Raw genomic sequence first — 112,175 nt, forward strand, 5'->3', positions numbered from 1 at the left:
CGGGCGGGCGCGGCGGCGCTCCTGTCGCTGCGGCACCCGAGCCCGCACCCGAGCCTGCGCCCGAGCCTGCCGCCGCAGCAGCACCGGCCCGTCGCCGGCGAGCTTCGACGAAGAAGGCCGCGGATGCGGCATCCGCTGATGTCGTGGTCGACGGAGGCGCGACGAGTCCTCCCGACGAGCCCACGGCGCCCTCCACGGCGATGAAGTTCGTGGCTCCCGTGGAGCAGTCAGCGGCGGGCGACGACGACGAGGCGCCATCAGGCAGTCCGCGCAATCCCGGTCGCCTCCTGCTGAAGGCACTCGAGCTCATGCGCGCGAAGAACGACGAGGAGTGGCAGACGATGCGCGCGGTGAAGAACCAGATGCTGCGCATGGACCCCACGTTCCAGGAGCGCCGGCTGGGCTTCGCCTCGTTCACCGACTTCCTGAAGTCACGCGGCGGGGTGGTCGAGCTCGACGAGGCCGGCGGCAACCGAGTGCGGATCCGGCCGAAGAAGGTCTGAGCCGGGCGATCCCACCGCGCTCAGCCTGACACGCTGCTGTCTCTCCTCGGCGGCACGATGATCGACGCCACTTCCTCGAGCCGGGGGTGCAGATCGTCTCCGTGATCGACCACACCGGTGCGCCACGTCATCGTCAGCCCATCCGGGCCGTCGTGCAGCACCGCCAGGTTGTTGTCGAACCATGGGCCCTTCACGGTCTTCCAGCGAAACGGCGGATCGGGAACCTTCACCGAACGGGCGGCCGCCGCCCCCAGGGGCGTCGCCGCGCCGTACGACATGACGACCGCGAACCAGCGCAGGAACCGCGGCAGGGGGTTCCGCACGGGTGAGCAGACCGCCTGCAGGATGCGGCCTCCCTCCCCGCGCTCCACCTCTGCCAGGTAGGAATAATGCACGTCACCGGAGAGGAAGGTGACGGTCAGCGGCGAGGGGCCGCGTTCGCCGTCCGCCACTTCCGCCGCGATCCGCGCCACCGCTTGGAAGCTGTCCTGGAACGCTGCCCAGTGCTCCAAGTCGACCGCTTGCCGCAGCTTCTCCCCCACCCACGCGGCCGGCTTGCCCCAGGCGCCTTGGGCGATCGCCTCATCCCATGCCTCCACGTGGTGCAGGCCCAGCGGCAGGAGGAACGGGAGCGAGCTGGCGACCAGAACGTGTCGGAATCCGCCACGCATCCGCTCGCTGAACCACGCCAGCTCCTGCGCATCCAGCAGCCCGCGAGCGGACGGCGTCAGCTCTCGCCCCACCCGCGAGTCGACGACGATCAGGCGCACCTCGGCGATATCCCGTGCGTAGCTCCAACGGTAGCTGTCGGGGTCCTTGTCGCACCGGTCGGCGAACGCGTCGAGTGCATCGCTGAGGTCGAGCGCTTCGGTGCCGTCGTGCCCACTGATCCGTCGCCACAACTCGTCGGCTGCGCGGTCTCGGGGGGACAGATTCCCGACGTGCTGATACACCCAATACGACGCCAAGCCCGCGACGATACGACCCTGCCACCATGAGGTGGCTTCCATCTTCTTCTTCCAGTCGAGCGACGCGTTCCAGTCATCCCGGATGTCGTGGTCGTCGAAGATCATGGCGGTCGGCACGCACGAGAGCAGCCACCGATTGGCCTTGTCCGACCACGCGAGCTGATAGAGGTGTGCGTACTCTTCGAAGTCCTTGAGCTCCTCGCCGGGCTCCTCACGGATGTCTCGCCGGCTGCGGATGAACTTCTGCATCTCCTCTGTGGTCGAGTCGGCGTACACCTGGTCACCGAGAAACAGCAGCAGATCCGGTCGGATGTCGCGGCCCTCGGCCACCGCGAGCGCGAACGCGCGCAGCGAGTCGACACCATGCGTGCGGTTCCCCGACCTGTCGTGGGCGACGCTCGTGCGGCACGAGCCGTAGGCCATCCGCAGTGGGCGTCCGGGCGTGAGCGTGGCGATCGTCGACGCCGGGTACTCGGACTCCGGCTCCGGCCATACCGGCATACCGTCGATCTCCACCTCGTACGGCCGCTCCGTGCCCGGCTCGAGCCCATCGACCTCGACGAGGGCGTAGTGATGGCCGTGCACGGCGAAGCTGCGTGCGTGCCACGATCGCCCTTCGGCATGGACGCTCACACGGCAACTGACTCGCGTCTCCACCCAGATGCTGGCCGAGGTCTCGTCGACGTATCGCAGCATCGGACCCAACAGCAGCGGTGATCTTGCCATGGACGCGCTGTCCTCAGACCCCGACACCTTCGGTGTGCGGCTCGGCGTGCTCACGCGGGTTCGGCGTGTCGATGTGGGACATCCGTATGCTCCCCTCTCGACGCCGGCAGCGTCGTCTCGGCAAGTATCCGCCGATGCACACGACCTTCGCAGGGGGTTGCGGACCCAGCTGCACGCGCCTAGAGGCGGGCGGGTGCCGGATGCAGCACCCACCCGCCTCGACGCGGTTCAGCGGTCGTCGTGGAGCAACTGCACCTCGGCGATGTTGACCCGCCCGCCGTGCTCGTCGAGCACTCGGAGCCGTTCGACCTGCGCCTCGGCCGGCAGCGGGAAGCTGTACCACTGATCTGCCGAGACACCGGTGAAGGTGACGAGGTTCTGCCACGTCGCACCGTCATCGTTCGAGCCCTGGAGCACGGTCCCGTTCGCCCGCGGGAGCTGCGTCGACCGCGGCCGCATCCGCACGAGGTCGAACGTGAACGTCGTCTCATCGGCGGGAACCACGGTCACCCAGCCGTTCGGTGTGGTGGTGTCGGGGAAGGTCGCCAGATTGCCGTCGAACAGGCGCCATCCGTTGTCCTGCGTCGTTCCCGAGGGGCCCGGCCACGGTACCGTGGAGGCGTCGACCCATTCCCGTTTGACCTCGAGGGCGCTCACGTGGGTGTTCCAGAGGGCGAGTGACGATCCGTCGGTGGTCTCGATGACCGTCGCGCCCTGGCCGCCGACCACAGTGCGGTAGTCGGCCGCGAACACGAGGTTCCTCCCGTAGTCGACGTCGTCGGGCAGCACGAGCTCCGCGGTCCACGTGAGCCCATCGCTCGACGACGCCGTCGCCGGGCGTCCTTCGATCGTCACGTCGACACCGGCGAGCGGCTGCTCGGCGACCAAGGTCAGCGTGACCGTGTCGCCGTTCACCGCCTTCCCCGCCTCGGCATTCGTCGACGTGAGCGCGGCCGAAGCGATCGCGTCGACCATCTCGTGGCGTTCGCCGTGGACGCGGATCTCGCTGAACGAGGAGATCCCGGGATACACCGGGTCGGTCGGCACACCGGGGTGGTCGACCTGCACCTTGAGATACCGCCACGTCGAGTCCTGCAGCTCGGCGATGACCGGGATCGTCTCGATCGCGAAGTTCTGCGCGATCGTGTTCGTGGTCTCCCGCGACGTCAGCAGGGTCCACGTGCGCCCGTCGTTCGAGCCGTAGACGTTGGCGCCCTGCGAGCGGTTGGCGAAGTTGTAACGCGCCTGGAGCCCGATCGCGTCGGCCGAGACCCGGAACCCGGCGCCGAAGTCGAACGTGAAGGGTGCACGCAGGTCGCCGGTCGTCGTGTTGAAGTCGCCGTCGACGAGGTTCGAGACGTTGGCCGCCGACAGCGTCGAGCTGACGAGCCCGCGGTAGTCGAACGACCCATCGTCGGCAAGGCGCGGGGTGAGCAGTTGCAGCGCGGCCACGGCCTCCTGCAGCGCTGCGAGTCCGGTGAGGAAGGTCGCGTCGTCGGCACTGTCGACGGATGCCTCGGCGCTCGCGCGCACCGACTCGAACTCGGCGAGCGAATCCGACACGTATCGCTCCTCGGGGTCGTAGCCGGCGAGCGCCGCCTCGATCGCCGCCTGCCGGGTGGCGGCGACGTCGATCTCGACCTCGAGCGTCGTGGTGACCTCGCCGTTCGACGCCGCGAGCGTGAACCGGTGGTCGCCGACCTGCTTCGCTGAGGGTGTCCAGGTCAGGCGACCGGATGCGGCATCCACACTCGCTCCGTCAGGAAGCCCGAATGCCTCATACTCGAGGGTCGCGCCCTTGGGATCGGTCGCGGCGAGGTCGCGCGCGGATTCGGCGCCCGCAACGCCGACGAGCCTCGTCGCGGAGCCCTGCGGGAACGCGGGGATGTCGAGCTTCGTCTTCGCCTCGAGCTCGACGTGGTCGAGGTCGACGTTGACGTTGCCTGAGCCCTTCGCCGTGTAGTAGGCGAGGTTGTCGCCCAAGGTGCTGCCGGGCAGCACCTTCGTGTCGACGTCGTACGTGACGTAGCGCCACTCGCCATGCGTGTCGGGCAGCCGCAGCACATGGTACGGGGCGAGATCGGGATTCTTGCGGATCTCGAGCGTCGCGGGCCCGTCGGTGCGGATCCGCACGCCGACCGGGCTGTAGCCGGCGCGGCTCACGTACATGAGCGTGCGCACGGCGACCGTGCTGCCGCCCTTCGAGGCCTTCAATCGCGCGAACGTGGTGTCGCCCTCGGTTTCGACGTTCGTGGTGCCGTCGATGTGCACGCCGCGCTGCTCGAGCTGCACCTTCGCGTCGGTCGGAGCCGGAGGCGTCACGCCCGCGACCTCCTCAGGCAGGGAGAGCCAGTAGTCGGGCGCGTAGTCGGGGTTCGGATCCCAGAAGTTGTACAGGTTCGCGCCCCAGTGGAAGATCGGGCCGTCGGCCTGGTCGTGCCACTGCTCGAGGTGCGGTGCCTCCTTCTCGAGGTCGCGCCCGAGGTCATAGCGATAGACGTGGTACATCTCATCGATCGGGTTGAACAGCCGCCCGCGATACGCCTCCGAGAGCACACCCGCGCCTCCCGTCGTGTCGATCCACGGGATCTCGTGGCCGAGCATGTAGCCGACGAACTGGTTCGCGCCGTCGAGGAGCCGGTCGTCGAGGAAGGCATACGGCGACACCGCGTCATCCGCGGTGGAGCGGGTTCCGGTGACCGGATCGACCTCGGTGCCCTGCACCGTGAGGATGCGCGCCATGACGCCGAGCGTGTTGACGTCGTCCCAGCCGTGCGCCTGGTCGCGCCCCATCTCCTGGTGTTGCACGAAGCTGTACCCGTAGGGATTCAGCGGATCGTTCTTGTCGATCAGCGGATAGATCGCGGCGATCGCGCCGTTCTGCTCGGGCCTCGACGTCGTCGAGTTGACCGTGAACCATTCGACGCCCTCGTCGTAGCGTTCGCGGTTGTCGGTGAAGATGTAGCCCGACATGGCTCCGATGAGCGGGTAGATGTGCTGGTTGAGGTACCGCCAGTTCGTGTGCAGGAAGGTCTCGGTCATCGGCACGATGAGGTTGTCGGTCAGCTTCGCGGTGTCCGAATCGTGCCAGGCGAGGTCGTATGCCGTGTAGCCGTCGGCCACCGACGAGTAGCGGAAGATCTCGGCGGCCATGAGGAGCCGCTGCAGCGGCACACCCGAGTGGATGTGGGCGTCGGGGTAGTACGCGTAGGCGGCAGGATCCATGTTCGACCAGATCCGGATGATCCGCATGCCGTTGTCGCGATGCACGGGATCGCCCGTGATCACGTAGAGCACGGCCTGCGTGTATGCGCCCCAGGCATCCTGGATCAGCCTGGACTGGACCGCCTGCGAGTTGAACGCCGTCACCGCGGGCTGGTCGAGCACCGCGGACTGGTTCGCCGAACGCAGCGTCGTCGACGCGTACTTCGTCGCGACCATCGCGTCGTAATAGGTCGCCCACGGCTCGGCGCCCTCCTGCACGTGCTCGCGTGCTCGCAGGAGGTTGTCGGCGCTCACGCCGATGCCGGGGTGCGTGAAGCCAGCGTCGCTCGTGCTCTCCTGGAACGACACCTCCACGTGCTGCGCCTCTTCATCGGCGGCCCAGGCGGGCGCCGGGGTCGCCACCAGCGTGAATGCGGCCACGATCGCCGCGAGGCTCAGCCACCTCCGCCGGATCCGCTCGAACGGACGTTGCATCACAGGACTCCTTCGTCGTCGGATGGGGCACGACTCGCCGCCTGGGCGAGTTCGATTGGATAGCGTTGTCCACTATGGTGGCTGGCCAGTCGGACTGTCAAGCAACACGAGCCGTGAGTTGGTAATCGCTGTCCGTCTCTGTGGTCTGACCACACGTGCTACCGTGGTCTGACCACACCGGAGCGGCGAGAGGACGAGCAGCATGGCAGCTGACGCATCCGACGCTCCCCGTGCCTGGCAGAGCGTGCTCGAGCACATCGAGGCGCAGCTCCTCGAGGGCCGGCTGCGTCCGGGCGATCGACTCCCCGGCGAGCGCGCCCTCTCCACCGAGCTCGGCGTCGGCCGCTCGAGCGTGCGCGAGGCGATCCGCGTGCTCGAGGTGCTCGGACTCATCCGCACCCAGTCGGGCTCGGGGCCGAGCGCCGGCGCGATCATCATCTCGACGCCGGGCGGCGGCATGAGCGCCCTCATGCGCCTGCAGGTCGCGGCGAGCGGATTCCCCGTCGCCGACATCGTGCGCACCCGCCTCATCCTCGAGTCCTCCGTCGCGGGCGACCTCGCCGACGCGACGCCCGCACCCGACCTCACCGCGGCCGACCGGCTGCTCGACGCCATGGACTCCCCCACGCTCGCGCCCCAGGAATTCCTCGCGCTCGACGCGGCCTTCCACCTCGCGCTCGCCGAGGCATCCGGCAACCAGGTGATCACCGCGACGATGGCGGGCCTCCGCAGCGGCATCGAGGGCTACGCGCTGCAGGGGCTCGCCGCCCTCACCGATTGGCACGCGACATCCGCTCGCCTCCGAATCGAGCACCGCGGCATCGTCGAGGCGATCAGGGCCACGGATGCTGCATCCGCCCGCACTCGTATCCACGACCACATCTCGGGCTACTACGCCGAGACCTTCATCGATCCCGCCCGCACCCCGACGACGTAACCGTCCAGACGACAGAGAGAACCCCACCATGGTGAAGCGCCAGTTCCCGAATCCCCGCGAGCTCACCGAGCTCATGCAGTTCAAGAAGGCGACCCTCAACCCCACCGACCGTCGGCTCGAGCGGGCGCTCACGATCGACGACCTGCGCACGATCGCCAAGCGCCGCACGCCGCGGGCGCCGTTCGACTACACCGAGGGCGCGGCCGAGGGTGAGCTGTCGCTCGCTCGCGCGCGGCAGGCGTTCCAGGACATCGAGTTCCACCCGTCGATCCTGCGCAACGTGCCGATCGTCGACACGAGCCGTGAGGTGCTCGGCGGACCGAGCGCCCTGCCGTTCGGCATCGCGCCCACGGGCTTCACGCGCATGATGCAGACCGAGGGAGAGGTCGCGGGCGCCGGCGCCGCGGGCGCTGCCGGCATCCCGTTCACCCTCTCGACCCTCGGCACGACGTCGATCGAAGACGTGAAGGCCGCGAACCCCGACGGGCGCAACTGGTTCCAGCTCTACGTCATGCGCGAGCGCGAGATCTCCTACGAGCTCGCACGCCGAGCTGCCGCGGCGGGCTTCGACACGCTCTTCTTCACCGTCGACACCCCGGTCGCCGGTGCCCGTTTGCGCGACAAGCGCAACGGGTTCTCGATCCCGCCGCAGCTCACGCCCGGCACGGTGCTCAACACGCTGCCCCGCCCCGCGTGGTGGATCAACTTCCTCACGACCCCGAAGCTCGAGTTCGCCTCGCTCTCGTCGACGGGCGGCACGGTCGCAGACCTGCTCAACTCGGCGATGGACCCGACGATCTCGTTCGACGACCTCGACATCATCCGCGAGATCTGGCCCGGCAAGATCGTGGTCAAGGGCGTGCAGACGGTGGAGGACGCGAAGCTCCTCGCCGACCGCGGCGTCGACGGCATCGTGCTCTCGAACCACGGCGGACGCCAGCTCGACCGGGCGCCGATCCCCTTCCACCTGCTGCCGCACGTCGCGCGCGAGGTCGGCTCCGACCTCGAGGTGCACCTCGACACGGGCATCATGTCGGGTGCCGACATCGTCGCCTCGATCGCGCTCGGCGCCCGGTTCACGCTCATCGGCCGCGCCTACCTGTACGGCCTCATGGCCGGCGGGCGCCGCGGCGTCGACAAGACGATCGAGATCCTCCGCAGTGAGATCGTGCGCACGATGACGCTGCTCGAAGTGGCGACGCTCGACGAGCTCGGCCCGCAACACGTGACGCAGCTCGCGCGGCTCGTGCCGATTGCGAGGCCGGTGACGGATGCCGCAGAAGCGGCCGTCTCCTCGAAGCCGAAGACGGTGCGCAGTCCGCGTGCTGCCTCGGCGGCATCTGCGAAGCCTGCGACTGCTAAGCCAGCGTCAGCGAAGCCCGCGTCGCGGAGCTCCGTCACGAAGTAGGCCGCGCCACCACCGTCGTCCCCGCCGCCGTCCGGGTCCCCGCCGCCGCCGAACGTCGCCACCCAGCCACGTACCGAGGAACGCGCTCGCGATAGCGTGCGAACTCGTCGCCGAATTCGCGATCGAGCATTCGTTCCTCGTCGACCACGCCAGGGTGTTCGACGAGCGCGGCGGTGGGCACGGTCGCCGCCACCCAGGCCGAGCTGCGCAGCAAGCCGAGCCCGAGATGGATGAACCACCATCCGACGTACATCGGATGGCGGCTCCGCGCGTACGGGCCGGTCGTCACGAGCGATTGCGGCTGCTCGAGCTCGAACGTCCCGGTCGTCCGACGACGCCGTTCCGCCAGCGCCCACGCATTGAGCGCACCACCCGACACGAGCAGGAGAGCACCCACTGCCCGGTGTGCAGCACGCGGGCCTGGGAGCCGCGCCGGGAACATCCGATCCAGCGTGACTCCGACGATGATGCCGACGACCTGGCCCGGTGGCAGGGGCAGGTTGCGATACACGCCGACGAGATCCATCACGAACTCCCTCCGGCCGCGGCTTCCAGGTGGGCCGAGCGGCCGCTGCGGGCCACCCGCCCGGCCTTCGCGGGATGCGTGGCCGGCGAAGCCGGAGGCATCCGCCGAGCGAGGTATCGGGCGTCGCGCCCGACGCCGGGGATCGTCGCCGAGGTGAACGCGTAGAGGAACTCGAGACCGAGGAAGTACAGACCCGGAACGGATTCCACCACGCCGCGGTTGTGGCGGGGTTCGCCGTGTTCGTCGAACGCCGGCAGGTCGATCCAGCCGAGGTCGTCGTGGTATCCCGTGCACCAGATCACGCTCGACACCTCAGGGCTGGTGCCGTCGGCGAGGACCGGCTGGCCGGCACGCACTCCAGTGACGCGCGGAACGCGTTCGACACCGGCATCCACGAGATCCGCGACCTTGGTGCGGACGAGCGGGGCTCCACGGAAGGCCGCCGCGGCGGCACGACCCAGCCGATTCCCCCGGGTCAGCACGTGCGTGCCCGCGAACCGGATCAGCGGGAGCACGAAGCGCGCGGTCGCACGGGTCGGTCGCACGGGCAGCTCACCACTCGGCGTTCCCGCGATCGACGTGGGGTGGGTGGCCGCGACATCCCGAGCGATCTCGGCACCGGAGTTGCCCATGCCGACGACGAGCACGAGGCCCGGGGGCAACTGCGACGGGTTCCGATACTCGTTCGAGTGCAGCTGCACGACGTGGTCGGCGAGCTGATCGGCGAAGCCCGGCACCTTCGGCGCCTGGCATCCGCCCGTGGCCACGACGACGTTCTGGGACACCCACCGCAGATTGCCGGCGGATGCCACGAAGCGCTCGCCCTCGCGTCGCACCCGATCCACGCGCACCTCGGTGCGCACCGGGAGATCGAAACGCGACGCGTAGTCCTCGAGGTAGGACGCGACCTCGTCCTTACCGGGAAACGCGAGCGGATCGCCGGGGAACGGCATCCCCGGAAGGCCATTGAATTTGGCGGGCGTGAAGAGCTGAAGCGAGTCCCAGCGGAGCCGCCAGGCGTCGCCCACCCGACGCCCAGCGTCGAGGATGACGAATTCGCGACCCTGTCGCGCCAGTTCGCGACCCAGTGCGAGACCTGCCTGGCCGCCGCCGATGACGACGGTGTCGACGGTCTCCGTGCTGTCGAGCATCATGTCGTGCCTCCCTGATCGAACGTGTGAACGAGGTTCATACCGACCGACGCGCTGGAGTCAGACCATCTACGACGTGCTGGCGACCCGTATCCGCGGCTCGGATTGGGCCGCGATCGGCGCGCGTCCCCGCTCCCACGCCCTGCGGTACCGCAGGAACCAGATGAGCATGAGCGCGGATGCCACGAGGTAGAACGTGTGCAGGAACCAGATCGGCCCGAGGGGCAGGCTGAACACGTACAGCGAGTGCACGGCGTTGCCCACGTTGGTGATCGCGATGTTCCCGAGGCTGTACGAGGAGAGGTCCTTCGTGCGCGCGGCCTTCACCAGCATGGGCAGGTAGCTCATGGCGAAGAGGCCGGTTGACAGGATGCCGGCGAGCACGGCGAGATCCATGATTCAAAGCTACGAACGGCGTCGAGTCGCGACATCGGGGGAATCACCCATATGCGGATACCCATATGGATGGCGTTCACCGACGGTTCCCCTTACGCCTCCACGCCGGGCCGCTGCGCTACACAAGCGCGTGCTCGTAGGCGTACGCCGTCGCCGCGGCCCGCGACGAGATCCCGAGCTTCGAGAAGATGTTGCTGAGGTGCCGGTCCACGGTCTTCTCGCTGAGGTAGAGCTCACCGGCGATGGCCCGGTTGGTCTTCCCGGATGCCACGAGCCGCAGCACCTCGACCTCTCGAGGTGTGAGCGGTCCGAACGCGGCCGACGGGCCACGTCGCGACAGTGCGTCGACGGCGGCCACGTCTGGCGCAGCTCCGAGTTCGAGGAACGTCGCCCTCGCGGCATCCAATTCCATCGAAGCGGATGCCTCATCGCCGAGCGCCCGCCAGGCACGCGCCGTGAGCACGCGGCACCGTGCCGCCTCGTACGGCGCCTCGAGTTCCTGCCAGCATGCCCATGCGGTGCGGAGCGAGCTCAGCGCTCCACGCGGATTGCCCTCATCGAGTCGCACCGCGCCGTCGCAGCGCGCGGCGACGGCCCGCAGGAGCGGCTTCGCGTCGCGGGGCATTCCCTCGGCCAACTCGTCTGCCGCCCGCCGAGCCGCCTCGACATCGCCCGCGGCGAGTTCGATCTCGACGACGGCGGGAAGCAACTGGTTGTGGGTCGGCAGGTCGGCCTCCTCGGACACCTGACGGATCATGGATCGCGCGAGCCGCACGTTGCCCTGCGCGAGTCGAAGGAGCGCCAAGCCCGGCTGCGGCGGGTATCCCGATTCCGCGGCGCGCAGGTACGACTTGTCCGCCGCGTCGAACTCGCCTCGCAAGCGATGCACCTCAGCCTGCTGGTACCAGGCCCGCCATGCGCCGTGCCAGTCTCCGCGCCGAACCCGCTCGACGGCCGCTCGGGCCGCTTCGAGCGCATCGGCCCATGCGCCGTGCAGGCGGTACAGCTCGGCACGGAACGCCTGGCACTGGCCGCTGTACATCACCATGTCGGGTCGCGCCCCGCACCAGCGGTCGAGCGCGATGGTCCATTCCTGGGCTCGGCGCACGTCGAACGCGAGGTAGCAGCTTCCGATGACCGAGCAGTACACGATTCCGGACGTCACGGGCGAGACCTCGCCGGCCATGATGGCGACCATCACCTCATCGAGGAGCGCGAGACCGTCGTCGGTGTGACCGAGCATGATCCAGGCCTGACCCAACCCGAGGTGCGCCAATGCCATCGCGTCGCGATCGTGGAGTCGATCGCCGATCGTGAACGCCTCGGCGAACGCGAGGGCAGCACCGTCCGGGTCCCCGGTGTACAGCGCTCCGAGACCGGCAGGGATCCGCAAGAGGCCCTCGACTGACTCCGCGCCGCCGCCGCTCTCCGCGATGCGATTCGCTCGAGCGAGCCAGCCGCCGCTTTGCGCCATGTCGCCGTGGCCCATGAGGTACATGCCGATCCATGCGGCGGACCGAGCCGCTCCCTCCTGGTCGCCGACCTCGAGGAATGCCTCATGCGCCCTCGTCGCGAATTCCACCCCGAGCTCCTCGCGACCGAGCAGGAGCGCCGTGGTGGAGAGTCGCTCGAGGTCGGCTCCCTCGAGCGCACCCTCTCCGTCGGCCTCGCTCAATGCGGTGAAGGCCTCAGTCCATCGATGCTCGGCGAAGGCCGAGCGACCACGATCGAGAACGACGGACGAGGCCATGGCGTGCCTTTCGGCGGTGGGCGCCCAGCGCCCCCGGGCAGCGCGCCGGGCGCCCGTCGGATATTCGTCACGGTACCCCTGCTCGATGCGCCCGGCAAGGGCTGGCATTGGGGCCGACAGGGCTCCCCGATTACGCGACGGCCAGGTCCGCCTCGACTGAATCGAGAGCGAGACCCGTGATCGTGCTGTCCTTGAATGCGGTGATCGGGTTGATCCGTACGCGGTCGCCCTCCGGGGAAAGACCCAGCGCGGCGGTGAGTACCGCGATGGATGCGGCGGCCGACCAGGCCTGGGGGCGACAGGCTGCCGGGTACGGCACGGGCAGGGCGACTTCCGCCGACGGGTCGCCGGAGTGAAGTTCCGGGACGCGATAGTCGAATGCGGCGGCGGTGCGCAGCAGCCCTTCGATGAGTCCTGCCGCGTCTTCGCCGCGACCTTCGCTGGCCAGACCGAGCACCGCGATCGCGGTGTCGTGGGCCCAGACGGAGCCGCCGTGGTAGCTGAGGGGCCAGTAGCCATCGGACTCCGTCGACAGCGTTCGCAAGCCATACCCCGAGTCGAGGGCGGGGTCGGTGATGCGGTCGACGACGAGCTCAACCTGTGCGGCATCGAGGATGCCCGTTCCGAGCAGATGCCCGACATTCGAGGTCGACGTGTCGATGGGGTTCTTGGCGGCATCGAGCGCCACCGCAAGATAGGGGCCTGTGGAGTCCTCGACCCAGAACTTCTCGTGGAACCGGCTGCGCAGCCGCGCTGCCCACCTGTGCCACTCCTCGGCGCCGGGCACGCCGAAGGCATTGAGGAGTTCCGCTCCGCGAAGCGCAGCCTGGTAGGCGTACCCCTGCACCTCCACGAGGGCGATCGGGCCTTCGGCCAGCGAGCCGTCTCGCCATTGCACCGAGTCGTCGGAATCCTTCCACCCTTGGTTCGCCAGACCTCGGCCGGAGGCGTCGATGTACTCGAGAAGCCCATCCCCGTCGGCGTCACCGTGATCCCGCATCCATGCAAGTGCGGATTGCAGGTTGGGAAGCAACGCTCGCACTTCCGCGTCGGGCAGGCCCCAGTCCCAGGCCTCGGCGAGCAGCGTGATCCAGAGCGCGGTCGCGTCGACGGTTCCGTAGTAGAGCGGTGGGATCCGGCCACCGTCTTCGTTGAGCGCGACGGTGGCCCGGCGCAGTTCATGCATGATCTTGCCCGGTTCCTCGGCGGTGCTCTCGTCGACCTCGACGCCCTGCAGCCCCGCGAGGACACGCAAGGTGTCGCCCGCGAGCTTGGTGCCGAGCGGGAGCATGAATCGCGCCGTCCAGATCGAGTCACGACCGAACAACGTGAAGAACCACGGTGCGCCCGCGGCGATGAACTCCGCCTCGGGTTGGCGCACGGTGGTCATGCGGAGCCCGTCGAGGTCTGCGAGCGCTCGGTCGATCCACAGGGCGAGTCGTGAATCGACGCCTTCGATCGAAGGCGCGCTCCAAGGGGCCGGGCCGTCGACACCCTGAACGACGGCCTGCGCGTCGTGCGCTTCGAGCCGCCAGGAGACCTGTGCGTGCCCGTTGGGTGGCACCTCGAGCTCTGCGGAGAGACGGATGACTCCGTCGCCGAACTCCAGGTCGAGGCCGGTGGCACGGAGAGTGGCGTGGACATGTTCGAGGCTCCAGGCGGCAACGCCCTCTACGACCGCGACAGCGGGGGCATCCGCCCGGTCGCCGATGCCGAGTTTGACGTGGTCCACCGGCGTCGCGTCGGGATGGAGTTCGATCACGATGGCGGCGGTGACGGTGACAGCTCGTCGGTTGCGGAGAGTGAGGGTGTCGGTGGCCCCCCAGCTTTCGACGGTTCGATCGACGATGAGCCGAACGGCGGGGTCTGGCGACGGGTCGTCGAGCATTCGCAGCAACGAGGAGATCCGCACGGTGTTGCTGCGCTCGCCCCCACCCGAGAGGTACTCGGGCACCTGGCCGTTCACGGTCAGGCCGATCCCGCGCAGAAGTCGCGTGTCGGAGTGATAGACGCCGTGGACGGCGGCCGGATCGACACTCCCGTCGGGGGCGGACCAGAACTGCGTCGGTGCGCGCAGGACCATGATCGCTTCGTGAAGCAACGGCTGGAGAGGTGCGGTCACAAGGTGCTCCCGGAGCTATTGGAGGGTGTTGGCGGTAACGGACTTGACATTGAGGTCGAACTCGGCGCAACATTAGCAAGATTTGATAGATCGATCAAAAAATTGCGGTCGTGGCTGTCCCAGGCCCTGACGCTCAAGCCAAAGGAGGCGGGAGATGACGCGGATGCCGACCGTCGAAGACGTCGCTCGCGTCGCGCAGGTGTCGCGACAGACCGTCTCGAACGTGATCAACAGCCCGTCGATCGTGCGAGAGGCCACCCGTTCCCGGGTCCTCGCCGCCATCGACGAGCTGGGGTACCGACCCAACGCCGCCGCGGATCAGGAGATCACGCGGATGCCGACCATCCAGGACGTCGCTGGTCTCGCACACGTGTCGAAACAGACCGTCTCGAACGTGATCAACAGTCCCTCGACCGTGAGGGAGGCCACGCGTTCCCGGGTCCTCGCTGCGATCGACGAACTGGGCTATCGACCCCACGCGTCCGCGCGTCGGCTGCGAACGAGGAAGTCCTCGACGATCGGCGTGCGGCTCGCCCCCCTCCCGCCCGATGGCATCTCCAGCGCGATACTCGACCGGTTCGTGCGCAAACTCACCGAGCAGGCCGACGCGCGAGACCTGCGTGTGATGCTCTTCACTGCCGGCGATCCCGTCGAGGAGATCGATCGCATCCGCCGCCTGCATGAGGGGTCGGATGCTGACGCATTCGTGCTCTCGGCGACTGAATACGGCGACCCTCGCATCGCGTGGCTGGTCGAGCAGGACATACCGTTCGTGTCATTCGGACGACCTTGGGATGCGAAGACCCCTCACCATCGCTGGGTGGATGTCGACGGCCGCGCCGGAGTCGGCGAAGCCGTGCGCCATCTGCGAGCCCATGGCGCGCAACGCGTCGGGTGGATCGGATGGACCGAGACTTCGGGCAACGGAAACGAACGCCGGTCGGGCTGGGAGGCCGAATCCGGCCTGAGCGCGACGGATCAGCGGACGTACTCGCGAAGGGCCCCCGACGACGTGACCGAGGGCACTCGGTGCGCCATGGAGCTCCTCTCCCTGCCCGAGCCACCGGATGCGTTGGTCTGCGCGAGTGATTCGCTCGCGCTCGGCGCGATGACCGCTGCCCGCATGTCCGGCCGGCCTGCACTGCCCGTCATCGGTTTCGACGACACACCGATCGCTGCCGCCGTCGGCCTCTCGAGTGTCGAGCAGCCCTTGGACGAGGTCGCAGCGACAGCACTCGCACTCCTGTTCGGGCCGGAAGGCGATGACGTGCTTCCGAACCCGGGCGACGACGAGGAGCCGACGAATCGGCTCCTCGCGCCCCGACTCGTCGAGCGCAGGCCTAGCCACCTGCAACTCGACGCGACAACCGGCGACTGAGGCCGGCAATCACATCGAAGGGATACATCGTGAGGACATCACAATGGAGTGCCGCCGTTGCCGCGGCGGGACTCATCACCACCCTAGCCGCGTGCTCTCCCGGCGGGGGAGGCGGCGGGGAGGCGAGCGGGCAGGAGCTCACCATGCTCATCGCCGCGTCCGGCGACGCCGAGAGCACCGCAGTACAGGAGGCGCTCGACGCATGGGGCGCGGAGACCGGCAACACTGTCGAGCTCATTCTCGCGAACGACCTCGTGCAGCAGCTCGGCCAGGGCTTCGCGGGCAACGAGCCGCCCGACCTCTTCTACATGCCGTGGGACCAGTTCCAGACATACGCCGGGCAGGGCTTCCTCGAGCCCTACGCCGAGGACCTCGCGAACGCCGACGAGTTCCTCCCGGCTCTGCGGGAGCAGTTCACCTACGACGACCAGTTCTACTGCGCGCCGAAGGACTTCTCGACTCTCGGCCTCCAGATCGACACCGACGCATGGGCGGCCGCAGGGCTCACGGATGCGGACATCCCAACCGATTGGGACGGACTCACGGCCGCTGCGCAGAAGCTCACCACGCCGGAGACGGTCGGCCTTTCGTTCGGCCGCGAGTACGCACGCCTCGGCGTGTTCATGAACCAGGCCGGCGGCGAGCTCGTCGATGATGACACCGTCACCGCAGACTCCCCCGAGAACGTCGCGGGCCTCGAGTACGCCCAGTCGCTCATCGACGCCGGCGCGCTGAAGTTCCCGCAGGATCTCGAGGCGGGCTGGGCCGGCGAGGCGTTCGGCCTCGGCAAGGCCGCGATGGTCATCGAGGGACCCTGGATCAACGGTGCCCTGCGAAACGACTTCCCCGACCGCAAGTACATCAGCGTGGAGCTCCCCGCGGGTGCGGGAGGCCAGTCGACCTTCGCATTCAGCAACTGCTGGGGCATCCCGGCCGGATCGCCCACGCTCGACGTCACGACCGACCTCGTCGAGTACCTCACGAGCGACGAGCAGCAGCTCGCGTTCGCCGAGGGGTTCGGCGTGATCCCGTCGACCGAGTCGGGTTCCGCGGCGTACGCGGAGCAGTTCCCCGAGAACGCGGCGTTCGTCGCGGGCGTCGACTACGCGGCGAGCCCGGTCGCCTTCGCCGGGGCGGCCGCCGCGATCACCGACTTCAACTCGCAGCTGGAGGCGGACGGACTCACCGACCCCGCCGGCGTGCTCGGCGGCCTGCAGACCAACCTACAGGCCGCGCTCGACGAGGCGAACGGCTGATCATGAGCGCTTCTGCGCAAGGGCCTCGTCGCGGCGGTGGCATCCGCCGCGGCGAGGCCCGCGCGGGCTGGCTCTTCGTCACGCCCGCCGTCGGCCTCGTCGTGGTGTTCCTCGTCATCCCGATCGTGCTCGCCTTCTGGGTGAGCTTCAGCGACTGGAACGGCTTCCAGTCACCGCTGAACCCCCGGGTCAACTTCGTCGGGCTCGAGAACTACGCCGCGATCACCGTCGATCCCGGCCTCGACCAGCAGAACTTCGGCACCTCGGTGCGCAACAACCTCTGGTACGTGGTCTTCGTGGTGCCGCTGCAGACGATCATCGCGCTGCTGCTCGCCGTGCAGGTCAACCGCGCGGTGCTGCGCGGCCGCGGCTTCTTCCGCACCGCGTTCTATTTCCCGTCGGTCACTTCGACCGTCGCGATCGTGATCGTCTTCCAGTTCCTGTTCACGGCTTCCGGCGCGGTGAACGCGGTGCTCGCGTTCTTCGGCATCAGCGGCCCCAACTGGTTGAACGACCCGAACGGGATCTTCCACAACATCGCCGCGGGCGTCGGGATCACCAGCCCACCGCCCGCGCTCGAGGCGGCCGGTCCGCTCGGCGTCACCTGGTGGGACTGGCTCGCCGGCCCCTCGGTCGCGATGAGCTCGCTCATCGTGCTCGCGATCTTCACGACGTCGGGCACCTTCATGCTGCTCTTCCTCGCGGCCCTGCAGAGCATCGGCGCCGAGATCGACGAGGCGGCGCTCATGGACGGCTCCGGGCCGATTCGGAAGTTCTTCTCCATCACACTGCCGATGCTGCGGCCCACGCTCTTCACGGTGCTGACCCTCGGCCTGATCGGCTCCTGGCAGGTGTTCGACCAGATCTACGTGCTCGGCGGCGCCACCGCGGGCGGCACGATCTCGACCCCGGCCTTCCTCGCGTACAACACCTCGTTCGACGAGCTGAAATGGGGCCAGGGCGCCGCGATCGCGTTCATCCTGTTCGTGTTCATCATCCTGCTGACCCTCCTGCAGCGCTGGATCCTGAAGGAACGCGAACCCGGCAGGCGGCGCAGGATCTCCAGGGAACCGGATGCCGCGGCCGGCTCCGTCGGCGCCGACCCCGCCGATCGCGCGCTCCCCTCGGGCGCCGGCACCCACGAAGGGAGCCGGTCGTGACCACGAAGACACCCGTCGACGCGCCGAGCGAGCCGCGAGATGCGGCACCCGTCGCGACGCGAGCCGATGCGGCATCCGCGATCCCGAAGCCCACGAAGACCGCCAAGCGCCGCCGCAGCATCCCGCTGCGCGTGCGTTCGGGGATGTGGCTCAGCTACCTGATCCTCGTCGGGCTCGCGCTGGTCTACATCTACCCGTTCATCGTGTCGGTGTCGGCGTCGTTCAAGACCGATGCCGAAGCCACGCAGAACCCGCTCGCGATCGTGCCCGAGACGATCACGTTCGCGGCCTACGAGCGCCTGTTCGGCGACGTGCCGTTCGGACTGTGGGCGGGCAACACGATCCTGATCTCGGTGATCGTGACGCTCGGACGTGTGTTCTTCGACTCGCTCGCGGGCTATGCGCTCTCGCGGCTGAAGTTCCGCGGTCGCACGATCGTGTTCGTGGGCTTCATCGCAGTGCTGTCGGTGCCAGGCGTGGTGCTGCTCATCCCGCGGTTCCTGATCCTCCAGCAGCTCGGGCTCTACGACACGTACGCGGGCATGATCATCCCGCTGCTCTCCACGGCGGCGGGCGTGTTCATCATGAAGCAGTTCTTCGACTCGATCCCCGACAGCGTCGAGGAAGCGGCCCGCATCGACGGCGCCGGATCCTTCCGTACGTTCTGGACGATCGTGCTGCCCATGGCGCGGCCCGCGCTCGTGACGCTCTTCATCCTGAGCTTCCAGGGGTCGTGGAACGAGCTCGGTCACTTCATCGTGTCGCGGCAGAGCCCCGAGCTGAACACCCTCACGACCGGTGTCGCGTCGCTCGTGTCGGGGCAGCTCGGTCAGGGCAACCAGTTCCCGTTGCAGCTCGCGGCGGCGGTGCTCATGACGATCCCGGTGGCGATCCTGTTCTTCGTGTTCCAGCGCCGCATCATGAACACCACGGCGGGCGCCGAGAAGGGCTAGGGGCGGTACGAGGTGACGGATGTCGCGGCGCGCGCCGCGGCATCCGTCATCTCACGTCATGGTCGCCGCGCAACCCGGTTGCCCACGGGCCTCGACCGGCGTAATCGTTGACTATGACCGCTCGCGTCATCGTCGCAGCCGGGATCGCTGCAGCCGTCCTCCTCGTGCTCGCCGAGCCCGTCGCGGCCAGCGCCCACGTGACCGTGACGCCGAGCAGCACCGCCGCCGGCAGCGACAGCGTGCTGACCTTCGCGTTCGGTCATGGCTGTGACGGATCGCCCACAACGGCACTCACGATCGACCTCCCCGAGTCGATCATGGCCGCCGCGCCGACACTCCACCCGAACTGGACCGTCGAGAGGGTGGAAGACGACGACCGCATCGCGCGGGTCGTGTACACCGCGATCACGCCGGTCGAAGAAGGCATCCGCGCCACGGTCGAGCTCGCCGTCGTGCTGCCCCTGGATGCCGCCGGCGAGACCCTCGTGTTCCCGGTGCTCCAGACCTGCGCCGAGGGCGAGCTGAACTGGGACCAGCTCGCCGAGGAGGGCGCCGCGGAGCCCGAGCATCCGGCACCGACCATCCTCGTAACCGCGGCGACTGCGGAGACCCAGGGCCCCGCCACGACGACCGAGGCCGCAACCGCGACTCCGGATGCCGCCGCACCGGGCTCCGACCCGGTGGCACGCGTGCTCGGCATCGGTGGGCTCGTCGCCGGCATCGTGGGTATCGTGCTCGCGCTCGCCGCGCGCCGCCCCCGGCCGAACACACGCCCTCAGCGGCCTGAATAGGCTGCCGGCATCACCTTGTGCGCAACGAGACCCGCCGCGACGATCCGTCGAGCGGCCACACGCGAGTCACGACCTCGGGCACGCGGAACCGGGCGTCGTCGGCGAGCTCGTGCAGCTCGGGCGGGGTGACGGCCGGGTCGGCGATGCGTGCCGCGATGCGGTCGAGGTCGGCGGCGACCGCGGCATCCGGTCCGTCGGCGCCGATCTCGTCGTCGACGCCCCACGTCTCCCAGAGGAGGGTCTCGTGGCCGTCGAGCGCCGTGAGGTCGAGCACGAGATTGTGGGTGAGATACCGCCACGATCGCAGCTCGGGAGCCTCGAGTTCGGGCAACACGGCGACCTGTTCGGGATCGAGCCGGCCGGCGCGCGCGGCGATCCACGCGTCGGCTCCCGTGAGGAAGCGGTCGCGTGGCACGTCGAGGAGATCGAGCGGCGCTCCGGTCGAGGCGTCAACATAGCCCTCGTGCATCTGGGCCTCGATGAGGCGCCAGCGCGCGGCATCCGCGTCCCACACCTCGGCGACGACATGGTCGAGCCACCAGCCGTCGACGAAGTACCCGCCGAAGCCCACGCGCGAACGCGCCGGGATGCCGATGCGGCGCGCGAGCGAGACGAAGAGCAGGGTGAAGTCGCGGCAGCAGCCGAGGATGCGCTCGGTGGACTCGCGAGCTGCACCGAGGGGCCCGGGCTTCAGCTCGGCGAGGCGGGCGAACTGCTCCTCGGCGTATCGCAGGTCGATCTCGGCGAGCCGATCAGGGGTGAAGCCGTGGTCGGCCACGTCTCCGTTCGCCCGGTAGTGGAAGACGAGGCCCGAGACGAGCCGTCGCAGTTCGCCGAGATCGCGCGGCACCTCGCCGATCCACTCGGCCATGCGACCAGGGTCGCTGCAGAGGCTCTGTGCGCGGTACGGATCGAGGAGCGTGTCGGTCATCCCTCTGGTCTAGCGTGATTTGGCCCGCTTCTGCGAGACCGGCAGCACGCCCCGGGCATCCATCTCGGCGCCCGACGGCCGGCGCCGCCGTTTCTCATCGGCCTTGCGCTGCTGCTCTTCGGTCGGGGTGACGACGGATGCCACGATCGCGTGCAGCGCGACGAACTTCGCCATCTTCTGCACTTGCTTCGCTTGCTCACGATGCCGCTTGATCGTCTTGGCGCGTCGCTTCGCGTCGGCCGCGGCATCGGCGGCGTACGGGGTCATCCGCATCGACGCGCCCTCGAGGCGAGCCGACACCTTCTTGGCCATGCGCTCGGCGCGACGGGGTCGATCGCCGACTTCACGCTTCGCCTCGCGGATCTCGGCGCGCGCCGATGCCTCGATTGCGGCGAGGCTCGCACCGGCATCACGCGAGAGCGCCTTCGCGAGCTTGCGCGTCTCTTTGGCGGAATGCTTCGCCTCGGCCACGGCCTTGCCCGCGGCGCGGCGGTCGGCGCGCTCAGTGTCGGTCTTCGGTCTCGTCATGTCCCCTCCGTTCCGATGCCCCCGCCAGTCTTCCACCGGCCCATGCGAGTGCACAGCGCTTGACGACCGGCGCCCGGTCGACTACACCCCGATCGGGGTGCGAACTTAGCCGAGCATTCCTCAATATGGCATGGACGCCGGATATGGATCGGCGCAATACTGGGCCTATCAGCGGACGGAGCGCTGCGGCGTCGGCGAGTGCAGACATCGGGCCGAATCCGACGCCATCAACCAGTCGCCTCGCTGCTACCGGTCAAAGGAGACGGAGCGATGACAAGACGAAGCGCAACGCATGGTGTCGGTTGGCTCAAGGGAACCGCAGGCGCACTCGGCGTCTCCGCCCTCATGGTGATGATGCTGGCTTCCCCGGCAGCGGCCGACCCTCCGACGATCGATGACTTCTCGGAGACGTTCCCCGACGTCAACCCGTGCACCGGTCTGATCCACACGGTCACCATCGATCACACCTTCTTCCAGCATCATCACGGTGATCGCTTCATCGAGCACGGCGTATCGTCGGTCACCACCAGCTCTGGGTTCGAGGGTGGCGGTACGAGCACGTTCGTGGAGACCGACGGAGCCTTCGTGTTCAGGCTCCTCGACGTCCTGTCCGACGAAGCCGGCAGCCGCATCATGGCGCGGGCGATTTTCATCGCCGACCCGGTGACCGGCGCGGTGCGTGTCGATCGCTTCGACCTCAAGTGCGTCCACGACGCAAGTTGACCTGATACAGCAGTGACCGGCCGGGCGGCATCCGCTCAGTCCTCGTCGATGAGTTCCAGCAGCTTCTTCGACTCGTCGCGGATGTCGTCGTGGTCGAACTGGCCGGCGCGGCTCTCGAGCGAGATCACCCCGCAGCGGTGCACCTTGCGGAAGTCGCCGTACGGGAAGCTGTAGTGGCCCTTCGTCTCGCGGTCCTCGTCGTCGTCGACGCCGAGGTGCCATTTGCCGTACTCGGTCCAGCCGTGCTTGTCGATGAAGTCGTTCTCGTCGTCGGCGCTCGGGGCGTGCTCGCTCCAGTCGTCGCGTTCGTCGCGCACGACCTTGCCGTCGCGAACGAGCGACCTCGCGTGCCGGAGTCCGGTCTGGTTGAGCTTCACGGTCATCTCGGTTCTTCCCCTTCCCGGCGGGGCGCTGTGCGCTTCGGCGGCGCACTGGATCCCACGCACCTCTTCGGGTTTACCCGCGCCGCAACCGAGCGTCAACGGGGTTGCCAATCGTCGGAACACATCCATCACGTTCGGAGAAGCGGCCGCGAAGCCCGCTGCCTAGAGTCACGATCATGACCCTCCTGCTCAGGACCTCCATTCGATCCGTCACCCTCGACGTGCCCGGACCCACCGCCGCGGGTGCCTTCACCTCCGCGGCCTTCGGAGTGCACGATCACGTGCGCTTTCGAGCTGCGGATGCCCAATCGACCAACTCATGCTGCTGCTCGGGGCCGAGAACGTGGACGCGAGCATGCAGTTCTACCTCAGGCGCGGCTTCGGCAGTGCCGGCGCATTCACCGACCCCGACGGATTCGCCTGGGAGCCGGCAGCCGCCTGAATCAGGCGGAGAAGTTCGCGGCGCGCGAGGCGCGGCGCCTCTGGAGTCAGGCCGACGGGAACGGCGTTGCGTGAGCTTCCGCGGCCCAGGACGCCAGCAGGCGCAGCCGATCCGCCGACGCCGAGCCGGGTTCCGCGGTGTAGATCAGGAGGACCTGCCCCGGTTCGGCGGTGATCGCGAGCTCCTCGTACACGAGCGTCAGCTCGCCGACGACCGGGTGCTGGAACCGCTTCGTGCCGGCGCCGTGGGTTCGGACGTTGTGCGCGGCCCAGAGGGTCCGGAACCGTTCGCTGCGGGTGCACAGTTCGCCGACGAGGTCTTGGATGCCTTTGTCGTGGGGGTCGCGTCCGGCTTCGGCGCGGATGACGGCGACGCACATGTCGGCGAACAGGTCCCAGTCGGGGTAGAAGTCGTGTGAAGCCGGGTCGAGGAACTGGAAGCGCGCGAAGTTCGGGGTCCGCCCGCCATCTCCGATCAACGGCGAGTAGAACGCTCGTCCGAGCTCGTTCGTCGCCAAGAGGTTCTGGCGCTGGTCCCGGACCACGGCGACCCCGTCCGTGATGGACTCCAGCGCCCACTCGAGGCTGCGCCGCGGCGGACCGGACTTGGTGGCGCGCCGGCGGGAACGACCGGAGGAGGGGATGCCGTCGGCTGCGCGAGCCAGATCGAGCAGGTGCGCGTGTTCGGCGTCGCTCAGCTGCAGCGCCCGAGACACGGCGTCGAGGACGGCGGCGGACGCGCCGGCGATGGCGCCGCGCTCCAGCTTGGCGTAGTACTCCACGCTCACGCCCGCGAGAGCCGCGACCTCGCTGCGCCGCAACCCCAAGACGCGCCGGTTCGATCCCGACGGGATCCCGGCCGCCTCGGGCGAGACACGCGCACGGCGAGTCATGAGGAACTCGCGTACATCCGCTCGATTGTCCATACCGTCAGGGTAAGTCCGACACCCCCTGAAAAGGGATCCCCTCTCAGAGCACCCCTCCCGAACGAGCGAGTTGCGCGGTGAAGCCGTCGGGCAAGCGACGCAGCACGTCGAGATCGAAGTCGAACCGGCCGATACGCACGAGCCCCGGCCAGGTGCCGACGTCGCCGTAGTACAGGACCACGCCCTGGGTGGGGGCGTAGTAGCCGATCTCCGCCGGTGCAGGACCGTCACGGTCTGGAACGCCGCGCACACGAAGCGGGCTGTCGAGACGGGCGACCTTCTCGACCCCGTTGAAGTCCGTGAAGCTCAGATCGAGTGGGAGCCGTGCGGCGAGGTCGGCGGCGACCGGGTTCGAGTACAACGTCGCGTCGAACTCGTCGCCAGAGCTCAGGGTGACGTGAATGCGCACAGGTGGGCCTCCGTTCCGACGTGGACGGGACCAGCGTCGCGCCCTCCGGCCTACCGTAGGCCTCCCGCCGGTCAGGAAGGGTTCCCTCCCAGTACATCCCTCGTCAGTGACTCCCGCCGTTCCGAACGGGCACGAAGACTTGGATCATGCCAAATACCTCCGCGCCCCGGCGGGCCATTGTGCAGCGATCGCTGCCGACCCTGTTGCTGTTGCTCACGGTGTTCGGCCCGATCTCGATGGACCTGTACCTGCCGGCGTTGCCCGCGCTGACCATCGAGCTCGGTGCGGCTGCATCCGTCGCGCAGCTCACGGTCACGGCGTGCCTGATCGGCCTCGCCGCTGGACAGCTGATCGCAGGGCCGCTCTCTGACCGGTTCGGTCGACGCGGGATCCTCCTGGTCGGCATCATCGCCTACATCGTGATCTCCGCGCTGTGCGCCCTCAGCCCCACCGTCGAGGTCCTGATCTTCGCCCGGCTGGTGCAGGGCCTGGCCGGCGGGGTCGGGATCGTGATCGCGCAGGCCGCGGGCCGCGACATCTATTCCGGCGGCGCACTGATCCGGTTCTACGGCCGGCTCACCGTGGTCGGCGGGTTCGCCGCGATCGTCGGACCGCTTCTCGGCGGACTGCTGAACACCTTCACCGACTGGCGTGGCCTGTTCGTGTTCCTCGCCGTCATCGGCGCCGCCATCCTCCTGACCGCCCTGCTGATCTTCCCGGAGACTCTCCCGGTCGAACACCGCAGCCGCGGCGGGTTTGCACAGACGCTGAGCGACTTCCGTACCCTGCTCGCCGACCGCGTACTCCTGGGGGCGGTGCTCAACCAGGGCTTCCTCTACGCCGCACTGTTCGCCTACCTCGCCGGCGCCACCTACGTGCTGCAGGACATCTACGGTCTGACGCCGCTCGCGTACGCGGCGGCGTTCGGGCTCAACTCCGCCGGATTCATGGTCTTCGGATACCTCGCCGGGCGCAGCTCCGAACGGTGGAGCATCTCCGGCACCCTCACCGTCGGTGTCCTCGTCACCGGGCTGGGCGCGGCCGGCCTGCTGCTCGCGGGGATCGCACCGATGCCGCTGCCGGTCGTCATCGTGTCCCTGTTCACCCTCGCCAGCGGCGTCGCCATCTCGTCCCCACCGGCCACCACCCTCGCCCTTGCGGAGTACCCGCAGATGGCCGGCACCGCATCCTCCTTGCTCGGCATGGTGCGGTTCGGGTTCGGCGGATTCGCGGCCCCGCTCGTCGGCGTCGCCGGCACCACCAGCATCCTGCCGCTGGGCCTGGTCACCGTGACCTCGGTCACCCTGGCCGGTGCCGCGTTCCTCGTCCTGGGCAGGCGGAGGGCGACCACCATCGAGCCCGTCGGCGAACCCGCGACCGAGCCGGCGCTCCGATAGACCTCCGAGAGACCTCGACAGAAAGAGAGCAACCATGCGCGGAGTCATCATGCACGCACCCGGCGATGTCCGGGTCGAGGAGCGTGAGAACCCGACCATCGTCGAACCCACCGATGCGATCGTCCGTCTCGCCGCTTCGTCCATCTGCGGATCGGACCTGTGGCCCTACCGCGGCGCCGAGCCCGTCGACCACACGCCCATGGGACACGAGTACGCCGGCGTGGTCACCGAGATCGGAGCCGAGGTGAAGAAGATCAAGGTCGGCGACTTCATCGTCGGATCGTTCTTCGCCTCCGACAACACGTGCGAGATCTGCCACGCCGGGTACCAGACCTTCTGCATCCACCGGCAGCCCGGTGCCGCCACCGGCGCCCAGTCGGAGTTCCTCCGGGTTCCGCTCGCGGACGGCACCCTGGTCGCCACCCCCGGCCAGCCCGACCCCGAGCTCATCCCGTCGTTGCTGGCCGCATCCGACGTGCTCGGCACCGGATGGTTCGGCGCCGTCGCGGCCGAGGTCGGGCCGGGCAAGACGGTCGCGGTCGTGGGTGACGGCGCGGTGGGCCTGCTCGGCATCCTCGCCGCCAGGCAGCTCGGCGCTGAGCGGATCATCGCGATGAGCCGCCACACCGACCGGCAGGCACTCGCCCGCGAGTACGGCGCGACCGACATCGTCGAGGAACGCGGCGACGAGGGCGTCGCGAAGATCAAGGAACTCACCGACGGGCTCGGTGCACACAGCGTCATCGAGGCGGTCGGTACCCAGGAGTCGATGATGCAGGCGATCCGCGCCACCCGGGCCGGCGGGCACGTCGGGTACGTCGGCGTCTCCCACGACGTCTCCCTCGACGGGCTCGGGCTGTTCTTCTCCGGCGTCCACCTGCACGGCGGCCCCGCCCCGGTGCGCCGGTTCCTGCCCGACCTGATCCAGCTGATCTGGGACCGCAAGATCGACCCCGGCAAGGTCTTCGACCTCACCCTCCCGCTGGTGCAGGCAGCCGAGGGGTACCAGGCCATGGACGAGCGACGCGCCATCAAGGTGCTCCTCACCATCGACTGACCGGACGCGGCAAGGAACGACTCCGATGAACTTCGCCCAAAGCCGCCCACTGCTCCGCGTCATGCCACGTGGAGCCCGCCGCCCCGCGCTCTCGACACTCATCCGGCGGCCGAGGTTCCTCCGCGGCCCCTCCATGGAGAAGCCATTCGACGCCCCCGTACTGCGAACTCGGCACCACGTCGTTCATGACCCTGACGAAGAGCCGTTTCCTCGAGGCTCTCGCGCACGACGACAGACTTCGCGAAGCCACCGAGCATCCGACGTGAGTCCCGTGCTGCCCTACTCCACGCGCCGCGCCCGCACCGCCATGAACTGCCGCGCCGGCAACGCGACACGTACGGTGCCGCGGTGCACTCCCGGCATCCGCTCGACCGTCATGTTCCAGGTGTCGATCACGTCGAGCTCGAAGTCGCCCTCGGGCAGCACGACGTTGCGGAAGCTGGGCCGGTTGAAGCCGAAGTACGCGATGAGGTAGTCGCCCGCGACGCCGCCCCACGGCACATCCCAATCGGAGGGCAGCGGATCGAGCGCACCCCCGGGCGCCTCGCCGACGATGCCGTCGAGGAATCCCAGCCGCGCCGGGCTCGCCCCTACGAGCTCGCCGCCCTTCGACCACCACAGCTCCTCACGCTCGTTGAGGTAGGTCTCGCCGTGGCCGACGTAGCCGCCGCGCACCGCGCCCTCCCACGCGCGCCGCACGAGCTCCTCGCCGGTGAGGTTGCCCCAGCCCTGGTCGATGTCGCCCTCGTAGCCGATCTCGTCGATGACAACGGGCTTGCCCCACGTGTCGCGCCACTCGTTCGTGTTCTCGGCCGTGCGATAGACGTCTACGCGCTGGGCGCTCACGTGCGTGATCCACGGCCGCGATTGGTCGTAGAACGCGTGGCAGTTGTGGATCGAGCGGAGGTGGTCGTGCGGGTCCTCGGCCTCGATGGTCGCGGCGATCCGCTCCCAGTCGTCGGTGCTCTTCGCCCAGAGGAGGTCGTACTCGTTGGCGAGGGCCCACCATACGTTCGCGGATGCCGCGAGCCGGCGCACGACGTACCGCATGAGCCGCTCGTCGACGGCGGGCCCGAGGTCGGCGAATCCCCACCGGTCGTACGCGTGGAAGAGGATGAGGTCGGCCTCGATGCCGAGCGCCGCGAGGTCGGCGATGCGCCGTTCGAGCGCCCGGAAGTACTCGACGTCGAACCGCTCGAGGTCGAATCCGTCGGCGAGCGATCCGGGGAACGGGAACCGCTCGGGCTCGTTCGCGTTGTAGAGATACGACTTCGGGAAGAGGCACATGCGCATCTTGTTGAACGGGGCGTCCGCGAGCGCCGAGAGGGTGCGCTCCTGCAGCTCGTCGGACTGGTGCGTCCACGCATACGCCGTCGTGCCGACAGGCCGGTGCCGCGTGCCGTCGGCGTAGACGAAGTGCAGGCCGTCGACCCGCACCGGGCCGTGGGTTCCGGATGCCGCGGGCCCCACCTGCACGGCGCCCGAGATGCCGTCGAGCGATCTTGCCGTCGAGGCGGTCTCGAACCGCCACTCCCCCTCAGCCTCGGCGAGGAACCGGATCAGGTACACGCCGTCGCCGTCGTAGAACCCGCCGATCTCGAACGAGCGCTCGCCGTTCGTCACGATCGCGCCGAGCTCGACGTCGACGAACGGGTTGCCGTGCGACGGCCCGTCGAAGCGCAGCTCGACGACACCCCAGCGCGGCACCGCGTCGGCCGGCACCGTGACGGCCGCGGAGGCGCGCGGAACCTCATCGCCCTCGTAGGCCGGGTCGGGCTCGATCGCGGGAGCGTACTCCCGCTGCGCGGTGTCGCCCCCGGCGACGTCGGCGAGCGACGCCCAGAACCGCTCCTGCTCCGCGGCATCCTCGCGAAGCGCGGGCGAGATCGCGACGAGCTGGCCGAGGCGGGCGTCGCGGAACTGGCTCGCCATGGGCGAGGCGGCCACGCCGGGCAGGAACGTCTCGAGCACGGCGCGGGCGCCCGCGTCGTCGATTGCGTCGCCGAAGGTGGAGGAACGGTCGAACATCGGATGCCTCTCAGTCGAGTTCTCAGTCGAGTTCCGCGAGGGCGCGCTCGATGTCATCGAGCACGACGGGCGGGGTGAACATGAGCGCTTGCCGCAGCGTGCGCCCCTCGGACCACACGGTATCGATGCGAACCGCGTCGGCGCGGGCCTCGTCGTGCGTGGCGAGGGTGTCGAGCAGGGTGCGGTAAGCCTCGTGGTCGTCGATGATCGCCGCGGTCGGCGAGTCGAGCGAGAGCGGGCGGCTGCTCGCGGCATCCGGGGCCTCGGTGAACCGCCACTCGTGGCGACCCGAGCCGACGACGACCGGCTCGAGCCCGGGCAGGTCGACGACCGCGTCGGAGTTCGGCGGCACCTCAGCGACGACCACGACGGCGTCGCCTTCGCGGCGCCAGGCCACCGATGCGGCGCCATAGGGCGTGCGATGCGAGGCCCGGGCGTGCTCGAGCGCGGCGAGCGGCCGCGGCGCGATGCGGAGGCGGCGGTAACCGGGCGCTTCGGGAGCGAGGCCCGCGACCGTGCGGTGCAGCCAGTCGGCGACGGCGCCGAGCGCGTAGTGGTTGAACGAGGTCATCTCGCCCGGGTTCACCGAACCGTCGGGCAGGAGGCTGTCCCAGCGCTCCCACACCGTCGTGGCCCCCATCGTCACGGAGTAGAGCCACGAGGGGCACTCGGTCTGCAGCAGCAGGCGCTCGGCCGTCGCGCGGTGGCCGGCGTCGACGAGGGCGTCGGCGACGAGCGGCGTGCCCACGAAGCCGGTGGCGATGCGGTAGCCGCGTTCGCGCACGAGATCGGCGAGGCGCGCTGCGAGCGCGGTGCGCTGTGCGGCATCCGTCACGAGGTCGAAGCCGAGGGCGAGTGCGTAGGCCGTCGGGGCGTCGTTCATCATGCGGCCGGCCGGCGTGACGTACTCGTCGACGAACGCGGCGCGGGTGTGTTCGGCGAGCGCCGCGTACCGCGACTGATCGCCGGGCTCGCCGAGCAGCTGGGCGGCGTCGGCCACGATGCGCAGCGATCGCGCGAGGTACGCGGAGGCGACAAGGTCTCCGTCGACCTTCGCCTTGCCGGGCTTGTCGGGCGGGGCGTCGGGATCGAGCCAATCGCCGAGCTGCATCGCGCCGGTCCAGAGCCCCTTGGCATCGGTCACAGCGAGCACCGTGTCGACCCAGTCGCGCATGCTCGGGTAGGCGTCGCGCAGCACGCCGAGATCGCCGAACCGCTCGTAGAGCACCCACGGCACGATCGTCGCGGCGTCGCCCCACGCGGCCACGCCATCCCCGATGCCGAGCGACGGCAGCGCGGCGGGAACGACGAGCGGGACGACGCCGCCGGCGCGGCGCTGCTCGAGCGCGAGGTCGCGAAGCCACGACGTGAGGAACGCGTCGCAATCGGCGAGGAACGACGCGGTCGGCGCGAAGACCTGGATGTCGCCGGTCCACCCGAATCGCTCGTCGCGTTGCGGGCAATCGGTCGGGATCGCGAGGAAGTTGCCACGCATGCCCCAGACGACGTTCTCGTGCAACCGGTCGAGCAGCTCGTGCGACGAGTCGAACCAGCCCGTGCGCGGCAGGTCGCTCGCGATCACGACTGCGGTCACGTCGGCGGGGTCGAATGCGCCCGGCCAGCCCTCGATCGAGGCGTATCGGAAGCCGTGGAAGGTGAACCGCGGCTCCCACACCTCGACGCCGTCGCCGGCGAGCTCGAGCTCGTCGGTCGCCGCGGCGTTGCGCAACGGTCGGAGCGAGAGCTCGCCGTGCTCGAGCACCTCGGCGTGCCGCAGGGTGAGGCGGGTGCCCGCCGGCCCGCTCACGCGGAGGCGCAGCCGGCCGACGAGATTCTGGCCGAAGTCGAGGATGGTCGCGCCCGAGGGCGACTCGAGCACCTCGGCGACCGGAAGCTCGGCGATGCGGCGCACCGGCGGCGCGATCCTCGCCTCGGGCACCGGCACGTGCTCATACCCCGCGCGAGCGGATGCCCCGCGGCGGGCCTCAGGCCACGCGGAGGCGTCGAAGCCCGGGGCCGACCAGCCCTCGACGGCGACCGCCCGGCGGAGCTCGGCGTGCTCGCCCGCGTAGATGCCGCTGTCGACGACCGTGCCGTCGCCCAAGGCGCGCCAGCCTTCGCCGTCGCCGTCGCCCGTCGCCACGACCTGCGATCGACCGTCGGCGTACTCGACCTGCAGCTGCGCGAGCAGGCTCGGCTGGTCGCCGTAGACGCGATCGGCGAACTGGAAGAAGCCGTACTGCTCGGTATACCAGCCGCCCGCGAGGGTCGCGCCGAGCACGTTCTCGCCGTCGCGCACGAGCGCGGTGACGTCGACGGTCTCGTGCACGAGGCGGTCGCGATAGCTCGTCCAGCCGGGAGCGAGCACGTCGTCGTCGACCCGGATGCCGTTGAGCTCGGGCTCGGCCACGCCGAGCACCGTGTAGTACAGGGTGGCGCGCCGCACGGCGCCGTCGACGGTGAACGACGTGCGCACGAGCGCCGGCTGCGCGGGTCGCGACGGGTCGGCGAGGCCGATGGGCTCGGCCACCCAGGCGCCGTCGTCGAGGAAGCCCGCGACGATCGTGATCGGTGCGCTCCAGTCGGTCTCGGTTCCGGATGCCGCGGCCACCCGCACTCGAACCTCGCGGGTCTCCCCGGCGGTGAGCGGTGCGAACGGCCAGTCGACGAGCACCGACTCGTCGGCCTCGAGGTGCACGGACTCGTCGCCGCTGCGGAGCTCGGCCGAGGCCTGCCGCCAGCCGGGCTCGTCGGTCTCGACGGTCCAGCTCAGGCGCGGGGTGGGCGTCGCGACGAACGTGCTGTCGTCGCGCAATTCGGCGCGGAGGGTCGCGATGCGCGCGATCACACCCTCAGCTGCGGCATCCGTCATTCGTCATCGCCCTCGTATGCGAACCAGTCGACGGCCACGGTACCCCGCCGTGCCGAGAGGCCGGTAACGCGACCGGTGAATGACTCGGTGACCTCGGAGGAGAGGAAGCGGCCGTCGATCTCGGCGAGCACGCGCTCCTCGCCGCCGACCACGGCGCCGAGCTCGATCACGTCGGACGTGCGCGGGAGCCCTCCGTTGCCGTTCGGCCGCCGGGTGCGGAGCACGAGCTCCACCTCGGTGCCGTCGAAGGGCTCCGACCACTCCTGCCAGAGCCCGCCGAGCTGCGCGTGGGCGCGAAGCCGACCGTCGCCGGCCTCGATGCCGACATGGAACCGCTCGTCGTAGCGCACGGCGAGGCCGCCGACCCCGGCGGAGACATCGACGAGTGCTCGCGAGGTGGAGCGAAGATGCTCCTGCCTGCGCCCGACGAACACGGGTCGTGCGTCGTCGAGCGTCGAGCCGTCGGCGTGCAGCACGAGCGAGCCCGGGCGCTCCGTCAGCGAGCCGGCCTCGTGCGGCAGGCGGCGCACGGCGACCCAGTCCGACGCGAACTCGGCGTCGTCGAAGTCATCGTGTGCGGCGCTGCCGGGCCGCGGCGCGAGCTCGACGGGGTCGATCTCGGGCCAGCCGTCGTCGCGCCACCGCACGCGGGTGACGAAGGTCTCGCGGCCGAGCGCCGAGAACGCCCGCGTCATGCTGCGCGGCCGCACGCCGAGGAGCACGACGAGCCACTCGCCGTCGGGACCCACGACGAGGTCACCGTGGCCGGTGTTCTGGATCGGCCGGTCGGTCGAGCGGGCCGACACGAGCGGGTTCGACGGTGCGCCCTCGAAGGGGCCCTCGGGCGAGTCGCCGCGCGCGATGCTGATGCCGTGGCCGCGCTCGGTGCCGCCCTCGGCGATCAGGAGGTACCAGCGTCCGTCGTGCCGGTAGAGGTGCGGGGCCTCGGGGAACATGAGGCCCGAGCCCGACCACAGCGATCGCGGCTCCTCGAGCGCACGGTGGCCTTTGAGGTCGACGCGAACCTGCTGGATGCCATGATGCGAGCCGATGTCGTCGCCGCCGAGGATGAGGGCCGAGTACGTGATGTAGGCCGTGCCGTCGTCGTCCCACGCGAGGTCGGGGTCGATGCCGTCGACGCTCGCGGAGCCGTCGGCCTTGAGGATGAGGTCGCCGTCGCTCCACGGGCCTGCGGCATCCGTCGCCGTGAAATGCAGCATGCCGCGGCCCATCGCGTCGGTGATGACGAGGTGGAAGACGCCGTCGCGGTGCCGGATCGTGGGCGCCCACGCGCCGCCCGCCGTGGGCACGTCGTCGACGCCGAGCTGGCCAGGGCGCGTGGCGACGTGGCCGATGCGCTCCCAGTTCACGAAGTCGCGCGAGCGGTAGATCGGGATGCCCGGCAGGTACTCGAACGTCGACGTCGCGATGTAGTAGTCGTCGCCGACGCGCACGACGCTCGGATCGGGGTTGAACCCCGAGATGAGCGGGTTCGGGTAGGTGGTCATGCCACGAACACCTCGGCCGTCGAGTACGTCGCGGTGAGCGGCAGGTCATCGACTGAGGCCCCGGCGCTGAGCATGTAGGCGCCCGGTTCGACCTTCCAGCCGCCGTCCCAGTGCGCGAGCCGGCGCGCGGCCACCGGCACGGACGCGACGACGGTCTCTCCCGCCTCAGCGCGCACGACTGCGAACCCGACGAGCCAGCGCACGGGCCGGTCGACGGCGGAGTCCTCGCGCTCGGCGTAGACCTGCACGACGTGCTTGCCGGCGCGGTCGCCCGTGTTCGTGAGGGTCACGTGCACGAGGGCGTCGGATGCCTCGGCGTCGCCGCCTGCGGCATCCGTCACCTCGATCGCCTCGAACGACCACGTCGTGTAGCCGAGCCCGAACCCGAAGGGGTAGGCGGGCGTGTGGCCGGCGCGCAGCCACGCACGGTAGCCGATGTGGATGCCCTCGGAGTACTCGAGGCGGTCGTTCTTCGGCGTCACGTCGAGCACGGGCACGTCGTCGAGCGTGGCGGGCCACGAGGTCGTGAGACGCCCGCCCGGCTCGGCCGCACCGAGCAGCACGTCGGCGATGGCCTGCCCGAACTCCTGTCCGCCGAACCAGCCGAGCAGCACCGCCGCGACGTCGTCGCGCCACGGGAGCAGCACCGGCGAACCCGCGTTCACGACGACGACCGTGCGCGGGTTGACCGCGGCGACGGCACGCACGAGCTCGTCCTGGCGGCCGGGGAGGTCGAGGTTCGTGCGGTCGTAGCCCTCTGACTCGACCTTCGAGTTCGTGCCGACCACGACAACCGCCACCTCGGCGTTGCGAGCCGCCTCGACAGCCTCGGCGATCAGGCTTTCGGGGTCGGTGTCGTCGGGCGCGATGCCGAACGTGACGCTGAGCGCGCCGGCGAGCGGGCCGTCGGCCGAGCCGAGGTCGAACTCGGCGCGCACGTCGAGCGACACACCCGCCTCGACGCGGATCGCACCGGTCGCCGAGGGCGGAGAGAGGAATGCGGCACCGAGGTCGGTTCCGACGATCTCGGGCTGCTCGTCGACGAGGAGCACGCCGTCGACGTAGACGCGGCCGTGCTTCGCGGTCGCGAAGCCGAGGAGGATCTCGCCCGACTCCGCGGGGGTGAACGTCGTGTGCAGCTCGACCGTCGACGACGCCGCGATGGGCGCGCCGCCGCCGAACCACACGAGCGCCGTCGAGCGTCGGTGCTCGCTGAAGAGCTCGGTGCCGTCGGCGTCGCGGAACGAGACGACGAGTCCGGGCTCGCCGGTGCGGGGGTTCGTGATGCGGTCGAGCGGGATCTCGGCGACCCCATCCTGCACGACTGCGCCGAGCGTGTACGTCACGTCGGCGTGCGGGAGGGCAGCCCGGATGCCGTCGATCGGGGTGACGATGTGCTCGGGCAGCACCGTCGCGCTGCCGCCGCCCTGGGTGCGCGCCTCGCGGGCGTTGTGCCCGATCACGGCGACCTTCGTCAGCGACGACGGATGCCACGGCAGCTCGCCCTCGTTCTTCACGAGCACCGCGCCCTCGACGGCGGCCTCGCGCGCGAACGCCCGGCCGTCGACCTCCGGCGGCGTGACCGCGGACGCGCCCTCGAGTGCGCCGACGCGCTCGGCGAGGAGGAGGAGTCGCAGCACCTTGCGGTCGAGGTCGGACTCGTCGATGCGCCCGTCGCGCACTGCATCGGCGAGGTCGGCCCACGCCGGCGCCGGGCCGGGCATCGCGAGGTCCTGCGCCGCGGGCACCGCGTCGAGGCTGCGCACGGCGGTCCAGTCCGAGACGACGACGCCGTCGAAGCCCCACTCCGAGTTGAGCGGCGTCTCGAGCAGGTCGTTCTCGGTCATCGTGACGCCGTCGACCGAGTTGTAGGCGCTCATGACCGCCCACGCGCCGGCCTCGACCGCGCGCTCGAACGGCAGGAGGTAGACCTCGCGCAAGGCGCGCTCGTCGACGCGCACGTCGGCCGTGAAGCGCTCCGTCTCGGAGTCGTTTGCGACGTAGTGCTTCGGCGTCGCGGCGACGCCGTTCTCCTGCAGGCCCTCGACGTACGAGGCGCCGAGCTCGCCCGAGAGCCACGGGTCCTCGCTGAAGCACTCGAAGTGGCGGCCGCCGAGCGGCGAGCGGTGCAGGTTGATGGTCGGGCCGAGCACGACGTCGACGCCCTTGCGACGGGCCTCGGATGCCGCGGCGGCGCCGTAGCGGTGCGCGAGCGCCGTGTCCCACGAGGCCGCGAGCGCGGTGCCCGACGGGAGGTTGAGCGACGGGTCGCGCTCGTCCCACGCGGGTCCGCGCACTCCCGCGGGACCGTCGGAGAGCGTCATCGCGCGCAAGCCGATCTGCGGCAGCGGCACGGTCGTCCAGAAGTCCGCGCCCTGCACGAGCGCGACCTTGTCCTCGAGCGAGAGGCGCTCGAGCAGTGGTCGCAGGTGGTCGGTTGACGCGGTCATACGGTGGTTCCTTCGTTCAGTGCGGTGGTGGCGTTCAATGCGGTGATGATCGATGATCGGATGCGGCTCATGCGACGGCGGCCGCGGCATCCGTGACCCTGGCTTTGTCAGCTTCGGCCGTCTGGGCCGCGATGAAGTCGCGGTACCAGTAGGCGCTGTCCTTCGGTATGCGGGCCAGGCTGGGGTAGTCGACGTAGACGAGGCCGAACCGCATCGAGTAGCCCCACGACCACTCGAAGTTGTCGAGGAACGACCACGCGAAGTAGCCGCGCACGTCGGCACCCGCCGCGACGGCATCGGCGCACGCGCGCGTGTAGCCGGCGAGGTAGTGCACCCGCTCGGGGTCGTGCACGCGGCCGTCGTGCGTCGGGTAGTCGGCGAACGTCGCCCCGTTCTCGGTCACGTAGAGCGGGAGCGGCGTGAACTCGCGGCTCACGCGCAGCAGCACGTCGCGGAGCGCGTCGGGGGTGTCCGACCAGTCGAACGTCGTCGGGGTCGGCTCGACTTGCGTCATGCGTGTGCCGGTGGGTGACTCGGGGTCGGCCGCGATGAGCGTGTTCGTGTAGTGGTTGACGCCCGCGAAGTCGGTCGGCGCCGAGATGACCGCGAGGTCGCCGCGACGAACGAGGCCGTCGTCGGTCTCATCGACCGTGATGCCGTGCATGCCGAACACCCTTGCGACGTCCTCGCCGTACGAGCCGTGGTACACCGGCTCGAGGAAGATGCGGTTGAACCGGATGTCGGCGATGCGCGTCGCCGCGGCATCCGCTTCGCTGTCGCTCGCCGGGTTGAGGTTCGAGATCAGGTTCGTGATCCCGAGCTTCACGGCTGGCCGGCGCTCGCGGAACGCCGCGAGCGCAAGCCCATGTGCGAGCAGCAGGTGGTGCGCGGCGCGGGTCGCCTCGGTGTCATCCGTGTGGCCCGGCGCCTGCATGCCCCACGAGTAGCTGAGGAACGACGCGCACACCGGTTCGTTGATCGTGATCCAGTGCTCGGCGAGGTCGCCGAGGGCGTCGGCGACGAGCGCGGCGTACTCGCCGAAGCGGTACGCCGTCTCGCGAGCGGGCCAGCCGCCCTCGTCCTGCAGTGCCTGCGGCAGGTCCCAGTGGTAGAGCGTCACGTACGGCTGGATGCCGCGGGCGTGACATCCCTCGAGCAGCGCACGGTAGAACGCCACGCCCTCGGGGTTGAGCGCGCCACGGCCCGTCGGCTGCAGTCGCGCCCACGACAGCGAGAGCCGATAGGCGGGAATGCCGAGCTCGGCCATCAGGTCGAGGTCGTCGGCCCAGCGGTGGTAGTGATCGACGGTCACATCGGCGGTCTCGCCGTGGAAGATCCGGCCCGGCTCGCGCACGAACGTGTCCCAGATACTCGGGCCGCGGCCCCCCTCGGCGACGGCTCCCTCGATCTGGTACGCGGCCGTTGCGACGCCCCACGCGAAGTCGGCGGGGAGATCGAGGCGGTCCGGGGTGAGGTCACGGGTGGTCTCGGTCATCGTCATCCTTCTGCTGCGATCGCCATGAGGCGCCGGCGCGCGACGCGCCGCTCCTCCTGCTGGTCGGGGTCGGGCACGGGTGCGGCCATGAAGAGCTTCTGTGTGTACGGATGCTCCGGCCGGGCCGTCACCTGGTCGCCGTCGCCCGACTCGACGATCTCGCCGCGGTACATCACCGCGACGCGGTGGCTGACGTGCCGAACGACTGCGAGGTCGTGCGAGATGAAGAGGTAGGCGACGCCCGTGCGCTCCTGGATCTCGATGAAGAGGTCGAGCACTCGCGCCTGTGTCGACAGGTCGAGCGCCGACACGGGCTCGTCGCACACGATGAGCTTCGGGTCGAGGGCGAGCGCACGGGCGATCGCGACGCGCTGCCGCTGCCCGCCCGAGAACTCGCGCGGCAGGCGCGAGCGCGCGTCGACCGGGAGGCCGACCTGCTCGAGCAGCGTCGCGACGCGCTGCTTCGCGGCGGCGGTGGAGACGCCGCGCACGGTGAGCGGCTCGATGAGGATCTGCTCGATCGTGAGCGCCGGGTTGAGCGAGGAGTAGGGGTCTTGGAAGACGACCTGGATCTCGGAGCTCAGCTCACGCCGTTCGCGGCGGTGCAGTTGGCCGATCTCACGACCGGCGTAGCGGATCGACCCGCCCGTGACCGGTGCGAGGCCGAGCACGGCGCGGCCGAGCGTGGTCTTGCCCGAGCCCGATTCGCCGACGAGTCCCACGGTCTCGCCCGGAAGGATGTCGAGCGAGACGCCCTTCAGCGCCCGGAAAGGCTTGGCACGGAACCCCTTGCCGGGGTACTCGACTTCGAGGTTCTCGACCTCGAGCAGCGGCGCGCTCATCGCGCACCTCCCTTCACGGCGTCGGCCTTGGCGACGTCGGCGTCTTGGATCTCGGCCTTCTCGATGGCGGCGCCGCCGAGCGGAGCACGCGCCGGGCCCTCGTCGAGGATCGCGCCGAGGAGCGAGCGGGTGTACGGATGCTCCGCCCGCCCGAAGATGGCGCGAACCGGACCGTGCTCGACGATGAGGCCGTGCTGCATCACCGACACCCGGTCGCAGAGGTCGGCGACGACGCCGAAGTTGTGCGTGACGAGGAGCAGCGCCATCTGGCGCTCCGCCTGCAGGTCGCGCAGCAGGTCGAGCACCTCGGCCTGCACGGTCACGTCGAGCGCCGTGGTGGGCTCGTCGGCGATGATGAGGTCGGGATCGGTCGAGACGGCGCCGGCGATCAGCACGCGCTGCGCCATGCCGCCCGAGACCTCGTGCGGGTAGGCGGCGAACGTGCGCTTGGGATCGGGGATTCCGACCCGCTCGAGCAGTGCGAGCGTCTTCTCGGTCGCGTCCTTCTTACTGAGGCCGAGTCCCACGCGCAGGGGCTCGACGAGCTGGCTGCCGATCGTGAACGACGGATCGAGGTTCGACATCGGCTCCTGCGGGATGTACCCGATGCGCCGCCCGCGGATCGCGGTGTACTCCCGCTCCCCCAAGGTGTCGAGACGCACGCCCTCATAGTCGATCGAACCGCCCGTGATCCGGCCGCCGCGTGGCAGCAGGCCGAGCACCGCGAATGCGGTCTGGGTCTTGCCCGAGCCCGATTCGCCGATGAGGCCGTGCACCTCGCCGCGACGGATGTCGAGGGAGACGCCGTGCACCACTTCGAGCGTGCCGCCGTCGTCCTGCCCGTAGCCGATGCGGAGGTCGCGCACGTCGAGGATCGTCTCGCCGGCGCGGGCGGCGGCTCGTTCGTCGTCGGCGTGACGGATGGTCGGCTCTGCCTCGGCGTCGATCCCGATCCCGATCCCGCCGGTGACGGTGCCGATCGAGGTGGTCACCGCGGCGATCGACCCGGTCGCGGTGGCGACGGCGCGACGCCGGCGGCGGCGAACCTGCACGGTGCGCTCGAGCGCGTCGCGCATGACGTTCGCGAGCAGGGTGAGGGCGATGGAGGTGAGGGCGATCGCGAGCGACGGCCACATCATGAGCAGCGGCGCCTTGTAGATGTTGATGAAGCCGTCGTTCAGCATCGACCCCCATGTCGGCACCGACATGTCGCCGAGGCCCAGGAACTCGAGTCCCGACTGGATCGCGATCGCGATGCCGGCGACGATCGCCGACTGGATGATGATCGGCGCGCGGACGACCGAGAGGATGTGGCGCGAGATGATCCGCAGGTCGCTGAGGCCCGACACCCTGGCCGCATCGACATAGAGCTCGGAGCGCACCGCTGAGACGGCGGCGTAGACGAGCCGGAAGTACGCCGGCGCGAGCAGGATGCCGAAGATGAGCATCGCCGCCCACACCGACGGGCCCACGACCGCTCGCGCGGCCAGCAGCACGACGATGCCGGGCAGTGCCATGACGAGCGCGGTGAACCACGACGCGACGTTGTCGAACCAGCCACGGTAGTACCCCGCGATGAGGCCCGCGATCACGCCGATCAGGAGGGCGGTGACGAGGGCGACGAGCGCCGCGGCGATGCTGATCTGCGTCGCGGCGAGCAAGCGGGAGAGCACGTCGCGGCCGCCGCTGTCGGCGCCGAGCGGATGCTCCGCACTCGGCGGCGCGAGCACGAGCTGCAGCGAGGCCAGGTTCGGGTCGTATGGCGCGATCAGCGGGCCGATCACGGCGATGACCGCGACGACGAGGAGGAACGCGAGCGAGATCGTGCCGAGCGGGCGGCGGATCACCCGGCGCAGGAGCGACGTGCGACCCGTCGGCGTGGGGATCGTGTTGGGAGGCGTGATGGCGGTGGTCATGACAGTCTCACCTTCGGGTTGAGGGCCGCCTGCGCGAGGTCGATGAGCAGGTTCACGATGACGACGATGATCGCCGTCGCGATCACGACGCCCATGACGACGGGGATGTCGCCGGCGCCCGTGGCCTGCACGGCGAGCTGCCCGATGCCCGGGAGCGCGAAGATCTGCTCGACGATGACGGCGCCGCCGAGCAGGCCGACGAACTGCACCGCGAGCACGGCGAGCGCAGGCCCGCCGGCATTCCGCAGCACGTGCTTGTAGACGACGCGGTTGGTGCTGAGCCCGCGACTGCGGAGGGTGCGAACATAGTCGCGCGAGAGCGCGTCGAGCACCGACCCGCGCACCTGCTGGGCGACGGTCGCGGTGGCACCGAGCGAGAGCGCGATGATCGGAAGCGTCACCGATGCGATCCATCCGCTCGGCGACGAGGCGAATGGCACGTACCCGGTCGCCTTGAACAACCCGAGGTTGATCGCGAAGACGAGCACGAGCACGAGGGCGATGAGGAAGCCGGGGATCGCGAAGCCGATGATCGAGACGAACTGCACGACGTTGTCGATCCAGCCGCCGCGGCGGGCCGCGAGCACGCCGAGCACCACCGCGACGATCGCGGCGATGAGCGTCGCGCCGATCACGAGAGACAGGCTGACGGCGAGCCGGCTCGAGACGCTGACCGCCACGAGCTGGCCCGTGAACCAGGAGCGGCCGAGGTCGCCGCCGAATGCCGACGTGAGCCAGTCGAAGTACTGGGTGAACAGCGGCTGGTCGAGGCCGAGTGCTGAGGCCTTCTCGGCGACGACCTCCTCGGTGGCGTTCTGGCCGAGGATGCGGCGGGCGATGTCACCGCCGCCGAGGTAGAGGAGCGCGTAGGCGATCACCGAGATCACGAACACGAGCACGACGCCCGATGCGAGGCGGCGCAACACGAATGGCAACATTGGTTCTCCGTGGTTGTCGGAACAGGCTCGGGCCGCTGGCCCGCGGTGGGACCCGGCCCGCCCCGGTGATCCAGGACGGGCCGGGAGACTTGTCAGCCCTTGGGCTGGAAGTCGTAGACGGCCGGGTAGACGTTCGTCGGCATCATCTCGACGCTCGTGTTCGCGTCGGTCGCGATGCTGTTCTGCACGCGGTAGAACGGGGCGAACCAGGCCTGCTCGACGATGTACTCGTTGAGCTGCTTGGCCACCTCGGCTTGCGTCGCCTCGTCACCCGCCTGGATCTGTGCGAGGTACTCGTCGACCTGCGGATCCGCGTACTTGAACGGGTTGAACACGGCATTCGGCGCGATCATGAACTGGATGAGCTGCCAGTCGGGGTTCTGCTCGAGCGCCATGAACGACGCGGGGAACTTCGGCGCGAGCAGGTCGGCGATGAAGTTGTTGCCCGGGTCGGTGTACTCCGCCGTGATGCCGATGTCGGCGAGCTGCTGGGCGAGGAGCGTGTAGGTGGTCGATCCGAGCACCGTGGAACTCGGCATGGCGAGTGAGAACCCGTCGGCGTAGCCGGCCTCGGCGAGCAGGTCCTTGGCCTTCTCGGGGTCGTAGGGGTAGCGCTCGTCGAGCGCCGGGTCGAACGCGGGGCTCGACTCGGGGAACACCTGGCCGGTGACCGTGCCGTTGTCGCTCTGCAGCGCCGTGAGGAGCGCCTCGCGGTCGAAGGCGTGGTTGATGGCCTGGCGCACGCGCACGTCGGAGAGCGGCTCGCCCATTGTGCCGGCCCGGTCGAGCAGGAGGAGGCCCTGGAAGTCGAGCTCGTTGGCATTGACGGTCCAGCCGGCGCTCTCGACCTCGGTGAGGTTGTCGTTGCTCGCGAGCTTGATGCCGTTGACCTCCCCCGCCTTGATCGCATTGACGGCTGCCGTCGCGTCGGCGAGCACGTTGATCGTGAGGGTGTCGTAGTGCTGGAGGTCGGGGTTCCAGTAGTCGGGGTTCTTCGTGTACGTGTAGCTCGTGCCGGTGACGGTCGCCGCCGTGTCGAGCACGTAGGGGCCGGAGCCGACCGGGTCGGTGGCGAGCGAGTCGGGGTCGGCAAGTGCCTCGGCGCTTGCGATGAGACCCGGGTCGCGGGTGAGGTAGTTCAGCATCGCGGGGTCGGGTGCCGCGAGGGTGATGACGACGGTCGTGGCGTCGGGCGCCTCGATCGAGGTGATGCCTGAGAGGTAGCCCGCGTCGGGAGACGTGCCGGTCTGGAACCGCTCGAGGTTCTGCTTCACGACGTCGGAGGTGAGCTCCGACCCGTCGGTGAAGGTGACGTCGTCGCGGAGGGTGAGGGTGAGCACGGTGTTGTCTTCGTTGTACTCGAACGACTCGGCCAGGAAGGGCTCGATCTCGCCCTCCGACGTGGCGAGCAGGAGGGTGTCGTACACCGCTTGGTAGAAGGGGGCGCGGTTGCCCCATTCCGACCCGGCCGGGTCGAACGTGGTCGGCGCGACGATCGCACCGAGGGTGAGCGTGCCTCCTCCCCCTTCGGTCGATCCCGTATCAGCGGCGCAGCTCGACAGTGCGAGTGCGGCGGTGATGGCGACAGCTGCTGTGGCGGTTCTCCATCGGAGCATCTTCGGTCCTCTTGGTCGGCGGCGATACCACTGCGGATCGCCTCGTGAGACGAGAAGCTACCATGAAACCCGAGTGACCACTAGGTTTTTATTTCAGAATGTGCCACGATGCTCTTGACGGGCCGACGGATGCCCCGCCCTACGCGGCAGCTAGGCTCGTCAGATGAGCTGGAGGGCGTTGTGAACGAGACCACGACCGGGCGTAACAAGCCACGAGGCTCGTATGCCAAGACCGGCATGAAGCGCGCCGCGATTCTCGAGGCAGCGCTCGCGGTGTTCGCCAAGGGCGGCTACCGGGCCGGTTCACTGCGCGAGATGGCGAGCCACGTCGGTATGAGCGAGGCCGGGCTGCTGCATCACTTCCCGAACAAGAGCGCGCTCCTCGCGGCGGTGCTCGAGCTCCGCGACGACCACGCCAGGGAGATGGTCCCGTTCGATTCCGAGGATCCGCTCGAGGCGCTACGCGGCCTCATCACCCTCGCCCGCTACAACGCCTCCGTGCCGGGAGTCGTGGAGCTCTACTGCACGCTCTCGGCCGAGGCGACCTCGCCCCAACATCCGGCTCACGACTACTTCGTCCGCCGCTACGACCTCACGGTCGACAGCGTCAGGCAAACTTTCGAATGCTGCCGCGAACGCGGCATCCTGCGACCGGGCCTGCGCCCCGAGAGCGCCGCCCGCGCCACGGTCGCGCTCATGGACGGCCTGCAGGTGCAGTGGCTGCTCGACCGCGACGGCGTCGACATGGCCGACGAGCTCGAGGTCTACCTGCGCGGCATCGTCGACCTCGACGCCTGACCGGGCAGCGCAGCTACAGCCGCGCAGACGCAGGTCTTACGGAACGCGAACGATTCACCGATCCGAGGCGCCGCGCCGGCGGGGCGGTCGTAGTCTGTGAACGTGCCTCACCTTCCGCCGTCGTCGATCGGCAATGAAGACCTGGTGGGCCGTCGAGTGCTCCTCGTCGACGACGACCCCACGGTCGCCGAGGTCGCCTCGAGCTACCTGCGGGCGACCGGCTTCGTGGTCGAGGAGGCGAGCGACGGTTTCGCGGCACTCGAGGCCGCCGAGCGTGTTGCGCCCGACCTCATCGTGCTCGATCGGATGCTACCCGGCATCGACGGACTCGAGGTGTTCCGGCGGCTTCGCGAGCGCTCGTCGACCCCGGTCATCCTGCTCACCGCGCTCGGTTCGGAAGACGATCGCATCGCCGGCCTCGAGGCGGGCGCCGACGACTACCTCTCCAAGCCGTTCTCGACGCGCGAGCTCGTCTTGCGCGTGCAGTCGGTGCTCCGCCGGTCGATCGGTGAGTTCACGCCCGAGTCCGTGCTCGAGTACGGCGAGTTCCGCCTCGACCCGTCGGCTCACGTCGCGACGCGGGCCGGTGTGGAGCTGGCTCTGACGGCTCGCGAGTTCGACCTGTTCGAGTTCCTGCTGAAGCATCCGAACCAGGTCTTCAGCCGTGAGGAACTGCTGCGAACCGTGTGGGGCTGGACCTACGGCGACCTCTCGACGGTGACGGTGCACGTGCGTCGCTTGCGGGAGAAGATCGAACGCGACCCGCGCTCGCCCGTCTTGCTGACGACCGTCTGGGGCGTCGGCTATCGATTCACGATGGGCGGTGCATCCGATGCCGTGGTCTGACCTCCTCGCCGTCGCACTCGTCGCGCTCACGACGACCGCCGTCGTCGGCGGGCTTGCCCTTCTTGCGCTCCTGATGCTGCGGCGAACGTCCGTCGTCGTGCAGGTGTGCGTGCTCGTGCTCGCCGCGATCGTGTCGGTCGTCGCGAGCATGGTCGGGGCTGCGAACGCCATGTACCTCTCGGAGCACGACCTCACGGTCGCGATCGCCGTCTCGGCGATCTCGGGCGTCGTGTCGCTCGTGCTCGTCGGCGTGCTGGGGTGGCTCGTCGCCCGCAACTCGCGGTCGCTCTCGCTCGCCGCGCGTCGCATCGGCGCGGGCGAGCGCCTGGAATCGGCGGGCCGGTACTCGAACAGCGAGCTCAACGCACTCGCCGACGAGCTTGTCGCGACGAGCGCGAAGCTCGCCGAATCCCGCGAGCGCGAGCGGCGCATCGAGGCATCCCGCCGGGAGCTCGTCGCGTGGATCTCGCACGACCTGCGCACGCCGCTCTCCGGCATCCGTGCAATGGCCGAGGCCCTCGAAGACGGCATCGCGGCCGACCCCGCCCGCTATCACCGCCAGATGCGCATGCAGGTCGACCAGCTCTCGAGCATGGTCGACGACCTCTTCGAGCTCTCGAAGATCGACTCCGACGCGCTGCGCCTCTCACTCAAGGAGGTGTCGCTCTACGACATCGTGAGCGACACGGTCGCCGACCTGCGGCCCGCGTCGCAGGGGCGCGAGATCCGCGTCGAGGCGCCGCTCGCGCAAGAGCTCGTCGTGATGGCCGACCCGCGACAGCTCTCGCGGGCGATCGGCAACCTGCTCATGAACGCGATCCAGCACACCCCGCAGGGCTCGCCCATCACCGTCGCCGTCGATCTCGTCGACGACCGGGCCATGGTCTCGGTCATCGATGCGGGCGGCGGCATCGACGAGGCCGACCTCGACCGCGTGTTCGAACCCGCCTGGCGCGGGTCGAAGGCGCGCACCCCCTCACTCGACGACAATCGATCGACCGGCGGCGCCGGCCTCGGCCTCGCGATCGTCAAGGGCATCATGAGCGCGCACCGCGGCGAGGTCTCGGTGCGCAATGTGCCCGGCGGATGCCGCTTCGACCTGCTGCTCCCCCGCGACGCGTCGATCGAGGCGTGAGGCCCCGAATTCGGTTCCCACCGGCGGCCATCCAGCTCACTCGTGTTCGGGCAGCAGCGGCGGCGACCAGCCTGGATCGCGACCGAGTTGCGCAGCTCGCGTGACGGACGCCGCGCCGAAGCGATCGCGTACCGCGTCAAGCACCGTGTCGAGGCGCACCCCGTCGTCCCAGTCGATCGGCAGCTCCGGCTGGAGGCTGTCGGCGCGCGCCAGCTGCGACAGCGAGACGCCGATCAGGGTGATGCCGCGCTCAGCGATCTCGGGCTGTGCGCCGGCGAGCAGCCCTCGCGAGACGGCGAGCAGCACTGCGGTGCGGTCGGACGCGGAGCGGAGGGTGCGCGATCGGGTGGCCTTCGCGAAGTCGCCGTAGCGAAGACGCAGCACGACCGTGCGGCACACCCGGTCCCCATCGCGGAGGCGGCGGGCGAGCCGATCGACGATCTGGGTGAGGATGAGGTCCAGTTCGTCGGCCGGTCGCGGGCGGCTGCCGAGCGCGCGCTGAGAGCCGATGGCGCCGCGGCGGTGCGTGGTGTCTACCGGGCGCGGGTCCCGCAGCCGGGCCAGCGCGTGCAGATGCGCGCCGGTCGCCTTTCCCAGCAGCTTCTCCGCGGTCGCGGCTTCGAGCTCTGCCAGTTGCCCGACCGTGCGGATGCCGAGCCGATGCAGCTTCTCGGCGGTCACTGCACCGACTCCCCACAACCGCTCGACCGGCAGCGGGAGCAGGAACGCCTGCTCTCGCTCGGGCTCGACCACCAGCAGCCCGTCGGGCTTGCTGACCGCGCTCGCGACCTTCGCGAGGAACTTGGTCCGCGCGATCCCGACCGAGATCGCCAACCCGACCTCCGCACGCACCCGCTCACGCAATCGCACCGCGATCTGCTCGGGCGTGCCCGCGATGCGTCGGAGACCCCCGACTTCCAGAAACGCCTCGTCGATGGAAAGCCCCTCCACGAGCGGCGTCGTATCGCGAAAGATCGCGAACACGGCCCGACTGGCCGCCGAATATGCGTCCATCCGTGGCGCGACGACCACGGCATCCGGGCACAGATCGCGCGCCTGCCGGCCGCCCATCGCGGTCCGCACCCCACGGGCCTTCGCCTCGTAACTCGCCGCCAGCACGACACCGCCGCCGACGATGACCGGCCGGCCGCGCAACTCGGGCGCGTCGCGCTGCTCGACTGAGGCGTAGAACGCGTCGAGATCGGCGTGCAACACGGTCGACTCGCCCCGCATCCCGTCCTCCCACCGATCGTCCGTCCTGCGGATCGTCGCACGCACCGGCGACACGGATGCTCCGTTTCCCTGGCGCCTCGGACGTTGAGCGAGCTCAACCCCACCGCGTCCGCCCTGAGTTCCGGGGATGAGCACACAGCAAGCCGCGCGATCGACGTGGTTGACCCCGCTCACCCAGTCCCCCACAGTTGAACGGTGCAATGGGCCCTGGCCATCCTCACCGTCGTCGCGTACGCGACGCTGCCGCTCGGCTCCGCGAGCTTCGAGCAGCAGCCGGTGCCGACCCTGCTCGTCGGGCTCACCTATTCCGTGCTCGCGATCTTCGGATTCCGCTTCGTTCAGGGGCGCTCGGTCTGGTGGGCGGTGGCGTTCGTCGCTGTGCAGCTTCCGCTGGGGTTCGCGGTGTTCACACTGTCGGGCGCGGCCGTCGGCGCCCAGCTGCTTCTCGTTGTGCTCGTCTCGCAGAGCGTCCTGCTCCCGCCACTCCCGATCGCGGCCGTGGTGGCCGCCGCCATCCCCCTCGTGCACCTCGGCATGGAGTGGCAGGACGGGTTGCGCGAGGGCCTCGGCACCCTCGCGGTCACGACCTTCACGCTCGTCGTGACCGAGCTCCTCGTGCGGGAACGGAAGGCGAGGGCCGAGCTCGCCGAGGCCAACGAGCGGTTGCGCGGTTACGCCGCCCAGGCCGAGCAGCTGGCCACCATCCAGGAGCGCAACCGGCTCGCACGCGACATCCACGACGGCGTCGGTCACCACCTCACCGTCGTGCAGATGATGCTCGAGGCGGCCCGAGCCGTCATTCGCTCGGCCGACCCCGAGCGCCTCGACAGCATGCTCGCCAAGGCGCAGGAGCAGTCGGGCCAGGCTCTCGCTGAGGTGCGGCGATCGGTCGGCTCGCTGCGCGAGCAACGGCCCGCACTCGCGGAGGCGTTGCAGACGCTCGCCGCCGAGTCGACGGATGCCGGCGTCCCGACCGCGCTCGACGTCCACGGCCTCGCCCGCCCGCTGCGCGCCGAGGTGGAGGAATCGCTCTTCCGGGCGGCGCAGGAGGGGCTCACCAACATCCGCAAGCATGCCGGCGCGAGCACCGCGGCCGTCGTGCTCGACTACCGGGAGGCCGACCAAGTGCGGCTCGAGGTGCGCGACGACGGCCGGGGCCTTCCCGAGACGCCGGCCACGGGCTTCGGGCTCACCGGGTTGCGCGAGCGAACGGCGAGCCTGGGCGGTCGGATGTCGCTTGCCCCGGCCGGCGACACCGGACTCACGCTCACCGTGGAGGTGCCGGGATGACGGTCCGCGTGCTCGTCGCCGACGACCAGGCGCTCTTCCGCGAGGCACTCACGACCCTGCTCGAGGTGCAGCCGGGGATCGAGGTCGTCGGTGAAGCGGCCAACGGCGAAGAGGCCGTGCGCTCGAGCGCCGAATTGCGTCCCGACGTGGTGCTGATGGACCTGCGGATGCCGGTGCTCGACGGCATCGCCGCCACGGCACGCCTCCGCGCCGAGCAGCCGGCGGTCCGCGTACTCGCGCTGACGACGTTCGACGACGACGAGGACGTCTTCGCGGCCTTGCGCGCCGGAGCCGTCGGTTACCTCCTCAAAGACGTGACCTCGGCGAAGCTCGTCGAGGCACTCGTCGCGGCCGGGCACGGCGAGACCGTGCTCCAGCCGTCGGTGGCCGCGAAGCTCGTGGCTCGAGTGGCGCGATTGCCGCAGGATGCGCCGCCGGCGGAGCATCCGCTCTCCGACCGAGAGGTCGACGTCGTGCGACTGCTCGCCGAGGGGCGCAGCAACCGCGAGATCGCGGGCGCCCTCTTCCTCGCCGAGGGCACGATCAAGAACCTCGTCACGAGCGTGCTCTCGAAGCTCGACGTGCGCGACCGCACGCAGGCGGCCCTGCGAGCGCGCGACCTCGGCATCCTCTGAGCGCGGGCACCGGCGGTGCCACGGCGTCACCGTGTCACCTGCCACCCGGAACATGACCCGAGGCATGACCTTCGGCACCTGACGGCGCCCCTGCGCTCCGCCGAGGATTTCGTGTGTCCGAACGTGATCCGACGAGGAGTCGAGATGAACCACGAAGAGGCGACCGTCCGCCGGTACCCGGCGCTGCGGTTCGCGCAACACGCACTGGAGATGGTGATCGCCATGGTGGTGGGCATGGTCGTGCTCGAGCCGATCTGGTCATTCGCGTGGCCGGGGCTCAGCGAGAACGTCACCGCGCACGTGCTGGTGATGGCGACGAACATGTCGATCGGCATGGCCGCGTGGATGCGCATCCGCGGCCACGGGTTCGCCGCCATCGCTGAGATGTCCGCCGCGATGTACCTGCCGTTCCTGGTGCTGCTGCCGTTCCACTGGGTGGGGGCGATGCCTGCCATGGCGCTCATGACGGCCGGCCACGTGCTGATGGTCCCGGCGATGCTCGTCGCGATGCTGCGCCGCCGCCGCGAGTACGGGTGGTGACCGTGCGCGCCATCCTCAAGATCGTCGCGCTCGTAATCACCGCACTGGCGCTTCCCGCCGCCCTCGGGGCGCCCACCGTCATCGGTGCGCTGGCCCTCAACGTGCCCCGCACCGACGGCGCATCCGCCAGGCCCGCACCGGTGGCGCACGATCCCGCCAAGCCGACCGCGATCGTCGTGGTGGGCGACCGCGGCGCCGTCGTGTCCGATGCGCTCGCGCCCTACGAGATCCTCGCCACGACGGGCGCGTTCAACGTCTACACCGTGGCATCCGAGTCGCACCCGGTTCCGCTGACCGGCGGGCTCGATCTCGTGCCCGACCTCACTTTCGCCGAGCTCGAGCACGTGCTCGACGGGCCGGCCGACGTCGTCGTGGTACCCGCCATGCCCGACGTCGGCCAGCCGACGACGAAGCCCGTCACCGATTGGCTCGTCACCCAGGCGAGCCGCGGGGCATTGCTCCTCAGCGTCTGCAACGGGGCGGGGGTGCTCGCCTCGGCGGGCCTCCTCGACGGGCACCGGGCCACCGCGCACTGGTTGCGGATCGACGAGTTCGAAGGCCGATACGCGGCCGTCGAGTGGGTGCGCGGCACGAGATACGTCGACGACGGCGCGGTCATCAGCACGGCGGGCGTGCTCTCGGGCATCGACGGTACCCTGCACGTGGTCGAACGACTCATCGGAGCGGATGCCGCGGCCGACGCCGCCGAGGCGATCGGATGGCGGCACCACCACCCGGGCGGCCCGGCTCCGATGGAACAGGCGGGGCTCGGGGCATCCGACGCCGTCGTGGCCTTCAACACGGCGTTCGGCTGGGACCGGCCCACCGTCGGCGTGCTCCTCACCGGCGGCGTCGGCGAGATCGAGCTGGCCTCGGTGTTCGACACCTACGGCGAGTCGCTCGCGGTCGGCACCGTCGCCGTAGGCGCTGGGCCGGTGCGGTCACGCCACGGCCTCACGTTCATTCCGAGGTCCGAGACGGCGGCCGGTCTCGACCGTCTTGTCGTGCCGGGCACGACGGAGCACGACGCCGTCGCCGGCCCCGAGCCGGAGTACCTGCATCACGGACGGGGATTCCCGTACGACGGCGTCTTGCAGAACCTCGCTCGCATCACGGATGTCTCGACGGCGCACTGGGCGGCGAAGGTGCTTGAGTACCCCATCGACGACCTGGCCCTCAGCGGCCCGACCTGGCCATGGACGGAGACGCTTCGGTTCGTCGGCCTCGCCGCAGGCGGAATGCTCGCGGCGCTCGCGGTGTTCGCGCTGGTGCGGCGCACCCGCGACGGCGGTTCAGCCGCCGCTCGCCGCGAGCGCGATCAGCTGCTCGTCAGCTCACCAAACGTACGCAACGGCTGATCGCTCGTTGTGGCGGCAGGAGATGGTCGCCCTGGAGCGATTGTCAGGCAGCGCCCCAGAAGCGGTCCTCGGCAGGCCCGTCTTCAGAGAACAGGTGCACGGCGGTGATCGTGCCGTCAGTAATGGTCAGCAGGTCGATGCCGGTCATATCCATCGCGACGCTCTCACGTTGACCGGTGAAACGCACCGGGACGGCAACGAGGTTGCCGTTGACCATCGCCGGGCCTGTCACGGCGAGTTGGAAGGTTCCCTCGCTCACCTCCATCATCTGACCGAGGAGCGCACTCACCCCTTCCTGTCCGCGGTGATCACCCGAGAAGCGGTTCGCGCCGGGCTGATGCCAGACGATATCGGGGCTCAAGAGCGCCATCGCTGCGGGAACGTCACCGTTGGCAAGCGCATCGAAATAGCGGTTTGCGACGGCTGCGGGATTCGCGTCGGTCATCTGGATTCTCCTTCGAGTGGGACGATGTAGCCCAATAGTTTCAGTCGGTAACCTGTTACCTCAACGTAACTAAAGGGGAAGATGTGGCTGCACCGGTGTGGGATGTGATGTTGGCCACGTGCCCGTCGCGGACGTCGCTGGCGAGAATCGCGAACAAGTGGACCGCGATGATCGTGATCGCCCTCAGCGAGCGGCGGATGCGGTTCGGTGAGCTGCGCACCAGGGTCGCCGGCATCAGCGGGAAGGTGCTCACGGACACGCTGCGCGATCTCGAGCGGGACGGCATCGTCACCCGGATCGCATTTGCGGAGATGCCTCCACGGGTGGAGTACGAGCTGACCGCGCTCGGGCGAACCCTCTCCGAGCCATTGGGGGCGCTCGGCCTTTGGGCAGAGCAATACTTCGATCAGGTTCAGGAAGCCCGCGACGCCTTCGACGCACGGCCGACCACGTAGTTCGTCTGCTGCCTGAGAGCTGCCGTCATCTGAACACGTCGGCCGTACCGAGCGAGCCCGAGTCGCTCCTCGACCACGACGAGGTATTTGTGGAAGTCGGCTGCGGGCTCGGTCTCGACGAAGCCGAGGTGCGCGTAGAAGGGCGCGTTCCAGGGCACGTCGGCGTAGGTCCGCAGACTCAACTGTCCATAGCCGCGACGGCGGCTCTCATCCATCGCGGCTTCCACGAGACTCCGTCCGTAGCCGCGTCGGCCAGCCTGAGGAAGCACCGAAATCTGCTCCAAGTGAGCGATCCCGTCAATCTCAAGAACGTGCACGAATCCGACGATGCTGCCTGCCTCTGCCTCCTCCGCGACCAAGACGAATCCGGGCTCCGACGCTCTCGACAAGCCAGACGGAGCGGGCTCCCACCTCTCAGGGCTCAGCCGGTCGATGAGCAACTGATCGGCGGCGTTCTCAATCGATTCGACCGCCAGGTAGTCGTCACGCGCAATGAGACGGATGGAAACGGTCACCGGCAAATCCTATGGGTGCACCCCAGAGGCGTGGCTGACGACGACTCGACGAGGAGCGCAGCCGCGATCGCGATCTTCCGATCGTTCCGAGACCGCCCCGCCCGGCAGCCGCGTCAGTGCATCACGGCACGGACCTCCACTTGCGAGAACGTCGTCTCCTCGAGTTTTCCCGCGATCTCGATCGCCCGGTCGAGGTTGGCAACGTCGACGAGGTAGAACCCGCCGATCATCTCCTTCGACTCGGTGAACGGCCCGTCGGTGACGAGCAGACGATCGTCGGTGCGTCGCACGACCTTCGCGTCGGCTGGGCTGAGCTCGTTGGAGAGGACGAGCTCGCCAGCAGCGGTGAGCTCTGCGAAGACCTCGCGGTGGGCGGCATCCAGCGCGTCTTTGCCGTTCGTCTCCAGGTCGTTCCACGCTTCTTCGTTGCCGTAGATCAACAGCATGTACTGCATGAGTGCTCTCCTAAATCGATGTGGCGAATCATCCGTCACACACACGACGAACGGCAAGCATCGAATTCGACACCTGTGAGCGTGACTCCGCCCCACACTCGCAGCTCGGTGCCGGCGCAGTGTGAAGATGAGGGGTGCATCCGATCTCGACTCACCCGCTGGTCCGCCGGGCCATCCTCGGCGGCGAAGACTCAGCGGAGGTGGGGCGGCTCGTCGAGGCCTACTTGCGCCAGACGGAGCGCGAGAAGGCCGCGCACTTGCCTGGCACCCGGGTGCCCGTGGGCGCGGTGTCGGATCCGCCCTCCTCGACGCCGTGCTGCAGAAGCATCCGGAGCCACTGCGCCTCTCGGCATGGGACTGGCGAAGCGACGCGATGCGGCTATACCTCTCGCGAGGATTCATCCGCGTACCGTCGTGGGATGAACGGCCTCGCCTGATCTGCATGGAGCGAGCCGTCGCTACGGCCTAGCGAGCCGCCTCAGCGGTGAACGACCCGCGTCATCAGCCCAGAAGCATCCGCGTCAGCGGTTGACGTACCGCATGTGCGTCTCGCTGTACCGGGCGCCGTGCACGCCGATTCGCTGCGCGAGGGTGTCGAGGTCTGAGAGCTCGTCGGCCGAGAGCGGCACCTGGGTGGCGCCGGCGTTCTCCTCGATCCGTGAGGTGCGGCGCGTGCCGGGAATCGGGACGATCCAGGACTGCTGCGCGAGCAGCCACGCCAACGCGATCTGACCGGGAGTGGCGTCCTTCCGCCGGGCGAGCTCGGCGACGTGGTCGACGAGCTCGGTGTTCGCGGCCCGGTTCTCCTCGGTGAACCTGGGGAGCGTGGCACGGATGTCGCCGTCGGCGAAGTTCGTGGCCGGGTCCACCGTGCCGGTGAGGAACCCCTTGCCGAGCGGGCTGAACGGCACGAACCCGATGCCGAGCTCCGCGAGGGTGGGCAGCACTTCGGCCTCGGGGTCGCGGGTCCACAACGAGTATTCGCTCTGCAGCGCGGTCACCGGGTGTACGGCATGCGCGCGGCGAATGGTCTGGGCGGATGCCTCGGACAGCCCGAAATGGCGAACCTTGCCCTCGCGGACGAGCTCACCGACCGTTCCCGCGACATCCTCGATCGGCACGTCAGGGTCGACGCGGTGCTGGTAGAACAGGTCGATCACGTCGGTGCGAAGCGCCTTCAGCGACGCGTCGGCGACGCGGCGGATCTGCTCGGGGCGGCTGTCGAGCCCCACGCTCTTGCCGTCCTCGATGCGCCACCCGAACTTGGTGGCGAGCTGCACCTGGTTGCGGATCGGCTCGAGAGCCTCACCGACGAGTTCCTCATTGACGTACGGCCCGTACACTTCCGCGGTGTCGAAGAAGGTCACGCCGAGATCAAGAGCCGAGCGGAGCACCGCGATCATGTCGTCTCGGCTGCCGGGGTTGGGCCCGTAGCTCTGCGACATCCCCATGCAGCCCAACCCGACCGCGGATACCTCGAACCCCTGACCAAGAGTGCGCCTGTGCATGTCGAACCTCCGTTGCGTTGCCGTCGTCCACGCCGACGATACGCCGGGGAAACCGCGAGAGGGATGCCCTGCCAGAACACCCCTTCGTTCGATGAGAGGCACGGATCCGGATCAGCGGACCCGAGCGCCTGCCTCCCACACTCCGAACGTCAGGTCCATCCCGGGGCGATACGCGAAGTGCGAGACAGACGGCGCGTCGATCACGTGGAGGTCGGCGCGGTAACCGGGCATGATCGCGCCGATCGGCGACACTCCCTCATTGCGACGGAGGGCACGCGCTCCACCGGCGGTCGCCGCCCACACGGCCTCCTCGATCGTCAGCCTCATCTGCAGTACGGCGGTCGCGACGCAGAACGCCATCGACGTCGTGTTCGACGTGCCCGGATTGCCATTCGACGCGAGCGCGATCGTCGCCCCGGCTTCGATCAGCTCGCGCGCAGGCGGGAACGGCTCGCGCGTGCTGAGATCGCACGCCGGCAGCAATGTCGCGACCGTGCTCGACGATCCCAGCGCCTCGATGTCGCGCGCGGTCAGGTGGTTGCAATGGTCGACGGATGCCGCGCCCAACTCGACAGCGAGACGCACGCCGTCTCCCTCGCCGAGCTGATTGCCGTGTACCCGCAGGCCGAGCCCCGCCGCACGACCCGCTTCGAGCACAGCCCGCGAGTGTTCGGGACCGAATGCGCCGCGTTCGCAGAACACGTCGATCCACCTCGCGTAGGGTCGCACTGCATCGAGCATCTCGCCCGTCACCAGGGCGACGTAGTCGTCGGCATCCGAATCCGGCGGCACCACATGGGCACCGAGAAACGTGACGTCGGGAGTCACCTCGGCAGCGAGACGAGCGAGTCGTGCCTCCTGGGTCACGTCGAGACCGTAGCCGGTCTTGACCTCCATCCAGGTCGTGCCGTTCGAGCGGGCGACGGCACGCCGCTCGGCGAGGCTCGCGCGCAACTGCTCGTCCGATGCATCCGTCGTCGCACGCACCGTCGTGCGGATGCCGCCGGCCTGGTAGGCATGGCCCGCCATCCGGTACTCGAACTCCTCGGAACGGTCGCCGGCGAAGATGAGGTGCGTGTGCGAATCGACCCAGCCGGGCAGGACCGCCCGCCCGCCGAGATCGCTGCGTCGATCCGCGGCGGGCGCATCGACGGCGCGTCCGACCCAGGCGATGGCGTCGTCGTCGATCACGACCGCGGCATCCGCCAGCCTGCCCAGCAGTCCGCCGTGTTCGGGGTCGTTCGTGGAGAGCTCGCTGATTCCGATCAGGAGCTCGCTCGTCATGGGTTCTCCTCGAAGAGCGTGGTGATCGCCCGCTGCAGGCGCTCGGCGACCGCGGTGACATCATGCGCGACGACGTGGCCGCCCACGATCGTGCGTCGCACATCGGCGGCGGTCGCGGTGAGCGGGAGCTGCTCGAGCCGGCTGCCCGCGGTGCGAATGGAGTTCGGGTCGAGCTCGACGAGGTCGAGCGGGCCGCCGACCCGCGCGGGCTGGGCGAGACCCAGCGATGCGTATCCCCCGGCAGATCCGATGTGCCACAGCTCCGCGGGCTCGATGCGACCGCGACGAAGGGACCTCAGGCGCTCCCCTGCCTCGAGGGCGCGCAATTCCAGGAGCGGGTCGACGACGGCGTTCTGGTCGGAACCGATCGCGAGCGTCACTCCCGCCTCCATCAACTCGGTACCCGGGCCGATGCCATCACCGAGATCCGCCTCCGTCGTCGGGCAGAACACGGCATGCACGCTCGCATCGCCGAGGAGACGGATGTCGCGCTCGGTCAGATGCGTCGCATGCACGACCGACAAGCGCGGAGAGAGCACGCCCTCATCGGCGAGGAGTTCGGTCGGCGTTCGCCCGTAGGCACCGACGCAGTCCTCGTTCTCGGCGGGTTGCTCGGACAGGTGGATGTGCAGGGGAACTTCCGCGGGCAGCTCTCTCGCGACGCGACCGAGCGCATCGCGCGGTACGGCCCGCACCGAATGCAGCGCGGCGCCGAGCGTCACGAGCGGAGACCTGCCGGCGAGCGTCTCGCGCAGTGCGTGCCAACGATCGATCCACGCCCCGGCATCGGCGTCGCCGAATCGCGCCTGTTCTGCGGCCAGCGGCCGGCCGATTCCGCCCGCGAGATAGCACGTATCGAGGAGCACGAGACGGATGCCCGCTTCCGCCGCGGCGTCGGCGAGCGCCAGCTCCATCGCATGATCGTGATAGGGCGTGCCGTCGGGCTGGTGGTGTACGTAGTGGAATTCGCCGACGCTCGTCCATCCCGTCGCCACCATCTCGGCGAACACTGCCGCCGCGAGCTCGCGGTAGTGAGCAGGATCGAGGCGGCCGGCGGCGCGGTACATGAGCTCCCGCCACGACCAGAACGAGCCGGACTCGTGGGTTCGTCCACGCAGGGCACGGTGGAACGCGTGGGAGTGGGCGTTGGCGAACCCGGGAACGGCGAAGTCGAGCGCGATGGCGCTGGCCGGAAGGGCGGTGCCGGATGCCTCGGAGACGATCGAGCCCGCGGCATCCGTCTCGAAGAGGACACCACGCTCGAGCGCGCCGTCGCGCAGCAGCCGGTCGACCCAGACCGTCATGCCAGGTCCTCGATCGTGCGCACGAGCGCATCGACGCCCGCCTGTATCGCGGCGTCATCCGCACCCTCTTCCGGCGCGTGCGAGATCCCCGAGGGGTTGCGCACGAAGAGCATGGCGGTGGGCACGTGCGCGGCCAGCACTCCCGCGTCGTGGCCCGCCCCGGTCGGCAGCACGGGAACGTTGCCGAGCGTCGCTGCGATGCGGTCCCGCAACTGCGGATCGAACCGCACCTCGCCGCTGTAGGACTCCTCGATGACGGATGCCTCGCACCCTTCGGCGGCCGCGGCCTCGGAGACCGCCTGCTGCACGTCGGCGACGATGTCGCGGGTGTCCTGCTCGGAGTCCGCGCGCACGTCCATCCACGCTGAGACCCGCGACGCGATGACGTTCGTGCCTCCGGGCACCGGCTCGATCCGGCCGATCGTCGCCCGGGATCCGGCGCGGAGTGCTGCTGCGCGGCGCGTGGCGAGCACGGCCTCCGCGGCGGGAAGCATCGGATCGCGCCGGTCGGCGATCTCCGTCGTGCCGGCGTGATTGCCCTGCCCACGGACATCGATTCGCCAGCGCCCGTGCTCGAGGATCGAGGACCCGACGGCCACCGGCGCGTCGAGGTCGATCAGCCCCTTGCCCTGTTCCACGTGCAGTTCGACGAACAGTCCTATGCGCGCGAGCGATTCGGCATCGTAGCCGGGCTCGGGAAGGGATGCCTCGCGTGCGACGTCGACGAATCGCCGGCCCGAGGCATCCGTCAGCGATTCGAGGCGGGCGGGGGTGATCGCACCCGAGAGGAGCCTCGACCCGAGGCAGGCCAAGCCGAAGCGCGAGCCCTCCTCTTCGGCGAACACGACGACGGCGAACGGACGCGTCGGGACGAAGCCGCTCGCCTGCAGTCGCTCGACCGCGGCGAGCGCGCTGACGACCCCGAGCGGGCCGTCGTGCGCGCCGCCTCCGGGCACGGAGTCGAGGTGGCTGCCGGTCACGAACGCGTCAGGACCGGGCTCGCCCCACCACGCCCACAGATTGCCGTTGCGGTCGGTCGTGACCTTCAGGCCGAGCCGTCGCGCGCGCTCGACGAACCAGTCGCGCAGTTCGCGCTCGGCGTCGTCGAAGACGTGGCGCGAGTAGCCCCCGCGCCGCGGGTCACGGCCGACGTCTTCGATCTCTCGGAGAAGTCCGAGCGCGTCGAATTCGGTCATGCACCCTCCCACATCGGCACACGCAGCCCGCGCTCGCGTGCGATGTCGGCCGCGTGCTCGTAGCCGGCGTCGACGTGACGCATCACGCCCGTGCCGGGGTCGTTCGTCAGCACGCGCTCGAGCTTCTCGGCGGCGAGCGGCGTTCCGTCGGCGACGATGACCTGGCCGGCGTGGATCGAGCGGCCGATGCCGACGCCGCCGCCGTGGTGGATCGAGACCCACGTCGCACCCGACGCCGTGTTGAGCAGGGCATTCAGCAACGGCCAGTCGGCGATCGCATCGGAACCGTCCTTCATGGACTCGGTCTCGCGATACGGCGAGGCGACCGAACCGGAGTCGAGGTGATCACGACCGATGACGATCGGGGCCGAGAGCTCACCCGAGGCGACCATCTCGTTGAACTTGACGCCGGCCAGGTGTCGCTCCTTGTAGCCGAGCCAGCAGATGCGAGCGGGAAGGCCCTCGAAGTGCACCTTCTCGGATGCCTGCGTGATCCATCGCGCGAGCGCTGTGTCTTCGGGGAAGAGTTCGAGCACGGCGCGGTCGGTCGCCGCGATGTCTGCTGGGTCGCCCGACAGTGCGGCCCAGCGGAACGGGCCGCGTCCTTCCTCGAACTGACGGCGGATGTAGGCGGGCACGAAACCGGGGAACGCGAACGCGCGGTCGTAGCCCGCGAGCTCGGCCTCGGCGCGAATCGAATTGCCGTAGTCGAACACCGCGGCGCCGGCATCCTGGAATCCGACCATCGCCTCCACCTGCTTCGCCATGCTGCGGCGAGACTGCTCGGTGAAGCCGGCCGGGTCCGCCTCGGCGGCCGACTTCCAGTCAGCGAAGTCGATGCCCTCTGGCAGATACGCCAGCGGGTCGTGTGCGCTGGTCTGGTCTGTCACGATGTCGATCGCGACCTTGCGGGCGAGCAGCTCTGAGAACAGCGTAGCCGCGTTTCCGACGATGCCGACCGAGAGCGCCTCGCCCGAATCCTTCGCTGCGAGCACTCGTTCGATGGCCTGATCAAGACTGGTGGTGTACTCGTCGAGGTAGCCGTGATCGACGCGCCGGGCGAGGCGCGATTCGTCGACGTCGACGACGAGCGCTGCCCCGCCGTTCATCGTGACCGCGAGGGGCTGGGCTCCGCCCATGCCCCCCGCGCCACCGGTGAGGGTCAGGGTGCCCGCCAGTGACTCGCGGCCGAGTGAGCGGGCCACGGCAGCGAACGTCTCATACGTGCCCTGAAGGATCCCCTGGGTCCCGATGTAGATCCACGATCCTGCCGTCATCTGCCCGTACATCGTGAGTCCGAGTGCCTCGAGCCGGCGGAACTCCGGCCAGTTCGCCCAATCGCCCACGAGGTTCGAGTTGGCGATCAGCACACGCGGAGCCCACTCGTGCGTCCGGAAGACCCCGACGGGCTTTCCCGACTGCACGAGCAGCGTCTCGTCCGATTCCAATGTCTCCAGGGTGCGCACGATCGCGTCGTACGCCTCCCAAGAACGGGCCGCGCGGCCTGTGCCCCCGTAGACCACGAGGTCGTCGGGATGCTCTGCGACCTCGGGGTCGAGGTTGTTCATCAGCATGCGCATGGCGGCCTCGGTCTGCCAGCTCTTGGCGACCAGGGTGTTGCCGCGCGCGGCACGGATCTCGCGGGACATGGGTTTCCTTCGTACTACGGGGTGGATCTCGGTGGGGTGTGCTGACGGCGTCAGAGGCCGGCGGAGTCGAGCCAGTCGCGCGCGATGTCGCTGAGGCTTTCGCCCTCTGCGGCCTTCCCGTTCATCTCGATGAGCGCCTCCGTGGTGAGGGCGGCCGACACGGCGTCGAGGGTTTCCTCGACGGTGTCGCTCGACTTCGCCGACGAGATGACGGGCACGACGTTCTCGGCGGCGAAGAGCGACTTGTCGTCTTCGAGTGCGACGAGATTGTTCGCCGTGAGCGCCGGGTCGGTGCTGAAGACGTCGGCGACCTGGATCTGGCCGTTCAGCAGCGCCGTCATCGTGAGGGGACCGCCGGCGTCGAGGCTCACGAACTCCTTGAACTCGAGGCCGTAGACGTCGCGGAGGCCGACGACCCCGTTCACCCGCGTCGCCCATTCCGCGGGACCGCCGAGGATGAGCTCGGAGGCGACCGGCTCGAGGTCGGAGATGGTCGTGAGATCGTACTGTTCGGCGGTCGCCTCGGTCACGGCGAGGATGTCCTTGTCTTGAGCCTCGGAGATCTCGAACATCTCGATGCCCTCGGGGAGCGTTTCTTCGAGCTCGGCGACGACGTCCTCGCTCGTGCTGGCCTTCGACTCGGCGTCGAAGTGCTTGAGCAGCGCACCGGAGTACTCGGGGATCAGGTCGATCGAGCCATCCTGCAGCGCGGCGATGTATACCTCGCGACTGCCGATGTTGAACTGCTCCTTCACCTCGACTCCCGCGTCCTGCAGGGCGAGCGAGTAGATGGTCGCGATGAGCTGGCTTTCGGAGAAGTCGGCGGATCCGATGATGATCTGGTCACCGGCTGAGCCGCCGGCGTCGCCGCCGGAGAGTGCCTGGTCGCCGGTGGCGCAGCCGGTGAGGACGAGCGCTGCGGCGACGGATGCGGCAGTGAGGGCCGCGAGGGGGAGCTTTCGCATGGGGGTTGCCTTTCGGAAGGAAGGAAGTGCGGATCTTGGTGGTGCAGAGAGGGATTACGGGCTGGGTGTGCCCGTCATCTCGCAGCGGTCAGGGTGGTGAGCGCTGCGGTGGCTGTATCGGTGGGTGCAGTACGCCGGCGGCGCGTGGTGCGCCGAAGGCCCGGCGAGACGAGCACCTTGCCGAGGACGCTGAAGAGGAGTTCGAGGGCGAGGGCGAGCAGAGCCACAAGCAGCGCGCCGCCGGCCATCTGCGCGAAATCGGCCTGGGCGCGGCCGTCGATGATGTAGCGTCCTAGCCCCTGGAGTCCGAGGTATGCGGCGACGGTGGCGGTCGAGACGACCTGCAGCGTCGACCCGCGCAGGCCCGAGATGAGGAGCGGCAGGGCGCAGGGCATCTGGACGCGCCAGAGGATCTGGGTGCGGGTGTAGCCCATTCCGCGCGCCGCATCGACGGCGGCTTCATCGGCGGATTGGATGCCGGTGTACGTGCCGGTGAGGATCGGCGGGATGGCGAGCAGCACCAGCACGATGATGGTCGGCACGACGAAGACGAGTTGGCCCGCGATGACAGGAGCGAGCACGAGGAACAGCAGGATCAGCAGCCCCAGTGTCGGCAGCGAGCGGAGTGCGTTCGCGGAGCCGGCCACGATCGCCTCGCCCTTTCCCGTGAAGCCGATGAAGATGCCGAGTGGGATGGCGATCGCGCTCGCGATCGCGAGTGAGATGACCGTGTAGAGCAGGTGGAACCCGACTTGGACCGGGATTCCTCTCGACCCCGTCCAGTTGGCGGGATCGGTAAGCCACTCGAAGAGCGTCATGCGGGCACATCCCTTCGTCGCCACGGGCTTGCCACGTGTCCGATACGAATCAGGACCTGGTCGAAGATGACCGCGAGCACAACGCAGAGCACGATGCCGGTGATCAGGGGAACGATCAGACGGAGCTGGAAGCCCTGTGTGAACAGCGTGCCGAGCTGCGGAATGCCGATCAGCGCCGCCATCGTCACGATGCTGACATTCGAGACGATCGCCACCCGCAGCCCGGCGATGATGACGGGCACGGCGACGGGTAGTTCGACGAGGAGCAGACGCTGCCATCCCCGATAGCCCATGGCCTCGGCGGCAGCGACGGTGTCGTGCGGGACGGAGCCGAGGCCGTCTGAAACGACGCGCACCAGGAGGGCGACCGTGTAGACCGTGAGCGCGATCACGATGTTGAGCGGGTCGAGGATCCTCGTGCCGAGAATCGCCGGGAGCAGGATGAAGAGCGCGAGCGACGGGATCGTATAGAGGAGTCCCGCTGCGCCGATGATCACGACTCCACCTCGACGCGAGCGGTGCGCCCACCATCCGAGGGGAATCGCGATCACCAGTCCGATCACAGTCGGAACGACGGTCAGCCAGATGTGGTTGAGGAACAGTGCGCCGATCGGCTGCAGGTTCGCCCAGATCCAGTCGATGTTCACGCGGCGGCTCCTTGGACGGCTTCGACCACAGACGAGGCGCTCAACACACCGACGAAGACGCCGTCGGCGTCCACGATCCCGAGGGTGCCGCCGGGACCGGCGAGTGCCCCGTCGAGGAGTTCGCGGGCCGACGCGGTGAGGGGAAGGAAACGCGAGGTCGTGTGAAGCGTGGCGGCAGAGGCATCCCGTGCGTTCCCACCATCGACCCAGCCGAGCGGACGACCCTTGTCGTCGACGACGACGACCCAGCCACGATCACTCACGCGCTCGTCCAGCTTCACCGGGGTGTGCGGAGTGAGCGCGGTCTCTTCCGACAGCTGTTCGAAGCCCAGTGCACGGTAGCCCCGAGCGCCACCCACGAAGTCGGCGACGAAGGTGTCGACGGGTCGAGTGAGCAGTTCGAGCGGCGTGCCGAACTGCGCCAGGACACCTCCGGTGCGCAGAACCGCGACCTGGTCGCCGAGCTTCAGTGCTTCATCGATGTCGTGCGTGACCATCACGATGGTCTTGCCGATCTCGCCCTGAAGCCGCAGGAACTCGTCTTGCAGCTGGGCGCGCACGATCGGATCGACGGCGCTGAACGGCTCGTCCATCAGCAGGAAGGGCGGGTCGGTCGCGAGCGCGCGAGCCACGCCGACGCGCTGCTGCTGCCCGCCCGACAGCTGCCAGGGGTAGCGGTGCGCGAAGCGCTCGTCGAGGCCCACGAGCTCCAGCAGCTCCAACGCACGCGCGCGGGTCTTCTTCCGGTCGCCGCCGAGCAGCCGCGGCAGGGCGGCGACGTTGTCGACGACGGTTCGGTGCGGGAAGAGCCCTGCGTGCTGAATGACGTAGCCGATCTTGCGACGAAGACCGACTCGGTCGGTGCTCGACACGTCGACGCCGTCGAGCGTGATCGTGCCGCTCGTGGCATCGATCAGCCGGTTGATCATGCGAAGAGAGGTGGTCTTGCCGCATCCGGAGGGGCCCACGAGAGCCAGCAGACTGCCGGTCGGGACTTCCAGATTGAGGTTGTCGACGGCGGTCGTGCCGTCGTCGTAGACCTTGGAGACGCTTTCGAATCGGATCATGGCTGCTCCTAGAGGGCGGTTCCGTCGGTGAGACCGGACGAGAGACGGCGGGCGGCGGCTGCCAAGAGCACGCCGCACTGCTGGGCGGATTGCTCGTCCATGCGGTAGCTCGGCACCAGAATGCTGATCACGGCGACGATGCGCCCTGCCGCAGTCACCGGGGACGCGACCGCCGTGACGTCCCGTTCGATACCGCGCTCGACGATGACGTAGCCACTGTCGGGTGTCTCGCCCCGCAGGACGAGACCTGCGGCGGATCCGGCGAGCGGGATCGTGCGGCCGACCCAGTTCGAGTGCCGCACCGAGTGGGAACCCTCGACGATGCTGATGTAGAGGGCGGATGCCGCGTGCCCCTCGACGCTCAGGTACACCGACTCCCCGGTGGCCTGTTCGAGCCCGACCATCTCGTCGTGGCAGACGTCGATGAGCGACTCGTGTCCGAGGGCTTGTGCGCCGAGCTGCATGAGACGAGGGCCGGCGCGATACCGTCCCTCGTCTTCGCGACGGACGAAGCCGCTCGCCTCGAGTGTGCGGAGCAGCCGCAGAGCGGTGCTCGGTGCGAGATCGACGGCCCGGGAAGCATCCGAGAGCGACGTGCTGCCCTTCTCGCACACGGTGGCGAGCAGGGACAGCGCTCGCTCCACAGTGCGTGTGGACTGTTCGCTCATGAGAGCCTCCCTGAATCGACAACTCTGACGATAGGGACCGGGTGTTTCTTCGCCAGTCACCGAATGTTTCCGCTTAGTAAAATACACTTGCCACCCAGTGAAAAGCTAGCCGTGGCGCGATTCGTGAGGAAGAGTGACGATGTGAGCCGTTCCGCACCCACCCGACGAGACACCATCACCTTCGATGTCGATGTCCCGATCTCACTGTCAGATGTCGTCACCATCGCCGACGGCGCGCGCGTGCAGGTCACCGACGCCGTCCTTCACGCGGTCGCCGATGCGGCCTCCGCCGCTGACGCGATCGCAAGCGCCACACCGGCGTACGGCAGATCGACGGGCGTCGGCGCGAACAGGGAGACGTCGGTCACCGACGCGTCCGATCACGGAATACGGCTCATTCGAAGCCACGCCACCGACGCCGGCGACGACCTTCCCGCCCGCACGGTGCGCGCACTCATCGCCACCCGGCTCGCCCAACTCGCTCGCGCGGGGTCGGGGATCGACCCGGCCATCCTGCCGGCGCTCGTCGACGCCCTCGATCGTGATGACGTCGCCGAGATCGGCGCCGTCGGCTCGATCGGCACCGCTGATCTGGCCGCACTCGCCGCGCTCGGCCTCACCCTCGCCGGCGAGCGCAGCGCCGGGTCGCCGGTTGAACCGGTGCGCTGGGGAGTCGAGAGCGCGCTGCCCTTCCTCAGCAGCAGTGCCTTGACCATCGGGAGGGCGATCCTCGCTTCCGCGGAGCTGCGACGACTCGATCGCGGGGGCCGGATCGTCTTCGCCCTGACTTCGGCAGCTCTCCGAGCCAATCCCTCTGCGCTCTCGGATGCCGCAGCCGCCGCCGCTGCGGCACCGCATGTCGAGGAGGTCGGCGCCGAGATCCGGGGACTGCTCGACGGTGCATCGTGGTCACCCGCACGCATCCAGGATCCGTTCGGATTCCGCGTCTATCCGATCACGCAGGGAGCACTCCTCACCTCACTCGAGCGGCTCGATGCCCAACTCCTCAGGCTGCTGAATGCGGCCCAGGAGAACCCCGTGTTCGACGTGGAAGCGGGCATCGTCACCCACCACGGTGCGTTCTTCCAGGCCCAGCTGGCACTCGACCTCGACGCGACGAACCTCGCGATCGCGCAGTCGGCGACCAACGCCCACGCGTTGCTCCGGCTCACGAACGAGCCGGCGTTCACCGGCCTCGCCCCCTTCCTCGCGACAGGCCCGGCCGGAGCGTCCGGGCTCATGATGCTCGAGTACACGGCAGCTGCGGCGCTGGCCGAGATCCGAAACGCGGCAACCCCGGCATCCCTCGGCACGATCGTGCTCTCGCGCGGCACCGAAGAGGACGCCAGCTTCGCGACGCAGGGTGCTGTGCAGTTGGAGCGTGCCGTCGCGTCGTACCGAATCGTGCTCGCCTGCGAGCTGATCGCGGTGTCGCGCCTGCTCGCCCAGCTCGACGTCGAGGTGCCCGCACCGCTGACGCGCGCGGCCGCCGGCATCCGTGCGCTGCAGCCCCACCAAGAGGATCAAGACCTCCGCGGCCCGCTTCAGGCAGCCGCAGACCTGCTCGACACGCTCCACGAGACCGACCTCGTGCCGTGACGCTCGCCGCCGTTCCATGCTGATCCAGCCGGCCGAGAAGACGAGCGTCCCGTGGGCCAACGGTCGCGGCAGCACGCGGGAACTGGCGCACGACGTTCGTCGCTCGTGGCGCCTCAGCATGGCCGACATCCGTGAGGATGCTCCGTTCTCGACCTTCCCCGACATCGACCGGATCTTCATCGTCGTCGACGGCGAGGTGCGGCTCCGGATCGATGGTGTCGAGCACCAGCTCGTTGCCGGCGCAGCGGTGGAGTTCCGCGGGGAGTCCGCCGCATCGGCGGTCGCCGTCGCCGACACCGCACACGTGGTGAACCTCATGACGGTGCGGGGCGAGGCTCAGTTCGACTGTCTGCGGGCCGAACCGACCCTCGAAGTCGGGCCGCCCGTCGTCGACGACGAGCTGGTCGTATTCCTCTCTCGCGGCCGCACAATGGATGGGATCGCGGTCGAGCCCGGCACCGTACTCATGAAGAGCTCCTCGGAAGAGCCGTCAGCTGGAAGCGACGCAGCGCAGTCTTCGCTGCGCTTCACGGACCCCGTCGCCGTCTACCGCCTCACGCCGCGTTCCTGACGACTCACGGTGTGACGGGACCAGCGTTCGCCGCAGCGAGCAGCTGCTCGACCTGGTCGCGGCCGAACGGCGACCCGGGGAACGACGCGACGCGCCCGATCGGGAACGACGCCATCATCTTGAACATGCTCGGGTCGGCGAGAAGGGCACTCTCGGCGCTGTCGCCCGCGGCGAGCGCCTGCCGCACGAACTCCCCCGCGATCGGGTGCTCGATCACCTCGCCGATCGTCGAGTTCATCGTGAGCGGCGCAGCCGAGCTGTCGCCCTCCACGGCAACCGTCACCGACGAGCGGATGTCGCGGCTCGACGCCCCGACCGCGACAGTGTAGTCGCCGCCCTCCACCACCCAGCGGTCGACACGGATGTCCCAGTACGCGAGGTCCTCTCGGCGCACGTGCACCACGACCTCACGCGACTCCCCCGCGGCGAGCGTCACCTTCGCGAACCCCTTGAGCTCACGAGGAGCACGAACCACGGCCGAGCCCTGCAGCGACGTGTAGACCTGAACGACCTCGGCGCCGGCACGGTCACCGGTGTTGGTCACGGTGACCCGCACGGCGAGGCCGGAGGCATCCGTCGTCACCGAAGCATCCGAGTACTCGAAGCTCGTGTACGAGAGCCCGTGCCCGAACGGGAACGACACCTCGAGCTCGCGCGCGTCGTACCAGCGATAGCCCACGAAGAGGCCCTCGCCGTAGCGCACGTGGCCGTGCTCGCCCGGGAAGTCGAGGTACGCGGGGCTATCGGCGAGGCGCAGCGGGATCGTCTCGGCGAGGCGGCCCGACGGGTTCACGACGCCGTAGAGCACGTCGGCGATCGCGCCGCCGCCGGCCTGGCCGAGCAGCCAGCCCTCGACGATCGCCGGCACGCGGTCGGCGAGTCCCGAGAGGCGCACGACGCCGCCGTTCGAGAGCACCACGACGGTGCGCGGGTTCGCGGCGATGACCGCGTCGGCGAGCGCGAGCTGCGCGGCCGGCAGTTCGATGTCGTCGCGGTCGAAGCCCTCCGACTCGAGGGCGGCGGGCACGCCGAGAAACAGCAGCACCGTCTCGGCAGCGGATGCCGCAGCCACGGCTTCGGCGGTGAGCTCGTCGGATGCCGCACCGTCGTCGCCATACCCGGCGGCGAACGCCACCTCGGCAGCGGGCCCGGCGAGCGCGCGGATCTCGTCGAGCGCGTTGTCGAGCCGCGTCGGGTTGATGAGCGACGAGCCGGCGCCTTGGTAGCGCGGCGTGCGAGCGAGCTCGCCGATGACGGCGACGGATGCTTCGGCGGCCAGCGGCAGCACCGCACCCTCGTTCTTCAGCAGCACGATCGACGCGCCGGCGACCTCGCGAGCGAGCGCGTGGTGCGCGTCGACGTCGTACGAGGCATCCGCTTGAACGCCACCGACCGCCTTCTGCACGAGCTCAATCGCACGCCGAGCCGCGGTATCGAGCGTCCGCTCGTCGAGCACTCCCGATCGCACCGCGGCGACGAGTTCGGCATCGGTGCGACCGCCGCTCGCCGGCATCTCGAGGTCGAGGCCGGCCGCAACGCCAGTGACTCGCTCGTTCACTGCGCCCCAGTCCGAGACGACGAGTCCCTCGAAGCCCCACTCGTCGCGCAGCACGCGAGACAGCAGCCACGGATCCTCCGAGGTGTAGACGCCGTTCAAGCGGTTGTACGAGCACATCACCGTCCACGGCTGCTCGTCTTCGACGACGCGCTGGAACCCGCGCAAGTAGATCTCGCGCAGCGGCCGCGCGTCGATGTCGGCCGACACTCGCATGCGGTCGGCCTCCTGGTTGTTCGCCGCGAAGTGCTTGAGCGACGCGCCCACGCCCTGCGACTGCAGGCCCCGCACGAGCGCCGAGCCGAGCACGCCAGACACGATCGGGTCTTCCGAGAGGTACTCGAAGTTGCGCCCGCACAGCGGCGAGCGCTTGATGTTGATGCCCGGGCCGAGCAGCACGCCCACACCCTCGGCCTGCGACTCCTCGCCGAGGGCGACGCCCACTCGCTCGAGCAGCGCCGGGTCGAACGACGAGCCGAGCGCGACAGCGGGCGGGAAGCACGTCGCGGGCACGCTGTCGCCGATGCCGAGGTGGTCGGCTCCGGCGCGCTGCTTGCGCACGCCGTGCGGGCCGTCGGTGAGCAGGATCGACGGCAGCCCCACGCGATCGATCGGCTTCGTCGTCCAGAAGTCGGCTCCGCTCGTGAGCGAGGCCTTCTCCTCGAGGGTGAGATCGGCCACGATCTCACCCGCGGTGCGATCGAGGGCGGATGCCGCAGCATCCGTCGACTGGTTCAGCGTCTCGGTCATGGTGATCCTTTCGAGGCCGCAACGGCGAGGCAATGTCGAAAACCATATCCCGGTCGGTTTTCATTTGCAATGGCGAGTACGTACGATGCAGGTATGGCGCGCAGGGGCTCATACGCGAAAGGCATCGCGAAGCGCGAGGAGATCCTCACGGCGGCGCTCGAGGTCATCGCCCGCAATGGATACCGCCGCACGAGCGTGCGCGAGCTCGCCGACGCCGTCGGACTCAGCCAAGCGGGCCTCCTGCACTACTTCAGCTCGAAGGAGGAGCTCTTCCAGGAGATCCTCCGAAAGCGCGACGAGGTCGACGTCGAGAGCTACGGGTTCGACCTGGCGCGCCCGATCGACGGTCTCGTCGCCGTGATCCGCCACAACGCCGACGTGCCCGGCCTCGTGCAGCTCTACGCGCAGCTCTCCGTCGAGGCGGTCGACCCCGAGCATCCGTCGCACGACTTCTTCGTCGAGCGCTACGAGGACCTGCGCCGCGAGTTCGGTGGATACATCCGCGAGGAGCAGCGGGCCGGCGCCATCGACCCCGAGCTCGACCCCGACCTCACCGCGACGCTCTTCGTCGCGGCATCCGACGGCCTCCAGACCCAGTGGCTGCTCGACCCGTCGATCGACATGTCCGAGCACATCATGCAGCTGTGGCGCCTCGTCACGCGCCGCGCCTGAGCAGGGCCGCGCCTGACGGCACGACTCTTCGCCGATGACTGGACACGCGGGCCGGCCGAGGATAGGGTCCGTCAATACCGAGTATGCGCTCGGTATTCACGCGCACGACGACGAAGGAGTCGCCATGACCGAGCATCCCCGCACCCCGCACGCGTCCGCTCTCCGAGTCGGCAGACTCGTGGCCGTCGCCGCTGTGTCGACCGTCGCCCTCACCTCGTTGGGCGTGTCCGCAGCAGCTCAGGCGTCCGAGCGCCCAGGCGTCGGGGCCGCCGCCGAGAGCGCGTGCACGCGAGTCATCCCCGTCGGCACCTCGACATTCGACATCGCATTCGAGGGTGAGACCTACGCCGTTCGGGTACACGTTCCCGACGTTCCCGTGCGCCGCAGCCTGCCGCTCGTGCTCGACCTTCACGGATCGAACAACAACGCCACGACCCAGGCCGACATCTCCGACCTGGAGTCGCTCGCCGACGCGGAGAACTTCATCGTGGCCACACCGACGGGTGACATCGCATTCCCGCAGACCCTGCCCGACGGCAACTGGGCGTGGAACGTGCCAGGCGTGCCGCTGACCTCCGGCACCTACCCACCGGCGGGCTCGCGCGACGACGTGGCGTTCCTCACTGCCGTGGTGGACGAGCTCGACACGGCCGGATGCATCGACGACCGTCGCGTGTACGCGACCGGGTTCTCGGGTGGCGGGCGCATGGCCTCGGCGCTGGCATGCCATGCATCCGAGGTCTTCGCGGCGATCGCCCCGGTCGCGGGTCTGCGTGCCGGCCGGCCCGACGTGGCCGACCTCACGACGCCCGAGGCGGGAACGTGCGATCCGCCGCAGCCGGTTTCCGTGCTGACCTTCCACGGCACGGACGACCTCGTCAATCCGTATCCGGGCAACACCGATCCCCGCTGGGGATACACCGTGCAGACGGCCGCGGCGACGTGGGCGGGCCTGAACGAGTGCCGCGTCGGCCCGACGACCACCGCGGTGAGCGAGTCCGTCGTGGCATACTCCTGGACCGAGTGTCTCGGACACGCCGACGTCGTGCTCTACGAGGTCGCCGGCGGCGGCCACACCTGGCCCGGCACCGACGTGCCGCTCGACCAGTTCGGGCTGGGCACGGTGACGCATGAGATCAACGCGTCGTCGCTGATGTGGGACTTCTTCGAGGCGCACCCGCGCCGCGGCTGATCTCGCCGGCCGCCCGCGAAGGACCGAACATATGATGCAACTGCGGCGGATCGTCGCGTCTCGCGTGATCGGAGAGGATCGCACATGCCTTTGACCGCCACCGGCACGACTGTCGAGGTCGACACCACGGCGGGCCGCGTGCGCGGACGCTGGCGCACGGATGCCGCGGGCCACCGCTCGGCGGCCTTCCTCGGCATCCCCTTCGCCGAGCCGCCCGTCGGCGACCTGCGCTTCGCGGCTCCCGTGCCGCACCGGCCATGGCAGGGCGTTCGCGACGCGCTCGAGTACGGCGCGACCGCGCAGCGCGGCGATCCTGGGGTGACGTTCATCCCCGAGCCGTCGATTCCCGGCGAATCGACGCTCAACGTCAACGTCTTCACGCCGGCCCCGGCGACGGATGCCTCGGCGCAGGCGTTGCTGCCGGTGCTCGTCTACATCCACGGCGGCGGCTACTTCGCGGGCTCCCCCGCGAGCCCGTGGTACGACGGCGCGGCCTTCAACCGCGACGGCGTCGTGACGGTCTCGATCTCGTATCGGCTCGGCTTCGACGGCTTCGGCTGGATCGCGGATGCCCCGATGAACCGCGGCGTGCTCGACTGGCTGCTCGCCCTCGAATGGGTGCGCGACAACGTCGCGTCCTTCGGCGGCGACCCCTCGCGCGTCACCATCGTCGGACAATCGGCGGGCGGCGGAGCCGTGCTCACCCTGCTCGGCATGCCGCGCGCCCAGCCGCTCTTCGCGGGCGTCTACAGCATCTCGGGGGTGGCGGCCGACGTCACCCTCGAGCGCGCGGAGTCGTTCGGCCGTCGCCTCGCCGAGGCCGCCGGCGTTCAGCCGACGCGTGCCGGCCTCTCTGCGCTGAGCGAGGAGCGCCTCCGCGAGGTGCAGGGCGAGCTGAGCGCTCGCGAGCAGGGCGGCAGCCCCTTCGACGAGCTTCGCCGGTTCATCGTCGGTGGGCTCGAGTTCGGTCCGGTGATCGACGGCGACGTCGTGCCGATGCGCACGGTCGACGCGATCGCTGCGGGCATCGGGGCCGACAAGCCCCTCGTGCTCGGCGCCACCGACGACGAGTTCTCGACGATCCTCGACGGTGCGAAGGGCAAGCTCCGCTTCGTTCCGGCGCGGTTCCTGCTCGGCCGGGCGGGGCTCGAGCGCGCAGTCCGCTCGCCCTACCTCGCGGCGAATCGCGACGTCACGAAGCTCGGCAGTGCCGCGGTCGTCGGCCGCTACCTCACCGACCGGTTGTTCCGCACCCTCGCCCTCCGCATCGCCCGCGCCCGCGGCGCTGCACCCACCTGGTTGTACCGCTTCTCGTGGGCCTCGCCGATATCGGGACGGGCCGTGCACTGCCTCGACGTGCCGTTCTTCTTCGATTGCCTCGATGCCGAGCGGGTCGACGTCGTCGCGGGCGACGCGCCCCCGCAAGCACTCGCCGACGAAGTGCACGGCGGCGCAGTCGCGTTCGTCACGAGCGGCGACCCGGGCTGGCCGCGGTTCACGGATGCCGCGGGCACCGTGCGCGTCTACGACACGACCTCGACCGTGGTCGAACACGGCTTCGCCGCCGTGCGGCCGCTGCTCTCGAACTGAGCGGCGCCGGCACCGCGGCGGCGCCGAAGTGGACGATCCCGGGGGCTCCCCGAAGGCGCGCCACCGTGCTTACGATGTGGTCATGGCCCTCCCTGCGCTCTGGAATCTCGATGGGCGCGTCGCCATCGTGAGCGGCGCCGGCAGCCCCATCGGCATCGGATTCGCCGCCGCCCGCGCCCTCGGCGAGCTCGGTGCGGGCATCGTCCTCACCGCGACGAGCGAGCGTGTGCTCGAACGCGCCGAGGAACTCCGCGAAGCGGGGATCACCGCGGTCGGCTACGTGGCGCGACTGGACGTCGAGGAGGAGGTCGACGAGCTCTCGGCCGAGCTCGCGGCCACCGGCATCCGTCCCAACATCGTCGTCAACAATGCGGGCCTCATCGCGACCGGCGATCCCGAGATGATCGGTGGCGACGCGATGATGTCGCTCGCCGACTGGAACGCGCGTTTCGCGATGAACCTCACGACGGCGTTCCTGCTGACCCGCGCGATGCTTCCCGGAATGCGAGAGACCGGCTGGGGTCGCATCATCTGCGTCTCGAGCGTCACCGGCCCGGTCATGGCCTCCCGCGGCGACGTCGCCTATGCCGCGGCGAAGGCCGGGTTGCTCGGATACGTGCGCGCCCTCGCGGTCGACGAGGCGGCCTACGGCATCACCGCGAACGCCGTCGCACCGGGCTGGATCTCCACCGCGAGCCAGCTCCCGAGTGAGGCCGAGGAGGCGCTGCTCGTGCCGCTCGGGCGCAGCGGCCGGCCCGACGAGGTCGCATCGGCGATCGCCTGGCTCGCGACACCGGGAGCCGCGTACACGACCGGGGAGCTCATCGTCGTCGACGGCGGCAACGCCATCGCCGAGGAGCGCCGCTGAGCGGCGGGTCGTCCGCTCGCGGGAATGATCGGAGGCGCTCCGCGCTTTAAGCTCACATGAGCGCGATCGAGGCATCCGCAGTCCCCGACGTCCTCGGCGAAGCCGAGCGCACCATCGACGCCGTGCTCGAACGCCTGCACTGGAGCGTGCTCGAGTTCGGAGATCGCGAGCTGCCCGCGGGTGTCAAGGCGCGCGACGACGGCCCCGGCATCCGCTTCCATTACGTCGCGACGGGCGCCATCGAGGTGCACCGTCGCGGCGACGAGCCGCTGGACATGCAGGCCGGCGACTTCGTCATGGTCCCGCACGGCGGTCCTGTCGAGCTGCACACGATGCGCGACACGATGCTGCTGAGCGGCTCGCTCGCCCTCAACGGCAGCGACCCGATCTCGGCGCGGGCCATGCCACCGGTGCTGTTCACGTGCGGATTCCGGGTGCACGAGCCGATCTTCGCCTCGCTGCTCGACACGATGTACCGCGAGGCTTCGAGCGATCGAGCCGGCAGTCACTCCGTGATCGAGCGGCTCGCCGATGTCGTGGCGTCGGCCGCCGTGCGCATCTGGCTCGAACGCGGATGCGGCAGTGCGCTCGACCTGCTCGCCACCGGGCGCGACCCGCACCTCAGCCGCGCGCTCGAGGCGATCCACGACGACCCGGGCTCGCCCTGGACGGTCGAGTCCCTCGCCCGCCTCGCCCGCGCCTCGCGATCGCAGTTCGCCGAGCAGTTCAAGGACGCGGTCGGCGACTCCCCCGCCCGCTACCTCACGCGGGTGCGCATGGAGCGAGCCGAGCGGATGCTGCGGGCGGGGGCATCCGTCACCGATATCGCCTTCCAGCTGGGCTACGAGAGCGACGCGGGATTCAGCCGCGCGTTCCGGCGGCACACCGGCGTCTCGCCGAGCCTCTGGCGTCGCGCGGCCGTGCACGCCGTGGCGTAGCGGCCGCGCGACGCCCACCTCTATCGGGCGCGAGCCGAGCTCAGCACGCCGGCGCCGAGCACTGCCGCGATGCCGCCGCCGATGAGCGCCGCCTGCACCCCGACCGAGTCGACGAGCAGCCCGCCGACCGCCGCGCCGATCGTGATCGCGATCTGGAACGCGGCGACGATGAGGCCGCCGGCACTCTCGAGCCGTTCGGGCACGACATGGGCCATCCAGGTCTGGATCATGGTCGGGATCGCTCCGAAGCCGACGCCCCACACGAACACGGTCACGGCGGCGAGGGCGACGCTCGATCCGGCGAGCGCGAGCACGATCGTGCCCACGCCGATTGCGGCCGGCGCCACGATCACGAGCACGGGCAGCCGGCGATCGGCGAGCGGCCCGGCGACCATGTTGCCGATGAAGCTCGCGACGCCGAAGATCATGAGGAGCAGCGCGAGCAGGCTCGGAGTGATACCGTCGATCGCCTCGAAGGCGGGACGAAGGTAGGTGAAGCCCATGAAGTGGCCGCCCGCGAGCAGGATGATCGCGAGGACGCCCAGGGCGACCACCGGGATGCGAGCCGTCTGCAGCAGCGTGCGGAAGCCTGGGGCGCCGCTCGCCGGGATGGACGGCAGCGTCGCAAGCTGGGCGACGAGTGTCAGCACACCGGCCGCAGCGGCCAGCAGGAACACCGCTCGCCAGCCGACCAGTTCACCCAGGTAGGCCCCCGCCGGCACCGCGGCGATCGTCGCCAGCGAGACGCCGGTGTTGACGACGGTCATCGCGCGGCCGAGCCGGTCGGCGGGCACGAGCTGAGCCGTCACGGCGAGCGACATCGCCCAGAAACCCGAGATCGCGATGCCGAGCAGGAGGCGCGAGGCGAGCATGAGGCCGAACACGGGTGAGACCGCGACGAGCACGTTCGACACGATCGCGAGCGTGGTCAGGCCGGCCATCACCCACCGGCGGTTCACCCGCGGCAACGCCGAGACCACGAGCGGGCCACCGATGATTCCGATGATGCTCGTCGCAGTGACCAACTGGCCGGCCGTGCCCTCGGTGATACCGAGTTCGGCGGCGATCGGCGAGAGCAGGCTCGCCGGGAGGAACTCGCTCGCGACGAGCGTGAAGATTCCGAGGCCGAGCGAGACGACGGCGAGCCAGGCGGTCGGCCGGACCGCCTGGGTCGCGACTTCGGGCGGCGCGCCCGGGGACTGCGTCGGTGTCGACAGCGTGTTCGTTGACATGGTGCTCCTTCAAGTCGACTCCCAGCCTCCCGCGCGCAGCCGACATGCGCCCGACCGATCGTCCTCCCTACCCGACCGTTCCTCCGGAAGGCGCAGCGATGATCGCGATGCGGCATCCGCTCAATCGGTAATCAGACGTGCCGTGATCGGGATCACGATCGAACGCGGCATGATTCGGCCCATGAGGGCCGTCGCGGCGTTCCGTCCGCCCGAGACCACCGAGGGCGGCGTGCGCCGGGCGTCGAGCGCCCGCATCGCCGTGGCGACGACCTCTTCGGAGGTCTGGTAGTTGCCCACTCGCACTCCTTCACTGCCGACGACGTCGAAGAACTCGGTGCGGGTGGCGCCAGGCGCTAGCGCGGTGACGCGCAGTCCCGAGTCACGGGTCTCGAAGGCGACGGCCTCGGTGAAGCTCAATACGAACGCCTTCGTCGCCGCATACGTCGCCATGAACGGCACGGGTTGGAATGCCGCAGTGCTCGCGACGTTCACGAGGACGCCGCGGCCTGAGGCTGTCAACTCTGGCAGGAACGCCCGGGTGAGGGCGACGAGCGCGCCGACGTTCAGGCGCACCTGCTCGTCGATTCGCGGGGCATCCGCCTCTGCCAGGGGTCCATGCATGCCGAAGCCGGCGTTGTTCACGAGCGAGTCGACGGTGAGGCCGCGATCGTGCACGAAGGTCTCGACGGCGTCGACGGCGCCCGGTGCCGCGAGATCGAGAGCGAGCGGATGCACCGCCACGCCGTGTGCGGCGACGAGTTCGTCAGCGAGTGCGATGAGCCGGTCCTCGCGGCGGGCGACGAGCACGAGGTTCGCCCCTCGGACGGCGAGCGTGCGGGCGAATTCGGCGCCGATGCCCGAGCTCGCGCCCGTGATGACGGCGGTGGTGCCAGCGTGATTGCGGGCCATGGTGATGCTCCGATCGATTCGTGATTCATTGATGTAGACAGTGACAACATTATGAACACCGCGACCCAATGTTGTCAATGACTACATTGGGACTAGACTGCGATACGTGACCACCGGCACGTACCACCGCGAGAATCTCCGCGAGACGCTGCTCGAGTTCGCCGAGCGCACGGTGCGGCGGTCGGGCGTCGAGGGGCTCTCGCTCCGACAGCTCGCGCGCGATGCGAACGTCAGTCATGGCGCCCCCGCGCGGCACTTCCGCGACAAGCAGGCCCTGCTCGAAGCGCTCGCCCTCGATGGATTCCAGCGCCTGAACCAGGCGATGACGGATGCCGCCGCGACATCCGGTTCGTTCGACACGCGGTTCCGCGCGATCGCGACGGCCTACGTGTCATTCGTCGTCGAGAACGCCGCCCTCCTCGGCCTGATGTACACGGTGAAGCACGGCGCCGACGCGAGCGAGACCCTCGTCGAGACCGGACGCCGCAGCATGGGTGCCACCGTCGCACTCATCGCCGAGGCTCAGGCCGCGGGCGCCGTGCAGTCCGGCGATCCCGAGCGGCTCGCCTTCGTGGCGTTCGCGAGCGTGCACGGGGTGGCCGTGCTCGCCACCAGCGACATGCTTGACGGCGTCTCGGTCGAGGAGGCGACGGATGCCGTGGTGGACATGCTGCTCAGCGCGATCGCCGCACCCGGCCCCTTGGCGTGAACACGCCGGCGCAAGCCAGTTGCGGCATCGGATTTCCTTGGATCGGGGTGACAGCTAGTGACCTCACCGCTCGCGTTCATCACAGGGCTCGGCCGCCCGAACGGGATCGCGCACGCGATCGCGCTTCGCCTCGCCTCAGAGGGCTGGGACATCGCCTATACCCACTGGTCAACGTACGACGCTCGCCTTGGACTCGGGGCGTCGAGTGCTCACGAGATCTCCGAGGAGATTCGGGCAACCGGCCGACGGGTCCTCGCGCTCGAGGGCGATCTCGCCGACCCGGCCACCCCCGAGCGCTTGCTGGCAGAGGCGAACGCGACGCTCGGCCCCGTCTCCGCGCTCGTGCTCTCGCATTCGGAAAGCGTGGATTCCACCATCTTGGACACCACCATCGAGAGCTTCGATCGTCACTTCGCCGTCAACGTCCGCGCCGCATGGCTGCTACACACCGCCGCCCTCGGGCTCGGTCGCCAGACTCGCCCCTAGCTAGGCTCGGCCGTATGAGCGCGATGACGTACGCCCACCTCGGCCGATCGGGCCTGCTCGTCAGCCGGTTGGGCTTGGGCACGATGAACTTCGGCTACACGATCGATGAAGCCGCCAGTTTCGACATCATGGACGCCGCAGTTGACGCGGGCATCAACTACTTCGACACCGCCGACGTCTACGGCGGCCCGCAGACGCCCGACATGGCCAAGGGCTACGGCATCTCCGAAGAGGTTATTGGGCGCTGGATGCAGCGCAGCGGCCACCGCGACGACATCGTGCTCGCCACGAAGGTGTACCAGCCCATGGGACTGGGACCCAACGACCGGCGACTGTCGGCCTATCACATCCGCCGCGCCTGCGAGGCTAGCCTCCGACGGCTGCAGACCGATCACATCGACCTGTACCAGATGCACCACGTCGACCGTGCGACGCCATGGGAGGAGACGTGGCAGGCGATGGAGCAGCTGGTGCGCGAGGGCAAGATCAGCTACGTCGGCAGCAGCAACTTCGCCGCATGGGACGTCGCTCTCGCTCAATCCATCGCATCGGCACGTCACTTCCTCGGGCTGACCTCTGAGCAGAGCCTGTACAACCTCGCCATCCGCGCGACCGAGATGGAGTTGATCCCAGCCCTGCGTCACTTGGGTATCGGGCTGATCGCGTACAGCCCCCTCCATGCCGGACTCCTCACCGGTGCGCTCTCGCGCGGGAGCGACGATCCGCGAGTGGAGGCACACCGCGATCAGCTCGAAGCCTACGAGGCGCTTGCTCGGGAGCTCGGCGCGAAACCGTCGGACGTGGCGCTCGCGTGGCTGCTTCGCAATCCGACGCTCTCTACAGCGATTGTCGGCGCGACGAGTACCGATGAACTCCGAGCAAACCTCGGCGGCTTGTCGCTACGGCTTGACGATGAAGCGGTCGCGCGACTCGATCAGATCTGGCCCGGACCTGGAGAAGCACCGCAGGCATACGCCTGGTAGGTCAGGCGGGGAGCTTGTTGAGCTTCCGGAGCTGCTGGTCGAACATCCGCACGGGCACGAGGCGGCGCATCGTCGACACGCTCGCGGTGCGCGAGCTTCCTGCGTATCGGACCTTGGGGTTCTTGTCGGTAGCCGCGGCGACGATCGCCTTCGCCACGACGGCTGGATCATCGCCCTGCTTCACGGCGTCGGCCATGAACTCCTCGAACACCCGGCGTCGCTCGGCGTAGACCGGCAGCGGCTGGTCGGCCCGCACGCTGTTGGCCTCGAAGGCGGTGTTCGTGTAGGCCGGCTGGACCAGCGCAACGCGCACCCCGAACTCGCGGAGCTCATGGTCGAGGGACTCCGAGTAGCCCTCGATGGCGTGCTTGGTCGCGGCGTAGACCGCCATGTAGGGCTGCGGAATGATGCCGAGCACCGACGAGAGATTCACGATGCGGCCACTCCGCTGCGCGCGCATGATCGGCAGCACCGCATTCGTCAGGCGGATGACGCCGAAGACGTTGATGTCGAAGATCTGCTGCGCCTGCTCGGTCGAGCTCTCCTCGGCGGCTCCGGAGGAACCGATCCCGGCGTTGTTCACGAGCACGTCGATGCGACCGTAGACGCTCATCACGTGAGCGATCGCGTTCTGCACCGACGACTCGCTGGCCACGTCGAGGTCGATGAAGGTCACGCCGTCGATCGGCTTGGCCTTCGATGCCGAACGACTCGTGCCGACGACCGCATACCCCGCCTTGACGAGAGCGGATGCCGCCGCCGCCCCGATTCCCTTCGACGCCCCGGTCACGAGCGCCACGTTCTGCGATGAAGCCATTGCTGTTCCTCCGATGGATTTAGTTGGATGGTTTGCTAACCGTTACTGCACTGTAGCAGTTCTTGCATGAGTCGCAACTCTGAAGCAGCAGATACCTCGACAAATGACAAAGACATGTAGGATTTCCTCGTTGCCATCGACGAGACAGTAGGAGGTGCCGGCACATGGAGAGACCGCTCCGCGCAGACGCCGAGCGCAGCGTACGCGCCATCATCGAAGCCGCCGAGCGGGTGCTCGCCACTGATCAGGGCGCGTCTGTCGAGCAGATCGCCGAGGCTGCGGGCCTCACTCGAACCACGGTCCATCGGCGATTCTCGAGCCGTCAGGCGATCATCGACGCACTGGCCGTGTCGGCGAAGCAGGAGCTCGCCGAAGCGATCGCAGCCGCACGCACCGAGCAGTCCCCCGCTCTGGTGGCACTGCACCGGGTCACCGAATACGTGCTGCGCACCAAGGGCCGCTGGAAGTTCACGCTCGGCAATCCCCTGGCCGACACCAGCGCAGCTCACGAGATCTGGGCCGAGATCAACGCCGCCACCCTTGGGCTGCTCGCCCGCGCGAAGTCCGAGGGCCTGATCGCCCAAGAGGCCGACCTCGAATGGGTGCGCCAGGTCTACTACGCGCTGCTCCACGAGGCCATCGCCAAACCCGCCGATTCACCGGAGGTCGGTCCCGACTATGTCGCATTGGCCACGCTCGTGACCGACACCCTTCTGCACGGCGCCGGGCCACAGTGAACAGCACCGTCCCCTCACTCGCGCGCCAAGTGTCGGGACGACGGATGTCTCTCCATTGGCCGGACTGACCAACCTCACGATGCTCGGGCTGGATGACTCATCGGTGCAGGACATCAGCCCCCTCGCCGGCGGTGGGAGCGGCAGTACTCGGTCTGACGGATGTCGCGGCGAGCATGCCGCCCAGACCCGTGAGCATGATCGCGAAACTGACGAGTGTGATGCCGTCGACGCGGGTGGCCGCGCCGACCCCGTTCAGCACGGCGCCGACGATGACCAGCCCGGCCGCCCATGGGCTCAGGCGCACCCATTCGACCGCGATGAGCAGCAGGCCGATGAAGAACAACGCGGGTCCGACCCACAGGAAGGGCACGGCGACCTGTGGTGAATCGAGCGCGGCGCTGAGGGCGTCGTCGAGCATCGAGTCGGCGGGCAGCGTCCACAGCATGAGGTCGATCGCGACCATTCCACCGAAGCCGATGGCGCCGATCACGACGAAGGCACGTGCCATCCGGCCGAGTTGGCCGAGCACGAATCCTGAGGTGCTGACCGCACCGCCTGCTGCGCCGACGAGGATGAGCCAGTGCGCCCAGTCGATGGGCTGTTGGGCATCGATGAAGTCACGCCCGAATGAGAGGAGAAGCTGCCCGACGCCCATCGCCGCGAGCGAAACTGCCAAGAGGAGGGCCGCGCTCCTGGCGCGCATGATCTGTTCCATGGCCCGAAGCTATCGCCGGTATCGCAACGCGACTGTGGAGCTCGCCCCCGAGCTCACAGGGGGTTTGCCCCCCGCGGTCGCGGCGTCAGGCGTGGGAGCTCGTCGAGGAGCCGTCGCTGCGTGCAGCCCGCCTCGGCCGGCGCTTGAACAGGCTGCGGATGCCCCACGCGGTGACGCGTACCATCGCCTCGACCACGATCGCCGGGGTCATCTTCGATCGGCCGTGCGCTCGCTCGACGAACGTGACGGGCACCTCGGCGACCGTGAGGCCGGCCTCGCGCGCGTGCCAGAGCATGTCGACCTGGAAGCCGTAGCCGCGGGTGTGCACGTCTTCGAGCCGGATGCGGCGCAGCGCGTCGGCCCGGAACGCGCGATAGCCGGCGGTCGCGTCGCGGGTGTCGAGGCGCAGCACGGCGCGGGCGTAGGCGCTCCCCCAGCGGGAGAGCAGCTCGCGGTGACGCGGCCAGTTCTCGATGGAGCCGCCCGGGATCCACCTCGACCCGATGACGAGATCGGCGCGGCCCGCGGCATCCGTCGCCTCGAGCCGTTCGAGCAGCCGCGGCAACTGCTCGGGCAGGTGCGAGCCGTCGGCGTCGAGCTGCACGATCGGATCGAATCCGCGCTCGAGCGCCCACGCGAAGGCCTCGAGGTATGCGGCGCCGAGGCCGTCTTTCGCGGTGCGGTGCAGCACCTGCACGGCCGGATCGCCCGCTGCGAGCTGGTCGGCGAGGTCGCCCGTTCCGTCTGGTGACGAGTCGTCGACCACGAGCACGGATGCCGCAGGCACCGCAGCGCGAACCCGGGCCACGGTGTCGGCGAGGTTCTCGCGCTCGTTGTACGTCGGGATGACCACGAGGGGCCGCGACATCCGTTCTCCCCTCGATGCGTGCTCGGACCATCGTATGGGGCGAGGCAGGAGTGCGGCTGCGCGCAGTCGACGGCGAGGGCGCCTCCCCGTTGCCGAGGCCCTGCCTCAGCTTCGCTGGAGTGACGCCATCGCAGCCGCCGTCATGAGCTCCGCTGCTGCGTCGTCGTCGAGCCCCTCGCGCGCCAGGCGGCGCCAGGTCCAGAAGTCGAGTCCCAGTCGGACGAGTGCTCGGCGTTCCGCACTCTCGCCCAACCCGATCGCGAGCGTGTCGGCGAGCTGATCGAGCCGCGCATCCGCAGTGCGTCGCATCAAGGAATCGAGCGACGGCACGGAGCCGCGGTCGCGCTGGACCTTCTCGGCCATCGGCTCGGTCTCGCGGTACCAGCCGTACTGAGCGCGGAAGACGGAGCGAACCCGTTCGGCCGGATCGTCGGCTGCAAGGGCGGTGGCGACATCGGGGAGGGGATGCAGCTGCATCCAGTGCGCCTGGCATGCACCGAAGAGGCCGGTGTCGTCGGGGAAGTGGTTGTAGACCGTGAGCCGCTGCACGCCCGCCCGACGGGCGACTTCGGCAACCGTGGTGAGCGCCGGCCCCACCTCGGTGTGCAGTTCTACCGTGGCGGCCACGATGCGCTCTCGCGTCTGCTGCTGGGCTGCGGCTCGAGACTTGAGCTCGTATTTCCGCTTTTCGATTGACATGGTGTTCACCGATGTTAGCATGAAGAATCGATTAACGCTCTGTTCATTGAAAGAGGGCAATCATGCTGACCACACAGGCACGGGTTCTTCGAGCCGACGAGGGCAAGCTCGCCCAGCTCGGCTCGATCGGAGTTCGCTTCATCGTCGATTCGGTCGACTCGGGCGGGGCGTTCTCGCTGGTCGAGCATCCGATCCCGCCGCGCAAGCTCGCGGCGCCGCTGCATCGGCATCACCGTGAAGACGAGTACACCGTCGTTCTGTCCGGCGAGATCGGCGTGCTGCTGGGTGACGACGTGGTGTTCGGCGCACCCGGTGATGTGATCTTCAAGCCGCGTGGGCAATGGCACACGTTCTGGAACGCGGGCTCCGAGCCGGCTCTGGTGCTGGAGATCATCTCGCCGGCTGGTTTCGAGGCCTACTTCCAGCAGTTCAGCGACCTGCTCGCCGCAGAGGGTTCACCGCCTGACCCCGTGAAGGCGGGAGAGATCGCGGGCCGTTTCGGGCTCGAGCTCGACTTGGCGAGCATCCCTCGTTTGACCGCCGAGCACGGGCTGACCTTCGGCAGGGATTGACGCGTGTCGCGTGCCGGGTCGCCCTCACCGGTTCCCCTCAGCTCGGGCGGCCCGAATTTCCCCGGAGCACGTTCTGCGACGCTGCTCGTGAGGTCACCATACTCCCGACTGCGAGAGCGAGGGGCTGAATATGAGCCGTTCTCGCTATCGAATCCGGTCGATGCCCACTCCAGAGGTGGGCACACGCCGAGACAATCGCGCGATCGCGCACCCCTCGTCAGGTCGCCGCCATCGCCTCGACCTCGAGTTTCCATCCCGGCTCGAGCAAGCGGGCGCAGAGCACGGTTCGAGGCACCTGCAGCTCACCGAGGTGGCGACGCAGGATGCGCACGTTCGCCTCGTCGTACTCGGGCTCAGCCAGGTAGAAGCGCAGCGAGATGAGATTGCTGAAGTCCATCTCGGCGGCGGCCAGGGCTGTGCGCAGATGGCTCCAGATCAGCTCTGCCTGCTCATCGAAGCTCTCGGGCATCGTGACGCCGTCGGCTTCGTAGCCGTTCAGGCCGGCGATCACGAGAAGTCGCGAGTCGCCGCGCACCTCGGTGGCGTGGCTGTACGAGTGATAGGGCGGATACATGGCGGACGGGTTGTGCCTGACGATGCTCACGTGACGAGGCTAGGCCCAACCGCCGACGGCCACTCGTCGAGTGGCTCAGGACGCCTCGGCCATCCACGACAGCACCAGCTCACGGGTTGCTTCGGGGGTGTCGTAGTGCGGGGAGTGTCCTGCGCCCGGCACCACGCGATAGTCGATGTGCGGCGCTCGCTCGGCGATCGCCTTGGCATCGGCCGGGTCGAGCATCGTGTACACCTGCGGATCGCCGCTGACCACGAGAGTCGGGACGCCAAGACTGCCGGCGGCCTCCGTCAGGTCCCAGCGGCCGGTGTCAGTGAACGTGCGGGTGACCGCCTCGGGATCGACCTGGGCGATCGATCCCAGCTTCGCGTCGATGTCGCGCGGATCCCAGTGCGGCTTCTCCGCCTCGAGCTGCGGACGGGTGAGCGCGAGCTCCGCGCGCTGGTCGGCGATGATCGCCGGCTCCTCCTCGGCCGGGATCCGCCACACCGGCTCGAGCAGCACGAGCCGAGCCGCCCAGCGTGAATCCGCCGCCGCGACGATGGTCGCGGCACTGGCCCCGAGAGAGTGCGCGACTACCGCATCCCACGGCCCGGTCGCCGCGAGGTCGGATGCATACGATGGCAGCGCGTAGTCGTCTGCCGGGCGTTGCCCGCCATGCCCTCGCAGCGCGAACGCCTCGGTCGTCCATCCGGCCTCCTCGAGCCAGTGCCTGACTCGCCACAACCCTGCTGGGCTCGAACTCAGACCGTGGATGAGGAGTACGCGGCGCATGTCGCCAAGCTAATCGAGCAGAAGGGTCATCCGACCGTCAGTGCCAGTGCTTTGGCGGGATATTGCCGTGGCTCGGCGCGAAATCGGCGAAGCCCCAGCGCAAGAGGTCGAGGTGACCGAGCGTCGCCGCTCGGATCAGGCGATGATGCCCTCGGCGAGCAGCTCGTGCAGCCCGCGAGCGAACTTCTCGCGGCCGCCGTGGGCAGGGTGCCGCACACGTGGCACCGTGAGTCCGCTTCGCACGATGCTGCGATGGGCCACGTTCCCGACCGCAACGACCGTGCGGATCGAGAAGAGGTCCTGCAACGCCAGCCAGGACCACGACCATTCCGCCGCCTCCGCCGGCGAGGGTGTTCGGTTCGACAGAGGGTTGCCTGCGCGATGCGGATGCAGCGGGTAGGCGCTCCACAACACCGGGAGGAAGTCGAGCTCCACGAGCGTGCGCCACATCACCGTCGCCGTCGGCTCGGCGGCGACCAGCGGGAGCTCGTTGGGCACCTCGTACCCGTTGGCGGCCCCGAGCAGACCGAAATGCCCGATTCCCTGCTGCAGGATCGCGGTGTTCGTGAACGGCACGCCCGTGATGCGCATCCCGCGATATCCGGGCGCCTCCCCCACGAGCAGCACCGTCGGCCGACGCTCGGCGAGCTGGTGGAGGTACAACCCCAGGTTCCGACGCCGGATCGCATTGTTCGGGTTCGAGAAGGCGAATTGGTTCACGCTGTTCGGGCCGGCGGGGCTCGTTGCCAGCCGCTCGATGAAGGCGTCGATCGTCACGGTTGGCACGGTCACGTGGTCGCTTGCGGCCGTCCCTTACGAGCGGCATAGGCCTTCTGCATCTTGACGATGTTGCCGCAACCGGCCATGGTGCACCATCGGCTTGATCGGTTGCGCGAATGGTCGTAGTACGCCCAGCGGCAGGAGTCGCGCGCGCACGCCTTCAGCCGAGCCCACGTGCCGTCTTCGGTCGACTGGCGAACGGCATCGAGCATGCCGGCGAGCGCGCCTCGAACCGGCTCGGTGCTCGCCGGCACGAGCCCGAAGCTCTCCGACTCGCCGAACGACACCCGCACCGGCAGTTCCTCGAGTGCTTCGTTGAGTCGCCGAATGGATGACTCGTCGGCATCATGGCCGGCGTGCAGCTCGAGCACGCCGCGCAATCCCTCGCGCAACTGCTTCGCGAACGCGAGGTCTTCCGGCGTCGCCGTGACGGCCGATTTCAGGAGCCCGCGAACGGCCAGCCAGTTGCTGAGATCGCTCGGCTCCTTCAGGCGTTCGTCGTCGAGTTGGTACTCGATCGTGTTCACGAAGTCCCGAACGAGCCGGAGGGCCGGCGGGATGACTTCGTCTTCCTTCTGAAACGCAAGATCCGTTTGCCCGCCCATAACACCAGCGTAACCCCTTGACAGGTGTTACGACCAGCGGCAGTGTTAATAACACCAGTAACTGTAGTTCAGTGGTGTTATGAGACGGAGGCTGGAAGATGTCAGGATTCGACGAAGCCAGCGAATACGACGCGCCATTCCCCAAGGCGAGTGCACGTGCGAACGAGCACGGGGCGCAGAATCCCGCGAGATCCCACCTGCTGCGGTTCGCCGAGTGGCGTTCCAGGCGACGCGCAACCAGGGCCGAGCGACGCGCCGCCAGGCAAGAGGAGTGGACCGACCAGATTCCACCGTGGTCGTTCGGCATCCTGCACAGGTGAGCGGATGGCGCACCCGCGCCGTGCGCCCGATCAGCCGTCGGCGACGGCCCCCGCGCGCGCGACCTCGCCGAGCCAGCCGAGGCTCGGCTTGGGCAGGCGCTCGAAGGTGCGCGGGTCCCAGCCGATGAGCCCGAACGTCGGCGTGAAGCTCCCCCACTCGTAGTTGTCGAGCGCGCTCCAGTGCAGGTACCCCTGCACGTCGATGCCGTCGGAGATCGCGGATGCCACCGCGCCGAGCGCGCCCCGCGTGTAGTCGATGCGGCGAGCGTCGTCGGCCGTGGCGATGCCGTTCTCGGTGACGTACACCGGCAGCCCGTTGCGGGCCCAGGAGTTGCGGATGCCGTCGCCGATGGCGGGCGGGTAGTACTCCCAGCCGGTGAGCGTGCGCTCCGCGTCATCCGGAATCGGCAACGGCCCGTCTGCCCCGATCTTCGTGCGCGTGTAGGCCTGCACGCCGACCCAGTCGTCACCGGATGCCGCGTCGAGGAACACGTCTTCACGCGACCGGCCGTACTCCGCCGCGACCTGCTCGGCCCCGGGCTCGGCCTGGTAGGCCTGCGTCGCGATCGACCAGCCCGCGCGGCTGCCAGCGCCGCGCACGAGCTCGACGGCGCGTTTGTGCGCGTCGACGAGCCGATCGGTCACGTGCGGCACGCCCGGCGGCAGCCCGATCGACGGGAACCCCACGGCCGGATCGGCGAGCACCGAGACCATGTTCGGCTCGTTGATCGTGCACACGAGGTCGACGTCGTCGAGGATCGGCAGCGCGGCCTCGACGAACCGCGCGAAGCGGTCGACCGAGGCATCCGTCAGCCAACCGCCCTCACGTGCGAACCACGCCGGATTCGTGAAGTGATGCAGCGTCACGATCGGCTCGAGGCCGAGCCCGCGAGCGGTGTCGACCATGCGCCGGTAGTGGTCGATCATCGCCCGTGAGACGAACCCCTGCTCGGGCTCGATGCGCGCCCACTCGATGCTGAAGCGGTAGGCGTTCAGCCCGGCCCCTGCGAGCAGCGCCATGTCCTCGGGATAGCGGTGGAAGCTGTCGGCGGCGTCGCCCGACGGCGTCTCGACCGGCGCGCCGGGCAAGTGACCGTGCTCGCGTTGCCACCAGTCGGAGTTGACGTTGTTGCCCTCGATCTGATGGGCGGCGGTCGAGGCGCCCCAGAGGAAGCCGTCGGGGAAGCGGATGTCTGCCATCCAGCCCTCCTTCACTTGGATCGAAACGTGGATCGGAACGTGGATCGGATCGAAATCACTTGATTCCCGTAAGCGCGATGCCCTGCACGAAGTAACGCTGCAGCACCACGAAGATGAGCAGCACGGGCACGACCACGACGACCGCACCGGCCATCATGAGCCCGTACTGCGCCGCGTTCTGGCCCACCGAATACAGCGCGAGCGCCACCGGCAGGGTGTACTTGTCTTCGCTCGTGGCCACGACGAGCGGCCAGAGGAAGTTGTTCCAGCTCCCGAGGAACGTCAGGATCGTGAGCGTCGCGACCGCCGGGCCGCACAGCGGCATGATCACGCTGAGGAAGGTGCGCCACTCCCCCGCACCGTCGATGCGCGCCGCCTCGATGATGTCGTCGGGCAGGCTCAGCATGAACTGGCGCATCAGGAACACCCCGAGCGGGGTGATCAGGAACGGCAGGATCATCCCCGGGTAGGAGTTCACGAGCCCGAGGTTCGCGGTCAGCACGAACAGCGGAACGAACGTCACGACGCCCGGCACCATGAGCGTGCCGAGCACGAGCACGAAGAGCAGTTTCTTGCCACGGAACTCGAGCTTCGCGAGGGCGTAGCCCACCATCGACGAGAACACGATGTTGCCGAGCGTCACGAACACGGCGACGATGATGCTGTTCGTGAAGAACGTCGCGAAGTCGAGCCGGCCGAACAGCTGCGTGTAGTTGTCGAGGGTCGGCTCGATCGGCCAGAAGTTCGTCGGGTACTGGCGGATCTCGGCGGTGGTCTTGAACGAGCCGAGGAGCATCCACACGAACGGCATGACCATCGCGATGAGACCGAGCGTGAGCACGACGTAGAGCCACCAGCGCGGTCGCGGCCGCCGTCGACGACTGGGCGAACCGGTCGAGGTCGAGCGAGCGGATGCCGCATCGCGGGCGGCATCCGACACCTCAGTGTCTTTCGTGGTCGCCGACATGTCAGTCCTTCTTTCCGAGCAGCCGGAACTGGATCAGCGACAGCGCGACGATCGCGAGGAAGAGCACGTAGCTCGCCGCGGAGGCGTACGAGTAGTTGCCGAACCCGAACTGGTTGAAGGTGTACATCGCCGCCGACAGGGTGGCGTCGAGCGGTCCGCCGCGCGTCATCACGAACGGCTCCTCGAAGAACTGCAGGAAGCCGATTCCGGTGATGACGGCCGCGAAGAGCAGTGTGGGGCGCATCGCCGGAATCGTGATGTTACCGAAGCGCTGGAACGCGTTCGCGCCGTCGACCATCGCCGCTTCGTGGTGCTCCTTCGGCACCCCCTGCAGGCCGGCGAGGAAGATCACCATGAGCGTGCCGATGTTGCGCCAGACAGCCATGAGGATGAGCGAGGGCAGCGCCCACGTCGTGCTCTGCAGCCAGTCAGGGCCGGCGATGCCGAACCAGCCGAGGAAGCCGTTCAGCAGCCCGTCGGGCTGGAGGATGAACCGCCAGACGATCGCGATCGCGACGATGCTCGTGACGACGGGCGCGTAGTAGCCCACCCGGAACACGGTGCGGAACTTCGCGATGCCCGTGTTGAGCGCGAGCGCGACGGCGAGCGCGACCGCCATCGTGAGCGGCACGCCGACGATCACGAACACCGCGGTGTTCAGCAGCGATCGCACGAACCTGGGGTCGCCGAAGAGCTGCGCGTAGTTCTCGAACCCCACGAAGTTCACGTTGAAGGGCGTCTGCAGGTCTCGCGTCGTGAGGTCGGTGAAGCTCATCATGAGCGACGCCACGATCGGCCCGGCCATGAACACGAGGAACAGGATCAGGAACGGTGCAGCGAAGCCCCACGCGACGAACGTGGCGTGCCGGCTCCGACGCGACGCGCGAGCGCGCGCCGGAGCCTGCGGGACGAGGGTGGCCATGATGCCTACTGGCCCGTGCCGATCGACTCGGCCTGCTGCTGCACCGCGGCGAGCGCGTCTTCAACGCTCGTCTCGCCGCGCGTGACCTTCTCGAGCTCCTGGTCGATGACCGCCGACACCTGCGCCCACGTGGGGATCGCCGGCGGGGCCTTCGAGTCGGTGAGCTGCTCGCCGAAGACGCTGAGGTACGGGTCGTCGGCGAACACCGCGTCGTCCCATGCGGCCTCGACGCTCGGCAGGTCGGTCGAGATGTCGTACCACGCCACCTGCGTCTCGGGCTGGCTCAGCCAGCGCACGAACTTCCACGCGGCGTCGCGGTTCTCGCTGTCGTCGAAGACGGCGAGGTTGCCGCCGCCCGTGAAGCTCGTCTGGGTGTCGGCGCCCGGCACCATCGCGACGGCGAACTTGTCGGCGAACTCGGGTCCGCCCTGTTCGCGCAGCAGGCCCACGTGGAACGGCCCGCTGAAGAACGATCCGACCTCGCCCGAGATGAACTTCTGCTCGATCTCGCCGCCCTCGAGACGCACGGGCTCGGAGATGCCCTCCTCGAAGAAACTCGCGTAGAACTCGAACGCCTCCTGCCACTCGGGGCTGTCGAGCGTGAACGTCTCGCCGTCGGAGTCGAGGATGTCTCCACCCTGCTGCCAGGCGAGCGGTGCGACGTACTGCCACGAGTCGAATCCGCCGGGCGGCAGCGAGACACCGGAGGTCGCGCCCTGGCTCTTCAGTGCCGCGGCGAAGGTCTTGTACTCCTCCCACGTCGTGGGCGCTTCGACGCCGGCCGCCTCGGCCAGGTCGGTGCGGTAGTAGAGCACGCGGGTGTCGACGTACCACGGCACGCCGTAGGCCACGTCGTCGACGACGGTGGTGTTCCACGAGCCCTCGAAGAAGTCGCCCTCGTCGACGAGTCCGTCGGGCGTCGGCTCGAAGGCACCGGTGGCGGCGAACTCGCCGACCCACGTGGTGCCGAGCATCGAGATGTCGGGGGTCTCGCCGCCGGCGATGGCAGTGGCGATGCGGTCGTGGGCGCTCTCCCACGGCACTGCGGTGACGTCGATCGTGACGTCGGGGTTCTCCTCCTCGAACTTGGCGGCGAGCTCACCGAGCACTTCGCCCTCGTTGCCCATCGCCCAGATCTCGACCGTGCCCGTGGCGGGCTCGTCGTTGATCGCGCCCTTGCTCTCGGGGCCGCCGGCCGCTCCGTCGCCACGCCCGCACGCGGTCAGCATGATCGCGCCGGCAGCCACGATCGCGCCGGCCGCCACCATGCGCCCGGTTGCTCGCTGTGATCTCCATCGATTCATCGTCTCGGCCTCCATTGGTCGGTGCCCGCTCGGGGCTCGTGCGACGGCTACCCGACGCAACGCGTCCAACATAGCGCAGAAACCTTTCATGCGGTAGGTTTTAGGCAATGGAAGGCCGGTAGGTTTCAGGTATGAACAGCAATGAGGCGACGGATGCCGCGAGCGGCACGAGCGCGTCGACGCCGACGCCCGAGGCATCGGGGCACGAGGCATCCGGTGCCTCGTCATCGCGAGCGCCGCGCGGCAGTTACGCGAAGGGGCAGGCCAAGCGCCAGGAGATCGTCGACGCCGCACTCGTGGTGTTCGGGCGCAGCGGGTACCACAGCGGATCGCTGCGCGAGATCGCGAAACGGGTCGACCTCACCCTCGCGGGACTCATGCATCACTTCGCCGGCAAGGAGGAGCTCTTCACCGAGGTGCTCCGCCAGCGCGACGCCCGCGTGCAGGAGGCCGCCGGCGACGTGTCGGAGTTCACCCTGCTCGAGCAGATGCGCAAGGTCGTCGCCTACAACCAGACCACTCGCGGCCTCACCTCGCTCTACACGGTGATCTCAGCCGAGGCGACCGACAGCGAGCACCCCGCGCACGAGCAGTTCGCTCGGCGGTACGCCGACACGGCGAACTCGACTCGCGCCGTGCTCGACGATGCCCAACGCGACGGCATCATCCGTGCCGACATCGACACCGCCCACGCCTCCCGGCTCATCGCCGCCGTGATGGACGGCCTGCAGCAGCAATGGCTGCTCGACGAGTCGGTCGACATGACGGCGGCGTTCGACGAGTTCGTGCGCGGCTACCTGCTGGCACCGCGGGGCGACAACGAGGGAACCTCCCCGAAGCGCTGAGGCCTCAGCGCCGCCCCGACGACATCGCGCGGCGGTCAGGCGGCGTGGTGTCGCCGCTCGAGCGCCGCTCCCTCGACGTCGACGTTCGGCAGGATGCGGTCGAGCCAGCGCGGGATCCACCACGCCGACCTGCCGAGCAGGTGCATGAGCGCCGGCATGAGGAGCATCCGCACGACGAAGGCGTCGAGGAGCACCCCGAGCGCCAGGCCGAATCCGATCGAACGGATCATCGTCGACTCGGCGAACACGAACCCGCCGAACACCGAGACCATGATGAGGCCGGCCGCGGTGACGACGGTTCGACCGGCGCGGAATCCTCGCGCCACGGCGATCCTGGCCGATGCGCCGTGCACGTACGCCTCCCGCATGCCCGACGCGAGGAACAGCTGGTAGTCCATGGCGAGCCCGAACAGGATGCCCACGAGGATCACCGGCAGGAAGCTCAGGATCGGGCCGGGCTGGATCCCGAGCGGTTCGGCGAACCATCCCCATTGGAAGACCGCGACGATCGCTCCATAGGTGGCGAACAGGGAGAGGATGAACCCGCCGGTCGCGATGAGGGGCACGAGGATCGAGCGGAACACCAGGATCATGATGAGCAGCGACAGGCCCACGACGACCACGAGGTAGAGCGGCAGCACGTTCGCGAGGTTCTCGGAGATGTCGATGTTGATCGCGGCCTGGCCGGCGACGCCGAGCGGCATGTCGCCGTCGACCGGCGGCAGCTCGCGCAGGGCCTGCACGAGTTCTCCGGTCGAGACGCTGTTCGGGCCCTCCTCGGGCACGACCTGGAAGGCGGCGAGCCGGTCGTCGTCGGAGACCGCGATCGGGGCGACGGCGGCCACGTCGTGCTGCTCGGCGATGGTGCGTGCGACGTCGAGCTGGGCTTCGACGACGGCGTCGTCATCGAGCCCGGCGGGCAGCTCCGCGGTGACGAGGAGCGGGCCGTTGGCGCCGGCACCGAAGGCGTCTTCGGTCGTGGTGAACGCCTCGTACTCCGCCGAGTGCTCGGGTGCAGTCGAACCGTCGGGCAGTCCGACCCGCATCGAGAGCGCAGGGATCGCGATGGTGAGCAGCGCCGCGGCGGTCATGGCGACGGTCAGCACCGCGCGCCACGTCGGCATGGGCCGAGACGTGGTGTCCTCGTGATGCTCCTCTCCGATCCGCGCGCGAGCGCGACGGCCGAGCACCCTCGGGCCGAGCAGGCCGAGCAGTGCCGGGGTGAGGGTCACGGCGATGAGCACGGCGATCGCCACAGCGATCGCGCCGACGGTGCCCATGAGGCCGAGGAACGGCACGCCGGTGACGTTGAGGGCGAGCAGCGCGACGATCACGGTCGCGCCGGCGAAGACGACGGCGTTCCCGGCGGTGCCGTTCGCAAGCCCGATCGACTCGCGCACCTCGGCGCCCTCCAGGAGCTGCTTGCGGTGGCGATTGATGATGAACAAGGAGTAGTCGATGCCGACCGCCAGGCCGAGCATGATGGCGAGCACCGGGGTGACCGAGGCCATCTGCACGACGCCGGAGAACGCGAGCGAGCCCGTTGCGGCGACCGCGATGCCGAGGATCGCGGTCACGAGGGGAAGCGCGGCCGCGAGGATCGAGCCGAGCATGACGAGGAGCACGACGGCGGCGAACACCACGCCGACGATCTCGCCGACCCCGAACAGCGGAGGCGGGCCTTGCGCGATGTCGCTCGAGAACGACGCCTCGGTGCCGTCGATCGGTTCGGACTCGAAGTGCTCGATGACGGCGTTCTTCGTCTCCTCCGAGAGCTCGAGGCGGGGCTGCGTGAAGGCGACGTTGACGAGGGCGGTCGAGCCGTCTTCCGAGACGACGCGGATGCCGCTCGAGAGCTCGAGCAGCTCTGCACCGGTCTCGAGCTGCTCGCTCTTCTCGTCGAGCTCGTCGCGCGCGTCGTCGAGTTGGGCCTGCTGCTCGGGAAGCTGGGCGCCTTGCGCGTCGAGTTGCGCCTGCTGCGCGTCGAGCTGCGTCCGGCCGTCTTCGATCTGCTTTCGGCCGTCGACGACCTCCTGCTGTCGCTCGGCCCGCTGCTGCTCGACGTCGAAGGGATCGACGACATCGGCGACCTCCGGAAGGTCGCGGCCGTCGGCGACGAGCGCGCTGATCTGCTCGTGCTGCTCAGCCGTGAACGCCGTGCCGTCGGTCGTCTCGAAGACCACTGATCCTGCTGCGCCACTGAAATCGGGAAGGTGCTCCTGAAGTTCATCGGTCACCGCGCCAGATGCGGTGCCCGGGATGTCGAAGCTCGTCGTAAGCCCCTTGAACCCGATTGCGAAGCCGCCGGCGGCGATCGCCGCCACGACGACCCACGCCGCGATGACCACCCAGGTTCGCCGGGCGGCCAGCTTGCCGAGCCGGTGGAGCAATTCCGCCATTTTCATTCTCCAGTCAGGTTCCCCGGATAAACAATACGCAACGCACCGTTGCGTAAACTGAGGATAGGGTGTGAAGATGGCCAACGGACGGCGCGGTGCCCCACGCAACGAGGAGGCCCGGCTTGCGATCCTGCAGGCCACGGCGAACCAATTCATCACTCGTCACTACGAGCACCTCACCGTCGAGGGCATCGCCGCCGACGCCGGCGTGAGCAAGCAGACGATCTACCGCTGGTGGCCGACCAAGGGCGCGCTCATCGCGGAAGCGATGATCGAGGGGCTCCTGTTCGCCGAACCGCTCACGCCGCTCGACACCGGCGATCTGCGGCACGACCTGGTGACGTGGCTCGACACGTTGTTCGAGTTCGCCCGAGATGAGCGCAACGAGGCACTCGTGCGCTCACTCGTGGCGGCGGCCGCCGAGAACGCCGATGTCGGACTCCGGCTCAGCGAGTCCGTCGGCGCGGCGTCAACCCTCATCGCACGGCTCGAATCGGGCATCGAGACCTCCGAGCTCCGCCCCGACGCTCCGGTCACGGATATCGTCAACGCGCTCCTCGGGGCGTTCATCGTGCGAATACTGACCCGAATACCGACCGATGTGGGCGCTGCCACGCGACTCGTCGATGCCGTGCTCGGCCCCGCACCGGCCAGCCGGTAGCCGGGAACGCCAGCCGCGAACCCTCAGGTCACGCCGCGCCGAGCTTCGCCCTGGCGTAGTGGCGGCGCGCCTTCTCGCGGTTGCCGCACGTCTCCATCGAGTGCCACTTGCGCGCGTTCGCGCGACTCTCGTCGATGAGGAAGTGCTGGCAGTCGGCAGCGGCGCACGGCCGGATGCGCGAGCCCTGCTCCCCCTGCAGCGCGCTCCACTCCTCGATCGCCTTCGCGCCGATCGCGAGTGCGGGGTCGACCTCGTCGACCCACTCGATGCCGCCGTCGTGCAGTTCGGCGCGCTTGCGCATGGCGCCGGCCCACGGCGCGAGCGCAATGGCATCCGTCTCCCCTCGCAGGAACGGCACGAGCACCTCGCGCGCCGCCCGCGCATCGGCGATCTCCTCGCGGGTGCCGGCGTGGCCGTGGGCCTTGAGCCACGCGGATGCCGCGGTGTCGTCGCCGAGCTCGTCGCTGACCTCGTCGCCGAGCACGAGGCGCGAGTTCACGAGGTCGAGCAGCAGAGAGGCAGACATGAGGGGTCTCGATTCGGACGGTGATGTTCTAACCATGTTAACGCACTGGACAGGTTGGAATAATCCCGCTATCGTAAAGTTATAACCAGCAAGGCCGGGTAATCCGGTTAGAACATCTCACCTCAAGGAGCAGAACGAATGTCGACCATCACCGTCGGAACCGAGAACAGCACGCCCATCGAGCTGTACTACGAAGACCACGGCTCCGGCCAGCCCATCGTGCTCATCCACGGCTACCCGCTCAACGGCCGCTCGTGGGAGAAGCAGACCGCCGCGCTCCTCGCCGCCGGCTACCGCGTCATCAGCTACGACCGCCGCGGGTTCGGCCTGTCGAGCCAGCCCACCGTCGGCTACGACTACGACACCTTCGCCGCCGACCTCAACACCGTGATGGAGACCCTCGACCTGCGTGACACCGTGCTCGTCGGGTTCTCGATGGGCACCGGCGAGGTCGGCCGCTACCTCAGCACCTACGGCAGCGAGCGCGTCGCCAAGGCCGCGTTCCTCGCCTCGCTCGAGCCGTTCCTGCTCCAGACCGACGACAACCCGGCGGGCGTGCCCTCCTCGGTGTTCGAGGGCATCGAGCAGGCCGCGAAGGCCGACCGGTACGCCTGGTTCGACGACTTCTACCAGAACTTCTACAACCTCGACGAGAACCTCGGCAGCCGCATCAGCGAGGCCGCCGTGCGCGCGAGCTGGAACGTCGCCGCGGGCGCATCCTGGTTCGCCTCGTCGGCCGTGGTCGACTCGTGGATCACCGACTTCCGCGCCGACATCGAGAAGGTCGACGTGCCCTCGCTCATCCTGCACGGCACGGCCGACCGCATCCTCCCGATCGACGCGACGGCTCGCGAGTTCACCAAGCGCCTGCCCGACGCCGACTACGTCGAGATCGAGGGCGCCCCGCACGGGCTGCTCTGGACCCACGCCGAAGAGGTCAACGAGGCGCTGCTCGCGTTCCTCGCAAAGGAGTCGACGCAGGGCGGCGCCGCTGAGTCGCTCGCCGAGTCGTTCGTGAACTGAGCCACAGCGCAGTCAGCACGAAGACGAGAGGAGCGGATGCCGCAGCATCCGCTCCTCTCTCACGTCACTCGCCGTGCAGCTCCTCGAGCACGGCCTCGAGCTGGTCGACCGCCCAGTCGAGGTCGCCCTGCTCCACGACGATCGGCGGCGCGAGCCGGATCGTCGAACCGTGCGTGTCCTTCACGAGCACGCCCCGGCGCATGAGCGCCTCGCACACCACGCGACCCGTCGCGAGCTCGGGGTCGATGTCGATGCCGGCCCAGAGGCCCGCGCCGCGCACCGCGACGACGCCGCGCCCGACGAGCGCCTCGAGTCGGTCGTGCAGGTGCGCGCCGAGGGCTCGGGCACGCTCCTGCGGCTCGCCCGTCGCGAGCATGCGCACGACCTCGAGGCCGATCGCTGCGGCGAGCGGGTTGCCGCCGAACGTCGAGCCGTGCTGGCCCGGCTGGAGCACTCCCAGCACGTCGCGGTCGCCGACCACCGCGGAGACGGGCACGATGCCGCCGCCGAGGGCCTTGCCGAGCAGGTAGAGGTCGGGCACGACGCCCACGAGGTCGCACGCGAACGTCGAACCCGTGCGGCCGAGGCCCGACTGGATCTCGTCGGCGATGAGCAGCACGTTGTGGCGACGGGTGATCTCGCGCAGCGCCGGCAGGAAGTCCGCCGATGGCACGAGGATGCCCGACTCGCCCTGGATCGGCTCGACGAGCACCGCGACGGTGTCGTCGTCGATGGCCGCCTCGACCGCCGCGGCATCGCCGTAGGGCACCGTGCGGAACCCAGGGGTGTACGGCCCGAAGTCGTCGTGCGCGTCGGCGTCGTCGCTGAACGAGATGATCGTCGTCGTGCGGCCGTGGAAGTTGCCCGCCATCACGATGATGTTCGCGGCATCCGCTGCCACGCCCTTCACCCGGTAGCCCCACGCGCGAGCGACCTTGATGCCCGACTCCACGGCCTCGGCGCCGGTGTTCATCGGAAGCACCATGTCCTTGCCGGCGAGCGCGGCGAGCTCGGTCACGAACGGGCCGAGCTGGTCGTTGTGGAACGCGCGGCTCGTGAGCGTGATGCGGCCGAGCTGCGCGCGCGCCACATCGAGGAGGCGTTCGTTGCCGTGGCCGAAGTTCACGGCCGAGTAGGCGGCGAGGCAATCGAGATAGCGGCGGCCGTCGACATCCGTCACCCAGGCGCCGTCGCCGCGCTCCACTACGACGGGCAGCGGGTGGTAATTGTGGGCCGCGTGCTCGTCTTCCGCACGGATGAGCTCTGCGGTGCGCTCGCTCACGCCCGTGGCCTCGGTCACGTCGCGGCTCATCGGCGCAGCTCCAGCGTGCAGCACTTCACGCCGCCGCCGCCGCGCAGCAGCTCGGAGAGATCGACGCCGATCGGGTTGTAGCCGTGCTCACGCAACTGCCGCTCGAAGTCGGCCGCCCGCGAGGCGATGACCACGTTGTGGCCGTCGCTGAACGAATTGAGACCGAGCACCGCGGCATCCGTCTCATTGACGATGATCGCGTCGGGGTACCGCTCACGCAGCACGGCGACGGATGCCTCGTCGAACGCGCTCGGCAGATAGGCGATGTGCTCCTGGCCGGGCGTCGGGTCGAGCACTGCGACGGCGGTGTCGAGGTGGTAGAAGCTCGGATCCACGAGCCGGAGGGTCACGATCTCGCGACCGGAGATGCGGCCGAGCTCCTCGTGCGAGAGCGAGTCGCTGCGGAAGCCCGTGCCGGCGAGGATCGTGTCGCCGACGAGCAGGAAGTCGCCTTCGCCCTCGTTGATCTCCTCGGGAACGCGCACGTCGAAACCGGCCTCGCGGAACCAGTCCATGTATGCGGGGCCCTCGGGCTGGCGCTCGGGATGCGTGAACTTCGCGCCGTAGGCGATGCCGTCGATGACGAACCCGCCATTCGCGGCGTAGACCATGTCGGGCAGGCCCTCGATGGGGTCGATGAGCTGCACCTCGAAGCCGAGGCCGACGTACGTGTCGTAGAGCGCCTGCCACTGCGTGAGGGCGAGGCTCGTGTCGGTGGGCTCGGCCGGGTTCATCCACGGGTTGATGCGGTACACGACCGTGAAGTGCTCAGGGCGGCACATCAGGACGCTGCGGCCGGTGGGTCTGCGTTCGGGCCGGATCTCCGGCTGGTCTTCGGTCTGGATCACGGTCGACATCTCACTCCTCGAGAGCACTTGCGGAGGTTGCGACGCACCATTTCGTGGTGAATGGGGTCGCCTCGGTCCGCGGTGTGGGCAAAGACGGCGGACCAGGTCACTCTCGCGAGCCTCGACGACGACGTTCGAGTTGTCGCCGTCGAGACGCCACTTCCAGTGTGAACGGAATCGAGCTGCGGTTCCCGGATTGGTGCGCAGTTTTCGTGCCCGTTCGGCGCGAATTCGCGACATCCGTGCGTGAATCAGCGGTCGGATGCCGCGACCTGCGCGTCTCGGTACCGGTTTCCGGCACAGCCCGCCGATGCGGGATGGCTCCCGATCGGCCGCCTCAGCCGTTCTTGCCGTCGCGCCAGCGGAGCCAGTGCTGCACCCGATCGAGGTCGTAGTCGGGCCCCGAGATGCCGAGCGTGAACAGTCGCACGCCTGCGTCGTAGAGCGCGTCGGCGTGCTCGACGTCGTAGCCGCGGCCGAGCTCGTTCGAGACGGTGATGCCCGAGACATCCCGGCCGTCCTTCTCGCCCCAGCGGGCGATGACGTCGAGCTTGTGCGCGATCTCCTCAGGCCCCACGAAGGAGTGCCAGATGTCGGCGTGATGCGCGACGATGCGAAGCGTCTTCTGCTCGCCCTTGCCGCCGATCATGATCGGGATGCGGCGCGTGGGCGGCGGGTTCAGCTTCGCCCAGCGCTCCTCGATGCGGGGCAGCGCGTGGGCGAGCGCGGTGAGCCGCGTTCCGGCAGTGCCGAACTCGTAGCCGTACTCGTCGTAGTCACGATGGAACCAGCCCGAACCGGTGCCGAAGATGAAGCGCCCGACGCCCGTGCCCTTCTCGCTGATGTGGTCGATGGTGCGGGCCATGTCGGCCTGCAGGTCGGCGCCCCGGTAGGAGTTGCAGTTCACGAGCGTGCCGAACTCGATGCGCTCGGTCTGCTCGGCCCACGCACCGAGCATCGTCCACGCTTCGAAGTGCAGGCCGTCGCGATCGCCGGAGAGCGGGAAGAAATGGTCCCAGTTGAAGACGATGTCGGTGCCGAGCTCTTCGAGGCGGAGCACGGTGTCGCGGATGGCGGTGTACTGGGCGTGCTGCGGCTGTACCTGGATACCGAGACGCACGGGGGAATCGAGACGCATTCCGCCAGCCTAGGACGATCGGATGCCGCGACGGCGGCGTCTCCGGATTTTCCTAGCGTTCGACGCCGAGCAGTCGTTCGAGCACCTCGAGCGAGGGGGCGGGATCGACGCCGGGGTCGAGCAGCCACTGCACCTGCAAGCCGTCGGACGCCGCGATCACGAGCGAGGCGACGGATGCCGCGTCGACGTCGGCGCGCATCCGGCCGGCTGCCTGCTCCGCCTCGACCTGCGCCACGAGCTCGGCGCGGACCCTGGCGAAGCGCGCCGTCGCGAAGTCGCGCGCGTCATCGTGCCCGCGCTCGAGCGCCGAGGCGACGAGCGTCGTGTAGAGCTGCACGAGACCGGGAACGGCATGGTTGCGGCGCGCGGCGTTCGTCATCGAGCCGACGGCGGTCGTTCCCGGGGGGTTCGGGTCTTCGATGTGCGTGCGCTCCTCGGCGGCGCGGTACACGGCGACGAGGAGCTGTTCGCGAGAGTCGAAGTAGTGGCGCAGCGCTGCGTGCGAGACGCCGATCGCCTCACCGATCGCACGCAGCGAGGTGCCCTCGGCGCCGCGCTCGGCGAAGACCTCGATGGCGCGGTCGAGGATCTCCTGCCGTCGTTCGACGCCCTTGGCGTAGGACCCCCGGCGGCGATCGTCGGGGTCGGCGCTCGGCGACTCCATGCGGCCATCGTAAGCCGTCGAACAAAAACCTCCACGCGGAGGTTTTCGGTGCTAAGGTCGTTCGGGTGACCTCATCGACGACCTCACCCACGACCTCCATCCAGCTCTTCACCGTTCGCGAGCACCTCGAGCGCGACGCCGACGAGGCGCTCGGTCGCCTCGCCGACATCGGCTACACCACGGTGGAGCCCTACGACTTCGTACGCCGCGCGGGCGAGCTCGCCGCCGCACTCAAGCGGCACGGGCTCGCAGCCCCCACCGGCCACGCGTTCCTCTCCTCGCCGTCGTTCATCGCGCCCGACGGCAGCGGCACCGCGATTGCGGCGCCCAGCCACGACGAGGTCTTCGCCGCAGCGCGCGAACTCGGCATGTCGATCGTGATCGAGCCGTACACCGACCCCGACCGCTGGTCGACCCGAGAGCAGATCGAGGAGACCGCCGACCTGCTGAACGCGGCCGCCGCCACGGCGGCCACGCACGGCCTGCGCGTCGGCTATCACAACCACGCGCACGAACTCGACCGCGACATCGACGGCCGGCGCGGCCTCGAGATCCTCGCCGACGCTCTCGACCCCGAGGTCGCGCTCGAGGTCGACCTCTACTGGGCGGCCCGCGCAGGCGTCGACGTCGTCGCGCTCATCGGCCGGCTCGGCGACCGCGTGCGCGCCGTGCACGTGAAAGACGGGAGCCTCGATCCCGAGCTCGTCACGGCCTACCCGCCGGCCGATCAGGTGCCCGCCGGCCGGGGAGCGGTGCCGCTCGCGGCGGCCATCGACGCGGCATCCGCCCTCGAATTCGCGGTCGTCGAGTACGACGCCTACGACGGCGACCTCTACGACGGACTCGCGCAGAGCCACAAGTTCCTCGCCGCGCGGAGCGCCGCCTGATGGGCGCGGGCAACGCCGTCGGCGTCGGCGTCATCGGCGCCGGCAACATCAGCGACACCTACCTCGAGCACCTCACGAGCTTCCCCGACCTCGAGGTGCACGTCGTCGGCGACCTCGACCTCGACCGCGCGCGGGCGCAGGCCGAGAAGCACGGAGTCCGCGCGTCGGGCGATGCCGACGCCGTGCTCTCGCACCCCGACGTCGAGCTCGTCGTGAACCTCACGATCCCCGCTGTGCACGCCGAGGTCTCGTCGGCCGCGGTGTCGGCCGGCAAGCACGTGTGGAGCGAGAAGCCCATCGGCATCGACCGGGCGAGCGCCGCAGCGCTGCTCGACCAGGCTGCAGCGGCGGGCGTGCGCATCGGCGTTGCCCCCGACACCGTGCTCGGCCCCGGGCTGCAGTCGGCGCGGCGTGCCATCGCCCGCGGCGACATCGGCCGCCCACTGTTCGCCCAGACGACGTTCCAGTGGCAGGGCCCCGAGCTGTTCCACCCGAACCCCGGCTTCCTCTACGCGCGCGGTGGCGGGCCGCTCCTCGACATGGGCCCGTACTACGTGTCGGCGCTCGTGCACGTCTTCGGCCCCGTCGCCGAGGTCGCTGCGCTCGGGCAGCGCGGCACCGACATCCGCTCGGTGCAGGTCGGCCCGCTCGCCGGGCAGTCCTTCCCGGTCGAGGTGCCGTCGACCGTACAGGTGCTGACCCGCTTCGAGGAGGGCGGCCAGGCCCAGAGCCTCTACAGCACCGACTCCCCGCTCCTGCGGCAGGGCATCGTCGAGATCTCGGGCACCGAGGGCACGATCGTCATCCCCGACCCCAACACCTTCGGCGGCCGTATCGCCATCGTGCGCCCGCTCGCCTCGCTCGCCGATGCCGGCGCGCAGGAGTGGATCGACATCGAGCAGGAGGGCGTCATGGTCGGGCGGGGCCTCGGCGCGCTCGATCTCGCCCGCGCGGTGCGGGGCGGCCACACGCATCTCGCGAGCGGCGAGATCGGCTACCACGTGCTCGACACCCTGCTCGCGATCGAGGAGTCGGTGGAGCAGGGCGGGTTCGTGCCCGTCGAGAGCACCGTCGACGTGGTCGGCATGATGCCCGCCGATTTCGATCCGTTCATGCGCACGGTCTGACCGGCGCGGCCCGGGTCGTGCTCGGCCATCTCGAACGGCTCGCGCAGGAAACCCGCGTTCAACGCTATTCCAACGCAATGAATCCGCATATACTGCGAGGATGGACAACCTCGACCGCGCCATCCTCGACCTGTTGCGGCAGAACTCCCGGGCTGGGTACGGCGACATCGGGTCGTCCGTGGGCCTCTCGGCGTCGGCCGTGAAGCGGCGTGTCGACCGGCTCGTCGCCGACGGCGTCATCCGCTCGTTCACGATCCAGGTCGACCCCGCCGTCGACGGCATGAGCACCGAGGCCTATGTCGAGCTGTTCTGCCGGGGCACCGTCGCACCCGACGAACTGCAACGCATCCTCCAGGGCGTGCCCGAAGTCGTCTACGCGGGCACGGTCACGGGCAGCGCCGACGCGATCGTGCACATGCGCGCCCGCGACATCACCTCGCTCGAAGACGCCCTCGAACGCGTGCGAATCGCCCCCAATGTCGACCACACCCGAAGCGCGATCGTGCTGTCGAGACTCGTGAACCGCAACCGGGACTGACGATGACGGATGCCGCGAGCAGCACGCCGAGCGAGTCGGCGCCGAACGCCCTCGACGAAGACGGCCGCAAGCACGGCCACTGGCAGGAGCACTTCGCCGACGGCCGGGTCTCGGCCGAGGGCAGCTACGAGCACGGCGTGCAGCAGGGCCCCTGGCGGTACTGGTACCGGAACGGCCAGCTGAAGGCAGCCGGCAACCGGCTCGAAGACACGCTCGACGGCCACTGGCGGTGGTGGCGCGAAGACGGCGGCCCGCTGCAGGAGGGCGCCTTCGTGCGCAACGAGCAGCACGGCGAGTGGCGGCGGTGGCACGCGACCGGCGAATTGCTCGACGAAGGCGAGTATCACCTGGGCCGCAAGATCGGCATGTGGCGCAGCTACCACCCCGACGGCAGCCTCAAGCAGGAGAGATCGCATCAGCCGCGCCACTAGCGGGGATGCAGGAGCGCCGATGCTCGAGGTCGATCCGAACAGTGCGGTGGCGCCCTTCGAGCAGATTCGCGTGCAGGTGATCGAAGCCGTGCGCAGCGGAGACCTCGTGCCCGGCAGCCGGATGCCCACGGTGCGCCGGCTCGCTGAAGAGCTCGGCCTCGCCCCGAACACCGTCGCCCGCGCCTACCGTGAGCTCGAACACGACGGCGTCATCGAGACGCGAGGACGGAACGGCTCGTTCGTGTCAGCGACCGGTGACCCGACCCGGCAGCAGGCGCAGCTCGCGGCATCCGCCTACGCCGATCACATCGCCCGGCTCGGGGTCGACGCCGACGAGGCGCTCGCGATCGTGCGTTCAGCCCTGGGGCTCCCCGCTCAGCGAGGCTGATCGCGCCGACCTGGTCTCGGTTCTCGGTTCTCGGTTCTCAGCTCTCGGGAATGGGTTGTTTCGGCAGCTTGCGCACCTTCGCGCGCCGGCGTCGCCGCTCGGGGATCATCGAACGCATCTCCTCGAGCTTGCCGAAGCACAGCAGCCGGTCTTCGGCCTGCAGCTCGACGCTGCGGCGCGGGTTCGGGATGACGCTCGTGCCACGGTGCAGCGTGAGCACGGTGATGTCGCGCTCCGAGAGCCCCGAGTCGCCGAGGGTCGTGCCCACCAGGTCGGCGCCGCCGTGCACGACGAGCTCGGCCACGCCGTAACCCGTCGAGACGGTGAGGCGCTGCCGCACGTCGATCTCGGGGAAGGCGACCTGGTTCGCGATGTGGTCGACGATCGCGCCGGCCACATCGAGCTTCGTCGCGGTCTCGATGCCTTCGAGGCCTGGGGAGGAGTTCACCTCCATCACGAGCGGGCCCTCGTCGCCCTCGAGCATGTCGACGCCGGCGACCCTGAGTCCCATGATCTGGGCCGAGCGCACGGCTGCCTGCTCGAATTCGGGCGTCAGCTCGACGGACTCCACCGTGCCGCCGCGGTGCACGTTCGAGCGGAACTCGTCGCCGATCGCGCTCCGGCGCATCGCCGCGACCACGCGATCGCCGACGACGAGGGCACGGATGTCGCGGCCGCGGCTCTCCTTGATGAACCGCTGGATGAGCACGTTCTGCTTCGTCGAGTGCAGGGTCTCGATGATCGCCTCGGCGACCTTGACCTCGGGCGCGAGGATGACGCCGATGCCCTGTGTTCCCTCGAGCAGCTTGATGACGACCGGCGCACCGCCCACCCGCTCGATCGCGGGTCGTACATCGGCGCGGTTCCGCACGAAGGCCGTCGCCGGCATGCCGATGTTGTGACGGGACAGGATCTGGTTGGCGCGCAGCTTGTCACGCGAGTTCGTGATGCCGTTCGCCGTGTTCGGCGTGAAGACGTCCATCTGCTCGAACTGCCGCACCACCGCCGTGCCGTAGTAGGTGACCGAGTTGCCGATCCTCGGCAGCACCGCGTCGTAGTCGGAGAGCGGCCGCCCGCGGTACTGCAGGTCGGGCTCGGGCCCCGACAGGTCGATCGCGAAGCGCAGGGTGTCGAGCACTCTCACCTGGTGTCCGCGTTGTTCCGCGGCCGCCCGGAGTCGCTGCGTCGAGTACGCCTGCGGGGCGCGCGAGAGGATCGCCAGTTTCATCAGTTGTACCCCTGCGAAGATGGTCGGGTGAACGAGACTCCCCATTCAAACACCATCGTCGGATGGCGCGAGTGGGTAAGTCTGCCCGATGCAGGGGTGCCGTGGATCAAAGCCAAGCTCGACACCGGCGCACGAACCTCGTCGTTGCACGCCTTCGACGTGGAGGAGGCGCAGCATGACGGCACGTCGATGGTGCGATTCGGCATCCACCCATGGCAGGACACCGGCGACGACGCCGTCGTGGTGGAGCTGCCGATCCACGACCGCCGAAAGGTGCGCAGCTCCTCGGGCCACACTGAGGAGCGCATCGTCGTGCTCATGGAGGTCGTGCTTCGAGGACGCGCCATCACCGCCGAGGTGACACTCACGAACCGTGACGAGATGGGCTTCCGCATGCTCATCGGCCGAGAAGCCTTGCGCCGGGGATTCATCGTCGACGCAGCACGCTCGTTCCTCGGCGGACGCGCGCCCCGCCGCATCCGCCGTCGCAACCGGGGCCGCACGGTGCGCGTGGTCGATCGCTCGAAGTAGCCCCTAGATCACGCCCGCCGAGAGCGAACTCGGGTTGCCGAAGCGGTGGTTCGTGATCGAGACGGCCTGCTCGCGCAGGAACGGCAGCAGCTCCACGCGGCCCGAGGGCGTCACGGCGTGCGACCACACCGCGACATCCGGGCTTCCGCCGAGCGCTTCGGTGAGTGCCGGGGCGCCGCCGCCGACGAGCCGCACGCGTGTCGTGGTGATGCCGCCCTTCGCGGCGCGCGCGAGCCATCCGGCATCCTTCTCGCGGACGATGCGCACGTCACGCGCGGCGAGCACGTTGCGCACGCCCTTCGGCAGGTCGATCGCCGTCGACACCGTGAGCGGCGCCTTCGCGAGCACGCCGGCGGCGATGACGCGGAGCCCCTCGGCGAGGGTCGCCTGCTCGCCGATGCGGATCGTGACGGGCAGCGGGCGGTAGCGGAACAGGTTCCGCTCGACCTCGACGCCCGAGACGTCCTTCACGACGCCGTACTCCTCGGCCCACGCGAGCTCGTCGGAGAGGGCAGAGCGGCGCAGCAGGTCGAACTCCTCGTAGCCGAGCGCCGGCTGCGAGGCCTCGATGATCTCGGTGACGCGCTTCTCGAGTCCGCGCAGGTGCAGCGTGGAGCTCGCGGGGCCGTGCTCGGGCACCCACTCGCCGAGACCGAACAGGTAGTTCGGGCCGCCCGCCTTCGCGCCGGCGCCGACCGACGAGCGCTTCCAGCCGCCGAACGGCTGGCGCTGCACGATCGCACCGGTGGTGCCGCGGTTCACGTAGAGGTTGCCGGCCTCGACGCGATCGAGCCAGGTGGCGAGCTCGGCGGGATCGAGCGAGTGCAGGCCCGCGGTGAGCCCGTAGTCGACGGCGTTCTGCATGCGGATCGCCTCGTCGAGGTTCCGAGCGTGCATGACGCCGAGCACCGGGCCGAAGAACTCGGTGAGGTGGAAATAGGAGCCGGCGGCGACGCCCGAGCGGATGCCGGGAGACCAGAGCTGCCCCGTCTCGTCGAGCTGCCTCGGCTCGACGAGCCAGTCCTCGCCGATGCCGAGCTGCGTGAGCGCGTGCAGCAGCTTGCCGTTCGCGGGCTCGATGATCGGGCCCATCTGGCTCCGCGGGTCTTCGGGCCAGCCGACCTGCAACGACATGGTCGCGTCGACGAGCTGCCGGCGGAATCGCTCGGACTTCGCGACCGATCCCACGAGGATCACGAGCGAGGCGGCCGAGCACTTCTGCCCCGCGTGTCCGAAGGCGCTCTTCACGACGTCGGCAGCGGCGAGGTCGAGGTCGGCCGACGGCGTCACGATGATCGCGTTCTTGCCGCTCGTCTCGGCGAGGAGCGGGAGGTCTTTCCGGAACGAGCGGAACAGCTGCGCGGTCTCGTACGCGCCCGTGAGGATGACGCGGTCGACCTCGGGCGCCGAGACGAGTTGCTTGCCGAGGTCGTGGTTGGCGAGGTCGACGAGGGCGAGGAGGTGGCGCGGCACGCCGGCCTCCCAGAGCGCCTCGACCATGACGGCGCCGGAGCGCTGGGCGAGCTTCGCGGGCTTGATGATGACGCCCGAACCTGCGGCGAGCGCGGCGAGCACACCGCCGGCCGGTATGGCGACCGGGAAATTCCACGGCGGCGTCACGACGGTGAGCTTCGGTGGCACGAACGAAGCCCCCTGCACGTGGTCGAGCTCGCGGGCGCGCTCGGCATAGTAATGCGCGAAGTCGATCGCCTCGCTCACCTCGGGGTCGGCCTCGGCGATGGTCTTGCCCGTCTCGGCGGCCATCGCCTCGATGAGGCGGTCGCGGTTCGCGGCGAGCGCGATGCCCGCGCGATGCAGCACGGCGGCGCGTTCGGCGCCGGGCAGCCTGCCCCACGCGGCACCGCGGGCGTGCACGGAACCGATGATGGAGTCGAGGGTCTCGGGGTCGTCGACGCGGGCCGCGGCGACCGTGTCCATGCCGACACGCGATCCGGGCACGCGGGCGAGGATGCGGCGTCCCCAGTCGCGGTTCGCGGCGATCGCCGGGTCGGTGTCGGGTTCGTTGCGGAAGCCGGGAGTCGCGCCCGGGCCCATGGGCGCGCCCGGCGTGCCCGGCGCCGAGGGAGCAGCGGATGCCGCGGCATCCGCCAGCTCGATGCCGTCGATGCCGTCGGAGCCGCGCACGAGGTTGAGCACGACGCTCGTGAGCGACTCGTCTTCGTGCTCGGTGCCCGGAGCGGGAGCGTCGGGAATCGCCATCGCCGCGGCGAGCGACTCCTCGCTCCACTCGGTGCGGCGGTTCTGGGTGCGATTCGGCGTGGGCGCGGCCGGGTTCGCGGCATCCGCTTCGAGCGCTTCGACCGAGCGGAGGTAGCGTGCCTGCTCACGCTCGAAGAGCCGCTCGTCGCCGGCGAGCTCGAACACGGCCGACATGAAGTTGTCGTCGCTCGCGTTCTCTTCGAGGCGGCGGATCAGGTAGGCGATCGCCACGTCGAACTCCGCGGGGTTCACGACGGGCGTGTAGAGCAGCAGGTTGCCGACGGTGGCGCGCACCGCTTCCGCCTGGCCGGTCGCCATGCCGAGGAGCATCTCGAACTCGACGCGATCGTCGACGCCGCGATACTTCGCGGTGAGCCAGGCGTCGGCGACGTCGAAGAGATTGTGGCCGGCGACGCCGAGCTTGACCGCGTGAGTGCGTTCGGGCGTCATCGACCAGCGGAGCACCCGCTTGTAGTTCGTGTCGGAGTCCTGCTTGGTGCCGTACGTCGCGACGGGCCAGCCGTGGATCGCGGCGTCGACGTGCTCCATCGCGAGGTTCGCGCCCTTCACGACCCGCACCTTGATCGGTGCGCCGCCGGCGGCGCGGCGGGCCGTCGCCCATGCGGTGAGGTCCTGCATCGCGCCGAGCGCGTCGGGCAGGTAGGTCTGCAGCACGATGCCCGCTTCGAGGCCGCGCAACTGCGGCTTGTCGAGCAGGGTCTTGAACACCGCGATCGTGAGGTCGAGGTCGCGGTACTCCTCCATGTCGAGGTTGATGAACTTGGGCGACGGGCTCTTCGCGGCGAGCTCGTAGAGCGGGGTGAGCTTCTCGACGACCTTCTCGACGGCTTCGTCGAACGACCACATCGAGAGCTGGCTCACGACGCTCGAGACCTTGATCGACACGTAGTCCACGTCGTCTCGGGCGAGGAACTCGTAGGTGCCGCGCAAGCGGCGGGCGGCCTCGTCTTCGCCGAGCACGGCCTCGCCGAGGAGGTTGAGGTTCAAGCGGTTGCCGTTCTCGCGCAGCGAGGCGATCGCGGGGCCGAGCTTCTCGGGCGTCGCGTCGAGCACGAGGTGGCCGACCATGCTGCGCAGCACGCGACGCGCGATCGGGATGACGATCCACGGGAACGCCGGCGCGACGAATCCGCCGAGCCGGATCGCAGCGCGCAGGTACCAAGGCAGGAACCGCGGCGTGAGCCTCGCGACCTGCTCGAGGTTTCGGCCGGCCACGCCGACGTCTTCGGGCCGCATGACGCCGTCGACGAATCCGACGGTGAAGTCGAGGCCGCGCGGGTCTTTCAGCACGCCGGCGAGACGCTCGGCGGCGGGCTCTGCGGGATACTCGGCGCTCTCGGCAAGCCAGCGTCGCACGAGGGCGACGACGTGATCGGTGCTCGGTCGTGCGTCCGTGGCAGCGTTCGACATGGTCACGAGGCTAGTGTCCTTTGCTTCTGGCGCGCCGGGGGCCGCGCGCCGCTTGAGATAAGTGTGCGCCGATGCATCCGTTCGGTACAGCGAATGAATCCGAAGGATACTGTTCAGAGGAACCGATGTATCGACTGTCGCCTGGAGGCCGTCATGCTCGATGTGCGCCGCTTGCGCCTGCTCGTCGAACTCAGCCAGCGCGGCACCCTCGCGGCGGTCGCCGAGGCGCTCTCGTACAGCCCGTCCTCAGTGTCGCAGCAGCTCAGTCAGCTCGAGCGCGAGGCGGGGGTGCCGCTGCTCGTGCAGGTCGGTCGCAGGGTGCAGCTGACCCCGCAGGCCGAAGTTCTCGTCGAGCACGCCCGTGCGGTGCTCGATCGCCTCGAGGAGGCGGAGTCGGATGTCGCGCGCTCGCTCACGACCGTCGGCGGCACGGTGCGCATCGCGGTGTTCCAGTCGGCGGCCCACGCGATCGTGCCGCAGGCCCTCACGCTGCTTCGTGCGGAGCATCCCGACCTGCGCGTCGAGGTCACCGAGCGCGAGCCCGAGCTCGCCCTCTTCGACGTCGCGGCGCGCGACTTCGACCTCGTGATCGCCGAGCAATACCCCGGCCACACGCGCGCCCACCGCGACGACCTCGACCGCGTGCACCTCGCCGCCGACGTGATCCGGCTCGCGCTGCCGCCTGATGCCGCCTCCGGTGGTCGAGTAGCGCCGCCGCAGGCGACTCGTATCGAGGCCACCCCGGATTCCGGGAGTCCCCTCGCCGCGGCATCCGACCTCCCTTGGGTGCTCGAGCCCGCCGGAACAGCCTCTCGCGAGTGGGCCGAGCAACTCTGCCGTGAAGCCGGCTTCGAGCCCGACGTGCGGTTCGAGACGGCCGACCTCATGGCGCACATCCGCCTCATCCGCTCAGGCAACGCCGTCGGGCTCCTGCCCGATCTCGTCTGGGCGGGCGAGGTGCCGAACGTGGCCCTCATCGACCTGCCGGGGCATCCGCAGCGCGAGGTGTTCAGCTCCACGCGGCTCGCGGCGGCGACGCGGCCGGCCGTGGTCGCCTGTCGCGACGCCCTGGCCAGGGCTGCCCGCGCAGACGCGGCTCCCAGGCGCAGCTGAGCGATCCTCGGAATAGACTGTGGCCATGGCACGGATGTCTCGTTCCACGACACGTGTCGGCGGGATCGTCGTCGCAGCGGTCGCCGTCCTGACCCTCACCGGCTGCCCGTCGAACGGCGGCGGCACCGGCGGCGGCGGGTACGGACTCGGCCCCGACGTGTCCGTCGTCGTGGAGGCCCCGGCTGGCGCTGCAGGCACCTAACGCGCCGCCGCCGACCTGCGGCGCTCCGGGCTCGCGACGGCGAGCACCGGCCGCCGATCGCGCCGCAGCGTTACGCTGACGCCATGGCACAGATGCTGCGGTTCTCGGCTCTGACCGGTGCGTTGCTCGTCGCGGCGACGCTCACGCTCGTGGGGTGCGCGACGAACGCGGGCCCCGGAGCGGCGCCCGACCCGATCGGCACGTGGGGCGACCCGACGGCAACCACCGAGCCGTCGATCGTGCTCGCCGCCGACGGCACACTCACCGGCACCGACGGCTGCAACCGTCTCACCGGCGGCTGGAGCATGGACGGCACCACGGTCACGTTCGAGCACGTCGCGACGACCCGCATGTTCTGCGAAGGCGTCGACACCTGGCTCTCGGAACTCGCCGCGGCGACCATCGCCGACGAGACGATGACCGTGCTCGACGCATCCGGTGCGCAGATCGGCACGCTGCCGCGCACCGAGTGAGCGGCGCTCGTCTCTCGGAGTCTCAACTGCGCTACAGCGACAGATGGAACCTGATCGCGTCGTCGATCGCATCGAGAACACGTGCAGGACATCGCCCGATGGTGCCGCGAACGCGTTCGACCGAGACGGCGCGAAGCTGCGCGGCCTGCGCCTTGGACGGCGCACCAAGACCCATGGTCGCGAGTTCGTCGCGCTCGGAGACCAGGGTCTCGAAGCCGTTGAACACACGTGCGACGTTCGAGGTGAGCGGAACGATGGTCACCACCCCGCGACCGAGCCGACTCGCCATGGTGTTCGCGCCGTCATTGCTCACGAGCACGCACGGCCGGGCCTTCGAAGCCTCGGCAGGCAGTGCGGGATCGAGTGAGACGATGACGACGTCGCCGCGCCTCACTCCGAGAGCCCGTCGGCCGTCGCGGACTCCCACGCAGCAGCGTCGCCCGACGACTCCCATTCGTCGAAGGCTGCGGCGTAGTCATCGGCGGCGGCGAGCTCGCGCCCGAGACGCACGAGGTCGTGGATGGCAGCAGAACGATTGCCGTCGAACCGCACGGCGATCGAGTCGATGAAGGCCACGTCGGCGGGCGGGAGACTGACGCTCAACTTGGTCATACCCTGATCCTACCCGAGCACTACTCGGGTATGGACTCGGCCCCGACGTGTCGGTCGTCATGGACGCCCGGCCGGCGCACCCAACGTTTCCCGCTGCCCGTTCGTCTCAAAGGGTAGGGACACCCTCGGGATGGAGACGACTATGAGGAGCATGACACGGGCGTATGACCACGACACGGCTCGAACCGCGACGCGTTCGGCGCTGATCGGCGCACTGGTCCTCGCTGCCACCGCTCTGCTCGCGGGGTGCGCGGGCGCGACTGCGGGCGGCGCGCCCGTTGCCGAGGCATCCGATGCCGTCGGAGCCTGGGGCAATCCCACCGGGATGACCACCGGGTGGGTGATCGAGCCATCGCTCAACCTCGCGGCCGATGGCACCCTCACCGGATCCGACAGCTGCAACAGGCTCCACGGGTCGTGGAGCGACGACGACGGCACGATCGCGTTCCATGACGTCGTATCCCCGGGGATGGTGTGCAGCCCCGAGTCCCCCGAGTCATTCGACACCTGGCTTTCCGGTCTCGCCTCGGGCACCGTCGACGGCGACGTGCTGACGATCCTCGACGTCGACGGCACCGAGATCGGCACGCTCGACCGTGCGAGCGATGTCGATCCGGCCACAGTCCCCTCGGGCGATGCCGAAGCCTTCTTCGGCACCTGGGGCACGGCCGATACCGAGGGCGAGCCCTCGATCGTGATCTCCGCCGACGGCACGTACAACGGCAGTGACGGCTGCAACTTCTTCAACGGTCTCTGGTGGATCGAAGCCGACACGCTCGACTTCGGATTCCACTCGTTGACGGAGAGAGGATGCCTCCCCGGCATCGACGACTGGCTGAATCAGCACGCCACCGCCACCGTCGACGGCGACACGATCACCTTCTTCGACCGAGCGGGTTCCGAGATCGGCACGCTCACGCGGAGCGAGTAGCCGCTCACGCGGAGCGAGCAGCCGCCGCGAACCGCTCGGCCTGCACCGCGAGGAACTCGAGCACCTCGGGCGGCCCCTCCACGCGATAGGGCACGCCGCGGGGCATCCACATGAGCCCCATCATGAGGTTCTCGAGCGAGTCGGCCTCGAGCGGCCAGGCGCTCTGGGTCGCGCCGTGCGCCGTCACATCGCGCCCGTACCATCCGAGGTAGTCGGCGAATTCAGGGTGCGGCAGGTCGACGATGACCGTGGCCTTCAAGCTCCGCTCGCGCCAGCGCAGCGCGGCCTCGACGCGATCCCGCGCCGCTTCGTCGGTCAGCGCGCGTGGCTCGAAGTGCACGCGCGTCGGGAACACCTCGCTCACCCGGTCGAGCCGGAACGTGCGCCAGTCGTCGCGCTCGCGGTCCCAGGCGAGGAGGTACCAGCGGCGCGCCACGGGCACGAGCCGGTACGGCTCGACGACACGCGATGACACCTCGCCCGCGGCATCCGTGTACCTGAAGCGCAGCCGTTCGGAGTCGCGGCAGCCGAGCGCGAGGAGCCCGAGCAGTTCGGCGTCGATCTCGGGAACGGGGCGTCCGGATGCTCCCCGCCCGCCGGCCCCGACCGTCGCGTGCGATTGCAGGGCGTCGATGCGGCGGCGCAGCGCGGGCGGCAACACCTGCTCGATCTTGGCGAGCGCGCTGAGCGTGGTGTGCTCGGCGCCGCGGAGGCCCGCCGTCGCCTGGGAGCGCAGTCCCACCGCGATCGCCACGCCCTCGTCGTCGGTCAGGAGCAGCGGCGGCATGCCCGTGCCGGCCTCGAGCCGGTATCCCCCGGCACTGCCGCGAGCCGACTCGATGCCGTAGCCGAGCTCGCGCAGCCGCTCGACGTCGCGGCGCAGAGTGCGATCCGAGACGCCGAGCCGGTCGACGAGCTCGCGTGCCGACCAGTGCCGGTGGCTCTGGAGCAGGGAGAGGAGTTCGAGGGCTCTCGAGGTGGTTGCGGCCATGTCTTCATTCTCTTCCCAATAAGGACAGAAAGTGTCCGGATGCCTCGAAAGACTGTCGATATGACGAACCACAACCAGATGATCACCGCCCGAGGCCTCACGAAGACGTTCCGCTCCAAGGGGCAGACCGTCGAGGCCGTCCGCTCCGTCGACCTCGATGTGGCCGACGGCGAGCTCGTCGCCTTCCTCGGCCCGAACGGCGCCGGCAAGTCGACGACGCTCCGCATGCTCACGACCCTGCTGCCGCCCACCGAGGGCGAAGCGACGGTCGCGGGCTGCGACATCCGCCGCGATCCTGCCGGTGTTCGGCGCCGGATCGGCTATGTCGGCCAGGGCAATTCCGGCGGGCACACCCAGCGCGTGCGCGACGAGCTGCACGCGCAGGGCTCGTTCTACGGAATGGGCCGCCGCGAGACCCGCGCGCGGGCCGACGAGCTCATCGAGTCGCTCGAGCTCGAGCAGTCGGCGAACCGCACGGTGCAGTCGCTCTCTGGCGGCCAGAAGCGCCGGCTCGACATCGCTGTCGGACTCATCCACCGGCCCGAGTTGCTCTTCCTCGACGAGCCGTCGACGGGCCTCGACCCGCACAGCCGCGCCAACCTCTGGGAGCACATCGTCGAGCTGCGCCGGCAGACCGGCACGACGATCTTCCTCACGACGCACTACCTCGACGAGGCCGACCAGCTCGCCGAGCGCGTCATGGTGATGGACCACGGCGCGGTCATCGCCGACGACACGGCGTGGGCGCTGAAG

At 69.3% G+C, this 112,175-nt stretch carries 109 protein-coding genes (1 of these 109 running past the window's edge); 48 read left to right on the forward strand and 61 right to left on the reverse strand.

Translation table 11 applies throughout. From position 1 onward, the window contains the following. Positions 1–503: OST-HTH/LOTUS domain-containing protein (locus tag ESP51_RS00005; RefSeq protein ID WP_206737133.1), on the forward strand; the 503-nt coding region annotated here is incomplete at its 5' end. Between the two features lie 20 nt (positions 504–523). Here the strand turns inward: ESP51_RS00005 and ESP51_RS00010 are convergent. Further along, on the reverse strand, positions 524–2,251 hold the full coding sequence (locus ESP51_RS00010) for an alkaline phosphatase D family protein (RefSeq protein WP_479683762.1): 1,728 nt from the start codon (positions 2,249–2,251) through the stop codon (positions 524–526). A gap of 174 nt (positions 2,252–2,425) precedes the next feature. Beyond that, positions 2,426–5,896 (reverse strand): putative Ig domain-containing protein, encoded by a 3,471-nt coding sequence (locus ESP51_RS00015; protein WP_129518832.1) that lies wholly within the window; start codon positions 5,894–5,896, stop codon positions 2,426–2,428. Positions 5,897–6,098: 202 nt separating this feature from the next. Between ESP51_RS00015 and ESP51_RS00020 the strand changes: the two genes are divergently transcribed. Both ESP51_RS00020 and ESP51_RS00025 read left to right on the forward strand, forming a co-directional pair. Then, positions 6,099–6,833: a FadR/GntR family transcriptional regulator gene (locus ESP51_RS00020; protein ID WP_129518833.1), complete on the forward strand. Its 735-nt coding sequence runs from the start codon at positions 6,099–6,101 to the stop codon at positions 6,831–6,833. 28 nt (positions 6,834–6,861) lie between these two features. Then, positions 6,862–8,241: an alpha-hydroxy acid oxidase gene (locus ESP51_RS00025; RefSeq protein ID WP_129518834.1), complete on the forward strand. Its 1,380-nt coding sequence runs from the start codon at positions 6,862–6,864 to the stop codon at positions 8,239–8,241. On the opposite strand, the gene ESP51_RS00030 is transcribed toward ESP51_RS00025, so the two are convergent. The 5 genes from ESP51_RS00030 to ESP51_RS00050 all read right to left on the reverse strand — a co-directional run bounded on the left by ESP51_RS00030 (position 8,231) and on the right by ESP51_RS00050 (position 14,186). Further along, entirely contained in the window at positions 8,231–8,767 is a 537-nt protein-coding gene (locus ESP51_RS00030) for a methyltransferase family protein (protein WP_129518835.1), read from the reverse strand. The genes ESP51_RS00025 and ESP51_RS00030 overlap by 11 nt on opposite strands. Next, positions 8,767–9,921 (reverse strand): flavin-containing monooxygenase, encoded by a 1,155-nt coding sequence (locus tag ESP51_RS00035; RefSeq protein WP_129518836.1) that lies wholly within the window; start codon positions 9,919–9,921, stop codon positions 8,767–8,769. The genes ESP51_RS00030 and ESP51_RS00035 overlap by 1 nt, the downstream gene beginning before the upstream one ends. A 66-nt stretch (positions 9,922–9,987) precedes the next feature. After that, entirely contained in the window at positions 9,988–10,314 is a 327-nt protein-coding gene (locus ESP51_RS00040; protein ID WP_241842891.1) for a hypothetical protein, read from the reverse strand. A 118-nt stretch (positions 10,315–10,432) separates the two neighbouring features. Continuing rightward, the gene (locus ESP51_RS00045; RefSeq protein WP_129518837.1) at positions 10,433–12,064 is read right to left on the reverse strand and encodes a helix-turn-helix transcriptional regulator; all 1,632 of its coding nucleotides are present in this window, start codon (positions 12,062–12,064) and stop codon (positions 10,433–10,435) included. A gap of 130 nt (positions 12,065–12,194) precedes the next feature. Further along, the gene (locus tag ESP51_RS00050) at positions 12,195–14,186 is read right to left on the reverse strand and encodes a glycogen debranching N-terminal domain-containing protein (protein WP_129518838.1); all 1,992 of its coding nucleotides are present in this window, start codon (positions 14,184–14,186) and stop codon (positions 12,195–12,197) included. Positions 14,187–14,340: 154 nt separating this feature from the next. On the opposite strand from ESP51_RS00050, the gene ESP51_RS00060 reads away from it, so the two are divergent. The 5 genes from ESP51_RS00060 to ESP51_RS00080 all read left to right on the forward strand — a co-directional run bounded on the left by ESP51_RS00060 (position 14,341) and on the right by ESP51_RS00080 (position 19,724). Next, positions 14,341–15,564, forward strand: a complete 1,224-nt coding sequence (locus ESP51_RS00060; protein ID WP_241842892.1) for a LacI family DNA-binding transcriptional regulator — start codon at positions 14,341–14,343, stop codon at positions 15,562–15,564. A 29-nt stretch (positions 15,565–15,593) separates the two neighbouring features. After that, on the forward strand, positions 15,594–16,820 hold the full coding sequence (locus ESP51_RS00065) for a sugar ABC transporter substrate-binding protein (RefSeq protein WP_241842893.1): 1,227 nt from the start codon (positions 15,594–15,596) through the stop codon (positions 16,818–16,820). A gap of 2 nt (positions 16,821–16,822) precedes the next feature. Further along, the gene (locus tag ESP51_RS00070) at positions 16,823–17,980 is read left to right on the forward strand and encodes a carbohydrate ABC transporter permease (RefSeq protein ID WP_129518840.1); all 1,158 of its coding nucleotides are present in this window, start codon (positions 16,823–16,825) and stop codon (positions 17,978–17,980) included. Beyond that, positions 17,977–18,933: a carbohydrate ABC transporter permease gene (locus ESP51_RS00075; RefSeq protein ID WP_422386819.1), complete on the forward strand. Its 957-nt coding sequence runs from the start codon at positions 17,977–17,979 to the stop codon at positions 18,931–18,933. The genes ESP51_RS00070 and ESP51_RS00075 overlap by 4 nt, the downstream gene beginning before the upstream one ends. A 113-nt stretch (positions 18,934–19,046) precedes the next feature. Continuing rightward, a complete protein-coding gene (locus tag ESP51_RS00080; protein ID WP_129518841.1) occupies positions 19,047–19,724 on the forward strand; it encodes a YcnI family copper-binding membrane protein in 678 nt (225 codons plus the stop codon). A 10-nt stretch (positions 19,725–19,734) separates the two neighbouring features. Here the strand turns inward: ESP51_RS00080 and ESP51_RS00085 are convergent, their stop codons facing one another. Both ESP51_RS00085 and ESP51_RS00090 read right to left on the reverse strand, forming a co-directional pair. Further along, positions 19,735–20,655 carry a transglutaminase-like domain-containing protein gene (locus ESP51_RS00085; protein WP_129518842.1) on the reverse strand — a complete coding sequence of 307 codons (921 nt, stop codon included), beginning with the start codon at positions 20,653–20,655 and terminating at the stop codon, positions 19,735–19,737. A 9-nt stretch (positions 20,656–20,664) separates the two neighbouring features. Further along, on the reverse strand, positions 20,665–21,183 hold the full coding sequence (locus ESP51_RS00090) for a hypothetical protein (protein WP_129518843.1): 519 nt from the start codon (positions 21,181–21,183) through the stop codon (positions 20,665–20,667). 345 nt (positions 21,184–21,528) lie between these two features. On the opposite strand from ESP51_RS00090, the gene ESP51_RS00095 reads away from it, so the two are divergent. Beyond that, entirely contained in the window at positions 21,529–21,906 is a 378-nt protein-coding gene (locus ESP51_RS00095; protein ID WP_129518844.1) for a hypothetical protein, read from the forward strand. Positions 21,907–21,941: 35 nt separating this feature from the next. On the opposite strand, the gene ESP51_RS00100 is transcribed toward ESP51_RS00095, so the two are convergent. Beyond that, positions 21,942–22,289, reverse strand: a complete 348-nt coding sequence (locus ESP51_RS00100; protein ID WP_129518845.1) for a hypothetical protein — start codon at positions 22,287–22,289, stop codon at positions 21,942–21,944. A 319-nt stretch (positions 22,290–22,608) separates the two neighbouring features. Here ESP51_RS00100 and ESP51_RS21150 point away from each other — a divergent pair, with 319 nt between their 5' ends. Continuing rightward, positions 22,609–22,731 (forward strand): hypothetical protein, encoded by a 123-nt coding sequence (locus ESP51_RS21150; protein WP_277871056.1) that lies wholly within the window; start codon positions 22,609–22,611, stop codon positions 22,729–22,731. Between the two features lie 46 nt (positions 22,732–22,777). On the opposite strand, the gene ESP51_RS00105 is transcribed toward ESP51_RS21150, so the two are convergent. Together ESP51_RS00105 and ESP51_RS00110 are read right to left on the reverse strand one after the other, a co-directional pair. Continuing rightward, positions 22,778–23,656 (reverse strand): helix-turn-helix domain-containing protein, encoded by an 879-nt coding sequence (locus ESP51_RS00105; RefSeq protein WP_129518846.1) that lies wholly within the window; start codon positions 23,654–23,656, stop codon positions 22,778–22,780. Between the two features lie 43 nt (positions 23,657–23,699). Next, positions 23,700–24,065 (reverse strand): cyclophilin-like fold protein, encoded by a 366-nt coding sequence (locus ESP51_RS00110; RefSeq protein ID WP_129518847.1) that lies wholly within the window; start codon positions 24,063–24,065, stop codon positions 23,700–23,702. 146 nt (positions 24,066–24,211) lie between these two features. On the opposite strand from ESP51_RS00110, the gene ESP51_RS00115 reads away from it, so the two are divergent. Both ESP51_RS00115 and ESP51_RS00120 read left to right on the forward strand, forming a co-directional pair. Continuing rightward, positions 24,212–25,462 carry a multidrug effflux MFS transporter gene (locus ESP51_RS00115; protein WP_129518848.1) on the forward strand — a complete coding sequence of 417 codons (1,251 nt, stop codon included), beginning with the start codon at positions 24,212–24,214 and terminating at the stop codon, positions 25,460–25,462. Positions 25,463–25,496: 34 nt separating this feature from the next. Then, a complete protein-coding gene (locus ESP51_RS00120; protein ID WP_129518849.1) occupies positions 25,497–26,519 on the forward strand; it encodes a zinc-dependent alcohol dehydrogenase family protein in 1,023 nt (340 codons plus the stop codon). 279 nt (positions 26,520–26,798) lie between these two features. Here the strand turns inward: ESP51_RS00120 and ESP51_RS00125 are convergent, their stop codons facing one another. From ESP51_RS00125 to ESP51_RS00165, 9 genes are all read right to left on the reverse strand, one after another. Further along, positions 26,799–28,547 carry a DUF5605 domain-containing protein gene (locus ESP51_RS00125; RefSeq protein ID WP_129518850.1) on the reverse strand — a complete coding sequence of 583 codons (1,749 nt, stop codon included), beginning with the start codon at positions 28,545–28,547 and terminating at the stop codon, positions 26,799–26,801. 22 nt (positions 28,548–28,569) lie between these two features. Continuing rightward, positions 28,570–31,419 (reverse strand): alpha-L-rhamnosidase, encoded by a 2,850-nt coding sequence (locus ESP51_RS00130; RefSeq protein ID WP_129518851.1) that lies wholly within the window; start codon positions 31,417–31,419, stop codon positions 28,570–28,572. Beyond that, positions 31,416–32,927 carry a glycoside hydrolase family 43 protein gene (locus ESP51_RS00135; RefSeq protein WP_129518852.1) on the reverse strand — a complete coding sequence of 504 codons (1,512 nt, stop codon included), beginning with the start codon at positions 32,925–32,927 and terminating at the stop codon, positions 31,416–31,418. The genes ESP51_RS00130 and ESP51_RS00135 overlap by 4 nt, the downstream gene beginning before the upstream one ends. Further along, positions 32,924–35,377, reverse strand: coding sequence for a beta-glucosidase family protein (locus ESP51_RS00140; protein WP_129518853.1), 2,454 nt, complete (start codon positions 35,375–35,377; stop codon positions 32,924–32,926). Before ESP51_RS00140 ends, ESP51_RS00135 begins: the two co-directional genes overlap by 4 nt. Positions 35,378–35,444: 67 nt before the next feature. Beyond that, positions 35,445–36,872, reverse strand: coding sequence for a GH1 family beta-glucosidase (locus ESP51_RS00145; RefSeq protein ID WP_241842894.1), 1,428 nt, complete (start codon positions 36,870–36,872; stop codon positions 35,445–35,447). 2 nt (positions 36,873–36,874) lie between these two features. Further along, positions 36,875–37,714 carry an ATP-binding cassette domain-containing protein gene (locus ESP51_RS00150; RefSeq protein WP_129518855.1) on the reverse strand — a complete coding sequence of 280 codons (840 nt, stop codon included), beginning with the start codon at positions 37,712–37,714 and terminating at the stop codon, positions 36,875–36,877. Continuing rightward, the gene (locus ESP51_RS00155) at positions 37,711–39,630 is read right to left on the reverse strand and encodes a dipeptide/oligopeptide/nickel ABC transporter permease/ATP-binding protein (protein ID WP_129518856.1); all 1,920 of its coding nucleotides are present in this window, start codon (positions 39,628–39,630) and stop codon (positions 37,711–37,713) included. The genes ESP51_RS00150 and ESP51_RS00155 overlap by 4 nt, the downstream gene beginning before the upstream one ends. Beyond that, positions 39,627–40,568: an ABC transporter permease gene (locus ESP51_RS00160; protein WP_129518857.1), complete on the reverse strand. Its 942-nt coding sequence runs from the start codon at positions 40,566–40,568 to the stop codon at positions 39,627–39,629. Before ESP51_RS00160 ends, ESP51_RS00155 begins: the two co-directional genes overlap by 4 nt. A gap of 92 nt (positions 40,569–40,660) precedes the next feature. Next, complete coding sequence (locus ESP51_RS00165) at positions 40,661–42,184, reverse strand: ABC transporter substrate-binding protein (RefSeq protein ID WP_129518858.1); 1,524 nt, start codon at positions 42,182–42,184, stop codon at positions 40,661–40,663. Between the two features lie 180 nt (positions 42,185–42,364). Here ESP51_RS00165 and ESP51_RS00170 point away from each other — a divergent pair, with 180 nt between their 5' ends. The 3 genes from ESP51_RS00170 to ESP51_RS00180 all read left to right on the forward strand — a co-directional run bounded on the left by ESP51_RS00170 (position 42,365) and on the right by ESP51_RS00180 (position 44,963). Next, on the forward strand, positions 42,365–42,982 hold the full coding sequence (locus ESP51_RS00170; RefSeq protein ID WP_241842895.1) for a TetR/AcrR family transcriptional regulator: 618 nt from the start codon (positions 42,365–42,367) through the stop codon (positions 42,980–42,982). Between the two features lie 96 nt (positions 42,983–43,078). Beyond that, positions 43,079–43,828, forward strand: coding sequence for a response regulator transcription factor (locus ESP51_RS00175; RefSeq protein ID WP_129518860.1), 750 nt, complete (start codon positions 43,079–43,081; stop codon positions 43,826–43,828). Beyond that, complete coding sequence (locus tag ESP51_RS00180; protein WP_129518861.1) at positions 43,815–44,963, forward strand: sensor histidine kinase; 1,149 nt, start codon at positions 43,815–43,817, stop codon at positions 44,961–44,963. The genes ESP51_RS00175 and ESP51_RS00180 overlap by 14 nt, the downstream gene beginning before the upstream one ends. Positions 44,964–44,999: 36 nt before the next feature. Here the strand turns inward: ESP51_RS00180 and dinB are convergent, their stop codons facing one another. Beyond that, positions 45,000–46,196, reverse strand: coding sequence for a DNA polymerase IV (dinB, locus tag ESP51_RS00185; protein ID WP_129518862.1), 1,197 nt, complete (start codon positions 46,194–46,196; stop codon positions 45,000–45,002). Positions 46,197–46,391: 195 nt separating this feature from the next. On the opposite strand from dinB, the gene ESP51_RS00190 reads away from it, so the two are divergent. The 4 genes from ESP51_RS00190 (at position 46,392) to ESP51_RS00205 (ending at position 50,019) form a co-directional block, all read left to right on the forward strand. Beyond that, positions 46,392–47,486, forward strand: a complete 1,095-nt coding sequence (locus ESP51_RS00190) for a sensor histidine kinase (RefSeq protein ID WP_129518863.1) — start codon at positions 46,392–46,394, stop codon at positions 47,484–47,486. Beyond that, the gene (locus ESP51_RS00195; protein ID WP_129518864.1) at positions 47,483–48,121 is read left to right on the forward strand and encodes a response regulator; all 639 of its coding nucleotides are present in this window, start codon (positions 47,483–47,485) and stop codon (positions 48,119–48,121) included. Before ESP51_RS00190 ends, ESP51_RS00195 begins: the two co-directional genes overlap by 4 nt. Positions 48,122–48,265: 144 nt before the next feature. After that, positions 48,266–48,661, forward strand: coding sequence for a hypothetical protein (locus ESP51_RS00200; protein ID WP_129518865.1), 396 nt, complete (start codon positions 48,266–48,268; stop codon positions 48,659–48,661). Further along, positions 48,658–50,019, forward strand: a complete 1,362-nt coding sequence (locus ESP51_RS00205; protein ID WP_206737134.1) for a DJ-1/PfpI family protein — start codon at positions 48,658–48,660, stop codon at positions 50,017–50,019. Before ESP51_RS00200 ends, ESP51_RS00205 begins: the two co-directional genes overlap by 4 nt. A 43-nt stretch (positions 50,020–50,062) precedes the next feature. Here ESP51_RS00205 and ESP51_RS00210 read toward each other — a convergent pair whose 3' ends face one another. After that, entirely contained in the window at positions 50,063–50,464 is a 402-nt protein-coding gene (locus ESP51_RS00210; RefSeq protein WP_129518867.1) for a nuclear transport factor 2 family protein, read from the reverse strand. An 83-nt stretch (positions 50,465–50,547) separates the two neighbouring features. On the opposite strand from ESP51_RS00210, the gene ESP51_RS00215 reads away from it, so the two are divergent. Then, positions 50,548–50,919 (forward strand): winged helix-turn-helix transcriptional regulator, encoded by a 372-nt coding sequence (locus tag ESP51_RS00215; protein ID WP_241842896.1) that lies wholly within the window; start codon positions 50,548–50,550, stop codon positions 50,917–50,919. Here ESP51_RS00215 and ESP51_RS00220 read toward each other — a convergent pair. Both ESP51_RS00220 and ESP51_RS00225 read right to left on the reverse strand, forming a co-directional pair. After that, on the reverse strand, positions 50,877–51,434 hold the full coding sequence (locus ESP51_RS00220) for a GNAT family N-acetyltransferase (protein WP_129519047.1): 558 nt from the start codon (positions 51,432–51,434) through the stop codon (positions 50,877–50,879). The genes ESP51_RS00215 and ESP51_RS00220 overlap by 43 nt on opposite strands. A gap of 113 nt (positions 51,435–51,547) precedes the next feature. After that, a complete protein-coding gene (locus ESP51_RS00225; RefSeq protein ID WP_129518868.1) occupies positions 51,548–51,889 on the reverse strand; it encodes a YciI family protein in 342 nt (113 codons plus the stop codon). A 127-nt stretch (positions 51,890–52,016) separates the two neighbouring features. Here ESP51_RS00225 and ESP51_RS21225 point away from each other — a divergent pair, with 127 nt between their 5' ends. After that, positions 52,017–52,358 carry a GNAT family N-acetyltransferase gene (locus ESP51_RS21225; protein WP_129518869.1) on the forward strand — a complete coding sequence of 114 codons (342 nt, stop codon included), beginning with the start codon at positions 52,017–52,019 and terminating at the stop codon, positions 52,356–52,358. Positions 52,359–52,410: 52 nt separating this feature from the next. Here ESP51_RS21225 and ESP51_RS00235 read toward each other — a convergent pair whose 3' ends face one another. The 10 genes from ESP51_RS00235 to ESP51_RS00280 all read right to left on the reverse strand — a co-directional run bounded on the left by ESP51_RS00235 (position 52,411) and on the right by ESP51_RS00280 (position 62,995). Then, complete coding sequence (locus ESP51_RS00235; protein ID WP_129518870.1) at positions 52,411–53,397, reverse strand: aldo/keto reductase; 987 nt, start codon at positions 53,395–53,397, stop codon at positions 52,411–52,413. Between the two features lie 111 nt (positions 53,398–53,508). Further along, complete coding sequence (gene hutI / locus ESP51_RS00240; RefSeq protein ID WP_129518871.1) at positions 53,509–54,681, reverse strand: imidazolonepropionase; 1,173 nt, start codon at positions 54,679–54,681, stop codon at positions 53,509–53,511. Further along, on the reverse strand, positions 54,678–55,985 hold the full coding sequence (locus ESP51_RS00245; protein ID WP_129518872.1) for a formimidoylglutamate deiminase: 1,308 nt from the start codon (positions 55,983–55,985) through the stop codon (positions 54,678–54,680). Before ESP51_RS00245 ends, hutI begins: the two co-directional genes overlap by 4 nt. Next, positions 55,982–57,181 carry an allantoate amidohydrolase gene (locus tag ESP51_RS00250; protein WP_129518873.1) on the reverse strand — a complete coding sequence of 400 codons (1,200 nt, stop codon included), beginning with the start codon at positions 57,179–57,181 and terminating at the stop codon, positions 55,982–55,984. Before ESP51_RS00250 ends, ESP51_RS00245 begins: the two co-directional genes overlap by 4 nt. Continuing rightward, complete coding sequence (hutU, locus tag ESP51_RS00255; protein ID WP_129518874.1) at positions 57,178–58,830, reverse strand: urocanate hydratase; 1,653 nt, start codon at positions 58,828–58,830, stop codon at positions 57,178–57,180. Before hutU ends, ESP51_RS00250 begins: the two co-directional genes overlap by 4 nt. Positions 58,831–58,880: 50 nt before the next feature. Beyond that, entirely contained in the window at positions 58,881–59,795 is a 915-nt protein-coding gene (locus ESP51_RS00260; RefSeq protein ID WP_129518875.1) for an ABC transporter substrate-binding protein, read from the reverse strand. Between the two features lie 74 nt (positions 59,796–59,869). Beyond that, on the reverse strand, positions 59,870–60,613 hold the full coding sequence (locus ESP51_RS00265; RefSeq protein WP_129518876.1) for an ABC transporter permease: 744 nt from the start codon (positions 60,611–60,613) through the stop codon (positions 59,870–59,872). Continuing rightward, the gene (locus tag ESP51_RS00270; RefSeq protein ID WP_206737135.1) at positions 60,610–61,260 is read right to left on the reverse strand and encodes an ABC transporter permease; all 651 of its coding nucleotides are present in this window, start codon (positions 61,258–61,260) and stop codon (positions 60,610–60,612) included. The genes ESP51_RS00265 and ESP51_RS00270 overlap by 4 nt, the downstream gene beginning before the upstream one ends. After that, a complete protein-coding gene (locus tag ESP51_RS00275; RefSeq protein ID WP_129518877.1) occupies positions 61,257–62,327 on the reverse strand; it encodes an ABC transporter ATP-binding protein in 1,071 nt (356 codons plus the stop codon). Before ESP51_RS00275 ends, ESP51_RS00270 begins: the two co-directional genes overlap by 4 nt. Before the next feature lie 8 nt (positions 62,328–62,335). Further along, positions 62,336–62,995 carry an IclR family transcriptional regulator gene (locus tag ESP51_RS00280; RefSeq protein ID WP_129518878.1) on the reverse strand — a complete coding sequence of 220 codons (660 nt, stop codon included), beginning with the start codon at positions 62,993–62,995 and terminating at the stop codon, positions 62,336–62,338. Between the two features lie 141 nt (positions 62,996–63,136). Between ESP51_RS00280 and ESP51_RS00285 the strand changes: the two genes are divergently transcribed. Further along, entirely contained in the window at positions 63,137–64,594 is a 1,458-nt protein-coding gene (locus ESP51_RS00285; RefSeq protein WP_206737136.1) for an aromatic amino acid lyase, read from the forward strand. Positions 64,595–64,610: 16 nt separating this feature from the next. After that, positions 64,611–65,165 carry a HutD family protein gene (locus ESP51_RS00290; RefSeq protein ID WP_129518880.1) on the forward strand — a complete coding sequence of 185 codons (555 nt, stop codon included), beginning with the start codon at positions 64,611–64,613 and terminating at the stop codon, positions 65,163–65,165. Between the two features lie 4 nt (positions 65,166–65,169). Here the strand turns inward: ESP51_RS00290 and ESP51_RS00295 are convergent, their stop codons facing one another. Then, positions 65,170–67,470: a glycoside hydrolase family 3 C-terminal domain-containing protein gene (locus ESP51_RS00295; RefSeq protein ID WP_129518881.1), complete on the reverse strand. Its 2,301-nt coding sequence runs from the start codon at positions 67,468–67,470 to the stop codon at positions 65,170–65,172. 93 nt (positions 67,471–67,563) lie between these two features. Here ESP51_RS00295 and ESP51_RS00300 point away from each other — a divergent pair, with 93 nt between their 5' ends. The 5 genes from ESP51_RS00300 (at position 67,564) to ESP51_RS00320 (ending at position 72,730) form a co-directional block, all read left to right on the forward strand. Then, the gene (locus tag ESP51_RS00300) at positions 67,564–68,142 is read left to right on the forward strand and encodes a TetR/AcrR family transcriptional regulator (protein ID WP_206737137.1); all 579 of its coding nucleotides are present in this window, start codon (positions 67,564–67,566) and stop codon (positions 68,140–68,142) included. Between the two features lie 124 nt (positions 68,143–68,266). Beyond that, a complete protein-coding gene (locus tag ESP51_RS00305; RefSeq protein WP_129518882.1) occupies positions 68,267–69,334 on the forward strand; it encodes an extracellular catalytic domain type 1 short-chain-length polyhydroxyalkanoate depolymerase in 1,068 nt (355 codons plus the stop codon). Positions 69,335–69,418: 84 nt separating this feature from the next. Next, positions 69,419–70,924 (forward strand): carboxylesterase/lipase family protein, encoded by a 1,506-nt coding sequence (locus ESP51_RS00310; protein WP_129518883.1) that lies wholly within the window; start codon positions 69,419–69,421, stop codon positions 70,922–70,924. Between the two features lie 82 nt (positions 70,925–71,006). Continuing rightward, complete coding sequence (locus tag ESP51_RS00315) at positions 71,007–71,792, forward strand: SDR family NAD(P)-dependent oxidoreductase (RefSeq protein WP_129518884.1); 786 nt, start codon at positions 71,007–71,009, stop codon at positions 71,790–71,792. Positions 71,793–71,848: 56 nt separating this feature from the next. Then, entirely contained in the window at positions 71,849–72,730 is an 882-nt protein-coding gene (locus tag ESP51_RS00320; protein ID WP_129518885.1) for an AraC family transcriptional regulator, read from the forward strand. Positions 72,731–72,750: 20 nt separating this feature from the next. Here the strand turns inward: ESP51_RS00320 and ESP51_RS00325 are convergent, their stop codons facing one another. After that, positions 72,751–73,962, reverse strand: coding sequence for an MFS transporter (locus tag ESP51_RS00325; protein WP_129518886.1), 1,212 nt, complete (start codon positions 73,960–73,962; stop codon positions 72,751–72,753). A 120-nt stretch (positions 73,963–74,082) separates the two neighbouring features. After that, positions 74,083–74,871: an SDR family NAD(P)-dependent oxidoreductase gene (locus ESP51_RS00330; protein ID WP_129518887.1), complete on the reverse strand. Its 789-nt coding sequence runs from the start codon at positions 74,869–74,871 to the stop codon at positions 74,083–74,085. 106 nt (positions 74,872–74,977) lie between these two features. Here ESP51_RS00330 and ESP51_RS00335 point away from each other — a divergent pair, with 106 nt between their 5' ends. The 3 genes from ESP51_RS00335 to ESP51_RS00345 are packed head-to-tail and all read left to right on the forward strand — an operon-like array spanning position 74,978 to position 77,049. Continuing rightward, a complete protein-coding gene (locus ESP51_RS00335) occupies positions 74,978–75,580 on the forward strand; it encodes a TetR/AcrR family transcriptional regulator (RefSeq protein WP_129518888.1) in 603 nt (200 codons plus the stop codon). Between the two features lie 57 nt (positions 75,581–75,637). After that, positions 75,638–76,066, forward strand: a complete 429-nt coding sequence (locus ESP51_RS00340) for an SDR family NAD(P)-dependent oxidoreductase (RefSeq protein WP_129518889.1) — start codon at positions 75,638–75,640, stop codon at positions 76,064–76,066. Between the two features lie 23 nt (positions 76,067–76,089). Further along, the gene (locus ESP51_RS00345) at positions 76,090–77,049 is read left to right on the forward strand and encodes an aldo/keto reductase (RefSeq protein ID WP_129519050.1); all 960 of its coding nucleotides are present in this window, start codon (positions 76,090–76,092) and stop codon (positions 77,047–77,049) included. A gap of 1 nt (position 77,050) precedes the next feature. Here ESP51_RS00345 and ESP51_RS00350 read toward each other — a convergent pair whose 3' ends face one another. Further along, complete coding sequence (locus ESP51_RS00350) at positions 77,051–77,866, reverse strand: oxidoreductase (RefSeq protein WP_129518890.1); 816 nt, start codon at positions 77,864–77,866, stop codon at positions 77,051–77,053. 164 nt (positions 77,867–78,030) lie between these two features. On the opposite strand from ESP51_RS00350, the gene ESP51_RS00355 reads away from it, so the two are divergent. Further along, a complete protein-coding gene (locus ESP51_RS00355) occupies positions 78,031–78,603 on the forward strand; it encodes a TetR/AcrR family transcriptional regulator (protein WP_129518891.1) in 573 nt (190 codons plus the stop codon). 97 nt (positions 78,604–78,700) lie between these two features. On the opposite strand, the gene ESP51_RS00360 is transcribed toward ESP51_RS00355, so the two are convergent. From ESP51_RS00360 to ESP51_RS00370, 3 genes are all read right to left on the reverse strand, one after another. Further along, positions 78,701–79,318, reverse strand: a complete 618-nt coding sequence (locus ESP51_RS00360; protein ID WP_129518892.1) for a hypothetical protein — start codon at positions 79,316–79,318, stop codon at positions 78,701–78,703. Positions 79,319–79,403: 85 nt separating this feature from the next. After that, the gene (locus ESP51_RS00365; protein ID WP_129518893.1) at positions 79,404–80,186 is read right to left on the reverse strand and encodes a polyprenol monophosphomannose synthase; all 783 of its coding nucleotides are present in this window, start codon (positions 80,184–80,186) and stop codon (positions 79,404–79,406) included. Positions 80,187–80,291: 105 nt separating this feature from the next. Continuing rightward, complete coding sequence (locus ESP51_RS00370) at positions 80,292–80,885, reverse strand: TetR/AcrR family transcriptional regulator (RefSeq protein WP_164990333.1); 594 nt, start codon at positions 80,883–80,885, stop codon at positions 80,292–80,294. Positions 80,886–80,947: 62 nt separating this feature from the next. Here ESP51_RS00370 and ESP51_RS00375 point away from each other — a divergent pair, with 62 nt between their 5' ends. Beyond that, a complete protein-coding gene (locus ESP51_RS00375) occupies positions 80,948–81,457 on the forward strand; it encodes a cupin domain-containing protein (protein ID WP_129518895.1) in 510 nt (169 codons plus the stop codon). Positions 81,458–81,674: 217 nt separating this feature from the next. Here the strand turns inward: ESP51_RS00375 and ESP51_RS00380 are convergent, their stop codons facing one another. The 4 genes from ESP51_RS00380 to ESP51_RS00395 all read right to left on the reverse strand — a co-directional run bounded on the left by ESP51_RS00380 (position 81,675) and on the right by ESP51_RS00395 (position 84,190). Then, positions 81,675–82,061 (reverse strand): RidA family protein, encoded by a 387-nt coding sequence (locus ESP51_RS00380; RefSeq protein WP_129518896.1) that lies wholly within the window; start codon positions 82,059–82,061, stop codon positions 81,675–81,677. A gap of 45 nt (positions 82,062–82,106) precedes the next feature. Continuing rightward, complete coding sequence (locus tag ESP51_RS00385) at positions 82,107–82,805, reverse strand: alpha/beta fold hydrolase (protein ID WP_129518897.1); 699 nt, start codon at positions 82,803–82,805, stop codon at positions 82,107–82,109. Between the two features lie 135 nt (positions 82,806–82,940). Then, on the reverse strand, positions 82,941–83,582 hold the full coding sequence (locus tag ESP51_RS00390; protein WP_338420328.1) for a uracil-DNA glycosylase: 642 nt from the start codon (positions 83,580–83,582) through the stop codon (positions 82,941–82,943). A gap of 11 nt (positions 83,583–83,593) precedes the next feature. Beyond that, the gene (locus tag ESP51_RS00395) at positions 83,594–84,190 is read right to left on the reverse strand and encodes a CGNR zinc finger domain-containing protein (RefSeq protein WP_129518898.1); all 597 of its coding nucleotides are present in this window, start codon (positions 84,188–84,190) and stop codon (positions 83,594–83,596) included. 98 nt (positions 84,191–84,288) lie between these two features. Here ESP51_RS00395 and ESP51_RS00400 point away from each other — a divergent pair, with 98 nt between their 5' ends. After that, positions 84,289–84,510, forward strand: coding sequence for a hypothetical protein (locus tag ESP51_RS00400; protein ID WP_129518899.1), 222 nt, complete (start codon positions 84,289–84,291; stop codon positions 84,508–84,510). Positions 84,511–84,540: 30 nt separating this feature from the next. Here ESP51_RS00400 and ESP51_RS00405 read toward each other — a convergent pair whose 3' ends face one another. The 4 genes from ESP51_RS00405 to ESP51_RS00420 are packed head-to-tail and all read right to left on the reverse strand — an operon-like array spanning position 84,541 to position 88,903. Further along, positions 84,541–85,710 carry a glycoside hydrolase family 1 protein gene (locus ESP51_RS00405; protein WP_129518900.1) on the reverse strand — a complete coding sequence of 390 codons (1,170 nt, stop codon included), beginning with the start codon at positions 85,708–85,710 and terminating at the stop codon, positions 84,541–84,543. A 55-nt stretch (positions 85,711–85,765) separates the two neighbouring features. Continuing rightward, on the reverse strand, positions 85,766–86,677 hold the full coding sequence (locus tag ESP51_RS00410; protein ID WP_129518901.1) for a carbohydrate ABC transporter permease: 912 nt from the start codon (positions 86,675–86,677) through the stop codon (positions 85,766–85,768). A gap of 1 nt (position 86,678) precedes the next feature. Next, entirely contained in the window at positions 86,679–87,599 is a 921-nt protein-coding gene (locus tag ESP51_RS00415) for a carbohydrate ABC transporter permease (protein ID WP_129518902.1), read from the reverse strand. 5 nt (positions 87,600–87,604) lie between these two features. Further along, entirely contained in the window at positions 87,605–88,903 is a 1,299-nt protein-coding gene (locus tag ESP51_RS00420) for a sugar ABC transporter substrate-binding protein (protein ID WP_241842897.1), read from the reverse strand. A 131-nt stretch (positions 88,904–89,034) separates the two neighbouring features. On the opposite strand from ESP51_RS00420, the gene ESP51_RS00425 reads away from it, so the two are divergent. Further along, positions 89,035–89,748, forward strand: a complete 714-nt coding sequence (locus ESP51_RS00425; protein ID WP_129518903.1) for a TetR/AcrR family transcriptional regulator — start codon at positions 89,035–89,037, stop codon at positions 89,746–89,748. Positions 89,749–89,783: 35 nt separating this feature from the next. Here the strand turns inward: ESP51_RS00425 and ESP51_RS00430 are convergent, their stop codons facing one another. After that, the gene (locus ESP51_RS00430) at positions 89,784–92,147 is read right to left on the reverse strand and encodes an MMPL family transporter (protein WP_129518904.1); all 2,364 of its coding nucleotides are present in this window, start codon (positions 92,145–92,147) and stop codon (positions 89,784–89,786) included. Positions 92,148–92,223: 76 nt separating this feature from the next. On the opposite strand from ESP51_RS00430, the gene ESP51_RS00435 reads away from it, so the two are divergent. Beyond that, complete coding sequence (locus tag ESP51_RS00435) at positions 92,224–92,808, forward strand: TetR/AcrR family transcriptional regulator (protein ID WP_129518905.1); 585 nt, start codon at positions 92,224–92,226, stop codon at positions 92,806–92,808. A gap of 28 nt (positions 92,809–92,836) precedes the next feature. Here ESP51_RS00435 and ESP51_RS00440 read toward each other — a convergent pair whose 3' ends face one another. After that, a complete protein-coding gene (locus ESP51_RS00440) occupies positions 92,837–93,334 on the reverse strand; it encodes a CGNR zinc finger domain-containing protein (RefSeq protein WP_164990334.1) in 498 nt (165 codons plus the stop codon). Positions 93,335–93,472: 138 nt separating this feature from the next. Here ESP51_RS00440 and ESP51_RS00445 point away from each other — a divergent pair, with 138 nt between their 5' ends. Then, on the forward strand, positions 93,473–94,357 hold the full coding sequence (locus tag ESP51_RS00445; RefSeq protein WP_129518907.1) for an alpha/beta fold hydrolase: 885 nt from the start codon (positions 93,473–93,475) through the stop codon (positions 94,355–94,357). A 64-nt stretch (positions 94,358–94,421) separates the two neighbouring features. Here ESP51_RS00445 and rocD read toward each other — a convergent pair whose 3' ends face one another. The 4 genes from rocD to ESP51_RS00465 form a co-directional block, all read right to left on the reverse strand. After that, on the reverse strand, positions 94,422–95,669 hold the full coding sequence (gene rocD / locus ESP51_RS00450) for an ornithine--oxo-acid transaminase (protein ID WP_129518908.1): 1,248 nt from the start codon (positions 95,667–95,669) through the stop codon (positions 94,422–94,424). Continuing rightward, entirely contained in the window at positions 95,666–96,451 is a 786-nt protein-coding gene (ddaH, locus tag ESP51_RS00455) for a dimethylargininase (RefSeq protein WP_241842910.1), read from the reverse strand. Before ddaH ends, rocD begins: the two co-directional genes overlap by 4 nt. A 403-nt stretch (positions 96,452–96,854) precedes the next feature. Further along, a complete protein-coding gene (locus ESP51_RS00460; RefSeq protein WP_129518910.1) occupies positions 96,855–97,655 on the reverse strand; it encodes an LLM class F420-dependent oxidoreductase in 801 nt (266 codons plus the stop codon). A gap of 52 nt (positions 97,656–97,707) precedes the next feature. Then, positions 97,708–98,319 (reverse strand): TetR/AcrR family transcriptional regulator, encoded by a 612-nt coding sequence (locus ESP51_RS00465; protein WP_129518911.1) that lies wholly within the window; start codon positions 98,317–98,319, stop codon positions 97,708–97,710. A gap of 65 nt (positions 98,320–98,384) precedes the next feature. Here ESP51_RS00465 and ESP51_RS00470 point away from each other — a divergent pair, with 65 nt between their 5' ends. From ESP51_RS00470 to ESP51_RS00490, 5 genes are all read left to right on the forward strand, one after another. Then, positions 98,385–99,206 carry a sugar phosphate isomerase/epimerase family protein gene (locus ESP51_RS00470; protein ID WP_129518912.1) on the forward strand — a complete coding sequence of 274 codons (822 nt, stop codon included), beginning with the start codon at positions 98,385–98,387 and terminating at the stop codon, positions 99,204–99,206. Then, positions 99,206–100,333, forward strand: a complete 1,128-nt coding sequence (locus tag ESP51_RS00475) for a Gfo/Idh/MocA family protein (protein ID WP_129518913.1) — start codon at positions 99,206–99,208, stop codon at positions 100,331–100,333. The genes ESP51_RS00470 and ESP51_RS00475 overlap by 1 nt, the downstream gene beginning before the upstream one ends. Positions 100,334–100,433: 100 nt before the next feature. Next, on the forward strand, positions 100,434–100,871 hold the full coding sequence (locus tag ESP51_RS00480; protein WP_129518914.1) for an Lrp/AsnC family transcriptional regulator: 438 nt from the start codon (positions 100,434–100,436) through the stop codon (positions 100,869–100,871). 2 nt (positions 100,872–100,873) lie between these two features. Continuing rightward, a complete protein-coding gene (locus ESP51_RS00485; protein WP_129518915.1) occupies positions 100,874–101,302 on the forward strand; it encodes a toxin-antitoxin system YwqK family antitoxin in 429 nt (142 codons plus the stop codon). 19 nt (positions 101,303–101,321) lie between these two features. Beyond that, complete coding sequence (locus tag ESP51_RS00490) at positions 101,322–101,690, forward strand: GntR family transcriptional regulator (protein WP_129518916.1); 369 nt, start codon at positions 101,322–101,324, stop codon at positions 101,688–101,690. A 37-nt stretch (positions 101,691–101,727) separates the two neighbouring features. Here the strand turns inward: ESP51_RS00490 and ESP51_RS00495 are convergent, their stop codons facing one another. Next, on the reverse strand, positions 101,728–102,918 hold the full coding sequence (locus tag ESP51_RS00495; protein ID WP_129518917.1) for a RimK family alpha-L-glutamate ligase: 1,191 nt from the start codon (positions 102,916–102,918) through the stop codon (positions 101,728–101,730). Between the two features lie 27 nt (positions 102,919–102,945). On the opposite strand from ESP51_RS00495, the gene ESP51_RS00500 reads away from it, so the two are divergent. Next, on the forward strand, positions 102,946–103,449 hold the full coding sequence (locus tag ESP51_RS00500; RefSeq protein WP_129518918.1) for an ATP-dependent zinc protease family protein: 504 nt from the start codon (positions 102,946–102,948) through the stop codon (positions 103,447–103,449). A gap of 3 nt (positions 103,450–103,452) precedes the next feature. Here ESP51_RS00500 and ESP51_RS00505 read toward each other — a convergent pair whose 3' ends face one another. Continuing rightward, positions 103,453–107,100, reverse strand: coding sequence for a proline dehydrogenase family protein (locus ESP51_RS00505; RefSeq protein ID WP_129518919.1), 3,648 nt, complete (start codon positions 107,098–107,100; stop codon positions 103,453–103,455). A 153-nt stretch (positions 107,101–107,253) separates the two neighbouring features. Here ESP51_RS00505 and ESP51_RS00510 point away from each other — a divergent pair, with 153 nt between their 5' ends. The 3 genes from ESP51_RS00510 (at position 107,254) to ESP51_RS00515 (ending at position 108,888) form a co-directional block, all read left to right on the forward strand. Beyond that, positions 107,254–108,213, forward strand: a complete 960-nt coding sequence (locus ESP51_RS00510) for a LysR family transcriptional regulator (protein ID WP_129518920.1) — start codon at positions 107,254–107,256, stop codon at positions 108,211–108,213. A 25-nt stretch (positions 108,214–108,238) separates the two neighbouring features. Beyond that, a complete protein-coding gene (locus tag ESP51_RS20445; RefSeq protein ID WP_164990335.1) occupies positions 108,239–108,415 on the forward strand; it encodes a hypothetical protein in 177 nt (58 codons plus the stop codon). 83 nt (positions 108,416–108,498) lie between these two features. Continuing rightward, complete coding sequence (locus ESP51_RS00515; RefSeq protein ID WP_129518921.1) at positions 108,499–108,888, forward strand: META domain-containing protein; 390 nt, start codon at positions 108,499–108,501, stop codon at positions 108,886–108,888. Between the two features lie 31 nt (positions 108,889–108,919). Here the strand turns inward: ESP51_RS00515 and ESP51_RS00520 are convergent, their stop codons facing one another. Beyond that, a complete protein-coding gene (locus tag ESP51_RS00520; protein WP_129518922.1) occupies positions 108,920–109,282 on the reverse strand; it encodes a type II toxin-antitoxin system PemK/MazF family toxin in 363 nt (120 codons plus the stop codon). Beyond that, positions 109,279–109,500: an antitoxin gene (locus tag ESP51_RS00525; protein ID WP_129518923.1), complete on the reverse strand. Its 222-nt coding sequence runs from the start codon at positions 109,498–109,500 to the stop codon at positions 109,279–109,281. The genes ESP51_RS00520 and ESP51_RS00525 overlap by 4 nt, the downstream gene beginning before the upstream one ends. 142 nt (positions 109,501–109,642) lie before the next feature. Between ESP51_RS00525 and ESP51_RS00530 the strand changes: the two genes are divergently transcribed. Then, positions 109,643–110,431, forward strand: coding sequence for an META domain-containing protein (locus tag ESP51_RS00530; protein WP_164990337.1), 789 nt, complete (start codon positions 109,643–109,645; stop codon positions 110,429–110,431). 4 nt (positions 110,432–110,435) lie between these two features. Here ESP51_RS00530 and ESP51_RS00535 read toward each other — a convergent pair whose 3' ends face one another. Further along, positions 110,436–111,422, reverse strand: a complete 987-nt coding sequence (locus ESP51_RS00535) for a helix-turn-helix transcriptional regulator (RefSeq protein ID WP_129518925.1) — start codon at positions 111,420–111,422, stop codon at positions 110,436–110,438. Between the two features lie 60 nt (positions 111,423–111,482). Between ESP51_RS00535 and ESP51_RS00540 the strand changes: the two genes are divergently transcribed. Beyond that, a protein-coding gene (locus tag ESP51_RS00540; RefSeq protein ID WP_241842898.1) for an ATP-binding cassette domain-containing protein crosses the window boundary here: on the forward strand, positions 111,483–112,175 show its 5' portion. It continues 300 nt past the right edge of the window; 693 of the gene's 993 nt are visible here — the first part of the coding sequence; it begins with the start codon at positions 111,483–111,485; its stop codon lies off the right edge, out of view.

The sequence above is a fragment of the Agromyces albus genome (assembly GCF_004134825.1).
Classification (GTDB): domain Bacteria; phylum Actinomycetota; class Actinomycetes; order Actinomycetales; family Microbacteriaceae; genus Agromyces; species Agromyces albus.

Excerpts from the sequence above, each read along its gene's own strand:
- ESP51_RS00015 (WP_129518832.1), bottom strand. The coding sequence starts at position 5,896 with ATGCAACGTCCGTTCGAGCGGATCCGGCGGAGGTGGCTGAGCCTCGCG.
- ESP51_RS00020 (WP_129518833.1), top strand. The coding sequence starts at position 6,099 with ATGGCAGCTGACGCATCCGACGCTCCCCGTGCCTGGCAGAGCGTGCTC.
- ESP51_RS00025 (WP_129518834.1), top strand. The coding sequence starts at position 6,862 with ATGGTGAAGCGCCAGTTCCCGAATCCCCGCGAGCTCACCGAGCTCATG.
- ESP51_RS00030 (WP_129518835.1), bottom strand. The coding sequence starts at position 8,767 with ATGGATCTCGTCGGCGTGTATCGCAACCTGCCCCTGCCACCGGGCCAG.
- ESP51_RS00035 (WP_129518836.1), bottom strand. The coding sequence starts at position 9,921 with ATGATGCTCGACAGCACGGAGACCGTCGACACCGTCGTCATCGGCGGC.
- ESP51_RS00040 (WP_241842891.1), bottom strand. The coding sequence starts at position 10,314 with ATGGATCTCGCCGTGCTCGCCGGCATCCTGTCAACCGGCCTCTTCGCC.
- ESP51_RS00045 (WP_129518837.1), bottom strand. The coding sequence starts at position 12,064 with ATGGCCTCGTCCGTCGTTCTCGATCGTGGTCGCTCGGCCTTCGCCGAG.
- ESP51_RS00060 (WP_241842892.1), top strand. The coding sequence starts at position 14,341 with ATGACGCGGATGCCGACCGTCGAAGACGTCGCTCGCGTCGCGCAGGTG.
- ESP51_RS00070 (WP_129518840.1), top strand. The coding sequence starts at position 16,823 with ATGAGCGCTTCTGCGCAAGGGCCTCGTCGCGGCGGTGGCATCCGCCGC.
- ESP51_RS00080 (WP_129518841.1), top strand. The coding sequence starts at position 19,047 with ATGACCGCTCGCGTCATCGTCGCAGCCGGGATCGCTGCAGCCGTCCTC.
- ESP51_RS00085 (WP_129518842.1), bottom strand. The coding sequence starts at position 20,655 with ATGACCGACACGCTCCTCGATCCGTACCGCGCACAGAGCCTCTGCAGC.
- ESP51_RS00090 (WP_129518843.1), bottom strand. The coding sequence starts at position 21,183 with ATGACGAGACCGAAGACCGACACTGAGCGCGCCGACCGCCGCGCCGCG.
- ESP51_RS00095 (WP_129518844.1), top strand. The coding sequence starts at position 21,529 with ATGGTGATGATGCTGGCTTCCCCGGCAGCGGCCGACCCTCCGACGATC.
- ESP51_RS00100 (WP_129518845.1), bottom strand. The coding sequence starts at position 22,289 with ATGACCGTGAAGCTCAACCAGACCGGACTCCGGCACGCGAGGTCGCTC.
- ESP51_RS21150 (WP_277871056.1), top strand. The coding sequence starts at position 22,609 with ATGCTGCTGCTCGGGGCCGAGAACGTGGACGCGAGCATGCAGTTCTAC.
- ESP51_RS00105 (WP_129518846.1), bottom strand. The coding sequence starts at position 23,656 with ATGGACAATCGAGCGGATGTACGCGAGTTCCTCATGACTCGCCGTGCG.
- ESP51_RS00115 (WP_129518848.1), top strand. The coding sequence starts at position 24,212 with ATGCCAAATACCTCCGCGCCCCGGCGGGCCATTGTGCAGCGATCGCTG.
- ESP51_RS00120 (WP_129518849.1), top strand. The coding sequence starts at position 25,497 with ATGCGCGGAGTCATCATGCACGCACCCGGCGATGTCCGGGTCGAGGAG.
- ESP51_RS00125 (WP_129518850.1), bottom strand. The coding sequence starts at position 28,547 with ATGTTCGACCGTTCCTCCACCTTCGGCGACGCAATCGACGACGCGGGC.
- ESP51_RS00130 (WP_129518851.1), bottom strand. The coding sequence starts at position 31,419 with ATGACGGATGCCGCAGCTGAGGGTGTGATCGCGCGCATCGCGACCCTC.
- ESP51_RS00135 (WP_129518852.1), bottom strand. The coding sequence starts at position 32,927 with ATGACCACCTACCCGAACCCGCTCATCTCGGGGTTCAACCCCGATCCG.
- ESP51_RS00140 (WP_129518853.1), bottom strand. The coding sequence starts at position 35,377 with ATGACCGCGTCAACCGACCACCTGCGACCACTGCTCGAGCGCCTCTCG.
- ESP51_RS00145 (WP_241842894.1), bottom strand. The coding sequence starts at position 36,872 with ATGACCGAGACCACCCGTGACCTCACCCCGGACCGCCTCGATCTCCCC.
- ESP51_RS00150 (WP_129518855.1), bottom strand. The coding sequence starts at position 37,714 with ATGAGCGCGCCGCTGCTCGAGGTCGAGAACCTCGAAGTCGAGTACCCC.
- ESP51_RS00155 (WP_129518856.1), bottom strand. The coding sequence starts at position 39,630 with ATGACCACCGCCATCACGCCTCCCAACACGATCCCCACGCCGACGGGT.
- ESP51_RS00160 (WP_129518857.1), bottom strand. The coding sequence starts at position 40,568 with ATGTTGCCATTCGTGTTGCGCCGCCTCGCATCGGGCGTCGTGCTCGTG.
- ESP51_RS00165 (WP_129518858.1), bottom strand. The coding sequence starts at position 42,184 with ATGCTCCGATGGAGAACCGCCACAGCAGCTGTCGCCATCACCGCCGCA.
- ESP51_RS00180 (WP_129518861.1), top strand. The coding sequence starts at position 43,815 with ATGCCGTGGTCTGACCTCCTCGCCGTCGCACTCGTCGCGCTCACGACG.
- dinB (WP_129518862.1), bottom strand. The coding sequence starts at position 46,196 with ATGCGGGGCGAGTCGACCGTGTTGCACGCCGATCTCGACGCGTTCTAC.
- ESP51_RS00195 (WP_129518864.1), top strand. The coding sequence starts at position 47,483 with ATGACGGTCCGCGTGCTCGTCGCCGACGACCAGGCGCTCTTCCGCGAG.
- ESP51_RS00200 (WP_129518865.1), top strand. The coding sequence starts at position 48,266 with ATGAACCACGAAGAGGCGACCGTCCGCCGGTACCCGGCGCTGCGGTTC.
- ESP51_RS00210 (WP_129518867.1), bottom strand. The coding sequence starts at position 50,464 with ATGACCGACGCGAATCCCGCAGCCGTCGCAAACCGCTATTTCGATGCG.
- ESP51_RS00225 (WP_129518868.1), bottom strand. The coding sequence starts at position 51,889 with ATGCAGTACATGCTGTTGATCTACGGCAACGAAGAAGCGTGGAACGAC.
- ESP51_RS21225 (WP_129518869.1), top strand. The coding sequence starts at position 52,017 with ATGAGGGGTGCATCCGATCTCGACTCACCCGCTGGTCCGCCGGGCCAT.
- ESP51_RS00235 (WP_129518870.1), bottom strand. The coding sequence starts at position 53,397 with ATGCACAGGCGCACTCTTGGTCAGGGGTTCGAGGTATCCGCGGTCGGG.
- hutI (WP_129518871.1), bottom strand. The coding sequence starts at position 54,681 with ATGACGAGCGAGCTCCTGATCGGAATCAGCGAGCTCTCCACGAACGAC.
- ESP51_RS00245 (WP_129518872.1), bottom strand. The coding sequence starts at position 55,985 with ATGACGGTCTGGGTCGACCGGCTGCTGCGCGACGGCGCGCTCGAGCGT.
- ESP51_RS00250 (WP_129518873.1), bottom strand. The coding sequence starts at position 57,181 with ATGACCGAATTCGACGCGCTCGGACTTCTCCGAGAGATCGAAGACGTC.
- hutU (WP_129518874.1), bottom strand. The coding sequence starts at position 58,830 with ATGTCCCGCGAGATCCGTGCCGCGCGCGGCAACACCCTGGTCGCCAAG.
- ESP51_RS00260 (WP_129518875.1), bottom strand. The coding sequence starts at position 59,795 with ATGCGAAAGCTCCCCCTCGCGGCCCTCACTGCCGCATCCGTCGCCGCA.
- ESP51_RS00265 (WP_129518876.1), bottom strand. The coding sequence starts at position 60,613 with ATGACGCTCTTCGAGTGGCTTACCGATCCCGCCAACTGGACGGGGTCG.
- ESP51_RS00275 (WP_129518877.1), bottom strand. The coding sequence starts at position 62,327 with ATGATCCGATTCGAAAGCGTCTCCAAGGTCTACGACGACGGCACGACC.
- ESP51_RS00280 (WP_129518878.1), bottom strand. The coding sequence starts at position 62,995 with ATGAGCGAACAGTCCACACGCACTGTGGAGCGAGCGCTGTCCCTGCTC.
- ESP51_RS00290 (WP_129518880.1), top strand. The coding sequence starts at position 64,611 with ATGCTGATCCAGCCGGCCGAGAAGACGAGCGTCCCGTGGGCCAACGGT.
- ESP51_RS00295 (WP_129518881.1), bottom strand. The coding sequence starts at position 67,470 with ATGACCGAGACGCTGAACCAGTCGACGGATGCTGCGGCATCCGCCCTC.
- ESP51_RS00300 (WP_206737137.1), top strand. The coding sequence starts at position 67,564 with ATGGCGCGCAGGGGCTCATACGCGAAAGGCATCGCGAAGCGCGAGGAG.
- ESP51_RS00305 (WP_129518882.1), top strand. The coding sequence starts at position 68,267 with ATGACCGAGCATCCCCGCACCCCGCACGCGTCCGCTCTCCGAGTCGGC.
- ESP51_RS00310 (WP_129518883.1), top strand. The coding sequence starts at position 69,419 with ATGCCTTTGACCGCCACCGGCACGACTGTCGAGGTCGACACCACGGCG.
- ESP51_RS00315 (WP_129518884.1), top strand. The coding sequence starts at position 71,007 with ATGGCCCTCCCTGCGCTCTGGAATCTCGATGGGCGCGTCGCCATCGTG.
- ESP51_RS00320 (WP_129518885.1), top strand. The coding sequence starts at position 71,849 with ATGAGCGCGATCGAGGCATCCGCAGTCCCCGACGTCCTCGGCGAAGCC.
- ESP51_RS00325 (WP_129518886.1), bottom strand. The coding sequence starts at position 73,962 with ATGTCAACGAACACGCTGTCGACACCGACGCAGTCCCCGGGCGCGCCG.
- ESP51_RS00330 (WP_129518887.1), bottom strand. The coding sequence starts at position 74,871 with ATGGCCCGCAATCACGCTGGCACCACCGCCGTCATCACGGGCGCGAGC.
- ESP51_RS00345 (WP_129519050.1), top strand. The coding sequence starts at position 76,090 with ATGACGTACGCCCACCTCGGCCGATCGGGCCTGCTCGTCAGCCGGTTG.
- ESP51_RS00350 (WP_129518890.1), bottom strand. The coding sequence starts at position 77,866 with ATGGCTTCATCGCAGAACGTGGCGCTCGTGACCGGGGCGTCGAAGGGA.
- ESP51_RS00355 (WP_129518891.1), top strand. The coding sequence starts at position 78,031 with ATGGAGAGACCGCTCCGCGCAGACGCCGAGCGCAGCGTACGCGCCATC.
- ESP51_RS00360 (WP_129518892.1), bottom strand. The coding sequence starts at position 79,318 with ATGGAACAGATCATGCGCGCCAGGAGCGCGGCCCTCCTCTTGGCAGTT.
- ESP51_RS00365 (WP_129518893.1), bottom strand. The coding sequence starts at position 80,186 with ATGTCGCGGCCCCTCGTGGTCATCCCGACGTACAACGAGCGCGAGAAC.
- ESP51_RS00370 (WP_164990333.1), bottom strand. The coding sequence starts at position 80,885 with ATGTCAATCGAAAAGCGGAAATACGAGCTCAAGTCTCGAGCCGCAGCC.
- ESP51_RS00375 (WP_129518895.1), top strand. The coding sequence starts at position 80,948 with ATGCTGACCACACAGGCACGGGTTCTTCGAGCCGACGAGGGCAAGCTC.
- ESP51_RS00385 (WP_129518897.1), bottom strand. The coding sequence starts at position 82,805 with ATGCGCCGCGTACTCCTCATCCACGGTCTGAGTTCGAGCCCAGCAGGG.
- ESP51_RS00395 (WP_129518898.1), bottom strand. The coding sequence starts at position 84,190 with ATGGGCGGGCAAACGGATCTTGCGTTTCAGAAGGAAGACGAAGTCATC.
- ESP51_RS00400 (WP_129518899.1), top strand. The coding sequence starts at position 84,289 with ATGTCAGGATTCGACGAAGCCAGCGAATACGACGCGCCATTCCCCAAG.
- ESP51_RS00405 (WP_129518900.1), bottom strand. The coding sequence starts at position 85,710 with ATGGCAGACATCCGCTTCCCCGACGGCTTCCTCTGGGGCGCCTCGACC.
- ESP51_RS00410 (WP_129518901.1), bottom strand. The coding sequence starts at position 86,677 with ATGTCGGCGACCACGAAAGACACTGAGGTGTCGGATGCCGCCCGCGAT.
- ESP51_RS00415 (WP_129518902.1), bottom strand. The coding sequence starts at position 87,599 with ATGGCCACCCTCGTCCCGCAGGCTCCGGCGCGCGCTCGCGCGTCGCGT.
- ESP51_RS00420 (WP_241842897.1), bottom strand. The coding sequence starts at position 88,903 with ATGAATCGATGGAGATCACAGCGAGCAACCGGGCGCATGGTGGCGGCC.
- ESP51_RS00425 (WP_129518903.1), top strand. The coding sequence starts at position 89,035 with ATGAACAGCAATGAGGCGACGGATGCCGCGAGCGGCACGAGCGCGTCG.
- ESP51_RS00430 (WP_129518904.1), bottom strand. The coding sequence starts at position 92,147 with ATGGCGGAATTGCTCCACCGGCTCGGCAAGCTGGCCGCCCGGCGAACC.
- ESP51_RS00435 (WP_129518905.1), top strand. The coding sequence starts at position 92,224 with ATGGCCAACGGACGGCGCGGTGCCCCACGCAACGAGGAGGCCCGGCTT.
- ESP51_RS00440 (WP_164990334.1), bottom strand. The coding sequence starts at position 93,334 with ATGTCTGCCTCTCTGCTGCTCGACCTCGTGAACTCGCGCCTCGTGCTC.
- ESP51_RS00445 (WP_129518907.1), top strand. The coding sequence starts at position 93,473 with ATGTCGACCATCACCGTCGGAACCGAGAACAGCACGCCCATCGAGCTG.
- rocD (WP_129518908.1), bottom strand. The coding sequence starts at position 95,669 with ATGAGCCGCGACGTGACCGAGGCCACGGGCGTGAGCGAGCGCACCGCA.
- ddaH (WP_241842910.1), bottom strand. The coding sequence starts at position 96,451 with ATGTGCCGCCCTGAGCACTTCACGGTCGTGTACCGCATCAACCCGTGG.
- ESP51_RS00460 (WP_129518910.1), bottom strand. The coding sequence starts at position 97,655 with ATGCGTCTCGATTCCCCCGTGCGTCTCGGTATCCAGGTACAGCCGCAG.
- ESP51_RS00465 (WP_129518911.1), bottom strand. The coding sequence starts at position 98,319 with ATGGAGTCGCCGAGCGCCGACCCCGACGATCGCCGCCGGGGGTCCTAC.
- ESP51_RS00475 (WP_129518913.1), top strand. The coding sequence starts at position 99,206 with ATGGGCGCGGGCAACGCCGTCGGCGTCGGCGTCATCGGCGCCGGCAAC.
- ESP51_RS00480 (WP_129518914.1), top strand. The coding sequence starts at position 100,434 with ATGGACAACCTCGACCGCGCCATCCTCGACCTGTTGCGGCAGAACTCC.
- ESP51_RS00485 (WP_129518915.1), top strand. The coding sequence starts at position 100,874 with ATGACGGATGCCGCGAGCAGCACGCCGAGCGAGTCGGCGCCGAACGCC.
- ESP51_RS00490 (WP_129518916.1), top strand. The coding sequence starts at position 101,322 with ATGCTCGAGGTCGATCCGAACAGTGCGGTGGCGCCCTTCGAGCAGATT.
- ESP51_RS00495 (WP_129518917.1), bottom strand. The coding sequence starts at position 102,918 with ATGAAACTGGCGATCCTCTCGCGCGCCCCGCAGGCGTACTCGACGCAG.
- ESP51_RS00505 (WP_129518919.1), bottom strand. The coding sequence starts at position 107,100 with ATGTCGAACGCTGCCACGGACGCACGACCGAGCACCGATCACGTCGTC.
- ESP51_RS00510 (WP_129518920.1), top strand. The coding sequence starts at position 107,254 with ATGCTCGATGTGCGCCGCTTGCGCCTGCTCGTCGAACTCAGCCAGCGC.
- ESP51_RS20445 (WP_164990335.1), top strand. The coding sequence starts at position 108,239 with ATGGCACGGATGTCTCGTTCCACGACACGTGTCGGCGGGATCGTCGTC.
- ESP51_RS00515 (WP_129518921.1), top strand. The coding sequence starts at position 108,499 with ATGGCACAGATGCTGCGGTTCTCGGCTCTGACCGGTGCGTTGCTCGTC.
- ESP51_RS00525 (WP_129518923.1), bottom strand. The coding sequence starts at position 109,500 with ATGACCAAGTTGAGCGTCAGTCTCCCGCCCGCCGACGTGGCCTTCATC.
- ESP51_RS00530 (WP_164990337.1), top strand. The coding sequence starts at position 109,643 with ATGAGGAGCATGACACGGGCGTATGACCACGACACGGCTCGAACCGCG.
- ESP51_RS00535 (WP_129518925.1), bottom strand. The coding sequence starts at position 111,422 with ATGGCCGCAACCACCTCGAGAGCCCTCGAACTCCTCTCCCTGCTCCAG.